Here is a 114,718-nt window from a genome sequence, read left to right on the forward strand (position 1 = left end):
AGTCCGACGTACACCGTGCTATCGTTGTCCATGCTGGCCTCCGTGGGGAAGTTGCCGGGGTGCGGCCTTTGCCCACCCATGCGGCTCTGGCAGCGATGCCAACCCGCGTTGATGCCCCACGCCAGGCCAGCCCCTCTACCCACGGAAAGTCATACTGACTTACTCTTTACTTCAAGTTTTCGCCGCATCAATTGTTTTTAACGGTTTTTTTATTCGACGCCGGGCGTTTGTCACAAAAGTCTCAATTTTGGTAGCGAAATCGTCTCGACTTTAGTTCGTTTGACAGCAGTGGAGCGGCGACATGGCGACCCTGCAAGAGCGAGCGCTGTTTTTGCCACTGAAGAACAATCCGCGCACCACCAGCGCCACGAGCCGAACGACCACAAGTCGGGATGCGATGCGATTACTCACCTACGGTCGTCGCGCCGTCGAAAAGCTGTTCGACGCGTTCGAAAAGGCGAAGAAGGACCGTCTCGCTAGCCACGCTCGTGCGGCGCGCCTGCGAAGAGCTGACTGCTCACGCGACTTTTTGGCATTCAGCGTGCCGTGCACAGATGCGCGTTGACCTGCACCGGCGAAGCATCGTCGTCGTACGGTGGCTGGCGCTCAAAGTTTTCGATGACTCCGGGCCTGAATATCAGGCAGTATGTTGAGCCGCCGTACTGGAAGTAGCCGAGCTCTTCACCCTTGCGCACGCGCTGGCCGGGCAGCGCCTCGATCACGCATGACGACACTTCCGCCATGCCCACGAACACGCACGCGACTTCACCGATGCTCGCATCGTCGCAGTCGATGACGATCACCGCCCGCGCCGCGACTGCAGTGATATAGCCTTGCGAATCGTTGAGACCGCTCGGGTCTTCGCCCTCCGAATCGGCGTCCGAGTAATAGGCGCCGTCGACGAGATACGCATTCTTGATCATTCCACTTACGGGCGCATGCCAGCGGTGATAGAAGAACGCGCTGAGATAGGCCTGATACACCGTCCCGCCGACGAAGCGGCCCGCGAGCTCCGCTTCTTTGGCGGTGAATATTTCGAGCAGCGAATACGGCTGCGACTTGATCCAGAACGAATCCTGAAGCTGCACGTCGTGCTGTACGTTATACGGCGACGCTTCGCACGCGCTGATGACGATCTTGGTATCGTCAGGCCGTGCGACGGGACGTGCACCGGGCTTGAATTCGCGCGTGAAGAAATAATTCCACGACGAGAATCCCCAATAAGGCTTATGCGGATCGCAGAGAAACTGATCGAGCCCGATCTTCGCGTCCGCTTGCTCGCTGAACCAGCCGTTCGGCGAGGCCGTCGTCAAATGCGTGCGCGAATACGGTCCGCTCAAGAACCCGGACCACACGTTCAGCACTTTCTTCAAATGTGAGTTGAACGCCGGATCGCGAAACAGCGCGTAGCCCGATGGCATGACCATCGGCCAATCGAGCAACGCGTTCACCGGACAATGAATCAGGCTCGATTCGCTGAAAGGCGGCGCATAGGTCAGCATCGCATCGAGCAGAACGATAAATTCGTCTACGCTCGAATAACCGAGGGTATATCCGGCTTCGCGCGCCTGCAGGATCGCACGCGTAAAGTCCATGCGCACGACCGGATCGTCGCGGATAAATGCGGCCAGTTCTTCGACTACGCGGTTCATCTTCGTCGCCTTCGCTCGCTGGCGGGCGTGCTCTGCGAAGGTTTCGCGAAAGCGAGCAATGACTTTTTCTTCGCGCGGAAGCCACTCACCTAGGCGGCGGCGTTCGTCAGTCGCCATGTCGTCTCCAATCTGTTCATTCGATGGAAGACGTGAAGCACGTTATATGCCCCGTGCTTCTGCTACGGCGTCATCGCCGGATCGAACTGACGGAGCATGAATGCTGTGGCGAGCCTGTGCTCGGAGGAAGTGTTCGCGCGCGGCTGTGAGCGGCGCGGGCTTCTATGAACGTCTCGGATTGATTGCGAACCTTGCCCCAATTCTCGTTGCTCCGGCGCCCCCATTATCGCGGGCGCCATCGTACTCGACCAACCGAGGAAGTTATTCTCGAGCGTCTCGAGCAGACCCTCGATATCGGACCGTGTGAAACCGCCCATATAGTCTCCGTCGTTCAGAACTGCGCTGCATGGTTTGTCTAGCGTTTGCAGCCCTCAGTCAGCAACCAACGTTCCCTCGCGCAACCGCTCAATGCGCTCGGCTTAAGGCAGTGAGGGTGGACGCGACTCCGTAGCTCCCCGGCCGGTTTTCGGACGCTCGTCGAACCTTTTGGGTCGAAGTCGAAGAAGCTTAGCAGTGTCCCTTCGGCTGGGCGCCGAGCGTTGACAGCCTGGTAACTTTCCACCCGTCGGGTTGCTTTGCACCAGCCGCTCTCCGGCCCGCGGAAAGCGACTGTCGCGCGATTCGTGCCGCGCTTTCTCTACGCTCGTGGTTCGGTCACGGGGACCAGGCTGTTAAACACTTGATGTTGCCCGCGTGGAAACAGGTCACTAAAAAGCTGCCGAGGTGCGTCCGTTCACGTTGCGTCATTCGTCTGGCTCTCGGCGGAATCGGTTGCGCGTGCATCCGCGAGCCGACGTGCAATTTCCGCTGCGACTCCGTCGTCGCCAGTAAGCTCGCTGCTCGCGTCGTGCTTTTCGACGAGCTGGAGATATGCAGCGGCCAGCTTTCGCAGTTCATCCTCCGTCGCGTCCTCAATGCCGATCAATTGATTATTCGCTCGCTTGTTCGAGGCAAGTAACTCATTCAGCTTGAGGTGAAGCGCGACGCTGTCTTTGTTCGCGCTCTGCTGTATCAGAAACACCATGAGGAAAGTAATGCCTCTTTTGAATTCTCAGTGGGTGGTTTGGCGGGTCAAGGGCGGGCGTAAGCCCGGCGCAGCGAACCCTTGAGGCGCAGTGATTCGATAAGCTGAGTCATGGCTGGTTGCGGCAGAATGCTGCAACCAGCCATGCAAGACGAAACAAACATGACGAACCAACTGTTTGAAGCCGCTCTGGGAATCAAGGCCCCGTCGTACGTACAAAGCGTCGACTTTGATGCCGGCAAACGCCAACTCACGATCGCGGTGGACTTTGTCGCGGGCAGCCGGTTCGGTTATGCCAGCGTCGCCGGCGAGCACCCGGTGCACGACACGCAAATCAAGCGTCTGCGCCATATGAATTTCTTTCAGCACGAGTGCTATTTGGAAGTACGGGTGCCGCGCGTACGCTTGCCGGACGGCTCGGTACGGTTGGTGGAACCTGATTGGGTCGGTCAACTCAGCGGCTTCACGTTGCTGTTCGAGGCGCTTGTGCTGATGCTCGCTCAGCAGATGCCGTTTGCTGCCGTGGCGCGCATCGTCAACCTGTCGTGGCACCGGGTTCACGCCATCTGCTCGCGCTATGTCGAACTGGCGCTCGCGTCGGCGGACCTGTCGGAGGTGACGACGGTGGCGATTGACGAAACCTCGTACCGGCGCGGTCATGAGTATCTGACACTGGTGGCCGACATGCAGGCGCGGCGGGTCGTGTTCGTGACAACCGGCAAGGACGCCAGCACGATTGAACGCTTCGCCGCCTATCTGGGCCAACACGGTGGCAAGCCCGAACAGGTCAGCTCGGTCAGCATCGACATGTCGCCGGCTTTCATCAAGGGAGTCAACGAACATCTGCCCGATGCGCGGCTGACCTTCGACAAGTTCCACGTCGTCGCGCACGCGTCCAAGGCGCTCGATACAGTGCGTCGCCAACAACAGAAGGTCGACCCGGAACTTAAAGGCATGCGCTGGACGCTGCTGAAGGACGCGAACAAACTCAATCTGGCCCAACTGACTGACCTCGAGGCGCTCGTCAGTCAGTACACAACCAGCCGCACCGCACGCGCCTGGCTGTATCGCGAGCAACTGCGCGAAATTCTCGAGCGCAAGCAAATCAATGTCGTCTCCGAGATGTTGCAACAGTGGTGCACCAACGTCATGCGCTCGAAGGTCGAACCGATGAAGGAGGTGGTGCGATTGATTCGTCGTCACTTCGACGGCATCGTCGCTTGGACCCAGACCCGCCAGACCAACGGCTTCATCGAAGCCATCAACGGACTGTTTCAGGCCACCAAGCGCAAGGCACGTGGATACGCTCGCTTCGAAACCATGCGAACGGTCCTGTTTCTCATCGCAGGCAAACTCGACTTCTCTGCATTCAACTCGCATGCCCGCTGAAGGCCGTTACCCACTCCGTTTTTAAAAGAGCCAAAGTAATGATGGTCGTCCCGGTGTTAATGACAAGTTGCCAGCCGTCGGAGAACTTGAAGACAGGACCGGTGACGATCCAGGTCACAATGGCGATCACGGCAAGGCCAAAGGCGACCGGCGATCCCGCCCAGCGTGTGACCGCGCTGGCGAATGTATCGAACGCCCGAGTGACAGGATGTGCCTTCGCGTAGCCCGGACTTGAGGTTGATGGAACGGTTTCCATCGGCGCGGCATTGGACAGCTTGTCGTTCATGGCTTCGGCGGAAGATGGAAGATCTAGATCATTAAAATCTACCAGTCCAAGCTTTCGATTCACCTACCAAACGTCCTTACGGTACCTCTGGCGGAAGCGCGGCTCGGGCCACCGACGCCGCGCAAGGCACTGCAAACCGTCAACCTTGGGGAACTTCGACGGGTAACGAGCGTTTGTGTTGCGTCGCCGAGTGGAAACGGCGGACGGTGGTCACCACCTCGTCGCTTATCTCCTTCCTATCAAGGAAGTCATCGATGTTCTCGTAGCTGATGCCCCAACTGTCTTCGTCCGGCCGTTTGGGAGTGAGAGATTCGAAATCTGCGGTTGTAAGTTTCATCACAAGGCGTTCTTCAGCGCGCTAACGACTGCGCCAGGGCTCGGACACGACGCTTCGTAAGTCCTGACAGCGGCAGGATGTCGGCGCCGCCGTCCCCGAATTCGGTGAAGAATCCCATGAGTGATTCGGCGACGTAATCCGTGCCGATTCCAGCCCTGGCGCGCCCCGGCTATTGCGTACTGCGACATCACCGATTCCGTGCTTTGATCAGTGGCGTAGTCAGGATAGCGAATTGTCGAGGCTAAATACAGATGTCCGCTCGCGGGGGTGCGGCGGATAAGTTGGACTACCAGGAGGTAGTTCATGTATTCGTACGAAGACCGCATTCGAGCAGTCGAGCTCTACATACGCTTGGGGAAGCGTCTCACGATGACCGTTCGTCAATTGGGCTATCCGACAACCAAGGCTCTTGAGCGTTGGTACCGAATTTACGAGAAATTCCATGATTTGCCAGCAAGCCGTACCTGCTCAAAGCCAAAATATTCGGACGAGCAAAAAAAGGCCGCTACGGATCACTATCTGAGCCATGGTCGCTGCCTGGCCGCGACAGTGAAGGCATTGGGATACCCTGTCGACGTGACGCTTGCAGCCTGGCTCGATGAACGACACCCTGCAAAAAAGACGCGCGTCGTTGGCAGAGCCACAAGCGTTCGGCACGCCCGGGAGTTGAAGCAGAAAGCCGTCATTGATCTCTGCACGCGACAGGAAAGCGGCCAGGCAGTGGCTCAAAAAATGGGCGTAAGTCGGCCGACGCTGTATAACTGGAAAAATCAGCTACTTGGTCGCGAGGCTCCAGCATCCATGAAACGCCCAAAAAATCCGTCGCAAGCCCCGGATCGAGAGGAACTGGAGCGCCAGGTCGAGTCGCTTCAGCGAGACATCCGGCAACTGCAGCTTCAACACGACATCTTGAAGAAGGCCAATGAACTGCTAAAAAAAGACCTGGGCATCGACCTGCAGATCCTGAACAATCGGGAAAAGACGTTGCTAGTTGATGCCCTGAAACAAACCTATGCACTGTCAGATCTATTGTCTGAACTCGACCTTGCCCGCAGTTCCTATTTTTATCACCGGGCGCGCCTACGAATATCTGACAAGTACGCTGCTGCGCGCCTGGCCATCACAGAGATCTTCGATCTCAATTACCGTTGCTATGGCTACCGTCGGATACAGGCCGCACTGGGTAGGCAGGAAGTCTTTCTTTCGGAGAAAGTTGTGCGGCGTTTGATGCGGCAGGAAAGCCTGAGCGTGACGACGAAGCGACGCCGCTACGGCTCCTATCAGGGAGAAATAGGCCCGGCACCAGAGAACCTTATCAACCGCGACTTCCGTGCTACAGCGCCAAATAGAAAGTGGCTTACGGACATCACTGAATTCCATATTCCAGCCGGAAAGGTGTATCTGTCGCCGGTGATCGACTGCTTCGATGGATTGGTCGTCAGTTGGTCGATCGGCACGCGTCCAGATGCGGACCTCGTCAATACAATGCTGGATGCGGCAGTTGAGATGGTAGTCGATAGCACCGACCGGCCCGTTGTTCACTCTGATCGGGGCGCCCATTATCGCTGGCCCGGCTGGCTCTCACGAATGCGCGATGCAAAGCTGACTCGCTCGATGTCACGCAAAGGCTGCTCGCCGGATAATGCGGCCTGTGAGGGCTTCTTCGGGCGTTTGAAAAACGAGCTGTTTTATCCTGGAAACTGGCAAGCGACGACTATCGAACAATTCATCGAAGTGGTTGGCTCGTATATACGCTGGTACAACGACAAGCGAATCAAGATATCGCTTGGCTCACTCAGTCCCACCGAATACCGGGAACGTCTCGGTATCGAAGCATAAACAAGTCCAAGAATTCCGCCGCACCCCCAAAGCGGACATTACAACTTAGCCACTACACGAATTGAACGCGCTATATTCCTTTATGTAAAGCCTATGAAATAACCAAGTACGCCGGTGAAATTTCTCCATCGGGGAATGATGTCATCGTCGAATCACCTATTCCGCGAAGAGATCCGGGCCGAACACCTCGTAATGAATCTTTGACTCAGGGACGTCTAACTGCCTGAGAGCATCGTGCTGTAGGCGCATGAAAGAAATCGGGCCGCAGATGTAGTATTCGGCGCCTGGCAACAAGATTACGTTTTTGATCTCACTGAGATCGACGAAGCCCTTTCGATCGAAATCGAGGCCTTGAACATCGCCCGACAGAGGATCATCGTAGTACACAATAGCTTGGAAGTTTGGGTACGTTGCCGCCGTTTGTTTGAGTCGGTCTCGCATCGCATGAACACCACTGTTGCGCGCGCCATGAATGAAGACGACCTGTCGCTGCGGGTTCTGAATGGCTCGTTTGAGCATGCTCACCATCGGCGTAAGACCGACACCGCCGCTTATCAGCACGAGAGGGGTCGCCGCATCGACGTCGATGAAGAACGTGCCGTAAGGCGCGGCTAATCGGACCTGATCCCCTACGTTGACGTGCTCGTGGAGCAGCGACGACACCTGGCCGGGCGGGCGAGTTGCATCGCCCTCTTCCCGCTTGACCGAAATGCGGTAACTGCGCCCGTTAGGCATATCAGAGAGGCTGTATTGGCGGATCTGTTGCAGGTTCAGTGCCGGTATGTCCACGGCAATGCTGATGTACTGTCCCGGCTCGAAGTTAAGGACAGGCTTTCCGTCGACGAGCTCCAGAATGAAGGAGGTAATAACGCTGCTTTCGGGGCGCTTTTCCTTTACGACAAACATGCGCCATCCATTCCAGCCGCCTAATGCGCTTACGGACCGTTCCCGGAGTTCGCTTTCCATGCCCATCAGGACGTCAGCCGTCGCGGACCGGCGCATGACGCGGGGCGGCGGGACCGACCAGGTGCATTACCAGCTTTATCAGAACGCGAGTTATTCGATCGCCTGGGGCGACGGCTCGGCGGGCACCAGCACCGTGACCGGCACGGGCACGGGCAGCAGCCAGTTATTGACCGTCTATGCGCGCGTGCAGCCGCAGACGACACCCATGGCGGGCACCTACACGGACACGGTGATCGCGACCATCACCTACTGAAAACCGCAGCGCGAGGGTGAAGGTTTGAAGAGTCGAAGAAACAGAGAACCGAGCGGCTTTGTCGAGCTTAAGTCCGCCTGTGCGGTGGCCGTTAAACGGAGAGAGGCCGTCCGGCGGTGTCGAGCCATCCATCGCGCCTTCACGCGCAGCGGGTGATGGCAAAATACCGCGGCGGCGCACAAGCGCAGCCGGGCCGGCCGGTCATCGGGCCATGTCCCGGTCCCGCATAGAGGTCTTTGCGCGGGACCCGAACGCGACAAGTACTCATAAAACAGAACCGGGTCACGCAAATCGTCTGGCGATCGACGCGGGGCTGACCGGCTGACCCATGCGCCTACATCGGCCGAGACATGGAGAATCGGTGAAGAAGGAAGACAGGAAACGTTTCTGGCGGACGGTCAGATTCAAGCGATATGCATTATCCGCACCTCATGCGATCGTCCTCGGTGCGACCATCATCGTGCTGCTCATGATCGGGCTTTGCGCTACCGTGTTGTATCAGAGTCGGCAGGACGCGCTTGACCGCGCCCGCGAAACCTCGCGCAATCTCGGTCTGATCGCCGAGCGCGACATCGAACGCAATTTCGAGCTGTACGACCTGTCACCGCAGGCGGTGATGCAGGGTCTGCAACGCCCAGATGTGATGGCGTCCCCGGCGCTGCGGCGCGGCGTGCTGTTCGACCATGCGATGACAGCCCAGTTTCTCGGCTCGATGCTGGTGATGGACGCCGAGGGCCATGTCGTCCTGGATTCGGCAAATGACGTGCCGCGCCACGGGAATTTCGCCGATCGCAGGTATTTCACGATCCACCGGGACCACCCGGACGTCGGGCTATACACCAGCGATCCCTACGAATTCCGCCTGCGCGCCGGCACCCCTAGCATCGCGCTCTCGCGCCGGCTCTCGCATCCGGACGGCTCGTTTGCCGGCATCGTGCTCATTGCGATCAACCTGTATTTTCACGAACTGTTCGCCGGCCTGAGGCTTGGCCCACATGGCTCGATGTCGCTGATCGGCAAGGACGGCATCATGATCATGCGCCAGCCGTACGACGTGCACATGATTGGCCGCGACATCAGCCGGGCCGCGACTTTCCAGCGGTTTCGGAGCGCGCCGGAGGGCACGTTTTCCGAAACGGCATCGATCGACGGCGTGCGTCGGCTCTACTATTTCAAGAATCTGCCGCATGTGCCGCTGGTCCTCATGGTCGCCGAGGCCGAACAGGACATTTATGCCGCCTGGCGGGTGCGCGCGCTCACCATCGGCTCGCTGACGGCCGCACTCGGTGTGGGATTTGTTGTGCTCTCAGTTCTGCTCGGCGCCCAGTTGCGGCGCCGGATGCGTGCCGAGTCGGAACTGCAGATGCTCGCCAAAACGGACGGGCTGACTGGCCTCAATAATCGTCGCACCCTCGGCGAGATTCTTGAGCGGGAGTGGCGCCGAGCGCGTCGTACGCGTACCACGCTTTCTCTGCTGTTCGTCGACATCGACCGGTTCAAGGCCTACAACGACACCTACGGGCACCAGGCCGGAGACGATGCGCTTGCCGCGGTCGCGCGGTGCATCAGCGGCAACATCCGGCGGCCCGCCGACACGGCGGCCCGCTACGGCGGCGAGGAATTCGTGGTGGTGTTGCCCGATACGCCCCCCGCCGGTGCGGTGCAGATTGCTGAGACGATCCGCACGGCGATCAGCGAGCTCGCCACCGATCACGCGGGTAGTGAATACGGGCGCGTGACCGTCAGCATCGGCACGGCCAGTTGTGTGCCGGAGCAGCAGGGCGATGTCAGCACCGTCATCCGGGCCGCTGACGAGGCGCTGTACAGTGCGAAAGCCGCTGGCCGGAACAAAGTCGCGGCGTCTTGAAAAATCGAACCCGCCATTCGTGACGCGATAGTCGGACCCCGACATCGCTTTACAGGTATGAAGATTGCTTACCAGCGTTATCGTAGAAGGCATCGCATCCGACAAAGCCACATATCGATACGAGTGCTAATCTCGCTGCTGGCACGCACGTTGCGCCATCGAATTATTACGCAACGGTCGACCACATGGTCACAATTCTTCTTGTTGACGACGAGCCTAGCACCCTCGAAGCCCTGCAAGCATTCCTCCGACAGCGCTACAACGTTCTCACGGCCGAAAACGGCGAAGTTGGACTCGCGCTCGCCTGCACGCGACTTCCTGATCTCATCGTCACCGATCGCGATATGCCGACGATGGACGGCGTCCGCCTTTGCGAAGAACTGGACCGCTACCCGGCATCCCGACAGATTCCCGTCATCATGATGTCGGGCCACGCTTGGTGCGGGGCACTGCCGGCGCCATGGTCGATGTTCCTTCTCAAGCCGGTCGATCCCATCGCACTTGAATCAGCAATCAGATCAACAGTTTTACAGCGATGCGGCAACCACTGCGCAGGAATGCTGACCAGGTCGACCGACCGGGCATTACGGCTGGCGCCAATCCACAAGAAAATGTTTTGAAGACAATCTTGCGTGGGGCGCTGCACGTTTCTTCTTTATTCTGCGTCACGAAAAAGTCGACGAGACGGAAGAGCACGAGCGATTGCACCGGCGAGACGCAAAGCGCGGTCTCCTTGCGCACAGCGCGAGTGCTCGCCCAAGAGCTGAATGCAAGTACCGCTTTTATTCAGATGGTCGTGGCAATCACCGATGCGGATGAGGCATTCTGTGACGCACTCGTCGGGCGCACTTTCGCTGATCTCTGACTCGTTTTAGCCGCTTCCCACTGATGGCGCATTGCAACATGTTTTTACATCACGTTGTGATATTCTTAAGGCAGGCACGGAAATCACACGGAGACCGGCATGCTCATCAACAACGACTTCGAAATAGCCTATTTGATTGGCGTTTTTGCGCTGCTCGGTGTTGTGTTGATTGGAGCGTTATTGAGCACGCTGCATTTGGACCGCTGGCATCCGAAGCTCGTGAGCGCCGCGGTGGGTGCTCTTATCGGCATCGCTCTGATTGAAGCCGTACCGGCGATCACGTAGGCGGTGACGCTGCGCCTCACTGAGACGGGGCAGTCAGCGGCCGAGATGATAGAAGTCCGGCACTCTTCAAGTGCAAGACGCGTCGCGGGACGTACACCAAACCGCATTTTGATGCAGAGAATTCAGTTGTACGGGCGTCGGCGCGGAACGGATTCGTTAAAGCCTGATAATGAGGCAGGTCGAAGTTATCTTTTCCGCGAAATCCCATCCGAATAATCAGCAGTGCCACGACAATGACTCCGAGGACCAGCGAACGACCGAAAGGGTAATCGCAAAGATAAAGGATGTCGTGCTTCCATATTCATAGCCGAGTTCACTTTCTGACATTTCGTACGCTTGCCACATCGATCAATTAATCGGCATTCAGCCGGTTTAGCTCGGCCATCAACAAGCTCGTTGCCCGTCCAGTGAAGCCGCCTTACCATGGGGAATAAGCACTCATCTTCCCAATTAAACGATGCGCGCAGGACCTGTCACTCGTCAAGCGAAAGTATTAGACAACGTCTGGTTTATCAATGAAAGAACCGCGGGCGACTGGGTTCTTTTCGGGTTTCGATTGAATCATCGTGTGGGCGTTGGCACCCTTACAGACCCGGCCCTCGCCGAACTGTTTTTGCGGGCCGGTGATCGGGCGAGCGAGGAAGCCGTTCGGGATCTATTGCTGCGTGCCGTGCGCAACTACATGCGCGAAAATCGAGATACGGCGTCCCCCGCCATCGGAACTCCGCTCGACTTCTCGTAAACGAGAATGCCGTCGATGATGTTTATCGAAACGTCAAAGAGAAAGCTTGCTCGTAGCCGACGCAATCCGGCCGGGACATTCTGACGTAACCCGACCGTCCCCGCGTATCGCGGTTTGTGTCGCACAGTCTGTAAGCCGCGCATACGTCAGTTTGTGCGCCCGCCCGCCGCTATTGACGCAGAACACACGCAGCGGGGATGCGGGAGCAGGCAGGCTCCATAGCCTCGGTTCTGCCAGGCGCGTCGTCGACAAGAAGAACTTAGATGTATTTTTAGCGGACGGGTAGCTTCCGCGACCCACCATGTCTCATGGCTTCGTTTGAAAAACCGGAAACTGCGCCACAAGGTAAAATGTTCGAACTGCCTTTGCCTTCTCGTGAAAACTCCTCTTCTGGCCCGGTCTGCGCGCCAAACCGTTTCTGAGAGCCTATGAGCGTCCTGAAAAGAAATAACGTCCAGGTGTTGGGCAGTGGGCCAGCAACCATGGCTTTTTCCCATGGCTTCGGCTGCGACCAGTCGATGTGGCGGTTTGTTGCTCCGACATTCGAAGGTCGTTACCGGACCGTTCTGTTCGACCTGGTCGGCAGCGGCGGGTCGGATCTTGCGAGCTACGATTACACCAAGTACGGTGCGCTGAGCGGTTATGCTGACGACGTTCTGGAGGTGCTTGACGAGACCGCTACCGGTCCCGTTATCTTCGTCGGGCACTCGGTCAGCGCCACGATCGGAATGCTCGCTGCGCTTCGGGCGCCCGAGCGCTTTGCCGCCAACGTCATGGTGGGACCCTCGCCCTCGTTCATAAACGACGGCGAATATCACGGCGGATTCACGCGTGCGGACGTTGAAGAACTGCTGGAAACGCTGGAAAACAATTTCCTCGGTTGGTCGAGCACGATGGCTCCAGCCATCATGGGCGCGCCGGAACAGCCGCACCTTAGAGATGAGCTCGTCAACAGCTTTTGTCGGACCGATCCAGACATTGCAAAACACTTCGCACGCGTCACCTTCCTGGCGGACCACCGGGCCGAACTGTCTCGCGTCTCTACCCCCACCCTGATCGTTCAATCGGATGACGATTTTCTCGCACCGGTTTGCGTCGGCGAGTACATGCACCGAACGATTCCCGGGAGCAGGCTGGCGATTGTAAGAAATATCGGCCACTGTCCCCACTTGAGTGCGCCCAGCGCTAGCGTCGATGCCATCGAGGGATTCCTTCACGAGGTCATAGGTGACGACGCATGAACGCGGTGACGTGGTAGCCGCAGGCAACGCGGCCTACGAACGGGCCCCCTGCGGCTTGCTGGCAACTGCGGCAGGCGGGAAAATCCTGCGCGTCAATCAGACGCTGTGCCGATGGCTGGGCTTTTCCGCAGCCGATCTTGTAGATCGCCTGACCTTTCTGGATCTGCTGACGGTCGGTGGCCGGATGTTCATGCACACGCACCTCGTCCCGCTGCTACAGGTGCAGCGCTCGGTGGCGGAAGTGCAGCTGGGCCTGAGCCGCAATGATGGAGTCGTCATTCCGGTGCTCGTCAACGCCTGTCGCGTAAGCGAGGCAGGACGCGAAGTGGACGAGTTCGCGGTCATAATCGTCAACGACAGGCATCAGTACGAACGTGAGCTTGTTCAGGCGCGCCAACGGGCAGAAGAGGCCCTCAAGGCAAAGGAGGCCGCCGAACGGGCCCTCATGACGGCGGATCGGCGTAAGGACGAATTTCTGGCCACGCTCGCGCATGAGTTGCGCAATCCTTTCAGCGCAATGCGGTCTGCCATCGCCCTGCTCAAACGCCCGGACCCGTCCCTGCCCGACAAGGATTGGGCCGTTCATATGCTTGATCGGCAGCTGGATCAGGCCTCGCGCCTAACCGATGATCTGCTGGATATCTCGCGCATCGCTGAAGGGCGGATCGAACTGCAACGCACGCGAACCGACGTTTGCGCCGTCGTGAGAGACGTTATCGAAAGCACGCGCGCGCGCCACTTCATCACCGGTTCGTCGCACCACCTGGCAGCGGAAATTGCGGCTGAGCCCATCTATGTCCGTGGGGATGCCGTCAGGCTTTCGCAGATCGTCCAGAACTTGCTCAATAACGCCCTCCGCTACACGCCTGTGGGCGGAAACGTGTGGGTTTCGGTTATCCGGCAGGACGATGAGGCCGTGATCACCGTGACTGACAATGGCATCGGCATCGAGCAGGACCAGCTAGCAGCGATCTTCGAAATGTTCGCCCAGGCTCCATCTGGCGGTGGCCGGCTGAAGGGCGGCCTCGGGGTCGGCCTGGCGCTTGTGCGTGCGCTGGTTCGACTCCATGAGGGCAAGGTAGCAGCACACAGCGAAGGCCCTGGGAAAGGAAGTTCATTCGATGTGCGCTTGCCGGTCATCCCGACTGTCGATACCTCCCTTGAGCGGCCGTCCCTACCGCAATTTGCCACTGCATCGGTCGCGCGCCGGGTGCTTGTTGTCGATGACAACGAGGATGCGGCGATCAGCCTGAGCCTTGTGCTTGAGTCGGAGGGGCACATCATCCGGGCCGCGAAAAGCGGCCATGAAGCCTTAAACGTCGAGAAGGAGTTCAAACCCGAGGTTGTCGTCCTGGACCTCGGGCTACCGGACGTTGACGGCCGCGAAGTTGCTCGCCGGATCAGGAGCAGTCGAGGTCGGAGCGCCACCCTTGTTGCACTTACCGGCCGGGTTGGAGACCATAGCCTTTATCGTGGGCAGGACTCCTTCGACGCCTATTTCGTCAAGCCCGTCGATCTCGGAGAACTGCTTGCCGTCATCGACAAGGCAGCGCGTTCCGGATCAGGGTGAGGTCAAGGTAGACACTCTTGGGATGAACAATGATTTCCTCCGGTGAGTTTCAAGCAGCATTCCCAGCCTTCGGCGCAATTCTAAAATCTTTGTCGGAAGGCGGAACGATAGTCGCGGTGTACGACGAGTCAGACCGCCTGATATATGCGAACGCCGCGTTCCGCAGGATATTTCAACTGTGGTCCAGTGAGCATTCAATGACGTTCGCCGACCTGATTCTTCATTGCGTGGAACGCAAGTGCGGACCTCGTATTGATCGGGACGACCCTATCCAGTTCATTGCGGACACTCAACGCCGCCGGCGCGGTACACCGGGCGAACGCACGTTTGCGACGGATATGCACGACGGACGCTGGTTCTGGATGACCGAAACCCTCTTTGAAAATGGATGGATCACCCTAATAGGCGTTGACTTTACCGAGCAGAAAAGAGGCGAGGACGAGGCACGAAAAGCACGCGACGCCGCCTATCGGGAATCACGAACGGATGCTTTGACCGGGTTTCCGAATCGACGGCATGCCTTCGAAATGCTGGAGGTAGGCCGGCAGGCTTTCGTCCAGTCGGTTGCGCCGCTTCCGCTTTCCATGGCATTGGTTGATCTCGACCGGTTCAAACAGATCAACGACGAGTTCGGACATGCAGCCGGCGATGCGGTGCTGATGAATTTCGCGGAGGTCTGCAAACATACACTCAGGCGGCAGGACACCGTAGGCCGGATAGGAGGAGAAGAATTCCTCGTTGTCTTGCTCGGCGCCCCGCTCGACGAGGCTGTCGCCGTTCTCACGCTGTTGCAGAATCGCGTGTCGATGCAAAGCGTCAAAACCGGAGAAGAACCTTCCATCAACTACAGTTTCTCGGCAGGAGTGACCCAATTTACCGAGGCTGACACGGTAGATGCAGCAGTCCGGCGCGCCGATCGCGCGTTGTACGAGGCAAAGGCGGCCGGTCGGAATTGCATTCGAACCAAAAGGTAGTGGAAGTGAAGCTTTATAGCAATTAAACGTTAGGATATCTAGCAGAAAGGTTTGCCGACGCGCTGAAGCGAGACATCGACATATCGAGACATCGGTCGATTTGCGCTTCTCGATATCATCACATATGCGGCTTCCTGCTCATCGTAGGATCCCGGACGAGAGGGCGAGCAATTCAGCGCAACGAGAGACCCACATGAAAGCGAACGAAAAGCAACCTGGCAAACCGCGCGGACCCGACTTTCCGGTGGTCGGCGTGGGCGCTTCGGCGGGTGGGGTGCAGGCGCTCCTGCGCCTGTTCGAGACCGCTCCCCCTTCGCCTGGCGTGGCTTTCGTGGTCGTACTGCATCTGTCGCCCGATCACGCGAGCCACGCGCACGACGTCATTCAGCGCGTCACTCGCTTGCGGGTCAGTCAGGTGAGCGGCTCGGTGCCTCTCGAGAAAGACACGGTCTACGTGATCCCGCCCGGTAAATTGCTCGCGATGATCGATGGCTATTTGCGTCTGAGCGAGCCGGACCCGCCGCGCTTGCCGCCGACTTCGATTGACGTGTTCTTTCGAAGTCTGGCCGACGCGCATGGTTCGCGCGCGTTCGCGGTCATTCTGTCGGGGTCCGGTACGGACGGCTCGGTCGGCATCTCGCGCGTGCGCGAGCAAGGCGGCGTGACCATCGCCCAACGTCCCGATGAAGCGGAGTATGGCGACATGCCGCGCAACGCGATCGCAACGGGCGATGTCGACCTTATTTTGCCCGTGGATCAGATCATCCCGAGAATCTTGGCATTGGCGCAAAACGCCGCCGAAATCGACTTGCCGGCGCCATCGGATGACGAACATGCAGCCGCATCGCAACCCCCGGTTCCCGATGCCGATGCGATCGATGAGGTTCTAGCGATCTTGCGCGCACGGACTCGCCATGATTTTTCCAACTACAAGCGTGGCACGATCGTGCGTCGCATCGAGCGCCGCATGCAGGTCAACGGACTATCGACTCCGCGCGCGTACCGACATTTCCTCGATCACAACGCCGAGGAGACGCCCAAGCTCTTGGCGGACCTGCTCATCGGCGTGACCCATTTCTTTCGAGATCGGGACGCTTTCACAGTACTGGAGCGCGCGGTCATCCCCGAGCTCCTGAAAAACCTCCGAGGACGCGACGAAGTGCGCGCCTGGGTTGCGGCATGCGCGACCGGCGAAGAGGCGTTTTCCGTCGCCATATTGCTCGACGAAGCCGTGCGCCACTTACGGCATCGGCCCCGCGTGACTGTCTACGCCACCGACATCGACGAGCGCGCCATTGCGATTGCACGCACGGCCAACTATCCGCTCGCGATCGAAAACGACATCTCAGCGGAGCGCCTCAGCCAATACTTTAATAAGGAGGGTAATCGGTACCGTTTGGCGAAATCGCTTCGGGATACGGTGATTTTTGCTGCCCACAACTTGCTTCGCGATCCGCCTTTTTCGCGTGCCGACCTGGTTTCCTGTCGCAACATTCTGATCTACATGGATCGCCGTGCGCAGAAGCAAGTGATGGACACCTTCTATTTCTCATTGCGACCGCATGAAGGTTTTCTGTTTCTGGGTTCAGCGGAGTCAGCCGATTTCGCTCGAGAACTGTTCACACCCATCGACAAGCACAAAAAGATCTACCGCGCGCTGCCGAACGCGGCCGCGTCAAGTCCTGGCAACGTGCTGCCGCTTACCGATGGGGAAGCAGCCGGTTCTGGCGGCCAGACGTATTTCACGATGCCGCCGATCGCCGATGCAGACGAGGCTCATCTGCCGAGTCGGGCTCGCGCGCTCGACCTGTTTGGTCCGCCGATAGTCGTCATGCGCTTGGACGGCACGATCGTGCATCGCTCAACACACGCAAACAGGCTAACAGAGGACGTGCGCCACACCAGGGCAGGCAACCTGTTCGACATCGTACGCAGCGATGCCCAGCCGGGGGTTCGGCAGGCGATTGAGCGCTGCTTGAAAACGGCTCGCCGCGAGGACATAACGTCTGTACCGTTGATGACCGCATCGGGCGAGATCGCGGTGAACATATCCTTCAGACTGTTCCGCGATGGCGCGCACCAGGAATATCTCGTGTCGGCCACCTGCGATGTACTGACGCCGCTGCCGGATGCGGTCTCCGAGCACGGCCCATCTGAGGGCGAGGACACGCTGGACACGTTAAGGGAGGCGCTCGAGGGTAGCGAAGATCGTTTGCGCACTTCCATGGCGCGTCAGCAGGTCTCCAGCGAGCAACAGCGCGCGTCGAACGAAGAACTTCAGGCGATGAACGAGGAGTTGCGCTCGGCCACCGAAGAGCTGGAGGCAAGCCGCGAAGAATTGCAGTCGCTCAATGAGGAGCTCATGACGGTCAACTCCGAACTGCTGGCCAAGGTTCAGGAGTCCGCCCGCGTCAGCGATGATCTTCAAAACCTGATCTCCTTGGTTGGCGTGGCTACCGTGTTTGTGGACCGCACGCTGAACATCAAGCGGTACACCGCGCCTGCCGACACCCTTTTTAATATCCGGCCGATTGACACCGGACGGCCGCTTGAGCATCTGACCCACCAGCTCGACTATCCGGAGATGCTCACCGATCTTCGTGCGGCGTTTGAGTCGCTCAAGCGGTCGGAAAAAGAAGTGACCAGCAAGGACGGCCGCACGTTCCTCGCGCGCGTGCTGCCTTACCGCACCGATGATGATCGCATCGACGGCGCCCTCCTCGCGCTGATCGAGATCTCAGAACAAAAGGCCGCACAGGATCAGGCGCGACGCAGCGAAGAGAAGCTCAAGCTCGCGGCGCACGCGACGCACGATTTCGCGATCATCGTGCTCGATGACGATGCGGCGATCGTCAGCTGGAATGCCGGCGCCAAGCACCTGTTTGGCTTCGATGCTCAGGAAATGCTTGGCAAACCATTCGAATCTATTTTCACCGCCGAAGACATCGCCGCCGGCGTGCCCGCCCGAGAGCGCGATCAAGCCCTCGAACGGGGGCGCGCCGAGGACGAGCGTTGGCATGCAACGAAAAGCGGCGCGCGCATCTATTGCAGCGGCTTCCTCAGCCGCATCGAAGCGCCCGGCTTCTCCGGCTACGCCAAGATTGTCCACGATGCAACGCAGCGCAAACTGGCCGACGGCAGAAAAAACAGCGTGCGTGCGCGGGAGCGTGTACGCAATATGGAGATTCGCAAGCTCAGCCGTCTCAAGGACGAGTTCATTGCCGTGCTGTCGCATGAACTTAAAAACCCGCTGAACTTGATTCATATGAAGGCGGAGATTCTCGCGCGCCTGCCCGAGGCGCGGCATATCAGCCGCGTTCAGGAAGTATCGGACGCGATCCAGAAGTCGGTTCTCGCCCAAGCTCAGATCATCGACGACTTGCTCGATTTCTCGCGCATCCAGACCGGTAAGCTGTCGTTGCGATTCACGCCAACGGACCTTGGCCACGCCGTTCGTACCATCGCGAATGCGATGCAGAAAGACTTCGACGAGGGCGAGATCGATTTTCAGTTAGACGTGCCCAAAACGCCGGTGCTGATTCGAGGTGACCCGGTGCGCGTCGAGCAGATCGTCTGGAACCTGCTCAGCAACGCCCTGAAATTCACACCCAAAGGCGGCGAGGTGGTCATTCGGCTCGATCAGCGCGGCGATCAGGCCCGGCTGGAAGTCGCTGACACAGGTTGCGGCATTGCGCCGGACGCCCTGAAATCGATATTCGACATGTTCCAGCAAGCGCCGAACGTACCGTATCGCACGCGACCCGGCGGACTGGGAATCGGCCTGTCGCTCGTGCGCCAGATTGCCGAGTTGCATGGCGGCAAGGCGGAGGCGTTTTCTGAGGGAGACGGCAAAGGAGCCCGCTTTGTGGTGCAGCTACCCACCGATGCGGCGTCCGCCGATCGACAGGCCGGCGAACGGCCGGCCGCCCTGTCGGTGTTCAAAGACGTCCACGTTCTTTTGGTCGAAGATTCACCAGATTCGCTCCAGGCGATGGCTGATCTGCTGTCGCTCTACGAGGCACGCGTCTCAACGTCGACGAATGGGACCGACGCCTTGCGGATTGCCGAGAAAGCCGAAATCGACCTGATCATCACCGACGTCAATCTCCCCGACATGGACGGCTATCAGTTGGTCGGTCAATTGAGGAAGTTCCCGCATTGCATGGATGTTCCCATCGTCGCCGTCACGGGTCGTCCGGTCGCCCAGGAAGAAGCCCGGGCGCGCGAGGCAGGCTGTGATGCATGTCTGCCAAAGCCGTTCAACTTGCAAGCCCTTGCCGATGCCGTACAACACCACTCCCGACGAAGTTAATTGACGGCGCAGCCGCCCCCGCAGCAGCAGCAGTCGAAGCGCAGCGCTTCCTACGGTACCGCAGGGCAAGCCGCGGGCCAGCCGCCAATCTCGGCGATTGGGCGATTGCGCTTCTGTCGCCAAGGCAGGGAACTGACGAGTCCGCTGAATCGCCGGGGGATTCAGTTCCCTCGCCGCAACATCGGTACGTCGTCATCCAACGCCCCTGGCAGATAGCGCATAAGTCCGCCATGTCGAGCGCGGCATGCGGCGCGGCATACAGCGCGGCATGCAAATTGCGTGTCCACTGTGTGCCCCTGCATGCTCGTTCCCAACGAGGCTTGCCATGCCGCGTCGACTCTTTTCTATTTCCCACTCTCACCGGCGTCTTCATCACCGTGTTTGGGGCGGCATTTTTGGCGCTCGGCGGGTGGCTTCTTGCGCTCGGTGGCTCCCCTTATTATGTCGTCGCGGGAACTCTGCTCGTCGTGTCTGGCGTGCTAATGATCATGGGCCGCGAAGGGAGCCTGTGGTGGTACTTCGCTTTGTTTATCGGCACGCTCGCCTGGTCACTTTTCGAAGTGGGGTTGGACGGCTGGAAATTAATGCCGCGTATCTTTCTGTTCGCGGTGCTCGGCATATGGTGTAGCTTGCCGATGGTCGTACGGCCGCTCACCGCCAGGCATGCGGCCCGCATCTCGGCCAGTGTCGCCGGCGTCATCTATGCGTTGTCGATCATCGGCATTTTCTGGTCGGGCTTCGCCGTGACGGACGCTCGGCACGTTCAATACGAAGCGCTATCCGACCTCCGCACGAATAGTGCGCTACCAGCGGTCGATACGGTTGATACCGACTGGCGTTATTACGGCCATACGATGGCGGGCACGCGCTATTCGCCGCTTGGTCAGATTACGGGCACCAACGTGAAGCGGCTACGCAAGGCCTGGCAGTACGAGACAGGTGATCTTCCACGTAAGGGCGAAACGACCGCGGGACGCGAATTCAACTTCGAGGCCACGCCGATCAAGGTCGGCGACCGGCTATACCTATGCACGCCACATCGACACGTGATCGCGCTCGACGCAACCACCGGCAAGCCGATCTGGACGTTCGACCCACATGCACAGACCGCGGCAAACGAATACCTCGCGTGTCGCGGCGTCGCCTACTAGGAAGCGCCGCCCGGAAGCGACTGCCCGCGGCGCATCATTGCCACGACCGCCGACGCGCGCATCGTCGCGCTCGATGCCGAGACGGGCAAACCCTGTGAGGGCTTCGGCGAACACGGCTTTGTGAGCCTCACCGAGCACATGGGCAAGGTTCCGCCGGGCTTTCTTTTCATCACTTCTCAGCCCCTCGTCGGTAAGCGCCCGGCAAAGTCACAGGTGCGCTTAATCAGGGGGCGGCTGGTACCCAATTGTGCGGAAGCAATTCAGTGATCTTATCGGCCCGCTGCGTCGGCAGCCGCGTGAGAACATCTTTTAGGTATGCGTACGGGTCGTGCCCATTAAGCTGGGCGGAACGCACGAGACTCATGATAGCTGCAGCTCGTTGTCCAGCGCGTAAAGAACCCGCGAATAGCCAATTCGCCCTTCCAATGGCCCACGGGCGAATCAGATTCTCGATTCGATTGTTATCGATGGGCACCTGAGGATCGTCAAGATAGCGCGTAAGCGCCTGCCAGCGCTTGAGATTGTAGTCCAGGGCTTTGGCGAGCGGCGAGCCTTCGGAGACAAGTTTGCGCTGTGCAAGCATCCAGACGTGCAACGCCTGCGCGACTGGCTTGCCTCGCTCCTCGCGAATCGCTCGTCGTTGTTCAGGGTCTAAGTTAGCTGCTTCGCGCTCGACGTCGTAGAGCGCCACGAAGAATTTCAGTGCTTGTTCGGCGATCTGGCTTTTTTTGCTCTCGTACAGATCGAAGAATTTTCTCCGTGCGTGTGCCATACAGCCAATTTCCGTGATGCCCAACTTGAATCCGGCTTTATAGCCGCTGTAATCGTCGACGACCAACTTGCCACGCCAGTCGCCCAGGAAGGCGCGAGCATGTTCGCCAGATCTACCGTCTGCAAACTCGTACACGACCGCGCGCACGTCTGCGAATTGGGTCGACGTGTACGCCCATAGATAGGCGCAATGTGTCTTCCCTTTGCCGGGGCTCAACATCTGCACCGGCGTTTCATCTGCATGTAAGACGGTGTGACGCAGTAATTCCTCGCGAAGCGCCTCGACCAGGGGCTGCAAACGCACACCGCATATGCCCACCCAGCCGCCGAGCGTCGACTGTGGAATTGCAACACCCGCGCGGGCGAAGATGCGTTCCTGCCGGTACAGAGGAAGGTGGTCGCCGTATTTGGCGACTAACACCTGTGCAAGCAATCCATTAGTCGGAATTCCTTTGTCGATCACATGTGGCGGCACCGGCGCCTGGATCAATGTCTCGCACGCTTTGCAGGCCCATTTCCCGCGGATATGGCGCTCAACAGTGAACACGCCCGGCGTGTAGTCAAGCTTCTCGCTAATATCTTCGCCAATGCGCACCCGCTGGCAGCCACAGGAGCAGCTCAACTCCGTCGGCTCGTGGGAGATATCGGTACGGGGTAACTGGGGCGGCAACGGCAAGCGTTTGGCCCGCTTGCGGGGCTTCTCCTGCGGCACATCCGAGCGCAGCTCATCGAGCTCAGCTTCCAACGCGGCCAAATCCTCATCGATGGCCTCGTCCAGCAGGCTCAATTGCTCGGTGGTGAGCTGCTCGCTACGCCTGCCGAATTGCAGACGTTTGATGACCGAGAGCTCATGCGTGAGCTGGTCAATGCGCGTTTGGCGGTAGTGCGATTCGCGCGTCTTCTCGTCGACCTGGGTTATCAATTGTCGCGCGAGTGCGCGCAGTTGATCGGGGTTCAGGGCGTCGAGATCAGTGGGGGAATCCATGTTCTCAAGTTTGCCAGCACCTGAAAGCCGGGGGAATCGAAACTGTATACGTCTTTGCTATACCACCGCGATGACGTGATCATGCGCCAACGTCTGCCAGGGCAGCCCGATCACAAGTGCGTGCAGTTGCTCGAGATTTAATGTCTCAGCGACATCGCCATGATCACTGGCCCAAACGAAATGACCCTTGTTCAAGCGTCGCGCAGCAAGCCAGACACCAAATCCGTCGTAGACCAGGACCTTCATGCGCGTCGAGCGCTGATTGGCAAATAAATATGCGTGGTGTGGCCGTGCGGACCCAAAAACCTTCACCACGCGTGCGAGGATGGTATCAGCGCCGGCTCGCATATCAAGAGGTTCGGTCGCAAGCCAAATGGCGTCGATGCGGATCATCGCAACACCTCCCGAACCCAAGCCGCACTCTCACTCAAGCAAAGCTGCGGCCACAGCACTGACACCGTTGTGCCGTTGCGCTGAATGTCGATACGCACGTTCACTTGCGCCGCATCGGGCGCTTGTGGTGTCGGCACAGTCATTGACAGCGCGATGAAAGCCGCCTTGACGTCGATATCAAGCGAGTTGGGCTCAGGCGGCGTAGCGTCGCTGGGGTCGGCGGCCGCTTTAATCCAGCGTCGCAGCACATTGGGATTCAGGCCATGGGAGATCGCCACGGCTGAACATGAGACGCCGACCTGCCGACATTGGTTGATAAGCGCAGACTTGAACGAGGCGCTATAGGTCCGCCGTGTGCGGCCCGTCGAAATATCCTGCGACATAGTGTGCACGTGTCCGCTTCCTGATCGTGGAAACGTATGCTCTTACGCCAAGCAATCGAAAACCAGATGTGATCGCCGCGTGCTTACCCTCGTCGTGCGAGACAGGATCATTCTCGGCGGCTGGATCTACGATGAGCAGGCTGAAGGCGAACCGTCGGGCGTGGTGCGGGCCTATGACCCACTTACGGGAAAGCCGGCATGGGCCTGGGACATGGGCAAGCCCGATCCGACGGCGCCGCTCAGACCTGGCGAAATTTATACGCGCGACACGCCCAATGGCTGGGGAACCTACACGGCCGACGCGGAGCTCGGACTCGTGTACGTGCCGCTTGGCAACGCGACCCCCGATTACTACGGCGCGAATCGACGGCCGTTCGATGACAAATACTCCAGTGCCGTCGTGGCGCTCGACATTGAAACCGGCAACGAGCGCTGGCACTTCCAGACGGTGCATCATGACCTGTGGGACTTCGATCTGCCGATCGGTCCGACGCTCGTCGATTTGCCGGGACCCAACGGCAGCACAGTACCCGCGCTTGTGCAAACTACCAAGATGGGCGAATTCTTTCTGCTGGATCGTCGTACCGGCAAGCCGCTTGCCAACGTGGTCGAAAAACCCGTGCCGACGTCGCCCGCATTGCCCGGAGAACGGCCTTCTCCCACGCAGCCATATTCCGTCGGTATGCCGACGCTGGCCCCACGCAAGCTGACGGAGAAGGACACGTGGGGCGCCACGCCAATTGGGCAGCTCTGGTGTCGCATCCAGTTCCGGCGTGCGCACTACGCCGGCCTTTATACGCCGCCCTCCTTGGGCACCACGATCGCGTATCCGGCGTTCGATGGCGTGGTGGACTGGTACGGCGCGACGCTGGACCCTGTAAATCATCTTCTGATTGCCAATGCGAGCTACATTCCCTTCACCATGGAGTCGATGCCGACAGCGGAGGCGATGCGTCGGGGATTGATCAAGCCGTGGGCCGGCTGGAATAGTAACGCGCCGTACCCAAAGCCGAAGGAATTTGCGGTCGCGCCGCAGTACGGCACGCCTTACGCCGCCGTAGTGAAGCCGTGGCTTACGCCGCTCGATGTTCCCTGCAGCGCCCCACCGTGGGGCAAGCTCGTCGCCATCGATCTAAAAAGTCGCCGCATTGCCTGGGAGGAACCGGTCGGCACGACGCGCGATTCGAATCTCTTCAATACGCACGCCAACGTAGCCCTGGCCACCGGCATCTTCATGATCGGGGGCAACATCGTGACCGGCAGCGGACTGATATTCATGGCCGCAACGGCCGACACCTATCTACGCGCCTTCGACGAACGCACTGGTACCGAGCTATGGCGTGCTCGCCTGCCTGCCGGCGGCCAGGCTACCCCGATGACCTATATGGGCGCGGACGGCAGACAGTACATCGTTATTGCCGCGGGCGGGCACGGCGGGCTACGCACCGCGCCCGGCGACTCAATTGTCGCCTACGCGCTGCCTGGTGGACCGTAGGCTGAGCGAGCCCTGCAGATTTCGTCGGTTACCTTCGCGCCGGAATTTTTGGATTAATGGTGGCCGTGCTCCGCCCAATTCCCGGCTACCGGAAGCGAGCGCGAAGATCGACACCCGATTGCAAGCCCGAACTTGAACTGACAACGGCTCGCTCTTCCCGCTTGCTCGCCCCGGGCGTAAGGCTTGCGCGTCTGGCGACGGGAGGTGCCGCCATGAAAGCGACTGAATTCTTGGAACAAGCGAAACGGGAAGCGCAACTCGTCGATGCGCTCCTCGTTGCGCGCTATGCGCTCGTCATCCATGACGGCATGATGCTGTTGGGCGATGACGAACCGCCAACGCGGTGGCGGGTGAGCTTCAGGGCCGAGCTTCTGCGCATCGACGCGGCGCTCGAGATGGCGGGCATCGACACGCAGCAACCGCTTCGTCCGCCGATGCTCGATGGGGGCGACGGCGAAGGGGACCATGAAGGCGACGGCGACGGCGTGCCGCCGGACGCGGGCGACGAGTGACATGGGTCGGTGGACCGGTTCGCGCGCGACTCGGGTACGCGCGCCCGACACGGCGCCAGGCGAAATGCCGGCGCTCATTGAGCCTCAACTGGCGACGCTGGTCGAGCGTCACCCCGTGAAAGGGAAATGGTCCTACGAGATCAAGTTCGACGGCTACCGAATGCTCGCTCGCATCGAGCGGGGCGACGTCAAGCTGATCACGCGCAACGGACACGACTGGACGGCGCGCATGCCGCGGTTGCGAGACGCGTTGGCAATCCTGCCGGTCGACAGGGCCTGGATTGACGCGGAGGCAGTCGTGCTGGACGCCAGCAGCAAGCCCGACTTCAATGCGCTGCAGAACGCTTTCGACCGGCGCAGTACGGCGGACATCGTCCTGTATGTCTTCGATCTGTTGTGGCTGAACGGCAATGACATCCGCGAGCAGCCGCTTCGATCGCGTCGGGCCCTGCTTCACAAATTGATGCAAAGCGTCGAAAGCCCTCTCCTTCGCTATTCCGACGACTTCGCCGAGGACCCGGCGTCGCTCGTGGCGTCCGCCTGCAAGATGAAACTCGAAGGCATCATCGGCAAGCGCGCCGATGGGCCGTACCGCTCGGGTCGCTCGAACGAGTGGATCAAGCTCAAGTGCAATCTCAGGCAAGAGTTCGTGATTGGCGGCTTCTCGCGTGTGAAGGGTGCAAAGTCTGGCGTGCGTTCGTTGCTGCTCGGCGTCTATGAGCAAGACGGCACGCTCAGGTACGCGGGCCATGTTGCGCCTCATCTGACGCCTGCGCGCAGTGCCGCGTTCAGCAAGCGCGCTCAAGCCTTGCTTCAGACTGAGCCCGCCTTCTACAACGCACCGCAACCCGAACGCGATCGCGAGTTCCACTGGCTCGCGCCCGACATTGTGGCGGAGGCGTCGTTCCTGGAATGGAAGCCCAACGGCGAAATCCGGCATCCCGTGTTTCATGCCCTGCGCGAAGACAAGCCTGCACAGGCCGTTACGGAAGAAAAGGTCATTGACGATCCACAAGTCGAAGGTCATGAGCGGATCGGCTCGACGCGCGAACGACCCGGTCCCCGCGGCACAGTCATCGTGGGGGACATCAAGATCAGCAACCCGCAGCGCGTGATGGATCAGGCCTCAGGCCGCATCAAGCTTGACGTCGTGCGGTACTACGAGGCGATCGCCGAGTGGGCGCTGCCCTACCTGCGTGCCCGGCCGCTTGCGCTTGTACGCGCGCCCGACGGTATTGCGGGCGAACTGTTTTTTCAGAAGCACTCCGAGCGTGCGCGCATTCCCGGCGTGGAGGAGTTGCCCGTGAGCCTGTATCCGGGACACAAGCCGCTGCTGGTTGCCAATACTGCCGATGCGCTCGTTGGTCTCGCTCAGATGAGCGTCGTCGAGATCCATTCGTGGAACGGCGCGGCGCCCGATCTGGAACATCCCGATCGCGTCATCTTTGACCTCGATCCCGATCCCGCCTTGCCTTGGTCAGCGATGCTGGAAGCCGCATCACTCGTCAAGGTCGTGCTGGATGAGCTGGGCCTGCGCTCATTTGCGAAGACGAGCGGCGGCAAGGGCTTTCATATCGTCGTGCCCCTCACCCGCCGACAGGGCTGGGAGGACGTGAAGCTTTTCTCCCAAGCGGTCGCACAGCACATGACGCGCGTCGTGCCGCAGCGATTCTCAGCTGTGCTGGGGCCGAAAAATCGCGTTGGCAAGATCTTCATCGACTATCTGCGCAATGGTCGCAGCGCCAGTACGGTGGCCGCGTTTTCGGTGCGCGCCCGCCCCGGCATGGCGGTTTCGATGCCGATATCGTGGGATGAGTTGAAGGACGTAAAAAGCGGTGATCAGTGGACGATGGCGCAAGCCATCCAGCGACAACGCACACTCGCAGCGGATCCGTGGGAAGGCTACTTGCGCACGCGGCAAGGCATCACCGCCGCGATGCGCCGGGCAGTCGGCATGAAGCGGTCGGCATGAAGCGCTAGACAGGCAGCACCTCACGCCGGCGGGACAGCAATCACCTTAGCCATGTCACCCACGCGCCTCGGTGCCCTTCAGTTCACCGTGCTTGTGGGAGTGCGTCGCCGCGTATTTGAGCTCAAAGTGGGCACCTTTGCCGCTTCTCGTCGGAGGAAAATGTTCGCCCTCGACACACGTGACTTCGAACGTATCCTTGCCATCGTCATGAACGACGGAATAGATGCCGGACAGCTTGACGATCTCACCGGGCTTATACGAGTTGTCGCCTGGCATCGTTGCACCTCCTCAGTAAAGAACAACGACAGCGAAGCAAGGCGCGTTCCGAGCAGCCACCGGCAAGCGGCTCCCGTTGTCCACGATCTACGCGGCAAGTCGATGCTCGTAGTAAGGCCGGTCTCGGTCCTCGAGAATCGCGTCGAGTGCTGCAAGGTCGGACGCCTGCGGATTTAGCCAGACGTCGACGTTTTCTCGCTTGATTGGGACGATGCAGCGGTCGTGGCCTGCTGCTTCCACCTCAGCAGGTGGTTCATCGGTGATGGCGGCAAACGAGAGGAGATCCGGCTGACCGGGAGCCGTCCACTTCGACCAGAGACACGCCACCATCAGCAACTGACCGCTGTTGGGGCGAAACTCCAGGACGACTTTTTCGCCGGGTGCCTGCGGTCCGTCATGCGTCTCGAATAACGTGTTCTCGCACTTTGCTCTCGCGACGTTCTCGTAAAAGACGTCAACGAGCAGCAATCCGTGTGTGTAGCCGAAACACGGCTTCCAGAACTTTTCCAGACTATCGCGCCGCGCGTTATATGTTCCGGGGTACTTAACATCATAGTTCGCAGGCTTCCCCGCGATGCGACACTGGTAGCGCATCGGCTTGACGACATACTGCCCGTCTTCGACCACGAGCACGGGCGCATAGTAGCCGGGAAAGATGCGTGAGTCACGGGGCTCTTGTTCAGTTCGACCGAAGTCGGCCAAGCGCCGTAACGCCGCATCGATCTTGTCGGTTGCGATGCGCTTGCTTTCGGTCGCCGCTTTGGTCGTTTTTGTCTGCAGCGTGCGTTCAGCATCGGCCAGCCGCGTTCGCTGCTTGAAAAGCTCCTGCTCGACCTTGGTCGCCTGTTCCGCGTTGTATCGATCAATGAAGGTCTTGATCTGACGCTCGTCATCGGTTTGAGGCTCGCGGAAGGCGTCTTCCATCGCCTTGGGGATTTTTGCCTTGCTGCCCTCGGCGCGCTCCCAGAACAGTCGCGCGAATTCGCGGATGTCCATCTGTGCGCCGAACATCTTCACGTAGCGGCGATAGTCAGCCTGGATTTGCGCGGAGTAACACATGTATTGGGTTCCCCTCTTGTCGTGATAGCGGCGCTCCAAGGAGTCGTGCCCAGGACGTCAGAGCGCCTCTTTGCACAGCGCCAGCATCTTCTTGATGACGGTGCACGAATAGTTCAGTTGCATGTCGCCCGTGAAGAGCGCCTGGACATTCGACTGGCGCACCGCGATGCCGGCGCCCTTCAGGTCGCGTTGTGCGATCTTGAGCGCCAGCTGGCCGAGGCGCACGCGCTCGAGCCAATCCATCCAAAGGCGATTGCGTCGAAGCCAGATGCGGCAACTCTCTACGAGATGATCGACTCGCCACTCGTAGGTGAGCGAATGGGAGGCTGCCACGGTCGCGACCAGGAAGCACAGCAGCTCCGCGCGCGCGTCCGACACATCCAACACTTCGTTGCTATCAGATCCGGCCATACGTCGTCTCGTTTCGTCCTTTACTTCGTACCTGGTGCTTGGAACCTATCGACATTCTCTAACTTTCGGAGGTAGGGGACCGTCCGCGGCGTGGGGCATGGCCGGTCCCCAATCCATGTGAAATGCAACTACCGATCTTGTTCATAAAACCCCACAGACTGTTCGCAAGAGCGCGCCGCTCGAGCCCTCAGCAATTCGCTTTCAGAGTGGACCGACGGGGGAAATCTACCGCCGGGCGCTCAATGCCCCGCCTGAAAAATAATTGTGGGCGCCGGCGCCGGAATCAACCTGACTTCGTCTTGGGCGCCCGGCTTGGGCAACGCCCAAGGATTGGTTACCGACCGCGCTGCCGGCGCCGTTCCGTATTCCCCGCAGTAACCAAGCAGGATAGTCGCCCGAGATGCCAGCCGCGACAAAAAAGGGCGCAATACCGCGTTGCGGATTTCGATGTAAAGTACTGTACATACATACAGTACTTATGCAAAATGGCAGCCCTGCCCAAACATGTCGAGTCGATTCACCCAAGCCTCTGGCGCGGATCGCAGTTGGCGCGTGCCTACGGTAAGACCGTCGACACCGGCTACGCGGCGTTGTCGGCGGAGTTGCCCGGCGGCGGCTGGCCGCTGGGTGCGCTCGTGGAATTACTGGTTCAGCAGCCCGGCATCGGGGAAATGCGTCTGATGCGCCCGGCGCTCGCGCGAGTAGCTCAGCAGGGTCAGCAGGCTCAACGCGCTCGGCGGCCCGTCGTGCTGCTGCAGGCGCCGCATGTGCCGAATGCGCTGGCGTTCTCGTACCTTGGCGTGCCGCTGGACAAGCTGATGTGGCTGCGTGCGTCGAAAACGGCGGACGCCTTGTGGTGCGCGGAGCGTGTGCTGCAGGCCGGAAGTTGCGGTGCGCTGCTGTTCTGGCAGCAGCACATCCGCTCCGAGGCGTTGCGGCGCTTGCATCTGGCCGCTCAGGCGACCGAGACGTTGCTGATCCTGGTGCGTCCGCTTGCCAGCGCCCAGGATGCGTCGCCGGCGACCTTACGGCTTGGCGTGCGACCGGCAGAGGGCGGGATCGCAGTCGACGTGATTAAACGGCGCGGTCCCAACCGAACTGAGCCATTGACCGTCACCCTACAACCGTCGCCGATCTTGCTGAGTCCCCATGGCCGTGTTCGTCGCCATTCACTTGTCCCGGCTTTCGCTGGAGGTGTTCAGACCGAGGTGGTCGCCTCTGTCTGAGCACGGGTGCGTGGTGCTCGAGCGCGACAAAGTCATCGTGCTCGATGCGCTGGCGAGGGACGCGGGCGTGCGAGTGGGGATGAAGCGCGGCGGGGTCACGACGCTCGCGCCCGAAGCGGTGATGTTCGACCGGAGCGCCGCGCGCGAACACGAGATGCAGCGCGAGGTGGCGATCGCGCTGCTGCGCTTCTCGCCGCAGGTGGCCGTGTGCGAAGAGGAAACCGTTGTCGTCGACGTCACCGCGAGCTTGCGCCTCTTCGGCGGCATCCTGCGTGTGTGCAGGGACATCAGGGACGTCGTCAAGACCATCGGCGTCACCGCGCGCATGAGCGTCGCGCCCACCGGCCGTGGTGCGTGGCTCCTCGCCAAGCCCGGCCACCGGCGCGTGCTCAAGATGCGTTCGCTCGAACGCTACCTGGGCGTCTTGCCCTTCATGGTGGTGCCGGAGCTGCGCCCCTTCGCCGACTGGTTCAACGGACTGGGCTGCCGCGTCCTGAGTGATATCCAACGCCTGCCCCGTGCAGGTTTAAAGAAGAGATGTGGCGTGGACCTACTCGATTCCCTGGACCGGGCCTATGGCCTGGCACCTGAACTGCACGAATGGCTCGAACTGCCGCCGACCTTCAGCGCACGCGTTGAACTGCCTGATCGCGTTGAGCATGCCGAAGCCATCCTCTTTTCCGCGCGGCGACTCGTCGTGCAGCTCTGCGGGTGGCTCGCGGCTCAGCAGCTGGCGCTCACGCATGCCACGATCACGCTCGAGCATGAACGCGGACGCCAGGCCATCGAACCGACGCTCATTGAGATCGCACTCGCTGAGCCAACCTGGCATGAAGAGCACCTCGTTCGTCTCTTGAAGGAGCGACTCGGGCGCACGGAGCTCGAAGCCGCGGTCATCGCCGTGCGGCTCACGGCCTCGGAAGTGCGAGCGGCCGAGCCGCCCAGCGATTCGCTGTTCCCCGAACCAGGTGGGTCAGCGCAAGACCATAACCGGCTGCTAGAGCTCTTGGCGGCACGTCTGGGCGCCGAAAATGTGCTGCGGCCAGCGCCCGCGCCTGATCATCGCCCGGAACACGCCAATCAGTGGGTGCCCGTGCAGAGCCCCTCGAAGACCCTCCCTGCGCCTGATGATCTCCCGCGACCGACGTGGCTGCTGCATGCGCCGTTACGGTTGATGGTCAAGAAGCATCGTCCGTTTTACGGTTCGCCGCTCAAGCTCGTCTCGACCGGCGAACGGATCGAGGCCGGATGGCATGACGGGGCGCTGGTGACGCGCGATTATTTTGTCGCGGAAGCGGAGGATAAAAGCTGCTACTGGATCTACCGCGAACGGCCGAGCGTCAAGACCGAGGAAACGCGCTGGTTCCTGCACGGGTTGTTCGGCTAAGCGGATAAGCAGGTGGCATTGTGGACTTTCCCTCATCGGCCCTGCCCGACTACGCGGAGCTTTTCGCGTTTAGTAAAACTTTTCGTTCCTGCAAGGCGCCTCGCACGGAGAGGAGCTGGTGCTGCGCGCGTCGCAACTCGGTTACGCGGGACTGGCCATCACCGACGAGTGTTCGGTCGCGGGCGTGGTGCGCGCGCATGTTCAGGCCAAGGAAGAGAAGCTGCCGCTGATTATCGGCTCGTACTTTCGTCTGGTTCATGCGAATCAGGGTGCGGATAGCGGTCCCAAAAACCGCCCCGCTACTGGTCCTGCTGCTGGTCCCCCATTTCGCCCCGCGTTTGGCCTGATCTTGCTCGCCCAAAACCGTGAAGGTTACGGCAACCTGTGCGAGCTCATTACGCTTGCGCGCATGCGGGCGGCCAAAGGCAGCTACCTGCTGACACCCGACGATCTCACGCGGCCGGAACCGAAGTACGCGCATTTGAAGGGCGTTCCCAACTGCCTCGCCATCCTGGTGCCGGACTTCCCGGCGAATGAAGAGACGCTGACGGCGCAAGTCGACTGGCTGCGCCAGACCTTCCCGGCTCGTGCGCGGATCGGGCTCACGCTGCATCAGCGCGCGATGGACGACATCCATCGCGGCATCGTTGAACAGGTGGCGTTGCGAGCCGGAATTCCGGTCGTGGCCACCGGCAATGTCGTGATGCACGTGCGCTCGAGAAAACCCCTGCAAGACACCATGACCGCGATTCGCGTCGGCAAACCCGTGGCCGAGTGCGGGTATGAGCTGGCGCCCAATGCCGAGCAGCATTTGCGTTCTCGCCTACGGCTCGCGAACCTGTATCCGCCGCATGCGATTGCCGAAACGTTGAGGGTGCTCGCGCGCTGCAATTTCTCGCTGGACGAATTGCGCTACGAGTATCCGGACGAACTGGTCCCCGAAGGCTACACACATGAGGCCTATCTTCGGCAAGAGACCTATATCGGCGCACACCGGCGCTTCCCTGCCGGTGTCCCACACAACGTGCAGCAACAGATCGAGCATGAGCTGCAGCTCATTCGCGAGCTTCGCTATGAAGCGTATTTCCTGACCGTCTATGACATCGTGCGCTTCGCACGCAGCCATCACATCCTCTGTCAGGGTCGCGGATCGGCGGCGAACAGCGCGGTGTGTTACTGCCTAGGCGTCACCGAAGTCGATCCCTCACGCGGCAACATGCTGTTCGAGCGCTTCATCAGCAAGGAGCGCGGTGAGCCGCCCGACATTGATGTCGACTTCGAACACCAACGGCGTGAAGAGGTGATCCAGTACATTTACCGGAAGTACGGGCGCGATCGCGCGGCCATCGCCGCGGCGGTCTCGACCTATCGTCCGAGGGGCGCACTTCGGGAAACCGGCAAGGCGCTCGGCATTGATCCACAGATCGTCGACAAGGTCGCAAAGAGCCATCAGTGGTTCGATCACTCCCAGGATCTGCTGCGTCGCTTCGAAGAGTCCGGCCTCGATCCTGCCAATCCGCTTATTACCATGTGGGCCAATCTGGCGGCGCAGATCCTCAATGTCCCTCGCCATCTGTCGCAGCATTCGGGCGGCTTTGTGATCAGTCGCGGCAAGCTCACGCGGCTGGTTCCCGTCGAGAACGCGGCGATGCCCGACCGCAGCGCCATTCAGTGGGATAAGGACGACCTCGAAGCGCTCGGCCTGCTGAAAATCGACGTGCTCGCGCTCGGCATGCTGTCCGCGATTCGACGCACGCTCGATATCGTCTCGGAGCAACGCGGTGAGCGCTTTGAAATGCAGGACATTCCGGCCGAAGACGCGGCCACCTACGAGATGATCTCCCGCGCCGATACGGTCGGCGTCTTCCAGATCGAGTCGCGCGCACAGATGAGCATGCTGCCGCGCATGCATCCGCGAGAGTTCTACGATCTCGTGATCGAAGTCGCGATCGTGCGGCCGGGACCGATTCAGGGCGGCGCCGTCCACCCCTACTTGCGGCGGCGCCAGAAGCTCGAACCGGTCACCTATCCCAGCAAGGAATTGGAAATTGCGTTGGGCCGAACGCTCGGCGTGCCGATCTTCCAGGAGCAGGTGATGCAGGTCGCCATTCTTGCTGCCGGCTTCACGCCGGGCGAGGCAGATCAACTCCGGCGTGCGATGGCGGCCTGGAAGCGCAAAGGCGGCTTGCAACAGTACTACAATCGCATCGTGGGCGGCATGCAGGCGCGCGGGTACGACAAGGCATTCGCAGAAGCCATCTTTGAGCAGATCAAGGGGTTCGGCGAGTATGGCTTCCCGGAGAGTCATGCAGCAAGCTTCGCGCTCCTCGTCTACGCGAGCAGTTGGCTCAAGTGCCATGAGCCAGCGGCCTTTCTGGCCGCCATGCTCAACTCCCAGCCGATGGGTTTTTACTCGCCCTCTCAGTTGGTGCAAGACGCGCGGCGTCATGGCGTCGAGATGGCGCCGATCGACGTGACCATCAGCGGATGGGATTCTGTGCTGGAAAAGCGGCCGGGTCACGACAAGCCGTTGGTTCGGCTCGGCCTTTCGTTGCTCAGGGGCATGCGTGAAGGCGCCACCGAGCGGATCGAAACGGCACGCGCCGTGAAGCCGTTTACAAGCGTCAGCGATTTAGGGCGTCGCGCGCAGCTCGATCGCCGCGACCTGCAGGTGCTCGCGGCAGGGAACGCGCTCCGGTCACTTGCGGGGAACCGTCGTGAAGCGCTGTGGCAGTCCGCTGCCGCGGTGCCCGACCGCGACATCTTGTCCGATACCCGAATCGACGATGAAACGCCGACACTCGGTGCCCCGTCTGAAGCGCAGGAGATCGTGAGCGACTACGACACCGCGGGACTGACGCTCGGACGCCATCCGCTATCGCTCTTGCGGCCGGCGCTGCTTGAACAACGGCTCATGCCGGCTTCGACCTTGCGGACCTATCGAAACGGCCGTCTCGCACGAGGCTGCGGGCTCGTGACCGTACGGCAGCGACCTGGCACCGCGAAAGGCGTCATGTTCGTGACGCTCGAAGATGAGACGGGCAACGTCAACGTCATCGTATGGCCCTCACTGCTTGAGAAACAGCGACGTGAAGCGTTGGGCGCTGCATTACTTGCGGTGTATGGCACCTGGCAATGCGAAGGCGAAGTCCGTCACCTGGTCGCGCAGCGACTCGTCGACATGTCGCACCTGCTTGGCGGACTAACGACCGTCAGCAAGAACTTCTGTTGAGCGTGGCCGTGGCCTTTTCCTTCCTGCGCACGACGAGAACCGGCTGCCCCCGCTCGGCATGCGGCCTTTTCCATTCCTCGATGTTGGCTTGCCCGACGTCGACGGCGGCCTATCTATGCAGGCGATTGCGGGCGGCCGGCCCGAGCAAATTCGCTTGCGTTGTGTCGCCGTGGCGGGCGACCATCGCCGTCACGACGATATCAGGCTGGCACATTTCGACGGATTTTTGTGAAGGCTTTCACTGAAAAGTGACAGCGCGCAGCACTTGATGCATGCTGAGGCGCTTAGATCGAACGGTCACACAGACGCGCAATGCTCCGGCTCTGACACCAATAGTTGCATTGGTGCCGATTTGTCCCCTTGGACTCAGCCGTAACTCTATGCGGGCGCAGGCAGCGCGGCCCCCCTCCGCGACCGGCGCAGATTCCACCGTCATTCATAGGTTCCGCTGGCAGCAGAAATCAACGGCCGGCTGACGGCTCGTGGATACGGCCCAGGACTATGCCGTATCTGTTCGCCCTGCGCCGTCTGGCAGGACGCTCCGTTTTTGCAAGGTTTGGGCGGCATCGAAAAGCGCTGCTTCCCGACTGACAAAAGCCTCATGGCATTGGAGAACCACGGGCGGCGAATCGTCATGCGAACCTCGGACAACGGCTATCCAGATCCAACCGCCTGCCTCGCGTTCAACTTTGATTTGCGGGGTATAGGACACAGTTAATGATCTCCTTTGCGAAGTCATAGCATGGGTCGGCACCAACCTTGCGAGTGTACTGAAGCCTGCAATCGGCAGGAATCGAGGAGAACCGCGATGAACGAAGATCAGGTCAAGGGCGTGGGCGAAAAAGTTAAGGGAAAAATCAACGAAGGCGTTGGAAGAATGACGGACGACTCGGTACAGGAAGCAAAAGGCGACGCGCAACAGGTCGACCGCTACCTCAAAAGAAGTGATTGAGCGGTATCTCAGTCGCCAATCCCGGGACAAGATCTGCGGTGCTTGCGCCTGTCCGGCTCGCCCGACCAAATTGAAAGCGCGTTGTAACATTGCCGAATTGGCAATGCCGCTCTGGTTCAAAACCCTACTACCCTTCGCTCGATGCCCCATTCCGTTGAAGTTACTGCCGCTGTCATCTTCGCAATTGCTCTGCTCATACGTTCGCCGTAGCCCGAATCGAAACGCTTGGCCACCACTTTCCACGGCACTCAGGGATATTTCACTTCCTGGCTGAAGTCGAGGTCGTCTTCGGATTTTGGGCGCTGGTTCTTTGTCTCGTCATGTGGGCGCTTGTCGGGTCTAAGGCGACCGTCGGATACCTGGAGCAGCGCGAATTCACCGAGGCGCTGTTCGTCTTCGTCATCATGGTCATCGCGGCAAGCCGACCGATTCTTGTCCTCGTAACGAACGTCGTTATGGGGCTCTCTCGCTTCTTGCCGCTGCGCGCAGAGGTTGCCGTGGTGTGGTTCTCGTTGTCCGCAATTCCGCTGCTGGGCTCCCTTGTTACCGAACCGGCCGCAATGACGCTCGCGGCGCTTCTCTTGCGGGACAGACTGTTCGCCGCTCCGGTACCCGAACGCGTCAAGTACTTCGGACTCGCATTACTCTTCGTGAACGTGTCGATCGGCGGCGTCATGACGGCGTACGCCGCACCGCCGGTGCTGATGGTCGCAAGTGCCTGGGGCTGGAACACGGGTTTCATGGCTGCAACTTTCGGGTGGAAAGCAGCCCTTGCTGTTCTTTTCAATGCGACTGTGTTCGTCGCAATCGCGGCGAAGAGTGTCCCGTCGCGGCCGACGACCGAAGACACTGGCGATTTGCTATCGAAGCGCGTCCCGGTGGGCGTCACGTTTATTCACATCGGATTCCTCGCGCTGGTCGTCACGAATCCGCATCATGCCGTCGTGTTCGTCGGGGCGTTTCTTTTCTTCCTCGGCTACACGCAGGCATACGAGCGCCATCAATCGCCTCTCATGCTTCGCGAAAGCCTCCTCGTCGCCTTCTTTCTCGGCGGACTGGTGGTGCTCGGCGGGCTGCAACAGTGGTGGCTGCAACCGGTCGTGGGTTCAATGGACGCTCTCACCCTTTACTTCGGTGCGACGGGGCTGACGGCAGTGATGGACAATGCCGCCATCACTTATCTCGGCTCACTGATCCCTGGCTTGTCAGACAGCGCAAAGTACCTTCTGGTGGCCGGCGCGGTGACGGGCGGCGGACTGACCGTGATTGCCAACGCGCCTAACCCGGCCGGGTTGGCGATTCTCGGTAATCGGTTCTCAGGAAACGCTGTAAGTCCGCTGCGATTGCTCGGCGCTGCGTTGCTACCGACCATAACGGCGGGCGTGGCATTTCTGATCCCGTGAAGCACCAGGTCACGGACCGCCTTCCGATTGCTCGGCTCGGTCTCGTGTTAAAGCTGGAATCAAACATCTGTCGGTGATCGAAACGACTGCGTGATGCCAACCGCGAAGCATGGCCCGCGACGTGATACTTGCGTCGGTAGGCGTCCGATGACACTGTTTCTCGGACAGCAGTTCGGGGCGGACGATGGGCCGCTTCCGTTTAATGTCAGCGGCCGGCGGATTGCTGACGGTGGCGGGCGCCGCGGCAGGACCACAACCCCACATCAGAAAACTGACACTAACGACCCTCAGCAGCCAATTGCGCCCAGCCTGCCAGCGTCCCTTGACAACAACATACCGGACGCTCAACTCGAACGTTCCGGTGGGCTCAACGATCTGTGATTCGATCGGCTGAGAACCTCGAATGACCGTCAACTTGTCGATGTCCAGTCGTCCGCCTGGAGCGCGTCAATAATCTTCGATACCTGGACGAAGACCGCCAAGGTATATTTTTCGTGTGCGTTTGCTAATCACCCTGGAGTTCCTGCGCGGCTTTCGCAAGATCTCTGGAGGGCGGCAGGCCGAACAAACGCGCATATTCCCGGCTGAACTGGTTTGGACTTTCGTAGCCGACGCTGAAGGCGATCGATGTCGCGCTGCCCTGACCGGAGATCAGTTGTGACCGCGCGTGCAACAACCGGATACGCTTCTGATACTGCAACGGACTCAATGCCGTTACCGCCTTGAAATGGCGATGAAATGCCGAAACGCTCAGCGCCGCCATCTCGGCCAAGGCATCAACCCTTATCTGTTCGGTGAAGTTGCGTCGTATCCAGTTAATCGCAACGCCGATACGCGAAAGCGCCGTGTCCGGCGATGCGATATCTCGCAGCATCCAGCCGAGCGGCCCTTGAAGCACCCGAAACAGAATCTCGCGCTCGTACGAGGGAGCAAGCACCGCGATCTCGTCCGGCCGCTCCATCAACCGGAGCATCCGAATCCAGGCGTCGAGCAGTTCATCATTGACCGGTGCGACTGAAAATCCAGAGTCGAACAGCGTCCTGCAGACCTGCACCGGCAGATCGCGGATGAGCGCCGCGACGATGGTGGGATCGAGCGTCAGGCTGACTGCAAGATACGGTTCGCCGGTCGCGGTCGGATGGACGGTACCGACCGCGGGTAGATCCACGGACATGACGAAGTAGGTCGCCGGATCATAGTGAAAGGTCCGGTCACCGACCGTCATCGTCTTCGATCCCGTCAGGATCAGGTTCACCATAGGCTCGTAGACGGCGGCGAGCAGGTGCTCGGGGATTTCTCCCTGGACCATAGCGACACGCGGAATACCCGTCTCGGTGCGCCTGTTTTCAGCCCGGGACGTTAGTGCTCTTAGTTCCTGCAGTTGCTTTTCCATGGCCCCACGCTAGCAGAGGCCATCCGGGCATGCAATCCAAAAGCAGAAATAGGCAAGTTTCGAGGAGGATCGGGTGAGTGCGCGGTGCTCGATGGTCGTATCTTCACTCTCACCAGACAGACGGGAGAGACCAGTGAAGATTGTCATTGTGACCGGAAGTAGTCGTGGCATTGGTGCCAGCACCGCACTCGAATGCGCCAGGCGTGGAATGGGTGTGGTCGTCACCTACAACAGCAATCCGGAACAGGCGACACAGGTTGTGAAAGCAATCGCCGGGATCGGCGGGAAGTCGGTTGCCCTGAAGCTCGACGTCGGCAACAGCAGCTCGTTTCCCGAGTTTCGCGAAGCGGTCTCCGCACGGATTAATGCCATCTGGGGCAGGCAGACCTTCGACTTCCTCGTGAACAACGCCGGGCACGGCCTCTACGCTCCAATCACCGACGTGACCGAAGGCCAGTTCGATGGGCTGTTCAACGTGCATCTCAAGGGACCGTTCTTTTTGACCCAGGCACTTCTGCCGCTGATCGAGGACGGCGGCCACGTCGTCAACGTCACCAGTGCGACCAGCCGCGTCGCCACAGCAGGCGTCGCGCCCTATGCCGCGTTCAAGGGCGGACTGCAGGTTCTGACTCGCTACATGGCCAAGGAATTCGGGGAGCGGCGCATCAGAGCGAACTCGATTGCGCCGGGAGCGATCAGCACAGAGCTGGGCGGCGGATTGAACGATGAATTCGAGGCCATTCTTGCGGGCCAGACGGCGCTCGGGCGGGTGGGCGAGCCCGAAGACATTGGCGGCGTCATCGCAAGCCTGCTATCCGACGAGAGCCGCTGGATCAATGCCCAGAACATCGAAGTGGCGGGCGGTTACATCATCTGAATCGGGGAGAAATCATCATGCTCGACCACGTCTTCATATCCGTCAGCGATATCAATCGCTCGATCGCTTTCTACGAGAAGGCGCTCGCACCGCTCGGCATCGTACATGCGATCGACTACGACGGCAGCCAAGGCCCCGCCGGCCACCCTGATCTCAAAGGTTTTGGTGCGAACGGGCGCGTGTTCTTCTGGTTGCGCGAAGGTACGGTCGAAGGTCGCGCCGCACACGTCGGTTTCATCGCCGATGGCAAGCGCGAAGTCGATGCGGCTTTCTCGGCGGCGATGTCAGTAGGTGCCACCGAAATCCGTCCGCCCGGGCCGCAGCGTCACTATGACCCGCGCTATTACGCCGCTCAGGTGCGCGACCCCGACGGCTACAGCCTCGAATTTGTCTATAAGGAATGGCAGCACTGATATGAAGAAGCTCATGATTTACGGCGCGACGGGATATACCGGTCGCATGGCGGCAGAACATGCCTCAGCAGCAGGTACGTCGATAATCCTCGCAGGACGCAATGAAGCGACGCTCGTACCGCTTGCTGCGAGGCTCGGGGTGGAGTATCGGGTCTTCGCGCTCGAAGACTCTTCTGTGATTGACCGATCACTCTTTGACGTCGGTGTCCTCCTCAACTGCGCGGGGCCATTTTCCAGGACCGCCAATGTCCTGATGACGGCTAGCATCTGCAACGGCGTGCACTATCTCGACGTCGCCGCGGAACTCGACGGATATCGTCTGGCCGAAGTGCTCGATGCAGAGGCCAGAACTGCTGACGTCATGCTTCTGCCCGGCAGCGGCGGCAGTGTCGCAATGCTCGGGTGCCTTGCCGAGAATGCTGTTGCGAGAGCGAACAATCCCTCGAGCATCAAGGTGGCGATGCACGTCTCGGGCGGTCTGTCACGAGGCTCGGCCGTCAGCGCCATGGGGAGCGTCACCGTCGAAACTCTGGTGCGGGCCGACGGGAAGCTGGTCCCCCGGCCTGCAGGAGCCATCCGAGGGTTCGACTTCGGAAAGGGTGCCGTCGACTGTTTTCAGGTGACACTCCCCGATCTCATCACGATCTGGCGATCGACGAACGTGCGAAACATTGAGACGTTCGTCCACGTGACGGGCGATGGATTTCCACAAGGTGATCTCTCTGCACTGCCAGACGGACCGAGCGTGGAGGAACGACTGGCCAATCGGTACCAGGCGGTCGTTGAGGTAACTGATTCCGACGGCAGGATCTTCCGCTCGGTTCTTGATACGGTCAACGGCTACACATTCACGGCAACTGCTGCGGCCGAAGCTGGCCGGCGCGTTTTGGCCGGCGAGGCCCGCCCGGGCTTCCAGACGCCCGCGATGCTGTTCGGCAGCGGTTTTGCCAGGACAATCGCCGACACCACCATCGTAGACGTTTGAGGAGCAGGCCATGGAGAAACTCATTGCTACATTTATCCAGACCGCCAATTCCTTCGACGTCGAGAGCGTGGTGACCCTTTTCACAGCCGATGCAGTTATCGACGACGTTTCCGTTGGCGATGCCTTTGTTGGTGCCGAACTTATTCGCCTCTACCTCAGGCAATTTTTCGTTGGCTACAAAACCGCCAGCAAGCTTCTGTCCCTGGAGCAACTGGACGACTTCACTGCCGTCGCTCGCGTGGATTTCACAGGCGACTTTGGCCACGAGATCGGGACTCTCAAGATCAAGCGCAACACCGATGGTCTTATCGAGCGAATCGACGCGAATCTTGAATAGCGATCACGGAATACAGCCATTGCTGCTTGCCTGGGCGCTGATGCCGCGATGGCTTCACTTCGCAAACTTCTGGAATAGGAAGGGCAACACTTATGACCATGTCAACATCACTCACCAACGAAGCCGCAGACAAGCTTGCGGTTGTCGATGCCCTCTACCGGTTCGCCGCGGGTATTGACCTTCGCGACAGGAACCTTCTATCCTCTTCACTCGCAGAAAACGCCGTATCGGACTTTCGCCAGGCCGCTGCTAAAGCCGGGTTCGACTATCCGGTCATCGAGGGCAGAGACGTTATCGTCGAGGCCCTCACGGTATCTCTCGCGACTCTGGATACGACGCACTCCGTCACAAACCCGCGGGTCACCATCGCCGGGGAGACTGCCCGCCTCGATGCACTTGTAGAAGCCCAGCATGTACCACGGGGCGATCATACTCGTCACTATCTGATGAAGAACCGCTACGATGTCGAACTGGCAAGAAAGGGCGATGTCTGGGTCATCACGCGGAGCACGATCGACAACGTCTGGCGCTCTGGAGATCCTGCGGTTCTTTCTGTTGTGTAGAGTGTGTTTGGCTGGAGACTGAACTGCGGCGTGATCGAGTTAGCGTCGCCACGACGCTGCGCACTCGGTCACTCCATCCGGAGCACATAGTAGGCCTTGCGGTTATGCCTGTTTATCACCCAATGACCGAATTGCGCCAGGCAGCGGGCGTCCGCGCAGGCTTGGCGATTGACTCTTCCTGGCCGCGTACCGCCCGACGACCACGCGCGGCGATCGCCGCAGGCGCGGCCTTCGTGCGAATGGCATGAACCGACCCTGAGCGGCCGGTCGCGCCGTCGCAATTGGAGGGCAGGTACTGGAACGCAAGCGGCCACTGACAGAGTGCGCTTAGGCTGCGGCGCGGCGGCTCACGGAGCTAATCCACGGGTACTGGATCAGGAAACTTCCATGCACCCGTCAAGATCTCTACGCGGGGCCGATAAAGTCGAACGGTGTAGTTCCACCCAGCGACGGTGGGCAGGCAATTCGACTTAGCCGAATCGCAGCCGCCGAACTGCATATCGATGCTTCCATCGGAACCCTTTTCCGCAGTGAGGTTGTTGAGCGTATAGGCGTTCTGACTGTTCTTCTCGAAGTATCCCTTCGCGTTATAGACGCTGACGGACCAGAAACCATCAACCGGAACGTCCTTCACATGCAGGCGATAGACTGTCTTGCCGTCGTTGGGCGATGGGGTGATGTTTAGATACGTCGCATCCCGGTCGGGGTTGCCGCCCCACGCCGCAGCTGTGCCGACCAAATGTCGAATCGGGTCGACCTCTTGTCTGGTTCCGAAGGCTTGGCGAAAGTCCGGAATCGTTGTGGCAAGAACTAGCAGTGCATCCCGGACTTTCTTTTGGCTCGCCGCGTCCCACCGGGGAAGCTCCAGCTTTCCCGGCGACTGCTGGCTCATCGTAATCGCGTCCTGCAACGCATGCACCTGTGCGATGTCCTCCCGGCTGGCTGGATTGACGAGAGTGCGGATACCGACGACCACGTACCGGGTGCCGACGTGCTCACGTGTGAGCGTGTGGGCTCCGGCGCCGTAAAATACGTTCGGCACGTAGTGATCTTCGTTGATGACCTGCATTGACATAAAGCGCTTGCCGGGGTCCGGCATCGTGATTGTCACCGGACCTGCCTCAAGGTCGAAGACGCCAGACGTGTAGAGCGTGTCTCGGTTGAGTCTAACAATGGCCTGGTCTTCGATGGCAGCGGGTTCTCGTCGGTGCAGCAGTTTGCCCAGGCCGCCCTGTTTAACGAGAGCGCCGATGTACTGATCAGATTCTGCTCGCACGAAGTTATCGACCGTCACCGGTGTCGACGTCCCTTCTGCACACACGACGGGGACAACGCCCACCAGTGCAGTCGCCAAAACAAAGAAACACCGTGCCTTGCTCATTGCGATTCCTTCTTCAGAACGTGACGGCAGTTGCCGGGGCGACTGAGCGTCGGATCAACCTCGGAAAGCTGCTACTGAAAGGTGGCGCCCACCGAAAGCTGAACGACGTTGCCTTCCGGGCGCCGACTTACCTGGAATTCGTTGACCCACCGAAGCGACGCTGAAACGGGCGTCTGGCTGATCTTTCCGGTCCACGTCACCATCGGCCCGACGCCCAGGGCATGACCGCTCGCCCCGCCTGTTAGTTCAGCAAGTCCGCCGGTGTCGTTTCCAAGTTGCTGAATCCAACCGCCCACCGCCCCGACACCCCATCCGCCCGGAAATCGTTTGAGCGCGAGAACATCGAGCACACTCAGCGGAGCATTGTGGTAATGCGTCTTGCCGTTAGCCGTATAGAACTGAACGCCGTAGTTAGCCGACAATTCGATGTTCTGCGAGGAAATAAGATGCGTGTAGGCGACGGTCGGAATGAATGTCCACGTGTTCTGCCCGGCATTGGCAAGCCGCCCGACGCTGTATGCACCTGTCGGGGCATACATCTGAACGCTGAGCGCGATGTGGTCTGACTTCGAAAAGTGATAGCCGGCGACAACCGGCGTGAAGAAAATGTCCGCGAACTGCGTGGCATGATCGTTCGGCAGGATACCGTTGAAACTCGACACGTTCGTGTACTGGAACGGAACGCCAAATGAGGAGGCAAAATTCCATCCGCCGACGGACACGCCCCACGTCTTCACGAGATTCGCAATCGTATAAATAACTTTGAAATCAAGCCCGGCGGAAACGGTTCCGGCAATTGGGAGCGACCTCGATGCACCGAGCGAGCCGTCGTAATAGATGGTGCTCAAGGACACGATCCAGTCCGACGTCGCCGGAACAATACCGGCGTAGGGCATCACCTGTTCGCCTGTTAGCGGCCGTCCGATGCCTCCCTCAGTCGCGTCGGCAAGGCTCACGAAGCCAGCGCCCAATGCGACGGTCAACGCCGCGGTTGAGCACGCCCATCGAAAACTTAAGCTCGAATTGTTCGACACAGCAGTCTTCCGTCGAGTTGGCCAGCGATCAGCGCCCCGCATTACCGTTTCTGCGGAACCGGGAATTTCCAGCTTCCGTCGAATACCGTTTCACCCGGTCCGTATATCCGCGCGATAAGGTCATAAGGGCCGTGCGGCGCGGGCAGCCAATTCGACTCCTTGTCCGCGCCCGGCGATGCTTGCTGGACATAAATGTCGAGCGAACCGTCCGTGTTGTATTTGAGCCCCCTTGTCCTGTCGCCAATCGAATAGCGCTTGATCGCATTCGCAACAAGGTGCCGTCCCGGAAGGTCGTACATGGTCATCGACCAAAAGAAGCGCGCCGGAGGAAGGTCCTTTTTATCGAAATGAATGATATAAGGCTGCGAGCCGACCAACTGTTGATGGTCGGCGTTCAGCCGCGTGCCAACGTAGACTGCCTCTTCCTTGGTGTTCCCGTAGATGCCCATGGCTGCCGCGACAGCGCGTTTCAGATAGTCGCCGTTGAGGTCTTCTCGAGTACCGAACAGGTCGTACGAGCTCGTTGTATGCTTTTCTGCGTCAGCGAGCGCGGCCTTTCCGTCCGCCACGCCTGCCTCGATGCCTTGCTTCAGGTCCGGCGGCAACGCCGATGCATCGAATCGCTTCCCGGGCGCGATGCCGATCTTGGCGAAGCGCTGCATGAGTTCGACTTCCGATGGTGCAGTCGGCTGCGTGAACTGCAACAGGAAGTTGAGATAGGCGATGAAGTCAATCGACGTCACCCTTACCTCGTTCCATACAGGAAAGCTCCCCTTCGGTGCGGGGCGAGGTGCGCTGCTGCACTCGAATGCCGAGAGCGGTGTGAGGCGGTATTGTTTTTGGATCGCCTGCATCTGCTTGATGTCGTCCGGTCCATTCAACGCGGTCCGACCGAGCGTGAGTATGAAGTCCGTTTCTGAGCGAAATACCTTGTCGATTCCCTTCGGGGTGTCGCCGGTCCAATGCGGGCCAGCGAAAAGATAATGCCCCGCGCCGTCTCCCGTCGTACGCGATCCGACGTAGGCGAAGTTATAGGTGAACAGATCGATCCACTGAAAGACGTAGTAACGGTTGTCCGGGATTGCAGGAACGCTCAGCACCCACGGCTCTCGTCGAAGGTCCAGCCACGCCCAAGAGTAAGGCGTGTCGTTGTTAGGCGTCACGATGTCGGTGTTCTCAGGCCCGTAAGGCTTCGCATAGTTGCGAAACTTCCCGAAACCGCCGACGTACGCCTTCGATTTCGGATTGATCGCCTGTTCATACATCGTCTTGTAGTTGTACAGCATCGGGTAAGCGTAGATGTACGCATCCTTAGCGATGCTGCGCGCGTCGTCAGCACTAGTTGCGGCTTGCGAATAAGCGTTTGTCGCGAGAAACAGCAGGCTCAGTGCAAGCCATCCGATACCACCGATGCTTCGATGCATGGGTTTGCGTCCTCTAGTCCTGGCTCTACTTCCCGAACGTCATGTTGAGGCCTGCGAAGATCTGCCACTTGGGCACATTTCCGGAATGTGCAACCGAGTACTGCGGCTCAATGAAAGCGTTGTAGATAGTCGAGCCACCCCGCCAAGCTTTACCAGCGCCGAGGCCCACAGGTATGTAGTAGTTGCCGCGCTGAAGATCGAACGTCCACACCCCAGTTGACCGGATGTACCAGCCATCGGGCAGATTGAAGAGGCCGAAAGGCTGCGCGGTGAGCGACTGCACCGTCGGACGGCTGCTTTGACCTGCGAACGAATGCTGCCATTGCACCAATGCACCGATCAGCCTTGCCTTGTTGGCGTTGACGACGACCGCAGCAAGGCCGGCTTGCCATTTGCCGGTGCCGAGAGTCGGGTCTGTTGCCGTAGGCGCTGTGACGAGCGGTCCAACGCCGAATTGCGTCTCACCTTGGCTGAGCAAAAATATGTCAAAGAGATTAATGTCGCCCAAGCCGGTGTTATATCCGCCGCTGGGATCCGGACGGGTGCTAATCGGCACTGTCATACGAAAAATCTCGGGCACAGGAACAATCCCATTCGGTCCGATGGGTACCGTTGGCCTGAGCAGGAAATCGTTGGTATGGCCGTTGACGCCGAAAAGGCTGGGCGCGAACGAGTTCTGGATGTTGAAAGACGAAGCTAGATTGAGGGGGTTGTTGCTCTTATTGGCATCGTCGGCGCTCCCTTCTGCAAGGCAAGCGAGACTTGCCAATGCCAACGGAAGCGCAGCGATTGCCCGACACCACCAGACGTAACGATTTCTCACGTGCCCTCCTCGGTGAAGGCGCGGACGATAGAAAGGACAATCGTTAACCAGAAATGAGCGGCCCTTGCGACTTTTGTCTACGACGATTTGTTGGTCCGTTCGCTGAATGCTAGCAAACATTTTACGGATTGCCAAAAAACATTCGAGTACAACTGGCGACGGGAGACGCACCTTCGTGCGCGTGCAGTAACCGAAGTCCGCAATGTTTTAGGCGATCTTGCACGCCATGGCCAGGCTTTATTTTTTGGGACCAATGGTCTATCAAACGTAAAGCGAACACAGAGTTTTCGATGCTGATCAGGCTACCGTTATGCTTGTTCTGTCTTGGTCGACAAGCCGCTGTGGGCGACTCTGGTTCTGGTGTCCTCCGGCGGACTCTTCGGGAGAAACGCTCAATGCTCAAAGAAAAGGCCGAGCGGCCCACAGTGACGCGCCGTGTTCGTGCTGGGGAGATGATGTCGCAGGGAGCGTCAGACCGAGACGTCATAGAAGCGCTACAACTGTCTAGACAAACGGTACATCGTTATCGGAAGCTTTTCGAAGCAGGCGGAGTCGATGCTATACAGGCACTTGGAGTCGGGGGCAAAACGTCGCGGCGGTAATCAACGACACGACTCGCAACTGCCCGAAGTATGGCTTATTCGCGATGTATCGATCCGATCGATGTCTTTCGTGTCAAAGCAATTGCGATGTAAGTGCACGTCCACGGCGCGCTCGTCGCTACTATAGGTGCGGTTACCGCCGTCCCTTTCCAATGAGCAGCGGACCATCGGATGTCGAAGCTGCCAATGCCGCGAATGGCCGGAACTGGCCGGAAGCCGAAGCTGAAAGTCTGTCCGCCGCCGCGTCGCGACAAACGGGCAATCAGACTAGGCGGGGATTTCGTCGCACAGTCTATGTATCGCATTGTAGTATTTATTAGTTATCCTTCATTAATTATCGTGTCGATCGTTGACACGACGGCGTTATGTCAAGCCCACCCTCGAGCGACCCATGCCGATGATTGCTGTAGGTTCTGCTGACACCCGACGCTCCTGCGCGTCCCGACCGAAGTATGCGCATTTGAAGGGCGTTCAAAATTGCTCTGCAATCTTGGTGCCTGACTTTCCGGGCGAATGAAGCGACGCTGACTGCGCAAGTCGATTGACTGCGCCGCGCCTTCCCGACGCGTGGATGGGCCGGCGCCGCATCAACGCGCGATGGACGATATCCATCGGGGCATCGTTGAACAAGCAACATTGCAAGCCAGAATCCTGGTCGTGGCGACCGGCTGTTTCTCTACGACACTTTTGCCAGTGCAATAGAGTCATTCAGTCATTCACCTCCCGTTCTGTTGGCACATCTTTCTTAGACCGGATCTCGACAAGGCCGAGTGCATCGAGAATGCTCACCAGCTCTCCCTGCAGCATATGCATTGATTCCCGACCTATCTTCTCTTGACCAGGAACAACACGCTTACTCGCAAGCTCTGTAATTTCGATGGAAGCATGCGTTGCGAGCGCGGCGCTGAAGGTAAGCAGCGAAACAATTTCCTCTGGCGGCATCTCAAATTGTCCAGACCTACGGACTATCGATTGAAAGCTGTGGTGTACATAACCGTGAAGTGTTCTTTTTGACTCGGCCCACATGCCAAGCAGATCGTTGTAGCGCGCGACGCCTGAACGCTGCACGATCATCTTAATTGCACGTTCTAAATTGAGACTATCTTCGCCTCTTTGGAAACGCAAGAGTTCGGTATCGTCCGCCCATTGCAACCAAAGCCCACGGATCAGAGCTTCAACGGACGGGCGCATCAAGGCTGTGGCCGAACCGACGAGGCCATGCTGGACCAACAAGAGACAGGATTTCTGGTGCTCGTGAACTATCGAGAACGCTGTAGCTGCCATATGGTCTGGCTCAGGAGCGTGCAACTCGAGTCCGTAAAGTTTCTCTTCGCTCCAGGTTGCAACCTGCTGGGCAATTTGCAACGCATGCCGCACCCCAACGTGCTGCATGTACGGAGGCCATTTCTCGACATCAGTTGAGTTCATTCTTGAAGGAAAGTGATAGAGCTGCCGCCGACCAACTACACTGACCGGCGAACGCTACTCAGCAACGTCGTCCTCAATTCTTCGTCGCGCAATGAAGAGGCCACCGATCCATGCGTTTGGGTACCGTTGTCGAAGAACGGTCTTCATCGCGACAAAGTGACTCCCGGTGGTCAGGACGTCGTCCACCACGAGGATGCGCTGAGGAGCGGGATCGGCGATGCCCTCATTGATCCTGTAGAGCGCGATCAGGTCCTCGGCATGCATGCGGTCGCCTCCTCGTATCGCCGCCTGACTTGAAGCTTCGTAACTCCCCGCCTGCAGCACAAGTTGCCTGACGTCCGCATTCGTCCCCTCGGCCATATGAGCAAGGACCAGTTCAATTCGGTTGTCATACTCGGGATGATTGACTTCTTTTGAAGGAGGAACGGGAACGAACGTGACCGTCGCAAGCGCCTCTGCGTTCAACGCCTCGCGAAAGGCTAAGCCGGCACGACGAATATCTCGTTCTTTGTATTGGTATTCAGGACGCCCCCTTCTAGTGACCGACTTCTTGATGTTCAAGATCATGTCGTTCATGGGGCTGCAGCCATAGCCTCCGCGCGCCGTGTATTCCCCTTGGTAGAGACAAAAGTCGTCAGCCCTTAGGTAACGATGATCCCTTCGGGTTGCCTCATCAATTTGCAGGAGCCGCATTGCCGAGCCTGTTGAGAATGTCGTCGAAGTCCTTCACTCGGACTGCGCCTTTCTCTGCAAACTTCGCGGGCCAGGTGAGTTTTGGATTCTGAAAGCAGCTATCCAGAATGAAGAGTTGCCGGCCCTGATGTAAAGCGGCTCGCGCTTGCGTGAGCGTCCCCGAGGTCTCGCCGGCTTCAATGATGACCGTTGCATCGGAGAGCGCGGACATCGTCGCGTTCCGTTCCGGGAAAAAGAGGCGGTTTCCTCGGAACGTCTGCCGCGCATAGCGAAGGATGGGAACTTGACTCACAACGAGATACTCTTTGGCAATCCGGCGCTGCAAGTCCGCGTTTTCGCTCGGATAGGACTCCGTAATGGGTGTTCCGATGACCGCCACGGTCCGCCCGCCCGCTTCAATCGCGGTGGTATGCGCGATCGTATCCACGCCCCGCGCGAGCCCTGAAAAGATCGTGAAATCGTGTTTAACTAACAGTTTGACGAGCTTTTTCGCCCGTCTCGCGCCTTCATCGGACGGAGATCGCGTGCCCACGACGGCGACAGACTTGTGGGAGAAGGCCAGATCCTGCCATCCATTGAAGTACAAGAATTCCAACGGATACGCCGCATCCCGAAGCTTATTCGGATAGTCGGCCGTCCCGTGCACGCAGATGCCAAGATCATGAATCCCTGCCCGTTCGAGATGGTCCATCACCTGCGGAACCGTTTCATCGATGGTCTGAGCAGGGACGAGTTCGGAGGGCGTGGCGTTCGGATTCTGTCGGAATGTTTCCGCAATCGATTTGAACGATGCCCGATCGGATTGCCACAGCGCCTCGTAAGCGCCCATCTCTCGCAGGGGCTCAACCGGCGCGGCCGCGAGTAATGACTGGCCTAAGTCGAACGGCGTGCTCATGTGACTCCTCGTGCATTGTCATGGTACTGTATATACATACAGTATAAAGCATTCTGCTCATGGTCCCGGCGCATTTTCCGGGGCAGCGCAGTTGCGCGCTGGGGTTCGACCCGGGCCTTCAGCTGCACGTCCCTGCGTTATCACTGCCGACCTCCCAAAAATCTGGCGCTACCAGGTCCACCCGCAAAACTGATCGAAGATCGACTGAATCTCAGCCGGAGCATGATGATCAATGATACCGGCATGGTAGGCATGAGCCACCGCAGGAGGGTCGGCGGCAAGCGACGCCGCTGCGTACGCGTTCAGATCGATCGACGGCGTGATCTCCTGATACGCCGTGTTGATTGTTTTCAACCATGAATACAGCCGGGCCTGACCACCGGCGGCCTCGATGAATGCGCGCGCGGCTTCCGAGCTGCACCCCGACGTGCAGAAGTCATCGACGACCAGGACGCGTTTGCCCGCAAGTTTGAGGTTGGTCTTGTTGGGCTGGTCGCGCAAATTTCGATGCGGTTTCGGTTGCAAGTGGATCGTGTTCAATTGCGTGATGAACCTGCGGTCCGCCGCTTTCGTGTATTGGCTCTTCGGGGCTTCGCGATGCCGGATGATTAAGTCGTGATAGTAGGATTTACCGAAGCACTTTCCGAGTCGTGCCAGTGTCGCTGACACGCCGTGTATATCCGGATCCGAATCGGGTTTGTGGCCAGGATAGCTGCAAATATAGTCGACGCCCTGCAGAAGTCCGGCAAAGTACAACGACGACACGGTGAAATAAAACCAGAAGTCAGGATGCCCCTGCCCGTGCTTCGCGAACGCTCGAGCGTCACCGCCGAAGACAGCGAACCGCTCGTTCATCGTTGAGAAGGGCCCCCCGGCGCTGACGTCGAGGTTACCGTGCTGCACGCGCCAGAAAATCGGATGCTGCCTGAGCGCAAAGACAAAACAGAACCGCGCTAACTCGCCCACACTCGCGACGGGAAAGCCGTATTCCATCTGCTGCGCGTACCAGTCTGGTCGCACTAGGATGAATTGGTTCTGAACGCCCGCGCGCATGTCGTCGGTCATTCCGCCGACGAGTACCGTCTCGTGGGTCTGCACCCCGTAGCGTTGCAATATGGGCGCCGCAGAGTTCTGAAGGACGCGAGCAGGGCTGCGATCGACGCCTGCTCCATGGACAGGGACGTCGATGCCGGCGATCTGGGAAAAGTATTGGCGCAACGGAACGCCACCCACGGTCCAATTTCGATTGGACCACAGGACAGTCCTGACGCCGCGGGCATCCAACTCTCGGACCAAACGGCCCAACTCTGCAGCGATTTTCCCGTTGATCTGATTACCATGCGCAAGCGTTCCACCGACACTCACCAGCAAGAGCTTCAAACTCATTCCGTCGCTCCGAACAAATCACCTTGCCGCGCGAAAAAGGCGGTCTTTGCATGCGCCTCGGCAGGTGGCTCCTGCCCCCCGGCCAGCGTGCCGCGCAATGCGTCGGTGAATTCGGTGTGCTCGGCGGGAACGTTGAACGACATGTCCGCTTGGCCGTGATCATCGCTGAACGTTCGACCCGTAGAGACTAGGTTAATCGTGGGTCGGCCAAGCTTCTTCGCGAATCTGATCGTGTGCGCCGTGCCTGACGCGCGCTTCCACTCCGGCGCGACGACGCAATTCGAAAGGGCGGCCTGCAAGCGGTTGCGCCAGACGAACGCCTCCGCGCTGGGTGCCTCACTGGGAAGGTACTCGGAAATCAGCACGCCTCCTGCGTCGACGATCTTATCGGCCAAGTCCGCGTTCTTAGCGGGATACACCCTCAGGAGACCGTTCGCCAACACAGAGATGTTCTTCACGCCGGAGTGAAGCGCCCATTCGTGGGCGATTTCGTCAACGCCCTTGGCCAGTCCACTGACCAGGCAGGCGTCGAGCGCGCGCACCGTTGCGACCGCATATTTCGCCAAGAACGCCCCTTCATCAGATGGGGATCGCGTGCCGACGACCCCCACGTTGAACGCGCTCAGCAGTTGAACGTCTCCCCGGTAGAAAAACCAGAGTGGGCGCAAATTTTCATCAAGGTCTTCGAATCGCTTCGGATAGTTGGGATCGCCTGCACGAACCAGATGGATGCCCCGATTTCGGATGTTTGCTGCGGCAACCGTACCCATCCGAAGCACGTGAGAATGGACGTCGTGGGTGAGGGGTTCATCCGACAGACGGCGAATGAACTTCGACGCGCCCTCCGTCGCAAATCCTTCGGCAACGGCGTCAACCCCGCCGTACCCGCGAAGGGTCTTGAAGCCCACCCCTTTAAGTTGAGCCAAACCTAGAAATATTGTCGTAGCTTCTTCGAGCGGTAGCATCGCTAACTCATTACATTCATTTGTCGCGTTGGGTGACGCCAACGAAGTCAGCGCTTCGCGCGTAATAGCCAGCCACCTCTTCCAGCATTCGGATTCGTTCCGCCCGCACGTAGATCGAGGTCGTCTGCAGAGAGGCATGACCCAGGACCTTCTGCACCACGTCGATCGGTACTTCATTGGCCACGGATTGCGTTCCGAACGTATGTCGCATCGCATGCGCGGTGACTGAGCCGAGCGTCGCCCGCTCGTCTGACGTGAGATTTTCCATGGTCTCGACAAGGGCCGTCAACATGCGCGCCATCAACCGATTGATGCCATCGGCGGTGTAACCGGCTTCGCTCTGCGAACCCGGCTGTCTGCTTCGGTGACGCCGCCGCGATGCGTCCGTTGACGGGATCACGATGGGTGCGAGCAAAGGACCCTGAGGCATCGCCCCGTCCGCTACGCCGTCGAAGTCACTGCGTCGATCGGCCCAATGCACACGCAACGCCGAGAGGGTCGCGGCGCTCACTGGCACGGCCCGCTCGCGCAGCCCCTTGCCGATCACCGTCAACTCCCACACAGCGACGCCGCCTGTCGTAACTTGGGACGGACGCAAATGCTCTCGACGCGCGGAGGCCGCCTCCTCACGCCGCAGACCGGAATCGCCCATCAGTAAGATGGCTGCGCGCAGGGCGCGCCATTGCTTCGCCCCCGCGGCTGCCGATCGCGTATCGAGCTCGTCGCGCAACTTGCGCCACAGTTCGGCTGGCAATGCCCGCTCGATCTTCATTGCGCTCGCGCGCTTGACGACGACCGGATCGTTGACTGCCGTCCATGGGTTACCTGCCAAATAGCGCACATCGACCCACCAGGCGAACGCCGTCCGCAGTACCCGAACGGTATAACGCTGCGAGTCGGGCGAAAGCGTCGCGGACAGCGATGCGGCACCGTCGGCGGCCGCAGAGGCGTTGGGCAAGGCAAACGGTCGCCACCGCGGCGAGTGCCGCGGGAAGCGCTCGCCGACAAAGCGCGGATCGGGGCTTTTCAAAAAGTCCTTGTAGGCCTCGCAGTCGTCCACGCGCAGATCACTCAGCGCCTTGCCGCGCAAGACGACCGCCCATAACAGGAAGCGTTCGAGCTCCTTGGTGTACGCCCGCAGCGTTTTAGGCTGATCGCGAAAGCGGTTCAGATACGCGCGCACTGCATCGAGATCGTGGTTCGCCTGGATATAACAGAAGGCCGTCGAACGATTTTCGCCATGCGCGCCGGAGAGCGCGTGCGGCACGGCGAGACGCTCGAGCGGCGCAAGAACGAGGCGACTCGTCAGCCGGCTTGCACATTCCGGGCTGCCGCCTGGACCGCCGCCGCTCGGGACGCCGCTTGGGCCGCTTCCCGTCACCTTGGCGGCCGGCACCACTTCGACCAGTTCGGCCGCGATCAGCGGCACGCCGTCCCGTTCCTCGGAGTCGACGTCCGCTTCGATCGTTAGTTGCAGTGATACGTGCTGCTTGCGCAGCCAGCTCACGATCGCGCGCGCCCGGCCCGGGCCGATGCGCGGAATCGAGCGCCACCAGCTGCCGCCGCGTCGGTTGCAGAAGGCCACCAGTTCACCGAGCGTCTGGATGCCCTCGCCTTTCAGCCGACGCGCCACGCGCGGCCGCAGCCAAGCACTGATGGCGTGATCGGCCCGCGGCGGCAATGCGGCCAACTGCGCCGCCTCGGTCACCATGCGGAAGGTGACCGCCGTCAGCGACGGGCGCCCGTGCTGACGGATCGACGCGCGCAGATGATCGGCGAGCGCCGTCGAGCCGTGCGCGAGCGCCAGCGCCACCAGTGCGTCGAGCATCGTGTTGAGATGCCGCTCCATCGCACCAGGCGTTGCCGCGTGCGCATCCTCGTCGGGATCGTAGTAAGTGCGCGCGATCACCGCGGGCGCGATGCGCTGCACGTACGCGCGCAGCGCCGTGAAATCCTTGGTCGTGTAACGGCGCTCGAGGGCAAGTGATTCGGTGAGCTTCTCCGGGGGGCGTGCGGTCTTGGCGATGAGCTTTTCCGGGGCAGCCTTGGAGCGAGCTTCGGAGGGTGCTTTTTGGGCCGACCGAGCCGAGGCGTCATGCTGATCGTGCCGATCTTGCTGACTGTGCTTAGGCATCGTCGCACTCTCCGTCCTCCGATTCGAGCGGCGGCTCGGGCGGCTTCGGTGGCATCGGTTGCCTCCGTGGCCTCGGCGGCAACGATCTCCGCGCGACCCGCGCCAGCAGTGCCCGCGCTTGCACCAGAAAGGTCTCAGGAAATTGCTCGCACAGCGTCTCGAACAGCGGCCGCGCTTCCTGCAGGCGCGCAGCGACGCCGCCGACGGATCCCCCACCGATTCAAGTCCCATAACGCTGCAAGCCCCGGCCCGGGCGATCGCCGAACACCGTCTGCTGCAGGACGACCACGGCACCGCATTCCGCCAAGCGCTGGCGCACCCCACTGAAGTCATCGCGAAACACCGCGACGCCGTAGGTCTGCACCAGCGCGGTCAGTACCATGAGTTCGGCGCGGTCCAGCGTCGGCGGCACCGGGAAGGTCACCCCGTGGGCGGCATAGCGAATGGCAATCGTGCGGCGGCTCGCGGTGACGACCTGTTCGAGCTCATGCAAAAGACGCGTGACGTACGCATCCGGCAGCTCGTCGTAGGCGTCGCCCGAGCCGTCGTCCGGTTCGCGGTCCGGTTCGTGGTCCGGTTTACGGTCCGCGTTGGGGTCATCCGGCGGAAAGCCTTGTGCCACGGCGCGCTCTCCTCTCTTGTAAATCAGAATTCGTGAATTTTACCCCTGAAACGCTATCCCGATAATATTACATTATCAGGCTTTCGAACCAGATAGATTTGATTAATTAGAGCAAAATAAGCACCCTTCAATTGCCATGCGACGGAGACGTAATGGCCTCAACGGAAGAAAGTTGCATTGCGCGACCACTTCCGCTCGGGCACATGGCATGCATCACGTTTTTCACCCGTCGTCGCATCATCGATATTTGAAGGGCACTGTCCGGTGGCGAAATCAACGAAAAGCGAAGGTGGCCGACTGCGAACGTCGGTTGAAAGTCCTGACTGCCAGGCGCAACAACAAGATGGCAAGTTCAACGCACGCATACGTGCGCGGAAATACGATCAAGTTCTATGACTGGCTTCACGAGGCGTCTGCCGAGAGCCTGCCGTCGGGACCAGCAGTGTGGATCTGCGGCGATTGCCATACCGGCAATCTCGGTCCAATTGCCGATGCCAACGGTCGAATCGAGGTACAGATCAGAGATCTGGATCAGACCGTCATCGGTAATCCGGTGCATGATCTGATTCGTCTCGGATTGTCCCTCGCCACCGCGGCGCGCAGTTCAGCGCTGCCAGGCGTTACGACGATCAATATGATTGAAGCCTTGTTCGCGGGCTATACGGAAACGTTCGACGAGAAATGCAACCTCGATGAGGAAATCAGACGCCCAGAGGTCGTGCGCATCGTGATGCGCGAAGCCGTTCGTCGTTCATGGAAACATCTAGCGCGCGAAAGACTAGACGACACGCAGCCGACCATTCCGTTTGGCAAGCGGTTCTGGCCGATCACCAAAGACGAACGTGGCGAAATTGAAGCGCTTTTTGAGAAAAAAACTGTCGCCGATCTAGCGACGAGTCTGCGGGGCCGCTCGAATACCGGTAACGTCACCGTATTGGACGCCGCCTACTGGGTCAAAGGCTGCAGCTCCCTCGGACGTCTTCGGTACGCCGTTCTACTCGATGTCGACGGGGGCGTAGTCGAAGGCGACGATCTTTGCCTCATCGACATTAAGGAAGCCGTCAAGGCTGCGGCACCCGGCTATGCCAACACCGCAATGCCGCGCGACAACGCCGAACGTGTCGTGGAAGGCGCCCGTAATCTCTCCCCGCACCTCGGCAAGCGAATGCGCGCGGCCGATCTTCAAGGCAAACCAGTCATTCTCCGCGAGTTGCTGCCGCAGGATTTGAAGCTAGAAATAGAGCAGATCGGGCAAACCGAGGCGATGAACCTGGCGCGCTATCTGGCGCGCATCGTCGGCCAGGCGCACGCGCGGCAAATGGACCGAGCAACGCGACGGAGCTGGCTCACTGATCTCAGACGGGGCAATACACGTTCAATGGACGCCCCACTATGGCTGTGGCATAGCATCGTCGATCTGGTGGGAAGCCACGAGGTCGGATACCTCGAACACTGCCGGCGCTACGCCATATCGGCGGCATGAATTGGGAAAAATCGGTCCGCCCTTTCCTGCTTCACCTGTGAGGCTGCACTGGGCCTTTTGCCCTCCCGTCTGCGCAACCGCTGCACCGTTGACCGGCAAAGCGACGGCTAGCGCGGCCACCGTACTTTGCGTCGCTTCATTTTCGTGTCCACATAATCGTACGTACGTCACGTGCAAGGACGCTTCGTCTATTGTCGACGCCATGCTGCTGTTGCTGCTGGCAAACGCTTGCAACGACTGCCGTTAGAATGGATTGCTCGTAAATGAACGCCTGCACAAGACCAATTCATGCACGTTGCTCCAATGCCGCCCGACGAGGCAGAACGCCTGCGCGTCTTGCACGGATTATCGATTCTCGATACACCTGCCGAAGAAGCATTCGATCGCATCACGCGTGTGCTCGCACACATGCTCAGCGTGCCAATAGCGCTGGTCTCGCTGGTCGACGAACATCGGCAGTGGTTCAAATCGCGGGTCGGCGTGGATGCCTGCGAGACGTCGCGAGAGGTCGCTTTTTGCACGCAGATGGCGCAAGACGTAACGGCTCGTAAGCAGGCCGAGCGGCAACTCATCGCGCAGGCAATGCGTGATCCGCTCACCGGATTGCCAAACCGACGTGCATTGACCGGGCATCTGGCGCAACACCTTGCGTCTGACCGTGCAACGCGTCAAGCGCTGGCCCTGTTCTTTCTCGACCTCGATGGCTTCAAGCCGGTCAATGATGCATACGGCCATGAGACAGGCGATGAGTTGTTACGACAGGTCGCCCAGCGCCTCACGGACACGGTGCGCAAGAGCGATTTTACGAGCCGTCTTGCAGGCGACGAATTCGTTGTCGTGAGTCACGGCGTGACCGATGAGACGGCCGCCAGCGGCATTGCCGAATCCATCTGCATCCCGCTGAGTAGGCCATTTTGCCTGACTGATCATGAGGTCACGATTGCGACGAGCGTGGGCGTTGTTCTGTGCAACGCTCAAACGCCAACGACGCCGGACAGGCTCCTGGCGACGGCCGACAAAGCAATGTACGAAGCCAAACGAGAAGGAAGAAACAGTTATCGCTATGGCTCACTCGACGCCGCAGCGTCTGCGCGCTGATGCTCGTTGTCGAGCGCAGCGACCAGGACTGATATAAAGCCCCGTGTGCGCGGCCAGCCGAGCGGTGGCCGCGTCACTCGCCGCTCGAGGAACACTATCACCGTTGCCGATACGCCGTTACTGCATCGGGGTGAATGCTGCGGCCGAACGCAGGGATTGGGCGCGGCGAGGCCCTCATCGAGCTTTTACTGGATGTCTCCGGACAAGGCGGCCAGCCGCAGACTTGATGGTCCGGTCCATGCAGCGTCTGCGGACATTGCAGCACAACGCGTTTGGGCAGCGTCCTTGGCCTGAAGTTGATCAAACCGCTGGCTTACTCCGCGAAGAGGTCCGGACCGAAAACCTCATAGTGGATTCTTGATTCAGGGACGTCTAGCTGCCGCAAAGCATCATGCTGTAGCCGCATGAAGGGAATCGGGCCGCAAATGTAGTAGTCGGCATCCGGTAACAAGAGGAGGTCTTTGATCTCGCTGAGGTTGATAAAGCCCTTGCGATCGAAATCGACGCCTTGTACGTCGCCCGCCAAAGGATCATCGTAGTACACAACAGCCTTGAAATCGGGATACGTGGCGACTGTCTGTTTGAGTCGGTCGCGCATCGCATGGACGTTACTGTTGCGGGCGCCGTGGATGAAAACGACCTGTCGCTGTGGATTCTGGATGGCGCGCTTGAGCATGCTCACCATCGGCGTAAGCCCGACACCGCCACTGATTAGCACCAGCGGGGTTGCCGCATTGACATCGATGTAGAAAGTCCCGTACGGTGCGGCCAGCTTGACTTCGTCGCCGACGTTGACGTGATCGTGCAGCAGCGACGAGACCTGTCCGGGTGGCCGCGTTGCATCGCCCTCTTCCCGTTTGACGGAGATTCGGTAGCTGCGCCCATTAGGCATATCGGACAGGCTGTATTGACGGATTTGTTGAAGGCCGAGCGCGGGCACGTTCACAGCAATACTGATGTACTGTCCCGGTTCGAAATTCGGCACTGGTTGCCCATCGACGGGCTCCAGAATGAAGGACGTAATGACGCTGCTTTCGGCGCGCTTTTCCTTCACGACGAACTTCCGCCACCCGTTCCAGCCGCCCAGTGCACTTGCAGAGCGCTCACGGAGCTCGCTTTCCATGCCCATCAGGACGTCAGCCAGATTTCCATAGGCTTGCGCCCACGCGGAAATGATCTCGTCCGTTGCAGCGTCGCCCAGCACGTCCTTGATCGCCCCCAGGAGGTGCTCACCCACAATGGGGTAGTGCTCGGGTCGCACATCGAGGCTAGCGTGCTTGTTTGCGATGTTCTTTAGTCGAGCGAGCGCTTGCTGCTGCTCGCCTCGCTCCTGATGGGTCATGTTGAAAACGTTCCTGAGCTCCGGATGAGCTTCGAAGAGTCTCGTATAGAAGCGCTTGATGATTGGATATCCATGCTCGGCGAGCACGGGTGCCGTCGCCTTGACAATGTCCTTGGTTTTCTGTGTAAGCATCTTCGGTATCCTAGGAGCACGACCGTAACCCACCCGCAGCAATCACCATACCGGTTGACCGCCATTTTCTCGACGTCCAGACATGGCGCTGCCACAACTCACTTGTTCGCAGGCATGGTGACGATTAGCGTTGAGGCCGCTTCAGCCGAAATCGTTCGTGTTGTTCCACGGGACGGCCATCCCGTGATTGCCTGCCTTCGATCACATGGGGCGGGCAAACCGTAGAAACAGCGCTTTTGAAAACGGTCTGTAGGCCGGTGGGAGACTGCAGTAAGAGGACACGTTTATCGAACGACGTCAGTTGGCCAGTCAGCTTGATTCCATTAACCAAAAAGACCCAAACCACTTTCCTTTCGATCACAAGGGCATCCAGGAAGGCGGACTGCGCGTCGTCGACATTAGCGTACATGACTCCTTCTCCTGTCTTTTTTGGTTTTGAGCCGCGCTAGCGGTTCGCTCCGCCGTTCTCGTCGCCGTTTTCCCCTTGTCGTCGGATCATAGCGCGTTGTCGCCAGCCCATGCGCCACCGCGCGCGTCCGATACGTGACGTATATCGCGCAACAATTTGGCTGGTATGGCGCCGTCACTTTTACTTTCACCGTCCACTTACGACGACGCGCGGGAGAGCGCGGTCGTTGCGTCCTCTGTTCGCCGGTACCAGCGAGTCGGCATGTCTATTGCGACCAGTCAGGACCATCCTCGCAACGACTCAACGGAGAACGATCATGCGACTTTTAACGACCAAAGACGGCCTACCACGGCTGTCGTGGGGGTCCATCATCGCGGGAGTCATCCTCTCGATGATTGTCTATCTGACCATGAGTGCGCTCGGCACCGCCATCGGTGCATCGCTGCTGGCGCCGCTGTCGAAGCCCGACCCGTTGCACGGCTTTGGCTTCGGCTCGGGCGTCTGGGTCATCGTGACAACGGTGTTCGCCGTGTTCGTCGGCTCCTACTTCGCCGGGCGGTGCGCCCCTGTGCTTGGATGGCTACACGGCTTGCTGTCGTGGGCCGTCATGACACTGCTGATTGTCTATGGGATGACGTCGCTGATCACCGGTGCTGTGAGCACGGCAAGTAGCATCGCCGCGACCGGCGCCCAAGTCGGGGCGACTGCGGCTAATCAACCGGGCAGCAGCAATCAGCTGATCGATTCGGCGAAGCAGCAGGTGCAAGCTACAGTGGCCTCGGCAGCCTCCGCGGCATCCGGCCCCGAGGCGGAACAGAACGCTCGCCAAGCGGCGGATACGGCTGCGCGCGGCGTCGCGCGTGCGAGCTGGTTCTCGTTCGCTGCACTGGTCGTCGGCGCGATCATCGCGATCGTGTCGGGCGGCGCCGGTTTTCGCCATCAACCGCCGTTCGAGGAAAGCGGCGGCGCCGCGGCGGATCGAGATCCCGCACTGCCTCGTAACCGGGCCGCCGCGCATAGTGGCCGGCTGTGAGCGGCCTCGTGGCACGCCGCGCTCGCGCATGGAGGAATCGATGAATTCAGAGAAAGCCGCACCAAACCCCGCCGCGTCAGGCGTCTCACAAGATGAAGTCCGTCTTTCTGCCGTCCAGGAGGAGCTTGAGGTCGGCGTCAGGACGACGGAGACGGGAGCGGTGCGCGTACGCAAGGTTGTCCATGAAGAGATGGAACCCGTGACGATGCGCCTGCGCGAGCAGCATGTTGAGGTCAAGCACGTACCTGTTAATCGTCCGGTCGAGGAACGCGCGGAGCCGCGCCGGGACGGCGACACATTAATCATTCCCATTTACGAATATGTGCCGGTCGTCACGATGCAACTGACGTTGAAAGAAGAGGTACACATCAAGACGACAGAGACAGAACGCGACGTCGTGCGTCAAGTCCTGACGCATGCCGAGGAACTGGTAGTTGAGCGGCGCGACGGCCCCGATGGCCAGTGGAAGCCTGATCCGCCCTCTCGTTGAGCTGCACTGGAACGGAGGTTGCGTTCGCTCTCACACGCGCTTCACTTTCGGCTTGCGCAAGCCCTTTATCCGGAGATGCCACAATGACTCAGACGTTATCGGTGTATTCGATACCTTCCAGGATGCGGAGCGCGCCCAGACGCGGCTCGAGGCAGAAGGCATCGCACGCACGGACATGCGCGTGCATTCGAATGACGAGCGTTCGACCCTGTCCACTGATCCAGCTGTGGACAGCGCAGCAGCGGGCCGTCCCGCTGGCGAAGTCCATGAAGGAGCGATGGCCAGGATTGAGCATTTCTTCAAGAATCTTTTCGGCGACAGCGATCGACCGGAAGAGATTGGTCATTATCAAGAAGCCGTGCGGCGTGGCAGTGCCCTCTTGTCGGTAGACGTGGTGAATGAATCCGAGACGGAACGCGTGCGTGATGCGCTGTATGCGGCCGGCGCGGTCGACATCGATTCGCGCGTCGCTCAATGGCGCAACACGGGCTATACCAACTATGACCGCGACGCGCCCGCCTACACGGCGGACCAGATCGCGGAAGAGCGGAAGGCGTTTCCGGTCGTGCAGGAATCGCTGGAAGTCGGCAAACGATCCGTGCAAACGGGTGGCGTGCGAGTCTACTCCCGCCTGACCGAGACGCCAGTCAGCGAGTCGGTGAACCTGCGCGAAGAACACGCGAATATCGAGCGCCGCGCTGTGGACCGGCCCGCGACCGCCGCCGATCTGCGCGAGGGTTCCGTTGAGATCAAGGAAACTGCGGAAGAAGCTGTCGTCGCCAAGACCGCCCGCGTAGTTGAGGAAGTGGTGGTCGGCAAGGAAGCATCCAACCGCACCGAGACAGTCACAGATACCGTCCGCGGCACCCAAGTGGAAGTCGAGCGCACGCCCGGTTCCCGAGATGCCTCCGTCGACGTTTCCAGCACCAAAAAGACGACGCCCGAATAAGCCCTACCGATGCAGCATTGCGATCGCCTGGTTCAGGCGACCGGGCGATCTGACTCTCGCCTTTATCCGCTTCAGATGTCGGCACCCACGATGCGATGTTCTTCGGACCGGCAACTCCTGCACGACCGTGTGGCGTGTCTGACATTTCCTTTCAAACGACGTTCATCGAGTTTTTAAAGGAGCCAGTCAATGTTTCAGTACCCCGGTTATTTCGCTTACCAGATTCCGTCCCTCGCGCGCGCCAACTTGCAGACGCTTCTCAACGTCACGGGGCGCTTCGCGAGCGGTCTGCAAGCGCTGACGGAACTGAACGTACAGACAGTCCACAAGGTAGTCGAGGAAAGCAACACGCTACTGCGCGCGGGGGACGAGGCGGACGCAGGCAACGTGCTTGGTTGGCAGTCCATCATGTTCGCCCAGTTCCCCCAGAAGGCCGCTTCCTACGGCCAGCACGTGATGTCGATTATCACGTCAACCCAAGACGACATAGTTGGCGAAGTCCGCGGCCAGTATGAGCGTAACGGCGTCACATTCAGTGAGGCGGCAAAGGTCGCCGCGAGCGACGGGCAGTCAGACGTCCAATCGTCGAGCGATCTCATCACGAACCTCGCCGACTCCGCGACCGACGCCGTACCCGAAACGGGCGGCACCATACTGGATGCGAACGGCGAAATCGCAAAGACAACCACGCGCGCACCCGCCAAGCGTTCAGCCCGATACGACGAGCTGCATGAGGCCGCAATCGAGAGGCTTCATGCGGCATGGCGCTGCCAAAGACCGATGGGCGCGCGCCGCACGACGCATCGCGGATTTAACGATTCGCTTTCTAATCTTCGCTTAGGTTCTATGCGACGCCAGGAATGGCGAATGCAGTGTTCCTGACGCGGCCAATGGATCGCCCGTTGCGTCTGCGTGCGGATCCGAGCGCACGCTGATTTACTTCAAAGAGACGAAATGAATAACTTTGATCCGCTTGCGTCGGCACAGGCCGCGCTATTTTCGCTGTTCACCGGCGGACCGCTGTGGTTGGCGACGCATTTTTTCGTGGAGCCCCAGACGACCGCCCAAAGCGGGAAGCCGGATCATTCCCGGGCCCCGATCGACGCGAGCAAGGACGCAGCGCCGCTGGAGCGGTCGCGCCCCGCGATTGCGCCTTCTTGCGGGCGACACGGGCTGGCGGCTACGAATGGGCCGCAATGGTTGAGCAATCGCTTCGAGCATGGCGGCCATACCCACCGGTTCAAACTTTACGTCCCGAGTGTCTATCACGGCCAGCCGTTACCGATGATCGTGATGCTGCACGGCGCACACCAAGACCCCGACGACTTCGCAGCCGGCACAGAAATGAACGAAGCCGCAGAGGCGCACGGCTATATCGTCGCCTATCCGGAGCAGTCGGAGAGCACCAATCTGCTTCGATGTTGGCACTGGTTCCGCCCCAGCGACCAGGCGCGTGAGTCCGGCGAAACCTCGATGATCGCGGCCCTTACTCGGGAGGTCATTGCGGCCTACCACGTCGACCCAACACGGGTCTATGTGGCGGGCATGTCGGCTGGCGGCGCCATGGCGGTCAATCTCGCCGTCACCCATCCAGATCTGTACGCGGCCGCAGCGGTCCACTCGGGCGTCGCCTTCGGCGTGGCCGATGAGGCATTCTCTGCGCTTTGTGCGATGAATGATGGGATGAGTAAGGTGCGCCTGCCCGCACGTTTGCCTGAAGGTCTCCAACACCGCGTCGTGCCGCTCATCGTCTTTCACGGCGACGCCGACGAAATCGTGCATCCGCGTAATAGCGATCAAATCGTCGCGATGCGCGCACTCTTGCATGGCGACTGCAGCGCGTCGCTTGAACCTTCTTCAACTTACGTGGAGAAAACGAAGAACGGCTACGCGTACACGTGTTGTGTCTTTCGTGATGAGAATAGACGCCCCGTCGGCGAGCAATGGCTTGTCCACGGACTGGGTCATGCCTGGTCCGGAGGGAACATCGAAGGCACGTACACCGACCCTTGCGGTCCGCATGCAACGAGCGAAATGGTTCGATTCTTCAATCAATTTGCGCTTGGCACCTAAGTCCTTTGGGTGCGTCCGAGCGGACCAGTCGCATTCGGGCTCGGCCAAGAAACTCGAGCCACTTCTTCCGACACCCGCTGTTTCTCGGCCTGCACGTAGATGGTTGTCGTTTGCAGCGACGTATGGCCCAGCCTTCTGCATCACATCGATGGGTACCTCGTCCGCGACCGATTACGTGCCGAGCGTGTGGCGAAAGGCATGCGCATTCACGCGGCCCTGCCGTGTAGCTGGCTACGTCCTCGCGCGATGGAGCGCGAAGGCTGTCCAGGTGTCATCGAGATCGTCGCGATCGACGGGCTTGCTCGGAAACAACATGACAGGAGGCAACGTGAGCATCCTCGACGATCTATGCAAAGATTCCGACCTTAGGGCCAAGGTTGAAGAAGCTGTCAAGTCGTTCTTTGAGGATCATCAGGAGGAGTTCGCCGGTCTCAATGATGGGACCTTCGATGGGCCCGTGCAGCAACACGGTTACTAGCGTCGACGAGGTTAAACCGGACATGGTGAACGGCTTGACAGCCACCGTCATGGTTTCTGGCGACGTATCGCTCGACGTCCAATACCTGGACGAGGAAGGCGATGATCGAGATGCGACGATCGAGGGGAATCGAACCCGATGCCTTTGAGCAGGACGTGTTGCACACGGCTCGCAAACTAGCGGTTGATGGCCATCTGAAAATCGCGTTGTTCAAGCTTCATGAACTGCTGGAGAGCGGCGAATCAGCCTTAGAAAAAGTACCCGCGGAATAGAGACTTCGTTCGATTTATGATCCGGACGTTTCAGGAAGTGCTTGTACGCCTCGTGGGGCCAGCAGCATGCGGTGTCGGCAGCCCTCCCTATATATCGACCGTGTCTGATCCTCTGGTCACACCACACCCGGTTGGCTTGGTCCTGCGCTGTCTCGGACACCTTGCTTCCACCTTCCGTCGCGACGACGCGTGACCAAGCATGCCTCGCCTGACGGCGGATCAACGCGTCGGAAGCCGCCAAATGGGACGCAAAAAGCCCGGCTCAGTAGACCGGTGCGACGCTATTGCCGGTGTGCGCCGGGCCGCCCGCTGCCGACGTCGTGTCAGCAGCGCCGCCGAAGCTAGTCGGGCCGCTCTGGGACGCGGCCTTCGCTCCCGCAGCTTGAATCTCTGCCGGATAGGTCGTGCGATCCATGCTCGGGTTGTAGCCGGCGCGCTCGTGCCCGGTGCACCTGCATCGATCCCCGCGTCACAGTCGCAGCTCGTGAACGGCGCCCCACAGATTGCCTGCAAGATAGCTCACCTCGACCAGCCACGCAACGGCCCTGGTCACCGCCGCACGCGTAGGCCCGACGGTCAGGCGGCCAAGTGCGCGAACACACGAACCGCAGCAGTCACTCGTGCGAAAACGCTTCAGTCCAGTAAATAACTACAGCGCCCCAAGAAATGCTTTCATAGGAGCGCGACTGAACTCTGTCGAAAATTCGGTGCACTCCACGACGAACCGCATATCGTTTCTCTTTTCGCCAGCCGAACGAAACGAGCGGCACGACGAATGCTGTTCCCTTGAATGACCAGAAATGACGGCGGGCGGCCAGTCCAAGGGAGACTCTCGTGAAAATCGCATTGATTAGTGAACATGCTTCGCCGCTGGCGATTGCGGGCGGCGTCGACAGCGGCGGCCAGAACATCTATGTCGCGAACGTCGCGCGCCAGCTCGTGCGTATCGGTCACGATGTCGATGTCTTCACGCGCTGCGATCGCTCGTTGCTGCCTCTCGTCTCGCGCTTCGAAAACATCCGCGTGATAAACGTACCGGCGGGGCCGCCCGTGCAGTTGCCGAAGGAGCAACTTCTGCCGCACATGGATGCGTTCGCCGACTTCATGATCGAATTCATGAAGCAGGAAGCGCAGCCGTATGGCATCGTGCACGCGAACTTCTTCATGTCCGGTCTCGTGGGACTGCGCATCAAGGAAGCGCTCGGCGTGCCGCTCGTCACGACCTTTCATGCGCTCGGCCGCGTGCGGCGGTTGCATCAGGGCGAATCGGACGGCTTTCCCGATGCGCGCTTCGATATCGAAGACGCGCTCGTGAAGCGCTCCGATTCCGTGATCGCCGAATGTCCGCAGGACCAGAACGACCTCATCCATCTCTACGATGCCGACCCCGCGCGCATCGATCTCGTGCCGTGCGGCTTCGATCGCGCAGAGTTTCATCCGCTCGACAAGGCGCGCGCGCGAGAACGGCTCGGCTGGCCGCAGGATCGCTTCATCGTGTTGCAACTCGGGCGCATGGTGCCGCGCAAGGGCATCGACAACGTCGTGCGCGCGCTCGGCGCCTGTCGCGCGGATCATGGCGAAAGCGTCGAGCTTTATGTGGTGGGCGGCAACTCCGACGAAGCCAACGAAATCGCGACGCCGGAGATCGGCAGGCTTCGCGGCATCGCGCGTGAATCCGGCATCGAAGCGCATGTGCACTTCGCGGGCCGTCATGGCCGTGCCGAACTCAGGCACTTCTATAACGCAGCCGATGTGTTCGTCACGACGCCGTGGTACGAGCCTTTCGGCATCACGCCGCTCGAAGCGATGGCGTGCGGCGCGCCTGTCATCGGCGCCGATGTGGGCGGCATCCGCTATTCGGTCGCGCACGGCGAGACGGGACTGCTCGTGCCGCCGAAGAATCCGGCCGCGCTCGCGGACGCGATCGCCACGCTCAAGCGCGATCCGATGCTCGCGCGCCGCATGGGCGAAGCCGGCCTCGCGCGCGCGAACGCGATGTTCACGTGGTCGAGCGTCGCGCAGGCGCTGGCGCAGGTCTATGCGCGCATCAGTGGTGGCATGAGCGGCGCGGAGACACAGACCGCGGCGCGCGTCGCGATGAGCGGAGGATCGCGATGATGCAGCTGCCGCACGCAGCCGTCTTCATCGACAAGGACGGCACCTTGCTTGACGATGTGCCCTGGAATGTCGATCCGCTTTGGATGCGTCTCGCGCCCGGCGCGCTCGACGCATTGCGTCTGTTCGCATGGATTGGACTGCCGCTCTTCGTCGTCAGCAATCAGAGCGGCGTCGCACTCGGCAAGTTCGGGGAACGTGCGCTCGATCAGGTCAAAGCGCGTCTGCGCGAGTTCGCCGCCGAAGCGGGTGCCTCGTTCACCGATATGTACTGGTGCCCGCATCATCCGCAAGGCATCGTGCCCGAGTACACGCGCGCATGCGACTGCCGCAAGCCCGCGCCCGGTCTGCTGTTGCGCGCGGCACGCGAACACGACATCGACCTCTCGCAGAGCTGGTTCATCGGCGACATTCTCGACGATGTCGAAGCGGGGCATCGCGCGGGCTGTCGCTGCGTGCTCATCGATAACGGCAACGAGACGGAATGGCTGCGAGGCGCAGGACGCGAACCGGATATCGTCGCGAAGGACATGTACGAGGCGGCGATTGCGATCGTCAATGCGGAGTGTCCCGCATGAAGCGCGATCCACTCAGTCCGTCCGCATTGCCGCCGGTCGTCGAGGTCCATGCGCGCAAGAGCGCGGCGAACGAGCCGCGCGATTGGGGCGCGGAGGTCAAGCGCATTCTCTGCATCCGTCTCGACAATCTCGGCGACGTGCTGATGACCACACCCGCGCTGCACGCGCTGCGCGCCGCGCAGCCCGGACGGCAACTGACCTTGCTCGCATCGCGCGCGGGCAAGGCGGCGGCGCCTTTCATCGATGCGATCGACGATGTGATCGAATACGACGCGCCGTGGGTCAAGCAGGATGCGCCCGTCGATGCACTCGCCGATCTCGCCATGCGCGCGCGCCTCAATACCGCGCAGTTCGATGCGGCCGTGATCTTCAGCGTGTACAGTCAGAATCCGCTGCCCGCCGCGATGCTCTGTCATCTCGCCGGCATTCCGCTGCGCCTCGCGCATTGTCGCGAGAACCCATATGGCCTTCTCAGCGACTGGGTGCAGGAAACCGAGCCGCAGCAGGGCACGCGGCATGAAGTCGAACGGCAGCTCGCGCTCGTCGCGCGAGTCGGCGCGCGCACGGCGGATACGCGCATGCGCTTCAACGTGCGTCCCGAGGATGCCGCATCGCTTGCGCAAAAACTGCGCGCTCGCGGCGTCGATCCGCATGCGCCGTTTATCGTCGTGCATCCGGGTGCGAGCGCGGACTCGCGCCGCTATCCGGTCGAGCGCTTCGCCGAAGCGATCGGACGCCTCGGCGCGCATCTGCAATGGCCGATGCTCGTGACCGGCTCGCAGGGCGAAAGTCCGTTGTGCCGCGAAGCATGCGGCGCAAGCGCGCGTGCGTTCGATCTCTCAGGCGCGCTCGAACTCGGCGAACTCGCCGCGCTCATCCGGCATGCGCGTGTACTGCTTTCGAACAACAGCGGGCCGGTGCATTTCGCATCGGCGCTGGGCACGCCCGTCGTCGATCTGTACGCCCTCACGAATCCGCAGCACATGCCGTGGCAGACGCCGCATCGCGTGCTCTACAACGACGTGCCGTGCCGCTGGTGTTATCGCAGCGTATGTCCCGAAGGACATCATGCGTGCCTCACGGGCGTGGCCGTGGATCAGGTCGTATCTGCCGTGCTGGAACTGATCGAAGCAAATCCATCGCAAATCAACCCGACCACACAGGCCAGCTAGACATGTACACATTGGGAATCAACGCGGTTTATCACGACAGCGCGGCGGCGCTCGTCAAGGATGGCGTCGTTATCGCGGCGGCCGAGGACGAACGCTTCACGCACGTCAAGCACGCGAAGCGCCCCGTGCCGTTCTCGACCTGGCAGCTTCCGTTCGATGCGATCGACTATTGCCTGAAGGAAGCGGGCATCGAGCTGGCCGACATCGATCACATCGCGTATTCATACGATCCGCAACTCTTCTCCGGCATGCCGAAGGACGCGAAGGCGAGCATCGCGCTGCCGATGATGCCGTCCGAAGAAGCGCTGACCAATCCGTCCGAATCACCGTGGGACCCGCTGTTTCTGAGCTATATCGTCAACGCGAAAGGACAGTTGCTCGACGGCGCGCCGCATCATCTGAAGAAGCGCTTCGCGAGCGGCGGACGCGCGGTGCGTTTCCAATGGCATAACGTCGATCATCATCTGTGTCACGAGGCGAGCGCGTTTCTCGCGGCACCTTTCGACGATACCGCCGTGCTCACGATGGATGGCCGCGGCGAAGGCGTGACCACGAGCCTCGGGCAGTTCGTGAACGGCGAATATCAACGGCTGAAGCAGGTGGAACTGCCGCATTCGCTCGGCCTGCTCTATGAAGCCGTGACGGGCTACCTGGGCTTCCTGCATTCGTCGGACGAGTACAAGGTGATGGCGCTCGCTTCCTTCGGCAAGCCCGCCTATGTCGATCATTTCCGCGAGGTCGTGAAGTATCGTCATGACGGAAGCTATACCGTGGATGCGCCGCGTCTCGTCGAACGCTTCGGCCCCGCGCGCGAACGCGGCGGTCCGCTCACGCAGCATCACTTCGATATCGCGCATTCGCTGCAAGTCGTGCTCGAAGAGACCGCGCTCGAACTCGCGAAGTGGCTTCATGAGCGCAACGGGCTGCCGAATCTCGCGATGGCTGGCGGCGTCGCGCTCAACTGCGTGATGAACGCGCGGCTGCGCGATCGTGGTCCGTTCAGGGAAGTGTGGGTGCAGCCCGCCGCGGGCGATGCCGGCACGGCGCTCGGCGCCGCGTTGTGGACGGACTATCGCGAGCGCGCAGAAGCAGGCGACCGTGAACGCAAGTGGCGCATGGATCACGCGTATCTCGGCCCCGAGTTCGGCGACGAAGAGATCGAAGCGTTTCTGAAATGGACGCGCGCGCCTTATCGCAAGCTCACGAATATCGCCGATGAAACGGCGGAGATCCTCGCGCAGAACCGCGTGATCGGCTGGTATCAGGGACGCACGGAATTCGGGCCGCGCGCGCTCGGCGCGCGCTCGATCCTTGCATCGCCCATCGATGCGTCGATGCAGGCGCGTCTGAACGAGATCAAGGATCGCGAGGACTTTCGCCCGGTTGCGCCCGTCGTGATTGAGGAGCATGCCGCCGACTGGTTCGTCGATGCACGCGTCGCGCCGTTCATGTTGTTCGTGTTCGATGTGCGGCCCGAGATGAAGGCGCGCATTCCAGCGGTCACGCATATCGACGGCACCGCGCGCGTGCAGACCGTCAATCGCGCGCAGCATGCGCTCTACTATGATCTCATCGCCGCGTTCAAGGCGCGCACGGGCGTGCCGGTGCTCGTCAATACGTCGTTCAATACGCGCGGCGAGCCGATGGTGAACTCGCCGCGCGATGCGCTCGAATCGTTCTGGACCTCCCCGCTCGATGCGCTCGTGATCGGCTCGTTCCTCGTCGAAAAACCGGGTGCGCGCGCATGAGCACGTACACGGGGCTTTTCGAAAACGGCGAGATGAGCGCGACGGATGCGCCCGCCGCTGCACGCGACGATTTCATTCCGGACGTGTCCGTGATCGTGCCGACGTATCGCCGTCCCGCGATGCTCGAACGCTGCGTGTGCGCGATCGCATCGCAAGCGTATGATCCGGCGCGATATGAAATCATCGTGTGCGATGACGGTCCCGATGAAGCGACCAGGACATCCGTGCAGCGTCTCGCCGCATCCCACGCACAGAACGGACCGAGAATCCGCTACGTGCCGGTGACGTCGACGCAAGGCCCGGCCGGCGCGCGCAATGCGGGCTGGCGCGCTTCGCTCGCACGGAGCATCGCCTTCACCGACGACGACACCATCCCCGATACGCAGTGGCTCGCGAACGGCATGCGCGCGCTCGATGCGGGCGCCGATGCGGTATCGGGCCGCATCGTCGTGCCGCTGCGCAAGCGTCCGACCGATTACGAACTCGATGCAGCCGGTCTCGCCAACACGGAGTTCGCCACCGCGAACGCGTTCGCGACACGCGCCGCGCTCGAACGCACGGGCGGATTCGATGCGCGCTTCACGTCCGCGTGGCGTGAAGACTCCGATCTGCAATTCGCGTTGATGGGCGCGGGACTTTCCATCGCACGCGCCGACGATGCAATGGTCCTGCATCCCGTGCGGCCCGCGCGCTGGGGCGTGAGCATCTCTCAGCAGAAGAAGAGCCAGTTCGACGCGCTGCTGTACAAGAAGCATCGTGCGCTGTTTCGCGAACGTATCCGGCGCGGTCCGCCGCTGCTCTACTATGCGATGCTCGCGGCGCTCGTCGTGGCGCTCGTATCGCTCATCGCGGGTGCGCCGCGCATGGCAGCGATGGCGGGACTCGCATGGGCAGCGATGACGGTATGGTTCTGCACGCAACGACTGAAGACGACGGCCCGCACGCCCGCGCATATCGCCGAGATGTTATGGACATCCGCGATCATTCCGTATCTGTCGATCTATTGGCGCATTCGCGGCGCGTTCAAGTTCGGGGTGTTCTTCCTATGAACATCGAGCCGATCGAACGCATCGCGATCTTTCGCGCGCTGCAACTCGGCGACATGCTGTGCGCCGTGCCCGCATTGCGCGCGTTGCGGCGTGCGTATCCGCAGGCGCATATCGCGCTCATCGGCTTGCCTTGGGCGAATAGCTTCGTCGACCGATACGCGCATCTCCTCGATGAACGCATCGTGTTTCCGGGCGCTATCGGATTTCCCGAGCAAGAGGAAACCGACGCGCATCTGCCCGCGTTTCTGCACGCCATGCGCGAACGACGCTTCGATCTCGCGATCCAGTTGCATGGCAGCGGCGGCGTCGCGAACGATATCGTCGCGGGCATGGGCGCGCGCATGAGCGCGGGCTTTCTCAAGCCCGATGAATCAATGCGCGAAGGCGTGTTCATGCCGTGGCCGGACGATCTGCCCGAGCCCGCGCGCTATACCGCGCTGATGCAGCGTCTCGGCATCGAAGCCGATGCGCTCGATCTGGAGATTCCGCTCACCGACGACGACACGCGCGAATGCGATGCGCTGGTCGATGCCCGCGCGATCGTTTGCGAAAGACTCGTTCTGCTTCATCCGGGCGCGCAATTGCCTTCACGCCGATGGCCCGTCGAGCGCTTCGGTGAAGTGGCGCGCGCGATATCCCAAGCCGGCTGGCAAGTCGCCGTCACGGGCAGTGAGAGCGAAGCGCCGCTCACCGCGCGCGTTGCACACGATGCCGGCCTGCGAGCCATCGATCTCGCCGGACGCACGTCGCTCGGCGCGCTGGCCGCGCTCGTCGCGAGGGCGAGACTCATCGTCTGCAACGACACCGGGCTATCGCATGTCGCGGCGGCGATGCGCACGTCCAGTGTCGTGATCGCATCGGGCAGCGATACGCGCCGCTGGGCGCCGCTCGATCATGCGCGTCATCGGGTGCTCGCGGACTGGCCCGCATGTCGTCCATGCGCGTTTCGCGACTGTCCCTACGGCCACGAATGCGCGCTCAACGTGAGCGTGCGATCGGTGCTCGATACCGCTTTCGCCCAACTCGAAACCACCGTCCGACAGGAGACGCTTCTTCATGCCCACGACTAGTTCCCGGCGCTTGCGTGTGCTCACGTGGCATATCCACGGCAATTACCTCTATTACCTGAGCCAGGCGCCGCACGACTTCTATCTGGTCACGCGTCCCGGCTATCCGCCCGGATACGCGGGCACGGCGGGCGCGTTGCCGTTCGGCGCGAACGTGCATGAGATACCGGCGAGCGAAGTGCCGTCGCAATCGTTCGATGTCGTGCTGTTCCAGCACAGGCATCAATGGGACGACGACCGTCTCAACCTGCTCACCGATGCCCAGCGGCGCTTGCCGCGCATCTATATCGAACACGATCCGCCGCAGGAGAACCCTTTCGAACAGAAGCACTGGGTGCGGGAGCGCGACACGCTACTGGTGCACGTCACGCACTTCAACCGGCTCATGTGGGAGAGCGGCGAAACGCCCACGCGCGTCATCGAGCATGGCGTGGTGGTGCCCAAGGACGTGCATTACAGCGGCGAACTGCAGCGCGGCATCGCGGTGATCAATCATCTGCGTCAGCGCGGAAGAAGGCTCGGCAACGATGTCTATGCGCAAGCGGCCACGCGCGTGCCGCTCGATCTCGTCGGCATGGATGCGCAATCGGCGGGCGGCATCGGCGAAGTCGGCAATCTGGAGCTTGCGGCGTTCAGCGCGCGCTATCGTTTCTTCTTCAATCCGATTCGCTGGACGAGTCTCGGACTCGCGATCGTCGAGGCGATGACGATCGGCATGCCGATCATCGGTCTCGCGACGACCGAACTCGCCACCGTGATCCGCAACGGCGAGAGCGGCTACGTGCATACGGATACGCAAGCGCTCATCGACGCGATGCAGCACCTTCTGCGCGATCCCGCCGAAGCGCGGCGTCTCGGCGAAGGCGCGCGGCGCACCGCGCTGGAACGCTTCCACATCGCCCGCTTCGCGCGCGACTGGGACGAAGCGCTGCGTTATGTGTGCAGCTAGCCATTCATCTGACAGGACTTGACGACATGAAAGAAGCCTTCAGGAAGCGGATTCTGGTGACGGGCGGCGCGGGCTTTCTCGGCTCGCATCTGTGCGAGCGTCTGCTTGCGCAAGGTCATGACGTGCTGTGCGTCGATAACTTCTATACCGGCACGAAGGACAATATCGCGCATCTGCTCGACAGCCCGAACTTCGAGCTGATGCGTCACGACGTGACCTTTCCGCTCTATGTGGAAGTCGATGAGATTTATAACCTCGCGTGCCCCGCTTCACCGATTCACTATCAGCATGATCCGGTGCAGACTACGAAGACGAGCGTGCACGGCGCGATCAACATGCTCGGGCTCGCGAAGCGCGTGCACGCGCGCATCTTTCAGGCATCGACGAGCGAAGTCTATGGCGATGCCCACGTGCATCCGCAACAGGAGGCGTACTGGGGCAACGTGAATCCCATCGGGCCGCGTTCGTGTTACGACGAAGGCAAGCGTTGCGCCGAAACGCTCTTCATGGACTATCGGCGGCAGCACGGGCTTTCGATCAAGATCGCGCGCATCTTCAATACGTACGGGCCGCGCATGCACCCGTCGGATGGGCGCGTGATTTCGAACTTCATGATGCAGGCGCTATCGGGCGAGCCGATCACGGTCTATGGCGAAGGCTCGCAGACGCGTTCGTTCTGCTATGTCGACGATATGGTCGATGCGTTCATCCGCCTCATGAACACGCCCGACGAACTGACCGGTCCGGTGAATCTCGGCAATCCGCACGAGCTTTCGATGCTCGAGATCGCGCGGCGAATCATCGAACTGACGGGGTCGTCGTCGGAGATCGTGTTCAAGCCTCTGCCGATGGATGATCCGTGGCATCGACAGCCGGATATCGCGCTCGCACGCGAGGCGCTCGGCTGGTCGCCGACGACCTCGCTCGACGACGGATTGCGGCGCACGGCGCAGCATTTTCGTGCGGTATTCGAGGCCATGCAAGGGCGCGACGCTCAGTGCCGTCAGGCAATGGCGTAAGCACCCTGCCCAATCGAAATGTCTCATGTTTCGCGACAAAGCGCGCACCCTTGGTAATCGAGGCATATCGATTGCTCGAATGGAAAGCGATACCCTCAAGCGTGTTGAAGGAGCAGGCGATGCAAAGCGAACCATCTGATCCCCTCGAGCGTGCGGACGAGCGCCGCAAAGCGCTTGGCGAGGGCGATATAAAGGAAAAAGGTGACGGCACCATCGAACAGCGCGAGCACGGCAACATCGACCCGACTCTTGTGCCCAAGGGAAAGGATCATTCCGAGGAAGGGCCATATGTGCCCGAGCACGATCATGTCGATCTCGACCTCGAGCCCACGAGCCGCAGCGGCAGACCCGGCAAGGCCGACAACGAAGCCTAGGTTCACGACAGCATACCCGCCATTGCAACAAAACAGCCCGAGGCATCCATGAAAGCACTCATCTGGCACGGCAAGAAGGATATTCGATACGACACCGTTCCTGACCCGCTCATCGAGCATGGCCGGGACGCGATCATTAAGGTGTCGACCTGCGCAATCTGCGGCTCGGACCTCCATCTGTTTGACGGCTTCATGCCCGGCATGAAGTCCGGGGACGTGATGGGCCACGAATTCATGGGAGAAGTCGTCGAAGTTGGCCGAGACAACACGGCGCTAAAAATTGGCGACCGCGTCGTCGTGCCCTTTACGATCATCTGCGGCGAGTGCGACCAGTGCAAGCGCGGCAATTTCTCGGTTTGCGAGCGCTCCAACCGAAACAAGGACGCCGCCGATAAGGTGTTCGGTCACGCTACGGCGGGCTTGTTCGGCTACACGCATTTGACGGGCGGCTACCCTGGCGGGCAGGCCGAGTATGTGCGCGTGCCGTTTGCGGACAAGACGCATGTAAAAATCCCGGACGGGCTCACCGACGAGCAGGTGCTCTTTCTCGGCGATATCTTTCCGACCGGATGGCAGGCGGCGGTTCAGTGTGAGATCGAGCCGACCGATACCGTCGCGATCTGGGGCGCGGGTCCTGTCGGGCAGATGGCAGTGCGTAGCGCCTTGCTGCTCGGTGCGAAACAGGTGATCGTGATTGATCGCGTGCCCGAACGTCTCGCGATGGCGCGCGCGGCGGGCGCCATCACAATCGACTTCAAAGAGGAAAGCGTGCTGGATCGGTTGCGGGACTTGACGCAGGGCAAGGGTCCGGAGAAATGCATCGACGCAGTCGGCATGGAATCGCACGCGACGCGTTCGTTCGACGCCCTTTACGATCGCGCCAAGCAGGCGGTCATGTTGGAGACCGACCGGCCCCACGTACTTCGCGAGATGATCTACGTGTGCCGTCCCGCTGGTACGCTTTCGGTGCCGGGTGTGTATGGCGGACTGATCGACAAGATTCCGTTCGGCGCCGCGATGAACAAGGGGCTCACCTGGCGCATGGGCCAGACGCACGTCAACCGCTGGACTGATGATCTCCTGAGCCGCATCCAGGACGGACAGATCGACCCGTCGTTTGTCATCACGCACCGCATGCGTCTGGAGGATGGTCCTTCGATGTACAAGACTTTTCGAGACAAAGAAGATGGATGTATCAAGGTGGTCCTCAAGCCTTAACGAGGGACGCAGCCCACATCTCCAACGTTAGTCGACCGATTACGCGAATACCCTACCATCACAGCAGCCCTACACATGCGGCTGAGGAGTCATCGTGGACATGCCATCCTGCTCCCCTTCCATCACGACGATGATCCGCATGGATCACACGCATGTGATGGCGGCTTTTCATCGCTATCACGCGGAAAGAGCGTGGTGGAGAAAGCGCGCCATCGTCGAGCTCGCCTGCACGGCGCTAGAAATACACGCGCAACTCGAGGAAGAGATCTTCTACCCCGCGCTCAGCGAGGTGATGGCCGGAGACGAACATCTTACGAAGAGCAAGCCCGAGCACGACAAGATGCGCGAAGACATCGCGAAGCTGCGTTCGATGGGTCCGGAGGATGCCGCCTACGACGCCCGTTTCATGCAGCTCATGCGTGAAGCGATGCATCACGTCGCGGATGAGGAAACGGTGCTGCTTCCGACGGCCGAACGCGCGCTCGCCTCGCAGTTGTCCGAGCTGGGCATGCGCATGACGAAGCGCCGCATGCAGCTCGTCGCGCAGCACCGGCCCGGCGCGATCGCGGCGAATACCGTGGGCACGTTTCCGCTCGCATCGTTTGCGTTGATATCGATCGGCGCGCTCGCGCTCGCGCACTGTCTGCGGCCCGCTTCCGCGCGCCGCCGATATCGCGCGTAACGGCGCTCAAGGCTCGCGCGGCGTACCGTTTACCTCGACAATATGGACCGGGATGGACTTCGCGCCGGGGACCTTGCTTTCCTTCGCGTAGTGCCATAGCGGCAGGAGCGGATTGCACTCCGGGTAATACCCGGCGATGCATCCCTGCGGTATGTCGTACGGCTCGATGCGCAGACCCCCGACGCGCCGCTCGAAGCCATCGGCCGCGATGGTGCGCAAAGTCACGCGGTCATCCTTCCTGAGACCGTGGCGCACCATGTCCGCCTCGCACATTAGGATCACCATGCGGCCGCCGCTGATGCCGCGGAAGCGGTCGTCATGGCCGTAGATCGTCGTGTTGAACTGGCTGTCGCTGCGCAAGGTCATGAGCCGCAACGATTGCGGCTCGCGTTCGGGCATGTCCGGATCTTCCCCGATGCTTTCTGGCACGAAGAACTCCGCCTTGCCGCTCTTGGTCTTCCACTTGCGCTCGCGTGCTGGCAGATCGCGCGGGAAGCCGCCCGGCGTCCACATTCTTTCGTTGAAGTCGTGAAAGGTCTCGGGATATGTCTTCGCTATTTCGTCGCGCACGAGCGCATAGTCGTCGCGCCAGCGTTCCCAGTCGACGGTCGAGCGCTCGCCGAGCGTATGCTTCGCCAGCGCCGCGACGATATACGGCTCCGAGCGCGCATCGGGCGATGCAGGCTCGGCCACGCCACGCGAGCCGTGAATGCAGCCCGTGCTGTCTTCCATCGACACCGCCTGCGCGCCGCTTGCCTGCATATCGATCTCGATGCGGCTCAGGCACGGCAGAATGTACGACTTCTCGCCATGCACGAGATGACTGCGATTGAGCTTCGTCGCGACATTGACCGTGAGCTTCAGGTTCCGCCACGCCGGTTCGATGCGCATGCGGTCCGGCACCGAGCGCACGAGGTTGCCACCGAGATTGACGACCGCGCTTACTTTGCCATCGAGCATCGCCTCGAAGGTCTCGACGATGTTCATGCCTTTCTCGCGCGGCGGCTCGAAGCCGAACTGGCTCGCGAGCTTGTCGAGCGGCGCGAGCTCCGGCTTCTCCGTGATGCCCACCGTGCGCTGCCCCTGCACGTTCGAATGTCCGCGCACGGGCGACGGCCCCGCGCCCGGCTTGCCGATGTTCCCGCGCAGGAAGAGTAGATTGCACAGCATGCGCACGTTCTGCACGCCTTGCCTGTGCTGCGTCATGCCCATCCCGTAGTGCGCCATCACCGCGTTGGCGCGCATGTATTCCTCGGCAGCGGCTTCGAGATCGGTGCGCGGCAGGCCCGCCACGCGTTCGATATCGTCCCAGGACGCGGCGCGCACGTAATCTGCGAAGGCCTCGAAGCCGACCGTTTGCGTTTCGATGAAGTCGACATCGAGCATGCGCGGCTCGCCGTGTTCCTTTGCGCGGTCGTCGGCTTGAATGACGGCCTTGCAGATGCCGAGCATCGCGGCCGTGTCGCCGCCCGTCTTCACCTGATGATATTGCGTGCTGATCACCGTATGCGCCGGTGACAACATCTCGAGCGGCGATTGCGGATTGGCGAACTTGATGAGCCCCGGCTCGCGCAAGGGATTGAAGGTGATGATCGGCACGCCGCGCTTTCTCGCTTCCTGTAGTTGATGCAGCATGCGCGGGCTATTGGTGCCGACGTTCTGCCCGAAGAAGAACATGAGGTCGGTCTTCTCGAAGTCGTCGAGCCTGATCGTGCCGACGCCCACGCCGATCGCGGCCTTCAACCCGACGCTCGTGCTTTCGTGACACATGTTCGAGCTGTCGGGAAGATTGTTGGTGCCGTACATGCGCGCGAAGAGTTGGTACATGTACGACGTTTCCAGCGATGCCCTTCCTGATGCATAGAACGACACGCGCTTCGGATCGAGCGCGCGCAACTCGCGGCCGATGTCCTCGAATGCTTCGTCCCACGAGACGCTCACATATTTTTCGGTGGCGGCGTCGTAGCGCAGCGGCGCGGTGAGACGCCCCGCATCTTCGAGATCGTGATCGTGCCACGCGCATAGCTCCGTCACCGTGTGCAACTCGAAGAACTGCGGCGTCATGCGCTTCGCAGTCAGGTCCCACGCGGTCGCCTTCGCCCCGCTTTCACAGAACTCGAAGGTATGCGGGTCCGCCGGCTTGGCCCACGAGCAGCTCACGCAGGCGAAGCCATCGGGCTTGTTCTGCTTCAGCAGGACCGTGCTTTCCTTCAACGGCACCTTTTCCCGGATGAGCGCGCCTGCGACCGCTTTCAGCGATCCCCATCCGCCCGACGAATACGGGTATGCGGCGCTCTTGCGAACGCCATTGTCTGATTCGGCCATGTCTTGCCTCGCACGTGTTCGATCTGTTTGTACCTCGCGCGAGCAAATGACGTTCCCTTTCCGGCGGCCTTCAGCGCGTACCAGGCGACGGACGCACGGTCGGCGGAAGCTCACTCACGTACACTACTGTTTCGCTCGACTTCTGCTTACGCGGACGCCTGCGCGCGCTGCGCAAAGTACCAGAAGGCCGTTGCCCACGATACCGGTCATGCCCAGAACGATCAGCGCACCGGCGGGGCCGAGCACTGCTGCAAGCCCGCCTGCCAATAGCGTTCCTGTCGGCCAGCATCCGATTCCGACAGTCACTAAGCCAAAGACACGGCTGCGCATGGCATCGGGCACGGATTCGATAACTATGGTCGTCTGATGTATGTTGTACGCGGCGCTTCCCAGTCCGCCGATGAAGAAGATGAGCAGCAGCAAGGTCAGCGAGCACTTGTGCGCGCTCGCGGACCCGGCAACCGCTATCGCAAGAAAGAACAATATCGATCCCGTCAGCAACCAGAGAAGGGACCGGCCGCGCGGTCGAACGCTTCCGATGATTGCTCCGGCCACGAAGGACCCTGCCGGTTCCGCCGAGCAAAGCACGCCGATCATCAAGGCCGACAAGTTGAACGTTTCCCTGCCAAGAGGCGTCAGCAGAACGTTATAGCTATAACCGCATAAGTTTGTGATGACCGTCACGACCAGAAGCGCCATCATCGTTCGGTGGCCGCGCGCATATCGCCACGCCTCGACGAGGTCTCGGCGAATCTGCGACGATGAGAGCCAGCTGGTCGACGTTTGCACGGCCTCGAGGCGGGAAATGAGCGCCGCCGCGAAGAGAGACGACGCCGCCGAAAGAGAATACGACGTTGCGACGCCGAGCACGCCGTATATCCAGCCCCCAAACAGAGGGCCGATGCATCGCGTCGCGTAGTTGGTCATGCTGTCGATGGCGACCGCGCGAGAAGCCATCGCCGTCCCCGCCGTCTCGGCGATCATGCGCCTTCGTGCCGGCATCTCGGTGGCATAGACGACGCCGCTCACCAGCGCGGCTGCGCAAAGGTGCCAGGTAGCCAGCGTGCCAAGCCAGGACAGGACCGCGACCGTCGTCGACGAAGCGCTCGCCAGCAACAACCCGACAAGCACAATCTTCTTTCGGTCTACTGCATCGGCCACCACGCCCACGACCGCTCCGCTCAGAAGAAGCGGCAGACTCCGGCAGGCGGAGACTACTGCGACGGCCACCGCGGAATTCGTCGTCTTGAAAGTGAACAGCGCAGCGACGAGCATTTCCAGCCACATCATCGAGGTGGATACCGCGCCGGCGGTCCAGAGCGGTATGAAGCCTTTCGCGCACATCACGCGCGTCGGATGCAGTGAGCGGCCTACGTTCATCTGATCGTCTTCCATGGCTCGATCGTTGGCGACGGGAGTTGCGGGGAAACCGCGTGATCCCGGAGAAGCGGCACGCGGATTGCGGTACCGCGCGTGCCGTTTGCACGGATACTCGGCTACCCTAACGTATTCCACTATGCCCGTCGGAGGCAACCATGGCTGACAACGATCGCACGCTCGACCCCGTCGACGCTCTGAAGACCGAACGCGCCGGCAGTAGCTACGAATTTCCGACGAGCGAGAGCATGGCTACTGATGGACACAGTGAGCCGTCCGCAAAGAGAGACGGTCATGGTTTCCGTGAAGCGTCGCAGTCGTGGAATGGGGGCAGCAACGGCGCGTCGGGCGATTTGCGGTCGAGCGCCAAGGACAAATTCGCGGACATGCAAGATGCCATGAGTAGGAAGTACAGGGTCGCAGCCGACACGACCGACGATTTCGTGCATGAGAATCCGTGGAATGCCATCGCGATTGCCGCGCTGGCCGGGGTCGTCGTGGGCATGCTCGCCTCGCGTTGAGCGTGCTGTGTTCAGCATCGATTCCACCGGAGAAGAGCATGAACGTTCCCACTACGGAAGAGCAGATCCGCGCACTCGCTCACAGGCTTTGGGAAGAAGCAGGCCGTCCGGAGGGACGCTCCGAGGATTTCTGGATTCTGGCGCAGCAGCAACTGGCGAGCGAACCCGGCATGGGTAGCAATACGTTTGACCGCGCGCGAACCGGCGGGGAAGGCAGCAAACCCGATCTATAACGCCGCGGCACGGTTCGTATTCCGGGCCGCTAGCCCCGCGCGCACCTGGGCTGTCTGAATGCCTCGGCAGGGACGCCCGCCGAGCGCCCCGCAAGGCGCTCGAACTCTGTCGGGTCATGGCTGCAGCACACGTCGAGCTTGCCGGATGACGCGTCGCCAGCGCACAGCCTGCGAAGGCGCGCCTGATTCCAGCGACGTGCCGTTCGATCCTTGTCCATCAGCCACTGATAGACAGCCAGCCCCGGCGTACAGCGTGGACGCTCCAGATCCATTTCGGTGTGGAAGAAATATGCGTCCGCCGCCATTAGCAGCCAGCCGCTCTCCTTGTGCACCGCGATGCCAGCGTGCCCGAAGGTATGTCCCGTGAGCGGCACCAGCGCAATATCGTTCAGCGACGCGGAGAGCGGCCGCACGCATTCGAAGTCATGCCAACGGTCGCCACTGATTGCGTCGTGGAATTGCCAGTTGGGCTGCGTCGACCATTGTTGAGGCCGAAAGCGCTGTCGATCGAGCCAGGTTCGCTGCTGGACCGCATAGTCCCGCTCGATGCGAAGCATATGCACGATCGCGTTCGGGAAATCATCCAGACCGCCCGCATGGTCGAAGTCGAGATGGCTGAGCACGATGTGCCGTACGTCGGCGGCTGAGAAGCCCAATCTTTCGATCTGGCGTATCGCGGTCATCTCCTCGCGGAACTCGGGCTTGAGCATCAAGAGGAAAAATGCCGAAAGGCGGTTGCGCGGGTCGGCGACATCGCGCAGGCCGAAGCCTGTATCGATCAGCACGAGACCTTCCTCGGACTCGACCAGCAGACAATGGCATGTGAGTTCGCCGCGCCGCAGAAGACTCGGCGTGCGACCGTCGAAGAGCTTGCCGCCGAGCGGACAGCTCGATATGCAGTTGAGGTGGTGGACTCGCATGCCATGCCTTGGGAGAAAAAACCCGCGTCAATCGGCTGAGCGCGGCACTTCGACCGGAAGCATGCGCTTATGACGCGTTGCCATATAGAAGCGGCGGATTGTAAGCAGCACTTCTTCGCCGACATCCTTGCCCTCCAGGAAGTCATCGATGTTTTCGTAGCTGATGCCGTAACTCTCTTCGTCCGGACGCTGCGGCGTGAGCGATTCGAGATCGGCCGTGGGCAGTTTCATCACGAGGCGATCCACGGCACCCATCGAACGCGCGAGGGCTCGCACGCGGCGCTTGTTCAGCCCCGAAAGCGGCAAGATATCGGCGCCGCCATCGCCAAACTTGGTGAAGAAGCCCATCAGCGATTCGGCAGCGTGATCGGTGCCGATCACCACGCCGACGCGAGCGCCCGCTATCGCATAGTGCGCGATCATGCGCTGGCGCGCCTTGATGTTGCCGAGCACGAAGTCTTCGTGGAAATCGTCGGTATATTGCGCGCCCGCGCGTTTCAGCGCCCCGAGCATTTCGTCGGATGGGCGCTTCACGTCAACAGTCAGCGCCTCGTCCGGCCGGATGAAGTCGAGCGCGAGCCGGGCGTCTTCCTCATCGCGCTGTGTGCCATACGGCAGCCTGAGCGCGACGAAACGCGCATCATATCCGCTTGCACGGATGCGCTCGACGCTCAGTTGCGCGAGACGGCCCGCCGTCGACGAATCTACGCCGCCGCTGATCCCCAGCACAAAAGTACGCAACCCCTGCTCGACGAGGTAATTCGAAAGAAAGTCAATACGACGCTCGCGCTCGGCCTCGACGTCGAAGTCTCGGGTGACGCCGAGTTCGCGAATAATCTCTTCCTGCCAGGTGCGCCAATCGATGCTTTGCTCGTTCATCGCTTCTCCCTCACGCGCTGTGCCTGCTGCTGACCGAAGTAATGTTCGATGCGCGACAACGCATAAAGCGCTGCCGCACGCCGGATGTCGTTGCGTTCGCCCTCGAATTTCTTCGTCTCGGCGAAGGTAAGAATGTCGCCCTCGCGCGTGCGATACGACCAGGCGAAACACTGCGTGCCCGGCGGCGGTCCGTCCGGCACCTCGTCGGCTACGCCCGTGTTCGACACCGCGACCTGCGCACAGCACGCTTCCTGCTGCAACGCTCCCTCCGACATCTCCCGCGCGACCGCTTCGCTCGTGAGTCCGTGCTGCTGCATGGTTTCCTCGCGTACGCCGAGAAAGCCCGCCTTGCCCGTCGGCGAATAGGTCACGAAGCCCACGTCGAGGCAGCCCCCACTGCCGGGCACCGACGACACCAGCGACGCGATGAATCCAGCCGTGCACGATTCCGCGGTCGCGAGCGTGAGACCACGCGAGCTGAGAAAAGAAACGACTTGTTGTGGGATGTCCATGATCGCCTTCTTGAGGGCTGGCTCGCATGCGATGCTGGGCAGCAGTTCGTATGCCAGCTGCAAGGTCGAAGGACGCGTCATGGAATACTGATTGCTTCACCGCGTTGCCAACGAACGTTTCACAGGCAAGCACGGGAAACGAAGTCGAGGAGCGAGCGGTGATCAGCGAGGCGGTCTGGTTCATGGTGGTAGGCGCACTGCTGATCCTCATGGCGGTATGCACGGCTTAATCGTCCGCTTGGCGATGACTGGCGCCATGGTGTATCTCGTCGCGGGGTTCGTGCTGGGTCCGGCCGGCGTCGGTTTGCTCGAGCCCGACATCGAAGGAAACTTGCGCCTGCTGCGCGTGCTGACCGAAGCCGGGCTCGTCGTCTCGCTGTTCGCGATCGGCATGCATTTGCGCGTGCCGCTTGCGAGCGAACTCTGGCGGCTCACGTCGTGGCTCGCCGGGCCGGCCATGATTCTGACGATCGGCCTGATGTATCTCGCAGCACGTTTCGGCCTCGGCCTCGCCGCCGGACCCGCGCTGCTGCTCGCAGCGATCCTCGCTCCGACCGATCCGGTGCTCGCCAACGAGCTGCGCGTACGCAAGGCCGGCGACGACGAGGCGCTGCGCTTCGCGCTTTCACCCGGGGACGGTTCCAACGACGGCGCCGCCTATCCGTTCGCGTTGATCGCGCTCGCGCTGTGCGGGAGCCCGAGTCTCGGCAGCGGCAATCCGTGGACCTTCGCCGCAGCTATCGCCTGGGGCATCGTCAGTGCTCTCGTCATCGGCTGGGGAATCGGCTCGGGCGTCGTGCGCCTCGTGATCCGCCTGCAAACGCGTTATCGGCAAGCGCTTGGGCTGGAAGGCTTCATTGCGCTCGGAATCATGGCGCTTGCCTATGGTGCGGCGCTCCTCGTGCATGGCTATGCGTTCATCGCGGTGTTCACGGCGGGCGTGGCCTTGCGTCGGCAGGAACTCGCCGCGACGGGAGAGACGACGCCAGTAAGGCGCTCGAATCGGTCGAGCTCGGCATTCGGGGCGTCGGTGCCTTCTACTATCTGCTCTTCGCGCTCGAACAGGCAGGCAAGGAGCATGTCCAGCCGATCGCGCCGATCGTGCTCGCGACCGTCGTGCTTTCCGTTGTCCTGCATGGCACGAGCGCAAGCACACTCCTGCACCGGTACTTCTCGAATCGCGACCCGACATAACGCTCTAGGGAACGGCGATTGCTGTTGCGAACGTGCCTGTTCGGTTTCTGTCCATTTCCGACGAGACGCGCTCACCTGGGAAAATGGCCGACGTACCATGCAAAGCGCCCTGACCCCCGCCGGCATTCAGGCGAGCCGCATTCTCGACCTCTGGCATCTGACACTCGCGGTCTGCTGCGTGGTCTTCGCGGCTATCCTGCTGGCATGCCTGATCGCGATGGTGCGCGCTCCGCGCGCCAACCGCGCGACGCCGGCGGACGTCTCCACGGTGAATCGCGCGCACCCGCGAATGCGCTTTTGGGTAACTGCGGCCACCGGACTCTCCGCGTTCCTCCTGTTCGCACTCGTACTCGCGGACGTCGTCACGGACCGCGCGTTGTCCCGGCTGCCGGTCGACAATGCGCTGCACATCGAGATGACTGGCTATCAGTGGTGGTGGCAAGCGCGCTATTCCGATGAAAACGGCGCATCCGGTTTCGTGCTCGCCAACGAGCTTCATGTTCCAGTGAGACGACCCGTTGTCGTTTCGCTCACGGCCGCCGACGTGATTCATACGTTCTGGGTGCCGAGCCTGCACGGCAAGAAGGACATGATTCCCGGACGGGACGCGACCATCGAGTTTCGCGCCGACAAGGCCGGCGTCTATCGCGGTCAGTGTGCGGAGTTCTGCGGCTACGAGCACGCGCTGATGGCCTTCTCGGTCACAGCCGATCCGCCCGCGCAATACGAAGCCTGGGCCGCGCGGCAGCGCGAGCCGGCGGCGCAAACGTCAGACGGACGCGCCGCGCGCGGTCGGGACGTATTCCTGACACAGGATTGCGCGCGCTGCCACACCGTGCGCGGCACGCCCGCGCAGGGAAGCATCGGTCCGGATCTGACCCACGTCGCGAGCCGGCAGTTCATCGCCGCAGGAACCCTCGCGAACAACCGCGGCAATCTCGCGGGCTGGATTATCGATCCGCGAACGCTCAAGCCAGGCACCGCGATGCCGCCCACACGCCTGCCGCCCGACGACCTGCAGGCGCTGCTCACGTGGTTGGAGACCTTGAAATGACGGACACGCCGCTGACCGACGGTCCGCACGCCGCGCCCGACGTGCGCGACGCACTCGCGAGAACCTGGAGCGATCCGCCCGGCTTCATCGGCATGTTGAGCGCGATCAACCACAAGACGATCGCGCGGCGCTTCATCGTGACGTGCTTCGCGTTCTTTCTGCTCGCCGGGTTGCTCGCGCTCGTCATGCGCACGCAACTCGCGCGTCCGGACCAACGCCTGATCGGACCGAACCTCTACAACGAACTCTTCACGATGCACGGCACCACGATGATGTTCCTCTTCGCCGTGCCGGTGATGCAGGCCGTCGCTGCGTACCTCGTGCCGCTGATGATCGGCGCGCGCAGCGTCGCGTTTCCCCGCATGAACGCCTACGCGTACTGGGTCTTCCTGTTCGGCGGGCTGCTGCTGTTCGGCGCGCTCATCGTGAACACCGCGCCGAACGCGGGCTGGTTCAGCTACGTGCCGCTCGCCGGCCCCGACTACTCGCCAAACAAGGGCGCGGACATCTGGGCGCAGATGATCACCTTCACCGAACTCTCCGGTCTTATTGAAGCGGTCGTTCTCATCACGACGATCTTCAAGATGCGCGCACCCGGCATGTCACTCAACCGAATGCCACTGTTCGTCTGGGCCACGCTAGTCACGCAGCTCATGGTGATCTTCGCGATGCCCGCTGTCATGCTGTGCAGCACTGCGCTGATTCTCGACCGGCTCGTGGGCACCCATTTCTATAACCCGGCGAAAGGCGGCGACGTGTTGCTGTGGCAACACCTGTTCTGGTTCTTCGGCCATCCCGAGGTGTATCTGGTCTTCATCCCGCCGCTCGGCTTCCTCTCGTCGATCATTCCGACGTTCGCGCGCCGTCCCGTGTTCGGCTATCCAGCGATGGTACTTTCGCTGATCGCCACCGCGTTTCTGGCGTTCGGGCTCTGGGTGCATCACATGTTCGCGACCAACATCCCCGAGCTTGGCAAGAGCTTCTTCACGGCCGCCAGCCTGATGATCGCGATTCCGTCGGCGATCCAGATCTTCTGCTGGATCGGCACGCTCTGGACCGGCAAGCTGAATCTGCGCGTGCCGCTGCTCTTCGTGCTCGCGTTCTTCTTCATCCTCGTGATGGGCGGCATGACCGGCATCATGGTCGCGTCCGTGCCGCTCGATCTGCAGGTTCACGATACTTACTTCGTGGTCGCGCATTTGCATTACGTGCTGTTCGGCGGCGGCGTGTTTCCGCTCTTCGGCGCGTTCTTCTACTGGTTCCCGAAGTTCGCGGGGCGCATGCTCGACGAGCGTCTGGGCAAGTGGCAGTTCTGGCTGTTTTTCATCGGCTTCAACGTGACTTTCTTTCCCATGCACCTGCTCGGTCTCGAAGGCATGCCGCGACGCGTGTGGACTTATCCGCACGGGCTCGGCTGGGACGGCATGAATCTCACCGCGACGGTCGGCGCGTACATGATCGCGCTCTCCGTGCTGCTCTTCATCGTCAATGTCGTCCGAAGCGTGAGGAGCGACGAACGCGCTCCCGCCGATCCGTGGGGCGCGGGAACGCTCGAATGGAGCGTGCCGTCGCCGCCGCCGCCGCATAACTTCGATGCCATTCCGGTCGTGCACGGCCGAGATCCGCTGTGGGAACCCGCCGCGCAGCCCGCATTCGTCGCGGGGCTTGCTGCGGATGCACGCGAGGTTCTGGTCACGAGCGTGCTCGATGCGCAGCCCGATCACCGTCCGCTGTTTCCGAAGCCATCAGTCTGGCCATTCGTCAGCGCAGTGGCGACGACCGTGCTTTTCATCGGCTCCATTTATACGCCGTGGGCGATCGTATGGGCATCGCTGCCCGTTGCGATCGCGATGATCGGGTGGTTCTGGCCGAACCGCGCCGATAACCGGCTCGCCGTCGCGCGGGAGCGTCAGCCATGAACACCGATACCCGCACGGCGACGCCGCGGCCCGACAGGCCCGAGACAGGCGACTTCGTGCTCGACGTGCGCGCGCTGCCCACCTTCGCCTTCAGTCATCGCAGTCTGATGTGGTGGAGCACGGCCGGCCTGATGCTGATCGAAGGCACCGTGTTCGCCATCGCCGTGATGATGTACTTCTATCTGCGCACGCGCGCGCCCGCCTGGCCGATGGCCGCCGATGCACCGCGTCTTTTATGGGGCACGCTGAACACCGTGGTACTGATCGTGAGCCTCGCGCCCAACCAATTTGCGAAGAACGCAGCCGAACGAGGCGAGCGCCGCAAAGCTGCGATCTGGCTCGCGGTCTGCCTCGTCGCGTCGATCGCGTTCCTCGTGATACGGGGCTTCGAGTTCGCTTCGCTGAACGTGAGCTGGTACACGAATGCGTATGGGTCGGTCGTGTGGTTGTTGCTCGGTCTGCACACGACTCATCTCATCACCGATACCGTCGATACCGCCGTGCTGACCGTGCTGCTCTTCACCGGACCATTCGAGAGCAAGCGGTTCGTCGATGTCAGCGAGAACGCGCTCTATTGGTACTTCGTCGTGTTGAGCTGGCTGCCGATCTACTGCGTGATCTATTGGGCGGCCCGGCTATGAAGACCTGGCTCGCGCTGCTCGGCGCTCCATCCGTCGTCCTCGGCTGCCTCAGCGTGAACTATGCGCTGGTGACGCCGGCATGCCGGCTTGGAGGCGAGGCGTTGCTGCACGGTGTGAGCGGCGCGAGCGCGATCGTGTGCGTGGCCGCGACGCTGCTCGCCTGGAAGCGCTGGCGCGACGCGCGGCGTGCGCTCGCCCTGCCGGCGCCCGATACCGCCGCTCGTCCCGCGCGCCCGGCGTTCATCGCCGCGGTCGCGGCAGGCGTGGGCGCGCTGTCGGTCTTGTCCGTGATCGCCATATCGATACCGCAATGGTTGCTGTCCGCATGTTGAAACTCGCACCGCTTTGCGCGCTGCTCGCATGTGCCGGTGCAAACGCGCACGTTCCCGCCGACACGCCCGAGGCGTCGCCTCTCGCGTGGACGTTCGAGCCGTGGGTCATCGTCGTGCTGACGGTGAGCGTGGTCCTTTATCTCGTCGGATATGTGAAGCTGCGCAGGCGCGGCGCGCAAGGCCGCAAGGAGCGCGCAGCGAGGCTTGCCGCATTCATCGCGGGATGGCTCACGCTCGTGGTCGCGCTGGTGTCGCCGCTGCACGGACTGAGCGAATGGCTGTTTTCAGCGCACATGCTTCAGCACGAACTCTTCATGCTGGTCGCGGCGCCGCTGCTCGTCATCGGCCGGCCGCTCGGCGTGTGGCTCTGGGCGTTTCCCGCGAACGCGAGAGTACGCATCGGCACGGCGACGCGCTCGCGCTGGATCAGATTGCCGTGGCGCTGGCTCACATTGCCACTCGTCGCGTGGACGCTCCACGCCGCCGCGCTCTGGATCTGGCATGCGCCGCGCTTCTTCGAGGCGGCGCTCGCCCGGCCCGGCATCCATACGTTGCAGCATGCGAGTTTCCTCGCAAGCGCATTGCTCTTCTGGTGGGCCGTGTTCGGCCGCGTATCGGCAGGTGCGTCGGAAGGTGGGCCGGAAGGCGCGTCGAACGCGCACGCAATGCTCTCCCTCTTCACGACGATGGTTCACACCGGCGCGCTCGGCGCATTGCTGACGCTGGCGCCGGGCATCTGGTATCCGTCGTGCATCGAGACCACGCGCGCGCTCGGCTTCGATCCGCTGCAAGATCAGCAACTCGGCGGCCTCGTGATGTGGGTGCCGGGCGGACTGGCTTATCTGATCGGCGGATTGATGGTCGGTGCGCGCTGGCTGATGCGACGCCCGCCGCCGCGCATCGGCGAGCGCATCGCCCGCGAGGGATGACAGCATGCGCAAAGTTATCGTCGCGCTGTTGCCGGTCGTCGCGCTCGCTGCGTGCAAGGGCGAGCCGCCTTCGTCCGATTCGATCACCGGCGGCAATCCGCAACGCGGCCTCGATGCGATCCGGCGCTACGGCTGCGGCGCTTGTCATCGCATTGACGGCGTGCCGGGCGCCTACGGCAAGGTCGGGCCGACGCTGCAGAAAATCGGCGAGCGCGCCTACGTCGCCGGTAAGTTGCCCAACACGCCCGAGAATCTGCAGACGTGGATTCGCTTCCCGCAGCGTATCGTGCCGGGCAGCGCGATGCCCGATCTCGGTGTAAGCGAATCTGACGCCCGTGACATCGCCGCCTATCTGTATCACCAATGACGATGAACGTCTCCCGCTTTCTCCTCATCCTGCTCCTGTGGCCGCTTGTCGCCATGGCGGACGATGCAGCGCCCTCGCCCGACCTGCTTGCGCGGGGCGCGTACCTTGCGAAAGCCGCGGATTGCGCGGGCTGCCATACGGCGGCATCGCACGGCGCGCCGTATGCCGGCGGACTCGAAATGACGTCGCCCTTCGGCACCATCGTGAGCAGCAACATCACGCCGGACCGCGAGACGGGCATCGGCGCATATAGCTTCGAGGACTTCGCGAAAGCGTTGCGCGAAGGCGTGCGACGGGATGGCAAGGGCCTGTATCCGGCGATGCCCTATCCCGCCTTCGTCAAGATCAGCGACGACGACATGCGCGCCCTCTACGCCTACATGATGCAAGGCGTGCCGGCCGTGAAGTTTAAGCCGCCCGAGACCAAAGTACCGTTTCCGTTCAACCAGCGATGGGCGCTGCGTCTGTGGCGCGCGGCGCTTGCACCGAAGGACCGCTTCGCGCCGCGACCCGGCCACGATGCCGACTGGAATCGCGGCGCGTACCTCGTGCAGTCGCTCGGGCACTGCGGCTCGTGTCATACGCCGCGCGGCATCGGCTATCAGGAGCGCGGCTACGACGAATCATCGAAAGCGTTTCTATCCGGCGGCATCAACGACAACTGGTTCGCGCCGAATCTGCGAGCCGATCCCGGCTCGGGGCTCGGCCGTGTCACAGCGCAGGACCTTGCGGCGTTCATGAAGACCGGGCACGGCGCGGGTATCGTTGCATATGGAAGCATGGTCGAAACGATCGAGGACAGTTTGCAGTATCTGACCGATGACGACCTGCGCGCGATCGCCGTCTACCTGAAGAGCCTGCCCGCGACGGGCGCAGCGGATGGCATCTTCGATCCCACACTCGCGGAGCCCGGCCGTCTTAAAACGCGCGCTCCCGACATTGCGCCAGCACAAGGCGCGGCGGTGTACGCGGGCTTTTGCACGCAGTGTCATCGCGATGACGGCAAGGGGGTGCAGAACGCGTTTCCGGCGCTTGCCGGCAATCCGTCGGTCATCAGCGAGGACACGACCTCGCTGATCCGGCTGCTGGTTGAAGGCGGCAACAGTCCGGCGACGATACACGGCCCGCCGCGTCAGCCGATGCCGCCGTTCGCCGCGCGCCTCACCGATGTGCAGATCGCACAAGTGCTGACGTACGTGCGCGCGTCCTGGGGCAACGATGCGCGTCCGATCACCACGAACGATGTCGCTTCGATGCGCAGCAAGCTGCACAAGTAGGCCTACGTCTGGCGCGCTCATTCGAGCGCCATCGCCTCCACGGCGTCGCCGATGCGCTCGGCTTCGTCATAATGGACCATATGCCCGCGCTTCGGAATGATGGAGAGCACGCTATGCCCGATGTCTTTGAAGAGACGCCCGGACTGTGACGCCGCGTCGACGATCAGGTCATCGCTGCCGGCGAAGATGCGGACCGGCATGTCCATCTCGCCGTAGCGTGCCGACATGTGCGCCGCGGCCGGAATCATGCACGCGGCATCCTCCGCCGTGGCCCGCATCTGCGACGGGCGCAGTACGATTCCACGCGGCACATACGTGTGGAAGCTCTCGGTTGCCTCGCGCGGAGCGAACATAGCTTGGACCGTACGCCCGTACATCATGCGCGCGACGATAGGCGAGACCGTGTAGCGCATCACATCGCCGATGACCGGAATGGCGACGGGCGCGCTGATCGCGACATCTACCCGCGCGGTCGGATAGTAGTAGCCGGAGATCAGCGTGAGCCCTCGAATCTCCATATGCGGTTCCAGCGCCATGGCGACCGCGACGACACAACCGAAGGAGTGGCCGGCGACTACCGCGCGGGGCAGCCCCATGTTTTTGAGCGCGGATTGGATGGTCCGCGCCTGCGCCTGCGGCGTCCAAAGGCGACCGCGCGGCCGCTCGCTGTATCCGAAGCCCGGACGATCGAAAGCGATGACGCGATAGCGTCTCGATAGACGATCGAACAGCCCGCTCGCCAGGAAATCCTGCGCCGTGACCAGGTTTCCATGCAGCAGCACCACGACCGGACCGTCACCCTCGTCGAAGTAATGGAGCCGCACACCTTCGGCTTCGATGAACTGGCCGAGCGGCGGACAGTCGCGCTCCGCACGTCGCGCGCGCATGGCGGTCCACGCCGCAATCCCGATCGATGCGACGGCCGCGCCGGCAATCAACACACCGCGCGAGAGCAATGATCCGTTTCGTGAGGCTCGCGTGCTTAACCCGTAGAGTTGGATGCAGACAGTCTGTCGTATTCCCTGCAACCCTTGTTCCCGTTCGCCACGACAATGATCGGCAACTTCCGGCGGATCGCGACAGGACTGGCCGCAGCAGCGGCACGACGAAGGCGATAAAGACGCCGTTCAGTCCGATACCGAGGCCGGGAAACGCACCCATTTTCCCGCTGTCCTGATACCCGCGTGCCGTATCGACGCCGTGTCGACGCGGTGTCGACACCGTGCGAAGCCACGCCGAGCGCGAAGCCGCGGGTTTCAGCGTCCTCGATTCGCAACGTGGCATTTGGCCGCCTTGAAGGATTGCAGGCACCCGACTGCTGTCGCTGCAGCTCAATAACGGTGTCAGAGCCGATCAAACCTTCATTACGTCTAGCTGAGTCTGCGACCGGCTGTGCTCTTACCAGAAACCAGCGGAACACGTTGTCGATTCGACTGATACGCAGTTCGATCTGGCTCGCGACGAGCGCACCAATGACATGGGTCTGTGGCTCGTGCCAACCGACCGGCTGATCCGGAATCGTGAAGGACGGAAGTTCGGCCGTCAGAATCACGGGAGGCGCGTAGGCATGCCACGGAGCCGGTGACCGTCTGCAACAGTCTCAAATTCGGCTGGAGTCCGTCAGCGCCGTACACGGAAGCGGCAACCCTTCAAGTCGACCTTCAGATCGTCGCAAGCGGTGATACGTCTGTTGCCAAATGAGCGCCGACATCTTGCCATCGAAGGTTGTTCTTCCCGCCGAGTAAGATCCCGTCATGATCGGTCTTTGCTGACGCTGTCATCGAGCGCTTCGAGCGGAAACATAGTGTGGTCCCACTCGCCGATTTCTCTGGGAATTCGTCTGCATAGGACAGTTCACGGCGAAGGCGGTCACTTGCAAATTACTCGCCAGCGTAATTGGCGCGGCGGACTGCAAGGAAGGGGCTTCGTCACTCATATATGTCGACCGCGTCTGCTTCGGAGGATGACGAGGATGGATTGGATGACGTCGGTTAGCAGCCCGCGTCGACGCCGCATGTACCGAGTGCGCCTGGAAAGGCGGCGCCGAGAAGCCGCGCAACTCGTCCAAGCTGAATTAGTACGGCCACTTATGCGGTCAGCTCATCGCCATCTGAAAGAATCACGCGAGCGCGTACTCGGCGCCTTTCCACTTCCCGATGTGACCCTGCTAAAGCGCCGCGCGCGTCGCTTGGAATTCGTGCTGCGCAATCGGAAACGAACGGCGTAAGCCGCGCGGGCAGCCGCAGCACGCTCCTATTTTCGCCGAGCAATAGCATGGCGCGGTCGACTAGCCGGGTCCGCGCCTTGCTCTGTGCAGGAGCCATTCAACTCAGAACGGAGGACAATATGTCCCGCCAAGATCCCACACAAACGACGACCGCCGCTACCGCCCGGGCGACGCAGAGCCAAGACGCGATCCAGCTGCTGACCGAGGATCATCGTGCCGTCCAGAAGCTGTTCGATGCGTTCGGGAAAACCGCGAGGGACGATCTCGACGCGAAGACCACGCTCGTCCGCCGCGCCTGCGAAGAGCTCACGGTGCACGCAATGATCGAGGAGGAACTGCTTTATCCCGCCGCCCAGGAAGCGCTCGGCGAGAACGACCGCCCCGACGTCGAGGAAGCGTATGTCGAACACTTTCTCGTGAAGGTGCTGATTGAAAAATTTGTGAAGCTGAAAGCAGGCGACGCGGGCTTCGACGCGACCTTCAAGGTGATGAGCGAGATGGTGAACCATCACATCGAAGAGGAAGAGTCGGACCTGTTCCCCAAGCTGCGGAAGTCGGGCGCGGATCTCGACGCACTCGGCAAAAAGCTGATGCAGCGCAAGGAAGAACTCGAATCGAAGATCCCAAAGGATGCGGGCGATAACACCGCACGCCTGCACTGACCGGCGCTCATCGAGAGTTACGCGGCGGTCCGGCGCCAACGCGGTCATCGGCGCGACGCGTGGCCCCGCCAGGTGAGCCAAGCGGCAGGCGGCAACGTTGAGTTGAGCGGCGCTTACGCGATGGACACCCGGGAAACCCCGCGCGATGTTCGTTCTTTCGATGCGGGCGCTCAGACGTCCGCATCGAGAGTCCTGCTCTACTCCCGCAGTCCGCTGAAAAGATCGGAAATCGCGCGATGCGTCGACGCGTTCAATCCCGCGCCGATTGCCGTCTGGACTGTGTGGCGCAGGCCCAGAACCGCGACGCCGACGAGCGCAAGTGCGATGAATTCGGCATTCGGCGAGCGCAGAAACCATGGCGCCCTATTCGTCGCCGGCCGCACGCGCGGCGTGCGCCTGATGCGCAGCGGCGCCTCCGCCTCACGCGCTGCGATGAGTTCCGCGCGCGATTCGGCCATGCGCGCGAGCATGGCTTCCTGAGCCTCGGCGTGCTTCATTGCGCGACCTCCTTGATCGCTTCCATATCGCGCCGCAACTGATCGCGCAGCAACTGGAACGGCTCCGCCGGCCTGCGTGACATCATTACGAGCACGGCAATAACCGCGACCGCGAGCCATGCGCCCGCCACGCACCACGCGGTCAGCGCCAGATGCGGGGTGCCGACCGCCGTTACGATCACGGCGACCGATACGAAGGACAACGTGAACAGCGCGCCGATCGCGAGCGTGACGAGCGCGATCACTTCGTGCAGCACGCGCTTCTTCGTTTCGGCAAGCTCGACTGAAATCAGCTCCCCATAGTCGCCCATGCGTCTCGTGCAAAAGTGGCCGATCCTGCGCCAGTTGGCAATTTTCCTCTGGAGTGTCATCGTTGCTTCTCCGGCGAGTTCAGAATGATGCGCCGCGGGGCCAGCTCGAGCGGTAGTGCCGCAGCGCTCCGCACACTCCCTTCGCGCGCTCATCGTTTGATGCGCGCGTCGGTGTACAGCCTCAATCGCGCACGCTCCCCTTTTATCGGTCAACGCGCCGTGCAGAGATGCGCATTGACGTGCACGGGCGGCGCATCGTCATGGTATGGCGGCTGACGTGCGAAGCTTTCGACTACGCCGGGCCTCAAGATCAGGCAGTACGTAGAGCCGCCGTACTGAAAGTAGCCAAGCTCTTCCCCTTTGCGCACGCGCTGGCCGGGCAACGCCTCAATCATGCACGACGACACTTCCGCCATGCCGACGAACACGCACGCGACTTCCCCGATGGATGGATCATCGCAATCGATGACGATCACCGCGCGCGCCGCGACCGCGGTGATATAGCCTTGCGAATCGTTGAGACTGCCCGGCTCTTCGCCCTCCGAATCGGCATCGGAGTAATAGGTGCCATCGACAAGATACGCCTTCGTGATTGTCCCGCTCACGGGCGCGTGCCAACGGTGGTAAAAAAACGCGCTGAGATAGGCCTGATACACCGTCCCGCCGACAAAGCGGCCCGCGAGCTCCGCTTCCTTCGCGGTAAATATCTCGAGGAGAGAGTATGGCTGCGACTTGATCCAGAAAGATTCCTGAAGCTGCACGTCGTGTTGGATGTTATACGGCGATGCCTCGCACGCGCTAACGATGACCTTGCTGTCGTCCGGGTGCGCGACCGGACGCGCATGGGGTTTGAATTCGCGCGTGAAGAAATGATTCCACGACGCGAAACCCCAATAAGGCTTTTGCGGATCGCAGAGAAACTGATCGAGGCCGATCTTCTCGTCGGCTTCTTTGCTGAACCAGCCGTTGGGTGAATCGGTCGTCAGATGCGTTCGCGAATACGGTCCGCTCAAGAATCCAGACCACACGTTCAGTAATTTCTTCAGATGCGCGTTGAACGCCGGGTCACGAAACAGCGCGTAGCCGGATGGCATGACCATCGGCCAGTCGAGCAATGCGTTGACGGGACAGTGAATCAGGCTCGATGTGCTGAAAGGCGGGGAATAGGTCAGCATCGCATCGAGCAGCACGATGAATTCGTCGATACTCGAATAACCCAGTGTGTAACCGGCTTCGCGCGCCTGGCGGATCGCACGTGTGAAATCCATGCGCACAACCGGATCGTCGCGGATGAACGCCGCCATCTCTTCGACGACGCCGGCTCGCTTCGCCATGTTCGCTCGTTTCCGCGCGTGTTCCGCAAAGGTCTCGCGAAACCGCGCGATCACTTCCTCTTCGCGGGGAAGCCACTCGCCGAGGCGGCGTCGCTCGTCTGTCGCCATGTCGGCTCCGATCGTTTGGTTTGATCGATACGTGTCTAGCAGTTTTCATGCCCTAGTCGCTCTTAACTTCGGTTTGCGGCTACCGCCGCGTCTTGCCGCACGCGAGGTGCCGGCGCGCATCAAAAAAGCTAAGACCGTCCGGCATATCGGATCGACGACGATGTCCTCGGCCTCGCTGTCTGTCCAACATCAGCGGAGATCGCCAAACTAATTCGAGATGGATTTGGGGGCCGTCGGTTGAAAGCCGCGGCCTTCAGCTCTACGCTTTTCGAAGTCGTTTCCAATGCGTCTCCAGTGAGCGTCTATCTGCTGTCGCCAACTCAGGACGCGGTCGTCCTCGCCGGTCAACGATGGGTTCCTGAATGCGCCGTCGCATCGGCGGGAAGAACTGGTCGGCCTCAGTCTTTTCGAAGCGCTTCCCCGCAGTCACGGCGAGCCAGAGGACGCGCGAAGCGCCTTCGCCGCTCGATCGTTCGTGTGATTGAAACAGGAGCGCCAGACGCACTGCCGACGACACGTTGTCCGATTCGCGTCGAAAGGCGGGAAGGTGGCGCAGCGTACGAGAGCGCTCTTAGGCGCCGCAAGCACGCCGATTTTCGGCGAAGAGTCATGCCTGGTCTGGCGGCAACATTGAAGGCACGTGCACCGACCGTTGCGGTCCGCATGCGAGTTGCGAGATCGTTCGATCCGTCAATCAGTTTGCGCTTGCGTTGTAGAGCCGTTGAATGCGTCGGAGCGGACTGGTCGTTGCAAGGGGGCCGCCTGCGTAGTGGCGAACTCGACGATGGCGCGGCCAGACTTGCCGAAGTCGAGACGTCGGTCACGCTGCGAGGTAGTTCGGGCGCTAACGAACTCAACGCCGTCGCAAAGCCCAGTGATCTCACGTGCCCCGAGTGCGGCTACGTCTGGACTCTCTCGACGGCGAAACGACTTCGATACGCAAGGGAAGGCACCTGTTCGGTTCCGCGTCCGGCGTGCTCGAAGACGCGGCCAATAATCGCGCGACGCATCGCGGCCGCAATGACCTAGCTGCCAGAGCTTTATCAATCATTTAAAACGATCTCGTCATTGTGGTTCGCCCTACTGAAGCAACCCGTTTCCGCGGGTGGCTACGTCGCGGGAGCGTCCGCTCGGATCGAGACAGCGCGTTGGATTTCGAGTGGCCACCTGGCCTTGTGTGCTGCGGCTTCGCCACGCGCGAGGGATATGCGCATCGCCCCGCAGGCAATGGTTCTTTTTAGAATGCGCCGCCGAACTCTCGCATCAGCATGCGGCGGATCACCACGAAAATATGAGCGTCGCATCCTGATTTCCGTCCAACGCGGGTTCCGTACATCACGAGATGCCAGAAGTCGTCCATACTGAACGTGGGAAGCCTGTTGCATCCGGCATTTTCTGCGCTCATCGATTCGATGGGCATTTTCGTTCTCCGTGCGAGTCAGCTTGTGACAAGGCTGCGATGCAGATTTTCCATCGGCATTAGTAATCAGGCATACTCATGGGCAGGGCAAGCCGAATGAAAGACCCAGCACCTGTCACGCTCGACGTGCTTCTCGCCATCCGCTCAGCATCGCGTGAGCCTCTTGCAAACGCAAGCGTTCTCGACGCGTTAGGCCGGCTGGGTGTGACAGTTCGTCGAGCAGACCATACGCGAGAAGGCATGACCATCCTGTGCAACGGAGACGTCAGGACGCTGCGCCTCTGCGCAGAGCACCTCGCGTCGCTGTCCTTCGTAGGCGGCGTTTCGGTGCAGCGTTGCGACGAAATGGGTGCATGAGCAATGACGTCGCGCTTCAGTCAAGGAGTGGTGCAACACGTCCGGCGTTTGCCAACAGTGATCGTGAAGGAAACCTCGGGAAGGAGGGCATGACGGCGTCCGGTTTACCGCTGCCAAGTCGGCCACGCGCACTCGAACACACGCGCGAAGCATGCTATGTCGCGTGGCGGGATCGGCGCGTCGCCCGCCACTCCTCTGAAACCAGCTAAATTAGAAGCGACCGCTTGTCTCTAGCGCCCATGCCACTGGAGGTGCATTTTCGCACCGCTCGGCGCCATACTGGGAACATACTCGAAGTAATCCGGGTATGCTGCCTGCCGGCATAGTCGTGAACCAGTTTCTCATCGGGCGCTGAACGCCTTCGTCAGATAATGCGTCGTATGGGTAAGCGGCATCTCTTAAGGTCACCGCCAACCTTTCCACTGCGCATCGCAAAACGAGGGAACGCTCACTCGAGGGATGCAATCTGCACAAAGCCTTCATAACCCGGTTGCGCTCGGTCGCTAAGCGCGCCGAAAGCAAGAGCATCTGCTGGAAAACGAAGTACAGGGGCACCCGGGAATCCTCTGGGATTCGGGTGAGAAGCGGCAGGAGAGTTGGACTAGGCCCGGTCAAGTTCGCCGCGCCGACCATCACACAGGCCAAACGCGCCCACTCGCGCTTGGAAAGACCGAGCAACAAGCCATCTCCACTTTTCGATACCAGCTGAATGACCTCATGATAGCCCCTAGCTCCTTTGGCTCGATTCGCTTTGACGCACATCACCATGAGGTTGCCGGGCGCGTATGCCCCATCATTGTTGATCCTGTCGACCGACCAGTCGCTTTCGGCTAGCGCAGAATGTGTCATGGCCGTCAATGTAATCGGGCACACCGCGCAGTCGATCCTTTTTAGGTAGGCAGGAGTCACTTCGCAGTCGAGAATTCGGCGGCGTCGAAATGCGTTCAGCCGAAGCTGCAACCATTTCGACACGAAGCGATCGGGAAGATGTTGCGGAACGCGAAAATGCTCACGTCCGGCGCGGTATCCGTCCAGTACACTGTGCTCGCTGATTGCAGGGTCCAATACACGGCCAAATCGAGCGAAATCCCAACCGATCTCAAACCCGGTTTCCGCAACGTTGACAGCTTGCATCGCGCTGGCCCCCGCCAAATAGGTTCGGCTTACCTCGTCGTAAGCGTTACAGCAATGCGGGTGCCGCAGAGGCAATCCAACGCTGACGAGGTCAGCGAGAGCGCTTCTTTGATGGCGGAGGGAGAGGAACACAATCGATCCCCGACAGCCAATATTGCTCGCCCGAGGACCGGCAACCCTGTCGCGCCTAACAGGGTTCCAAGCTCAAGCTGAGGAGAGTGGGACGCTGATCCTGAATGAGAGGCGGCTCAAGGTGATGCCCGCCTCCCGCGCCGGCCCACAGTCAATGAAAGCCAATTCGGGGTCCTCTATCGGACGGCGAGAAGCGACTCGCAGCCAGCATTAGCACTGAGCGGCTACGTCCTCGTTGGCGCCAACCTGCAATTGACGAAGCAGCGCAAGCATGGGAAACGGCTTGCTCATAAAGCAGACACAAGGTACGCTCGGGCGCCGTCGAGCATCGGAAATCAAAATCACCGGGATTTGCGCAAGCTTCGGATCCGCAAGCATTGAACGGATTAGCCCCACGCCATCCAAGCCGGGCATAGCACAGTCCGTCACCACAACGTCTGGCGTGCCGATTTCGCGAGCGATAAAGCGTGTTCGCCGTCGGTTGCAGTTCGGACAGTATGACCTTCCGCCGCAATCGCACGCCGAGAGAACCCGGCCACCCCATATCATCATCCACCAGTAGCACCGAAGCCATGCCGAGTTCCTTCGTTGTCGCTTATGGCGGACCGTCTCCTTTGCCTTATGCCCTTTCAGAACGCTTGCCAAGCACAAGAGCTAGCCGCGCGATCACTTTCGACTGACCTCGACGAGCCGCGTGCTCGCAGCGTACGGCTGTCCGCGGCTCTTCATTTGCTAATCCACGGGCGACAGCCTCGCGCTGCCCTGTCCGAAGCATAAGCGCGGCCATGACGTAGGCCGAAAGCTCTTCAGCAACGTACGATAGATACGTCACTGCCCTTCGCGTCTTCTGAGGCCGTACACCCGCGGCGATAACGCGTTACTTGCCCACCTCCTCCTTCGACAATTCTTGCTTGGCAAGCATGGTCAGCTTTTCGTCCGTTGACTTTTCCTCCTCCAACGTCTCCAGTAAAAGATTCATACCTTCTGTATAACCGAGCTTTTTCGCAAGCGTCGCCAGCGTCCCATACGCAGCGATCTCGTAGTGCTCAACTTTCTGAGCCGCCGCGATCAGCGCTGCATCCAGGATCGGGCCCTTCTCGATTTCCTCGATTTGCTCTTGACCCTCTTCAACGAGTCCCTCCATGGCGACGCACTTCAAGCGTTTAAGCTTGACGCCAGTACTTTCGACTACTTGGTCGATCCGCTCCACCTGTCCCTGCGTCTCTTCCAGGTGAGTTTTTGAACGCTGCCGATAATTCAGGATTGGTTGCAGCCCGCGCCAGTCGGGGCAGCGCCTTGGTCAGCTGTTTCTCCGCACTGTAGATATCAGAGAGTCCGTGAATAAAAAGGTCATTAAGGGTTGCGACGGCCATGGCGATTCTCCATAAAGTTGGGCGGTTACGGCGCAGATCTGCCCGCAAACGCTATGCCGCGAATTAGCCTCCACTCCCGCTGGCGGGTGTCGCGATTGCCACGCGCTTCGGTCCCATTAAGGAAGTACAGCGCCTCCGATGTCATGACATATATCAACAGACGAATTCACACGGGTTAGATTTATGCGAGCAGTAGGCGACCTTGTTTTGTTGCTACTACTGGCCAGCGTACTTCTGACGCTGCGCACACGAACGCCGCAAGCGTCCCGGTTGTCGCGGGCCTCTGCAACTCTGTGTGGCCGGAGCATGTGAAACTGGCGCCCTCAATCGGTCGAGGCGTTCGCGAGGTTTGCTGCAGCCACCGCTGCTGTCATCGCGTCGGAACCGCAGATGCGCGATCTTCCTTGATCAATGTGATGTCGTTCTAGTCTCGGTTCGGCGAGGAGGTTTGTCGACATTCGCCCATCGACTTTCGAACGTGGCCTCGAATTGATGCGTCAAGTTGTCCTCGCCACTATCACCGTTATCAACGCAATCCGTTCCGTGTCTCCCGAGACATCACAGAACCACGCCATCGACTTCGATGAAATGTCCGGCAGACGGAAAGTCGCGCTCAGCGCAGCGCGCCCGCACGGCGATGCACGCCACGTTGGCGAGCGATGCGACGGCCGCACCGCCAAGCCACGCGTGACACTGGACTATGATCCAGTTCTGCGAACTAACATGCTTCTTCGCTCAACGGCGTGGGTCACGACGCTCACCGCTTTCGAGCCGCCGGGCGATGCGTGCCCCGCGTGAAAACGAAGAAGCCCGCGCCCGCCGCCGCGATCGCGAACCGGCTCGGATTGGCCTTCACGACGCTGATGCTCCTTGCGAGGAGCCGCGTCCATATCGTCGCGCCGGGTTCCATCGCGCGCGGCACCGGCACGGCCACTGGCACCGGCACGCGCACGGGCGCGGGCGGGGGCGCGTGCACGGTGGCATCGTCGGCCGCGGGGCCGGCAGGCACTTGTCCGCCATTCGGTGGCAGCGCTTCCGGCGATTCCGGCGCGGGCCGTTGCTCGCCTTCGCGCGCTTCAACTCGCGTTGCCGCCGCTTCTGCGCCGAGCAGCAAAACCGCGGCGGCGAAGTAGAGCCACATCAATAGAACGGCAAGCGAGCCCGCCGCGCCAAATGCGTTCGCTGTCCCCGCGTGCGTGAGGTACAACGCGAAAATCTTCTTGCCGACGGAAAATAGCACGGCGGAAATGCTCCCGCCGACGAGCGCATCGCGCCAAGGCACAGGACCATCGGGCAGATATTTGAGCAGCGCGGCAAAAGCGCCGGACAGAATCACGAGTCCGAGCAGGAACTGCACGATGTCGCCAATTATGACGAGCGGCGATTCGCCGAACACCCATTTGCCCGCAGCCTGGACGGCGGTGTCGAGCACCAGCGACACGATCAGCAGAAACGCGACGCCCATGACCAGGCCGAAGGAAATGAGCCGCACCTTGACGAGCATGGCGACGCCCGACTTCTGTTCGGCGTCCTTCGGCCAGATCACCGAAAGCGCCGTGTTTAACGATGAAAACGTCGCTGATGCGCCCACTGCCAGCAGCACGAACGACAGCACCGCCGCGATGCCGCTGCCGCCGCTCTGATGTGCATGCTCGACGATCGCCTGCACGCTCGCTGCCGCCTCCTTGCCGAGCATCCCGCTGATCTGATGAAACAATTGCCCGCGCGCCGCTTCCGCGCCGAACACGAGACCGGCGACGGCGATCACCATGACGAGCGTCGGCGCGAGGGAGAAAGCGGAGTAAAAGGCGATGCTTGCGGCCATCGGCGCGCTGCGGTCGGCGCTGAAGCGTTTGAAGGTGCGAACGGGCCACGCGAAAGCGCCGCCCATCAGCGATTTGACGTCCATGGGTCATCTCCCGGTGATCGGGCGCTCTGTTGAGAGCATCGACGGTGCCAGCCGCCGCGCCCCGAACGCCGACCAGTAAGTACCAGACCCGCGTGCATCGACGCGGGCCTTCCGTGCCACGCTAGATTTCGCTTACTGCACGCCCTTCTTCGCGGCGAGATCCTGCGCCATCTTCAGATGTTTCTGGATGGTAGGCAGCGCCTTCTGCGCAGCCTTCTTGAGGTCGGCGTTCTGACCTTCCTGCGCTTCCTTCTGGAACGCGGCTACGGCCTTCTGATGCCCTTCAACGCCCACCTTCTGGATGTACATGGTGTCGAACTCCTTGCCCTTCAGCGGTCTGAGCGCGTCGATCACCGCGGTGTCCGAGTTGTCCTTCGGGACTGCGACGCCATGCGGGGCCGCCATCTTCAACTGCATGGTCAACTTGGTGTGGTCGACGATCATGTGATGCGCGAAACTTTTAACGTCCTTGTCCTGCGACTGCTTGCTGGCGAGCTTGGCCGTGTCGATTTCGGTCGAACTCGATTCCGACGCGGCCTGTACGAACGCTTTATCGACTGCCGGAAGATCGTTAGCCTGAGTCGTACTTGCCGCCTGCGTCTGCCCAAGAACGGTGATCGGCGCGGCGCTGATCAGCGTGAACGCGGCTAAAGTAGCCAGAGCCGGATGTGCCTTCATGAAAATCTCCTCATTGAATGGTCCAGTCGCTCCGGCCCTTCAGCAATAGCGATGCCGGGTCGCACCGCCCAAACACCAAACGCCGGGAAGTAAAAGGCCGAGCGGGCTGAAACAGAAAGGAACCGCCAATCGAAGGCGCCATACGAGTCTCGTAATATGCCCAACAGGGTTCGTCCGAAAGCCATCCGTTGCACGCACAACTTGAAGATCCGCGCGTGAATTCAGACTGATCGCGGTGGTGCGAGCGTATAGTCGAGGTCCGTTCCATTGTGTTGAAAGACCGTGACTGTCGTTCCTCCGAGGTGCGCGAACATCGTCGCGAAGCCTTTATCTCTTTTGATCGGTCGCGGCATCGGCGCGCCTTGCTCAACCAACATGAACATCCACTGCCTCGAGCCGGCGAGCGGGCCGGTGTTCGATCGGAGTCTCGATAGCCGACGAAGATATCTTCCGGATAGGTTGGCGGCCCGTATTGACTGTCAACATTCCCGCCGCACAGATGATGGCGTTAGCGCAGGCCGCGCGCGGCATGACAATGACCGCCGGAGTCGTGAAGACCAAACGATGAGCCGGGTTTTGAGAAAACCCGAAAACGCTTCGCACCCTTCGCTTATCGCGGCTGCCATGCGATGCGGGCAACGCCCTCCCCGCCCCGCCGCATGCGAGCTCGTCAGTAGCCATTGCGCCCTCCCTGCTCTTACGGCAGGTGGTCGTATCCGTGGATTCCGATCGAATCTCGGGCCCCTTCCGCCGCTGGGACGGGACCCAAGAAGACAGACGGTTAAGCGCACGCCTACCGCCCGTGCGGTGGCACACCGGTTGCTGAAGTGTGCTCACGCGGGCCGCAGCACATCGTATTAGGCTTGCCTCACATATCACGACGCGGCTTCACTGCTGCAACACGCCAGCGCGAGTCCGAGACGCGCTGAGGCCTGCAGTCACACGGCCATAGGCAACGCATGCGCGTCGCTCTTGGGCGCTGCAAGCTAGCTGTTCAACTTCGATGACTCGCGCGAAGCCCGTGAGGGAGTTCGTGCGCCATAAAAGGAGTCGTTCAAATGTTCGTGCATAACAAACGCCTGCAATACACGGTACGCGTGGGCGCCCCCAATCCGGGTCTGGCCAATCTGATGCTGGAGCAATTCGGCGGTCCGCAAGGCGAACTGGCGGCCGCGATGCGTTATTTCACGCAAGCGGTCAGCGAAGACGATGCTGGCCGCAAGGACCTGCTTTTCGATATTGCGACGGAAGAGTTGAGCCATCTTGAAGTCATCGGATCGATCGTCGCGATGCTGAACAAGGGCGCAAAAGGTCAACTCGCAGAAGCCGTCGAGCAGGAAGCCGAATTGTATCGATCGCTCACCGGCCCCGGCAACGATTCGCACGTTACGCAGTTGCTTTACGGCGGAGGTCCGTCGCTCACGAATTCGGCGGGCGTGCCGTGGAGCGCCGCGTATATCGATACGATCGGCGAGCCGACAGCCGATCTGCGTTCGAACATCGCCGCCGAGGCGCGCGCGAAGATCGTCTATGAGCGCCTGATGAACGTGACCGACGATCCGGGCATCAAGGAAGCGCTGGGCTTTCTCATGACGCGCGAAATCGCGCATCAGAAATCGTTCGAGAAGGCGCTGCATTCGATTCAGCCGAACTTTCCGCAAGGCAAGCTGCCGGGCATTCCCGAGTTCGCGAGCGTGTACTTCAACATGTCGAAGGGCGACGATGCGCGCGGACCGTGGAACGAAGGCGGCGACTGGCAGTTCGTCGAGGACCCGCAACCCGCAGTCGACGGCGGCGACGGCACCGCGACCGTGACCGTTACCGAGCAGGACGTGCAGGTGCTGCAAGCGATGGCATCGCGTACGGCTTCAGATCCTTCGGCGGATCCGACGACGGGCGCCGATCTCGGCGCGGGAAGCGCGGACAAGGTGTAAGGTGCACACGGCGCCGTCTGCATTGCAGACGGCGCCGCGCCTGGCGTTTCGTTATCGAGCGCAGCATCCGCCAACCGCTTTTCATATTCAGCGAGTGGAAACCGGGCTAGGGAAATAACCAACAGGGGCAACAACAGCGTATTCATCGACGCTTGCCTGCTGTCACCTTTACCCTTACTTCGATCGAAGCAGCTTCTGGAAGCAACGCGCATCAGGCCGGCCAACGTACGCGCCATAACGCTGCGTCCGAGAAGCCGTTGCGTTCGTAGAAGCGAATCGCGCGATGGTTTACGGCGCGCGTTTCCAGCACGATCTTCCTGCAGCCTGAGGCGGCTGCATCGCTCTCGAGTTGACGGAGAATTGCTTGCCCGACGCCAGCGGCGTTGGGCCGGCTGTAGAGTCGCTTGAGTTCGGCCGTACCGTTGTCGTAATGCCAGAACGCTCCGCATCCCACCGGCTCGCCGAGCGCTGTTCGCGCGATGCAAAAGGCTCCATTCGACGAGCGGAAGTCGGCGAGTTGAAACCGCGATTGCCCTCCGTCTCCTGAGAACACGGCCAGCATTGCGCTGAGTTCATCGAGAAGTCGTGTTCCCTCCGGTGATGTCGGATCGTCGCGGCTCACGACGATGGCAACCGATGATTGACTCATTCGCACCTCCATTTCCTTTGTCCCAGCAATTCAGCGAATCCGGGACCCGCGACGGTTCAAGATGGACGTCGTCTCCAACACGACCACTTCGAAAACGGGCGAACTGTTTGCGTCCGCAGTCCTCTGTGACCTCCTCCCAAGCCAAGGTGTCCCCGCTCGAACGCTTCATGCTCGTCATTCCAGTGCGGCGAGCGCCGCGTTACACGGCTCAGCGAAATGGAGTTCTTCTATCTTTGCCAACAGATGGTGCGCCAAGCGAGCCTCATGAATGAAACCAAACTGCAAGTCGAGCTGGGCGGCCACGGTCTGCCGTCCTCCCACGGCGCGTTCCCAAACGCCGGCATGCGCCTTCCTGTACGGCAGTACTGAAGCCCTTCCACTGCTACTCGACGTCGTGGCGCCAAAATGCTGCGGCGCTTCTTCGCTCGCTTTCATGTCGGCGCTCGCGCCGTGTTCAGCTTACGTCCAGCCGACTGGCACGTGACTTGCCCTCATAAAGTGCAACAGCGACCCGGGAGCAGGCTATGGACAACACCAGAACGTCTCGCTCGTCTGTCGACGAACTCGATACGGTTCCGGACACCGCGAGCCCCGCTTACGCCAATCCACATCCGCTATCCCGTGCTTTCGATAAGTTCGCGAGCTTGGTTACCAGGTGGGCTGGCTCGCCAGCCGCTTTCTGTTTGGCGGTGTTGACAGTGGTTGCGTGGGTTGTAACCGGACCGTTGTTTCACTACTCCGATGGTTGGCAGCTAGTGATCAATACTGGCACAACTGTCGTCACATTTCTGATGGTCTTTTTGATTCAGCAGAGCCAGAATAAAGATAGCGTTGCCCTGCATTTAAAGCTTAACGAGTTGCTCTCGTCGCATCGTGCGGCGAGCAATCAACTCATCGGGATAGAGGACGCTTCCGAGGATGAATTGCGACGTCTTGCGGCAGCTTATCTCCGCCTTTCAACACGATCGGAAGGAATGGGTTCGGCTTCGAGTCCGAAAGAGGCCGTAGCAGAAATCTCCGACAGATACGAGCCCTCGTCCAGCGCGTAGCCTGCTCTTAAATCAACCGAGAGACTCCCGCTGCGGCAAGCGTGCGCTTGTGGACCTGCTCAGTGCTATCGAGCGCGGCTACAACGGTCGTAAGCGCAGCGCCGGAAGCACTCCAGCGGAATCAATTCGTGACTGCCGGAAAGCATCGCTCCAGGTCTTTGACTCGCTGAGGCGTTGGAAAAGCCCGGGTCCTGGGGACAACGAGAGGGCCTCCCGTTGACCATATCCGACGCCGAATGAACGCTCCCTTTCAGATCCCCCGCGAGGTCGAGTTCTCCGGCGAGTTCGTAGTCCGCTATCTCGAGGACAGGGTCGAAGGGCCTTGCTTGAGTGCCGCGTGTGCCCGCCTGCCCTCGCGGGCCTGCCCGATGAGTGAGTTCCTTATGGGTGCAGGAATTACGAGCCGCCAGCCGCGGTCTGGCAAGACAAATCGGGCGACCTCCGAGTCGAGTTGCCCGCGTCTGAGAGCGACACCCAATAACCCGCCAGTGCGACGCACCCTTGGCATCAAACTGGAGGGGCGCCTACTTGCACGCTCACCGAGAGTGGCATGAACGAGGAGACAAACGTCAGCAGAGCCCGCGGAGGCGGGCTTCGAAGAAGCGGTAAGTTAGGAGCAGTAGCCGCCCTTATGATGGGAACCGGTGCCGCCGTGAGGATGTTCTCCCTTCGGGCAAGCGTGGGCGACGTTCACAATACATAGCAGCGCGACGATTAAAGCAGCAATTTTTTTCATAGGGTCTCCTTGTTGTCGTTAGCCCGCACATTTCCGCCGACGGTCACAGTGTGACAATCCTGTTTACGGCAGTCGCTTCGGTCGCTTGAGGTGCGGCCGGAAAAACGCACGCCCGCGTCTTCTCGTTTGCCGCTGCTACCTCTCGACAGCCATTCGCTTGTGCGCAAGGCGTCCAAGCCATGACGTCAGATGTTCGGCATGCCGATTGCAACCATCGGCGGCAGTATTCGCGACGTACGGCGAAATGGAGACAAGGATGGACAATGGCGGCGTTGGCTACGCGTACCTCGGAATACCCGAACGTCTGTCGAGCGCGCTGTTGACTGTCGTAAACCGCATGCAGCAGAGCCTAGCGGGCAAGGAAAGCTGCGCTTGGGCGCAGTTGACAAGTGCAGCGCTGAGCCGATGCGTGCTGCAGTTTGCGAGCATGTACCGCGAACATGGTGCAGATGATCCGCGGCCGGAAGTTTCATGCTCGGAGGTGTTTCACCTGTTCGCCGAGCAGCTGTTGGAAGACGGGACGGACGCTGAATGGTGCGTGCCTGCGCACGTGGTACCAGTCGTTGCTGGCGCTCTTGCGGCACGCAGACAGCTATTGGTTGACCGTATGGGACGCTAATGAGCGCAGCCCGCGTGGTGGTACGGCCTCGGAACCTTCGAACTAGCGGCGCGGGACATCCTATTCCCCGGCGAAGCGCCTGCCAATCCTTGGATGGGCGAGATTCGTGATAGATGCGCTTGCCATACCCGTTCGACGCTGCTCGTCGTCCCTTCGCGATTCGCCTTCGACATCCGACGCTGACTTCGAGTGCCAGGAGCTTTGCGACAACCGCGACCTCATTGTCTCTGCGAGCTAAGCTAGCTCAACGAACATGTACCAAGGCCAATACGCCAGGTGGTAGAACCAGAGAAAAGCACTTCGAAACTCCGTTTGGCAATGTCGAGGCACGCAGTCTGCCGGAAACGCGCGCGACTCGCGGTACCCAACGTACACCGTTCCGATGATGACCCGGAGCAACGCCAAGATGAGCGTTGGCATAGACAAAGGGCAGGCCATGCCGAAGAGAGCGGCCGGAAAGCAGATTTCGGCACCCGAACGCGATTTCATCACGCCCCCCACGATACCGGAAAACAGTTAGGCTATACCGTCGGACCCAGATGTGCCCGTGACCGTTAGGAAGCCGCCCCTCTTCAACCTAGGATTTTCAGTCTCATGAAACGTAGAGCAACCGTGATTTGCGAACGGGACGGACGAGTCCTCCTTGTTGCCCGGGCAACAGGACGATGGGCGTTCCCTGGCGGTCGCATCGAGACAGCCGAGGAGCCCGCTGACGCCGCAGGGCGGGAGTTACAGGAGGAGACGGGGCTTGCTGCTTTGCAGGTCCGCTATGCGTTTCAGTTTCGCGGACTGCGCACTCGACACTTCGTCTTCATCGCGAGTGTGGAAGCGGACGCGACCGCGGTCCCATCGAACGAGATTGCTCGGTGCAAATGGATTCGGCTGAAGGAACTTCGCAGCGTCGAGGCGAGCATTCCGACCAAAGGCATCGCGGAGATTTTTCTGAAGCAAGCGAACAGCAGGAACGGAGTTGCGCTAACCGAATCTATTGCTTCCTTGGCCGCCTAGTCGTCGAGAAGGGAGTGTTCTCAAGAGCTCTCAAACAACTCCACTTTAGGAAGGCCTGGTCGTATCGTCAGTAAGCAAAATCCGAATCTGAGCGTCGGGGAAAAGCCTCCGCGCGAGTATGACCGCCTGACATTTGTCATGCACTACCATGCTGCTGACTTTTTGCGTTGCCGGGGCCTCCATTTGCCAGCCGCCACGACACGCACTAACAACAACTTCCATTTCATCGACACCTTCTTCTGTCACCATGATGACCTCTTGCATTCTCCGACGTCTGGGTGCGGCATGTCCTGCTTTGACCTCTCCTCCTAAAGCTCAGGACTTCGTAGGTCGGCGGCCACTATCTCGTCACCGCGCTCAATCGCTGCTTCTCTAGCTGCGTTTTTCGACGCGCAAGGCCCGATCTCGTCCGCGCCGCCACGGGCGCGATTTGGAATGTCGATTGCTCGACCGCGTTTCCGACGAGCGTGTATCACCGGCAAGCGCGGTCCACGAAGTCAAGGAGCAAGCGGTGGTCATCGAGGCGGTCTGGTTCATGGTGGTAGGCGCGCTGCTGATTCTCATGGCCGTCATGCGCGGCGTGATCTCGCGCCTGCCGATGACCGGCGCCATGGTCTATCTCGCCGCGGGATTCGCGCTGGGCCCGGCCGGCGCCGGCTTGCTCGAGCCCGACATCGAAGGGAATCTGCGTCTGTTGCGCGTGCTGACGGAAGCCGGTCTCGTCGTCTCGCTGTTTGCGATCGGCATGCATTTGCGCGTGCCGCTTTCGAACGAACTCTGGCGGCTCACGCTGCGGCTCGCGGGCCCGGCGATGATCCTGACGATCGGCCTCGTGTATGTCGCCGCGCGCTTCGGCCTCGGCCTCGCCTCGGGACCTGCGCTGCTGCTCGCGGCGATACTCGCCCCGACCGATCCCGTGCTCGCCAACGAATTGCGCGTGTGCAAGGCCGGCGACGATGAGCCGCTGCGCTTCGCGCTTTCGTCCGAGGGCGGCTGCAACGACGGCGCCGCGTACCCGTTCGCATTGGTCGCGCTCGCGCTATGCGGAAGTGCAAGCCCCGGCAGCGGCAATCCGTGGACCTTCGCGGCGGCTATCGCCTGGGGCGTCGTCAGTGCGCTCGTCATCGGCTGGGGACTCGGATCGGGCGTCGTGCGCCTCGTGATTCGTCTGCGAACGCGCTACCGGCAGGCGCTCGGGCTCGAAGGCTTCATCGCACTCGGGCTCATGGCGCTTGCCTATGGCGCGGCGCTGCTCGTGCACGGCTATGCGTTCATCGCGGTGTTCGCGGCCGGCGTGTCCTTGCGCCGGCAGGAGCTCGCCGCAACCGGCAAGACCTCGCCCAGCAAGGCGCTCGAGTCGGTCGAACGCGGCGAGCGCGAGGAAGCCGCCCGCGACCCCGAGCTCGCGCACGCCTACATGGCCGAGACGATGATGGCGTTCGCGCTCGAGTTCGAACGGCTGGTCGAATTCGCGTTGATGCTGTTGATCGGGAGCGTCGTGTCGGCGCATTGGCGGGCGCTTCTCCACTGGCGGGTCATATGGCCCGCGCTCTTTCTGTTCTTCGTCGCCCGTCCGCTCAGCGCGACGATATCGCTCGCCGGTTCCTGCATGGACCGGCCGCAGCGCCTGCTCGCGGGATGGCTCGGCATACGGGGCGTCGGCGCCTTCTACTACCTGCTCTTCGCGCTCGAACAGGCGGGCGGAGAACATGTCCGGCCGATCGCGCCGATCGTGCTCGCGACCATCGTGCTTTCCGTCGTCCTGCATGGCTCGAGCGCGACCTCGCTGCTGCACCGGTACTTCGCGAATCGCGGTTCGAGGTAACGCTTCCCGGAACCACCACTACAAGCGCGGCCGCTCCATTTCCGACGATCGCGAAACTGCGTGCGGATCGCGGTTCGGAGTCCGGTCGCGTCGCGCAAAGGCCCTGTTTGATACCGGAAGCTTCCGGACACGACCCATGAGTGGCGTCGTGCGCTGTTTCGGCATGACGAATGCGTCGTATGAAAACGGAGCCGGCGCATGCCGGGATCGACCGACACTCGCAAACAGATCAGCAACCTATGGCGACCATCGACAATACCCAGACGGCACTCGAAGCGCGTGTAACCTGGTTCGACTGTCTTGCACCTTCCCAGGAATCATTGCGCCGTTCAGCAGCGATGCGCCCGACCGCGCACAGTCATGTGTCGATCACGATACGAGAGCGTCTGACGTCCCGCACCGCGAGCGTGTCGTGGTCGGACTCGCAACTGGGTTGCCTCGCCGAACAAGTCTGGTCGCTTGGCAGAGCGCGCGCGGAAGATGTCTGCTCCATCAGCGGCGAGCACATCAAGCGAGGCGATCTCGTGTTCCGGCCGAGAAAGACCCGGCCGCCCGCCATCAATGAACGCTCGGTCATCGCCGCGCATCACGTGCTCGATGCGCCGCTCGCGGAGTGAAGCATGAAGCGCCGCGCGGCGCGGCGTGTCGCGCGGCGAGTGGCCTCAGCGGGACGCGCGTCGCGCCAGCGCGGCGATTGCGAATCCCGCGGCTAACGCGACATATGTCATGGCCAGCGAGCGCCTCGGCAAATGCGTCTCGAATCCCGGTGTGAAGCGTTTCGGCACGACGTGGTAGTCGACCACATAAGCGACGACGGCGGTCGCCGCGGCAGCGCTTACGATTCCCGCGGGACGGCTCCGTCGTCCGCACAGCGCTTCGAACAGCACGCTCCAGAACACCGCGCTGCCCATGTGGATCGTCGCGCCGAGCGCCGTGTAGCGGATGCTCGGCCTTTCCTGCGACGATGCGTCGGGCCACACACAATGCGTCACGGCATTCAGCGCGGCGTAGGGCGCATGACCCGCACGCTGCGCGCCGGTGCAGGCCGCCGAGGCCGATGCCAGTCCCGCTGCCAGACCCGAGCAGAGCACGTGGACGCGCCGGTCATCGAATCGCTGTTCCATACGCTGCTTTCCTCTTTCTGCGTCAATATCCACGGTGAACGAGTCACGCCGAGTACGGCGTCGCCCGGCGCTAGCGTCCTCGAATCGCATACAGCCGCGTCGGCAGCGCGATCGGACTCTGCGGATCGAACCAGCTCATCTCGGGAATGCGCGAATCGGTGATGTAGATCGTGCCGTCGGCGCCTTCCGAGAACGTGTCGGGCCAGATCAGCGCGCGATTCCGTAGCAGCGTGTCGATGCGCTCGCCGTCACGCACGCGAATCGCATGATGCTCGACCGATGAAACATAGAGACGTCCACGCTCGTCGAACCAGAGCCCGTCCGCGGGACCATCGATACCCACCGCCTCCACGCGCGCCGAGACCTGCCGCGGACTGAGCTGCGCATTCTGCAGCGCGTCGGTTGCGATCCGATAAAGCGTTTTGCCCTTGACCGCCTGCCAATAGAGGTAACGTCCGTCCGGCGTCAGCGCGATGCCGTCGGCGGAAAAGCTCACGGGCCTGCCGTCCGTCTGTTGCAGCGGCTTGCCGTCGACCTTCACGGTGACGGTCTTGTCGGCCTGCGTGCTCGGATCGCCGTCGAGAACACGTCGTGCGCTGCCCGACCCCGTGTCGAGCACGACGATCGCTCCGCGCACGCCGGAATCGGTGATGTAGACGAAACGCCCGTCCGGACTGATGCGCACATCGTTGAGATAGCTTCCTTGCGGCGCGATGGTTTCATCGAACGCATAGACTTGCGCGACGTGGTTCGACGCGAGATCGATCCGCACGAGCTTCGGCGCGCCGGGCACGACGAGCGATTGCGCCGGCGCGCCCGGATCGATCACCCAGAGGTTGCCGTGCTTGTCCGCCACGACGGACTGCACGCATACCCAATGATCCTGCGGCGTGACTTCGTCGCGGCGCGCATTGCGCCAGCTATTCCATTCGGGATCCGGATAAGGACGCAGATCGCCGGACGCTCCGAGCTCCGCGACGGAGATGGGCGCGTCCTCCGTCCAGCGGGGGAAGTTGACGAAAGTGCGGCCATCCGGCGTGAGCGTCACGCCAGTGACCTGATGTTCGAACGTGGCGATGAGCTGAAGCTGCGGACCGCCGCCTCGGGCATGATCGCCGCGCCTGTCCGCGCTCTCCTCGGCAACGCCCGCCCGAGCGAACGCGGCGAGGCTCAGTGTGAGGAAAAGGATTCGGCACAGCGGCTTCGAGATGGACGCCATGATCGCCTCCGATGGTGGCATTGCGCGATGACAGCAATCGTGGTGCCAAAACTTTTCCGACCTGCTTGCCTGTGCAGACCCGATGCGCCAAGGTCACGGCTTCCGCTTGGACACAATCGCGTAAGCGACGACCCACATGGTCGCCTCGACCGCGGCGACCATGATCGTCTGAGTGCAGGCTGTGACGGAAATCGCCGGAAACGGAATGCGATAGAACCACCACGGCGCCTGCGGACCACCGAGGCCATTGAACAAGGCGACGACCTTCGGCAAGGTTGCGCCGCCCATGAAGCCGCCAATCAACAGGGCGACGAGCAGCTTCTCCTTCAGCGTCCTCTTAGAGGATGTGGGCCAGAAACAGAAAAGCACCGCCGCAATGCAGTACTGAGCAGAGAGCCAAAGGACGACCAGGTCGACCGGATGCGTCGCCGCTCGTTCGTAGTACCGGTCGATACAAATAAAAAGCGCAAACGCGATGATCAACGACGTCGAGCCCAGAACTCTCGGTCTCTTCGACATGACCGCTGCGGGCGGGGCATGGAACTCGACTCTCACGGAATAAACCTCGACAGGCACGGTGCCAGAAGACTCGCATTAGCGGGTCTTTCGGCACAGGAGAATGCTTTCATTCGAGCACTCGACGTACCACATCGTGCGAGCCTCACGAACGAGTTGGCGTCCGAAAGGAGCGTCCTCCGGACACTAGCGACGCGGCATCAACCCGGTCAACGCGCATCGCGCCGAATCCCTATCTGCTTAGCGAATTGAACGCTTCCTCGAGCGCGATTACTGCTTGCGCAATGGCCATGAAACGGTATATACCGTTATTTGCATCACGATAAGCGTGAAGTCCGACCCTCGGACGACACGACTTCACCGCTCACCATGAGGGGCGTGAACCAGGTATTCGCATGCCAGAAA

Annotated in this window: 103 protein-coding genes and 11 pseudogenes; 66 read left to right on the forward strand and 48 right to left on the reverse strand. The window is 60.9% G+C overall.

Annotated elements, in window-relative coordinates; genetic code table 11:
• The first annotated feature begins 301 nt into the window (after positions 1-301).
• Positions 302-565: a hypothetical protein gene (locus QCE88_RS39520; RefSeq protein WP_309911345.1), complete on the forward strand. Its 264-nt coding sequence runs from the start codon at positions 302-304 to the stop codon at positions 563-565.
• On the opposite strand, the gene QCE88_RS39525 is transcribed toward QCE88_RS39520, so the two are convergent.
• The 3 genes and pseudogenes from QCE88_RS39525 to QCE88_RS39535 form a co-directional block, all read right to left on the reverse strand.
• The gene (locus tag QCE88_RS39525) at positions 537-1,769 is read right to left on the reverse strand and encodes a phosphatidylserine decarboxylase family protein (protein ID WP_309911347.1); all 1,233 of its coding nucleotides are present in this window, start codon (positions 1,767-1,769) and stop codon (positions 537-539) included. The two genes, QCE88_RS39520 and QCE88_RS39525, sit on opposite strands and share 29 nt — an antisense overlap.
• Before the next feature lie 194 nt (positions 1,770-1,963).
• A pseudogene (locus QCE88_RS39530) lies at positions 1,964-2,104 on the reverse strand (alpha/beta hydrolase); the annotation flags it as partial.
• Between the two features lie 398 nt (positions 2,105-2,502).
• A pseudogene (locus QCE88_RS39535) lies at positions 2,503-2,805 on the reverse strand (low affinity iron permease family protein); the annotation flags it as partial.
• Between the two features lie 150 nt (positions 2,806-2,955).
• Here QCE88_RS39535 and QCE88_RS39540 point away from each other — a divergent pair.
• Complete coding sequence (locus QCE88_RS39540) at positions 2,956-4,182, forward strand: ISL3 family transposase (protein ID WP_309911348.1); 1,227 nt, start codon at positions 2,956-2,958, stop codon at positions 4,180-4,182.
• Positions 4,183-4,204: 22 nt separating this feature from the next.
• Here the strand turns inward: QCE88_RS39540 and QCE88_RS39545 are convergent.
• Both QCE88_RS39545 and nadE (QCE88_RS39550) read right to left on the reverse strand, forming a co-directional pair.
• Positions 4,205-4,438 (reverse strand): annotated as a pseudogene (locus tag QCE88_RS39545) (low affinity iron permease family protein); the annotation flags it as partial.
• A gap of 169 nt (positions 4,439-4,607) precedes the next feature.
• Positions 4,608-4,993, reverse strand: a pseudogene (gene nadE, locus QCE88_RS39550) (NAD(+) synthase); the annotation flags it as partial.
• Positions 4,994-5,108: 115 nt separating this feature from the next.
• On the opposite strand from nadE (QCE88_RS39550), the gene QCE88_RS39555 reads away from it, so the two are divergent.
• On the forward strand, positions 5,109-6,644 hold the full coding sequence (locus QCE88_RS39555) for an IS3 family transposase (RefSeq protein WP_309911350.1): 1,536 nt from the start codon (positions 5,109-5,111) through the stop codon (positions 6,642-6,644).
• Between the two features lie 156 nt (positions 6,645-6,800).
• On the opposite strand, the pseudogene QCE88_RS39560 reads toward QCE88_RS39555, so the two are convergent.
• Positions 6,801-7,628 (reverse strand): annotated as a pseudogene (locus QCE88_RS39560) (FAD-binding oxidoreductase); the annotation flags it as partial.
• A gap of 1 nt (position 7,629) precedes the next feature.
• Here QCE88_RS39560 and QCE88_RS39565 point away from each other — a divergent pair.
• The 10 genes and pseudogenes from QCE88_RS39565 to QCE88_RS42175 all read left to right on the forward strand — a co-directional run.
• Positions 7,630-7,863: pseudogene (locus QCE88_RS39565) on the forward strand (spore coat protein U domain-containing protein); the annotation flags it as partial.
• Between the two features lie 361 nt (positions 7,864-8,224).
• The gene (locus QCE88_RS39570; RefSeq protein ID WP_309911351.1) at positions 8,225-9,730 is read left to right on the forward strand and encodes a sensor domain-containing diguanylate cyclase; all 1,506 of its coding nucleotides are present in this window, start codon (positions 8,225-8,227) and stop codon (positions 9,728-9,730) included.
• Positions 9,731-9,915: 185 nt separating this feature from the next.
• Positions 9,916-10,350 (forward strand): response regulator, encoded by a 435-nt coding sequence (locus QCE88_RS39575; RefSeq protein WP_309911352.1) that lies wholly within the window; start codon positions 9,916-9,918, stop codon positions 10,348-10,350.
• 344 nt (positions 10,351-10,694) lie between these two features.
• The gene (locus QCE88_RS39580; protein ID WP_309911354.1) at positions 10,695-10,880 is read left to right on the forward strand and encodes a hypothetical protein; all 186 of its coding nucleotides are present in this window, start codon (positions 10,695-10,697) and stop codon (positions 10,878-10,880) included.
• 1,170 nt (positions 10,881-12,050) lie between these two features.
• Positions 12,051-12,863 carry an alpha/beta hydrolase gene (locus QCE88_RS39585; protein ID WP_309911355.1) on the forward strand — a complete coding sequence of 271 codons (813 nt, stop codon included), beginning with the start codon at positions 12,051-12,053 and terminating at the stop codon, positions 12,861-12,863.
• Positions 12,850-14,433, forward strand: coding sequence for an ATP-binding protein (locus tag QCE88_RS39590; protein ID WP_309911357.1), 1,584 nt, complete (start codon positions 12,850-12,852; stop codon positions 14,431-14,433). Before QCE88_RS39585 ends, QCE88_RS39590 begins: the two co-directional genes overlap by 14 nt.
• A gap of 29 nt (positions 14,434-14,462) precedes the next feature.
• Positions 14,463-15,407: a diguanylate cyclase gene (locus QCE88_RS39595; protein ID WP_309911358.1), complete on the forward strand. Its 945-nt coding sequence runs from the start codon at positions 14,463-14,465 to the stop codon at positions 15,405-15,407.
• 193 nt (positions 15,408-15,600) lie between these two features.
• Positions 15,601-19,719 carry a chemotaxis protein CheB gene (locus QCE88_RS39600; protein WP_309911360.1) on the forward strand — a complete coding sequence of 1,373 codons (4,119 nt, stop codon included), beginning with the start codon at positions 15,601-15,603 and terminating at the stop codon, positions 19,717-19,719.
• Positions 19,720-19,949: 230 nt separating this feature from the next.
• Complete coding sequence (locus tag QCE88_RS39605; protein WP_309911361.1) at positions 19,950-20,870, forward strand: hypothetical protein; 921 nt, start codon at positions 19,950-19,952, stop codon at positions 20,868-20,870.
• A gap of 36 nt (positions 20,871-20,906) precedes the next feature.
• Positions 20,907-21,137, forward strand: a complete 231-nt coding sequence (locus tag QCE88_RS42175; protein ID WP_409018326.1) for a hypothetical protein — start codon at positions 20,907-20,909, stop codon at positions 21,135-21,137.
• Here QCE88_RS42175 and tnpC read toward each other — a convergent pair.
• Genes tnpC through QCE88_RS39620 form a run of 3 tightly spaced genes read right to left on the reverse strand, consistent with a single transcriptional unit; the run spans position 21,094 to position 23,402 of the window.
• On the reverse strand, positions 21,094-22,626 hold the full coding sequence (gene tnpC, locus QCE88_RS39610; RefSeq protein ID WP_309911363.1) for an IS66 family transposase: 1,533 nt from the start codon (positions 22,624-22,626) through the stop codon (positions 21,094-21,096). The genes QCE88_RS42175 and tnpC overlap by 44 nt on opposite strands.
• 57 nt (positions 22,627-22,683) lie before the next feature.
• Positions 22,684-23,019: an IS66 family insertion sequence element accessory protein TnpB gene (gene tnpB / locus QCE88_RS39615; protein ID WP_309851376.1), complete on the reverse strand. Its 336-nt coding sequence runs from the start codon at positions 23,017-23,019 to the stop codon at positions 22,684-22,686.
• Positions 23,016-23,402, reverse strand: coding sequence for a transposase (locus QCE88_RS39620; RefSeq protein ID WP_309911364.1), 387 nt, complete (start codon positions 23,400-23,402; stop codon positions 23,016-23,018). The genes tnpB and QCE88_RS39620 overlap by 4 nt, the downstream gene beginning before the upstream one ends.
• A 79-nt stretch (positions 23,403-23,481) precedes the next feature.
• Here QCE88_RS39620 and QCE88_RS39625 point away from each other — a divergent pair, with 79 nt between their 5' ends.
• The 3 genes from QCE88_RS39625 to ligD all read left to right on the forward strand — a co-directional run bounded on the left by QCE88_RS39625 (position 23,482) and on the right by ligD (position 27,381).
• Positions 23,482-24,897, forward strand: a complete 1,416-nt coding sequence (locus tag QCE88_RS39625) for a hypothetical protein (protein ID WP_309911365.1) — start codon at positions 23,482-23,484, stop codon at positions 24,895-24,897.
• A 161-nt stretch (positions 24,898-25,058) separates the two neighbouring features.
• The gene (locus QCE88_RS39630; protein WP_309911367.1) at positions 25,059-25,409 is read left to right on the forward strand and encodes a hypothetical protein; all 351 of its coding nucleotides are present in this window, start codon (positions 25,059-25,061) and stop codon (positions 25,407-25,409) included.
• 1 nt (position 25,410) lies between these two features.
• Entirely contained in the window at positions 25,411-27,381 is a 1,971-nt protein-coding gene (gene ligD, locus QCE88_RS39635; protein WP_309911369.1) for a DNA ligase D, read from the forward strand.
• Between the two features lie 54 nt (positions 27,382-27,435).
• Here ligD and QCE88_RS39640 read toward each other — a convergent pair whose 3' ends face one another.
• The 3 genes from QCE88_RS39640 to QCE88_RS39650 all read right to left on the reverse strand — a co-directional run bounded on the left by QCE88_RS39640 (position 27,436) and on the right by QCE88_RS39650 (position 29,127).
• The gene (locus QCE88_RS39640) at positions 27,436-27,657 is read right to left on the reverse strand and encodes a hypothetical protein (protein ID WP_309911370.1); all 222 of its coding nucleotides are present in this window, start codon (positions 27,655-27,657) and stop codon (positions 27,436-27,438) included.
• An 87-nt stretch (positions 27,658-27,744) separates the two neighbouring features.
• Positions 27,745-28,716 carry an SOS response-associated peptidase family protein gene (locus QCE88_RS39645; RefSeq protein ID WP_309911371.1) on the reverse strand — a complete coding sequence of 324 codons (972 nt, stop codon included), beginning with the start codon at positions 28,714-28,716 and terminating at the stop codon, positions 27,745-27,747.
• 57 nt (positions 28,717-28,773) lie between these two features.
• Positions 28,774-29,127: a hypothetical protein gene (locus tag QCE88_RS39650; protein ID WP_309911372.1), complete on the reverse strand. Its 354-nt coding sequence runs from the start codon at positions 29,125-29,127 to the stop codon at positions 28,774-28,776.
• 485 nt (positions 29,128-29,612) lie between these two features.
• On the opposite strand from QCE88_RS39650, the gene imuA reads away from it, so the two are divergent.
• The 6 genes and pseudogenes from imuA (at position 29,613) to QCE88_RS39680 (ending at position 37,327) form a co-directional block, all read left to right on the forward strand.
• On the forward strand, positions 29,613-30,353 hold the full coding sequence (gene imuA, locus QCE88_RS39655) for a translesion DNA synthesis-associated protein ImuA (protein WP_309911373.1): 741 nt from the start codon (positions 29,613-29,615) through the stop codon (positions 30,351-30,353).
• Positions 30,277-31,740 carry a DNA polymerase Y family protein gene (locus QCE88_RS39660; protein ID WP_309911374.1) on the forward strand — a complete coding sequence of 488 codons (1,464 nt, stop codon included), beginning with the start codon at positions 30,277-30,279 and terminating at the stop codon, positions 31,738-31,740. Before imuA ends, QCE88_RS39660 begins: the two co-directional genes overlap by 77 nt.
• A gap of 118 nt (positions 31,741-31,858) precedes the next feature.
• Positions 31,859-34,972 carry an error-prone DNA polymerase gene (locus QCE88_RS39665; protein WP_409018323.1) on the forward strand — a complete coding sequence of 1,038 codons (3,114 nt, stop codon included), beginning with the start codon at positions 31,859-31,861 and terminating at the stop codon, positions 34,970-34,972.
• Positions 34,973-35,060: 88 nt separating this feature from the next.
• Positions 35,061-35,204, forward strand: a complete 144-nt coding sequence (locus QCE88_RS39670) for a hypothetical protein (protein WP_309911375.1) — start codon at positions 35,061-35,063, stop codon at positions 35,202-35,204.
• A gap of 576 nt (positions 35,205-35,780) precedes the next feature.
• Positions 35,781-35,894, forward strand: a pseudogene (locus QCE88_RS39675) (CsbD family protein); the annotation flags it as partial.
• A 171-nt stretch (positions 35,895-36,065) separates the two neighbouring features.
• A pseudogene (locus QCE88_RS39680) lies at positions 36,066-37,327 on the forward strand (putative Na+/H+ antiporter).
• A gap of 505 nt (positions 37,328-37,832) precedes the next feature.
• Here the strand turns inward: QCE88_RS39680 and QCE88_RS39685 are convergent.
• Entirely contained in the window at positions 37,833-38,720 is an 888-nt protein-coding gene (locus QCE88_RS39685; protein ID WP_309911378.1) for an AraC family transcriptional regulator, read from the reverse strand.
• A gap of 133 nt (positions 38,721-38,853) precedes the next feature.
• On the opposite strand from QCE88_RS39685, the gene QCE88_RS39690 reads away from it, so the two are divergent.
• The 5 genes from QCE88_RS39690 (at position 38,854) to QCE88_RS39710 (ending at position 41,895) form a co-directional block, all read left to right on the forward strand.
• Complete coding sequence (locus QCE88_RS39690) at positions 38,854-39,597, forward strand: SDR family oxidoreductase (RefSeq protein ID WP_309911379.1); 744 nt, start codon at positions 38,854-38,856, stop codon at positions 39,595-39,597.
• 17 nt (positions 39,598-39,614) lie between these two features.
• Positions 39,615-40,010 (forward strand): VOC family protein, encoded by a 396-nt coding sequence (locus tag QCE88_RS39695; RefSeq protein ID WP_309911380.1) that lies wholly within the window; start codon positions 39,615-39,617, stop codon positions 40,008-40,010.
• A 1-nt stretch (position 40,011) separates the two neighbouring features.
• Entirely contained in the window at positions 40,012-40,995 is a 984-nt protein-coding gene (locus QCE88_RS39700) for a saccharopine dehydrogenase NADP-binding domain-containing protein (RefSeq protein ID WP_309911381.1), read from the forward strand.
• Between the two features lie 10 nt (positions 40,996-41,005).
• Positions 41,006-41,332, forward strand: coding sequence for a nuclear transport factor 2 family protein (locus tag QCE88_RS39705; RefSeq protein WP_309911382.1), 327 nt, complete (start codon positions 41,006-41,008; stop codon positions 41,330-41,332).
• Between the two features lie 92 nt (positions 41,333-41,424).
• Positions 41,425-41,895, forward strand: a complete 471-nt coding sequence (locus QCE88_RS39710) for a nuclear transport factor 2 family protein (protein WP_309911383.1) — start codon at positions 41,425-41,427, stop codon at positions 41,893-41,895.
• 355 nt (positions 41,896-42,250) lie between these two features.
• Here QCE88_RS39710 and QCE88_RS39715 read toward each other — a convergent pair whose 3' ends face one another.
• From QCE88_RS39715 to QCE88_RS39730, 4 genes are all read right to left on the reverse strand, one after another.
• On the reverse strand, positions 42,251-43,276 hold the full coding sequence (locus tag QCE88_RS39715) for a DUF1254 domain-containing protein (protein WP_309911384.1): 1,026 nt from the start codon (positions 43,274-43,276) through the stop codon (positions 42,251-42,253).
• Between the two features lie 71 nt (positions 43,277-43,347).
• Entirely contained in the window at positions 43,348-44,232 is an 885-nt protein-coding gene (locus QCE88_RS39720; RefSeq protein ID WP_309911385.1) for a transporter, read from the reverse strand.
• Positions 44,233-44,351: 119 nt separating this feature from the next.
• Positions 44,352-45,734, reverse strand: coding sequence for a DUF1254 domain-containing protein (locus QCE88_RS39725; RefSeq protein WP_309911387.1), 1,383 nt, complete (start codon positions 45,732-45,734; stop codon positions 44,352-44,354).
• 25 nt (positions 45,735-45,759) lie between these two features.
• Entirely contained in the window at positions 45,760-46,557 is a 798-nt protein-coding gene (locus tag QCE88_RS39730) for a hypothetical protein (protein ID WP_309911389.1), read from the reverse strand.
• A gap of 395 nt (positions 46,558-46,952) precedes the next feature.
• Here QCE88_RS39730 and QCE88_RS42180 point away from each other — a divergent pair, with 395 nt between their 5' ends.
• Positions 46,953-47,159, forward strand: coding sequence for a helix-turn-helix domain-containing protein (locus tag QCE88_RS42180; RefSeq protein ID WP_409018324.1), 207 nt, complete (start codon positions 46,953-46,955; stop codon positions 47,157-47,159).
• A gap of 708 nt (positions 47,160-47,867) precedes the next feature.
• Here the strand turns inward: QCE88_RS42180 and QCE88_RS39735 are convergent.
• The 7 genes from QCE88_RS39735 to QCE88_RS39765 all read right to left on the reverse strand — a co-directional run bounded on the left by QCE88_RS39735 (position 47,868) and on the right by QCE88_RS39765 (position 55,282).
• A complete protein-coding gene (locus QCE88_RS39735; RefSeq protein ID WP_309911390.1) occupies positions 47,868-48,551 on the reverse strand; it encodes a DUF6988 family protein in 684 nt (227 codons plus the stop codon).
• A gap of 90 nt (positions 48,552-48,641) precedes the next feature.
• Positions 48,642-49,163 (reverse strand): hypothetical protein, encoded by a 522-nt coding sequence (locus QCE88_RS39740; protein ID WP_309911392.1) that lies wholly within the window; start codon positions 49,161-49,163, stop codon positions 48,642-48,644.
• Between the two features lie 97 nt (positions 49,164-49,260).
• Complete coding sequence (locus QCE88_RS39745) at positions 49,261-50,175, reverse strand: DNA-processing protein DprA (RefSeq protein ID WP_309911394.1); 915 nt, start codon at positions 50,173-50,175, stop codon at positions 49,261-49,263.
• 168 nt (positions 50,176-50,343) lie between these two features.
• Positions 50,344-51,561 (reverse strand): phosphoribosyltransferase, encoded by a 1,218-nt coding sequence (locus QCE88_RS39750; protein WP_309911396.1) that lies wholly within the window; start codon positions 51,559-51,561, stop codon positions 50,344-50,346.
• Positions 51,558-52,526, reverse strand: coding sequence for a DNA-processing protein DprA (locus tag QCE88_RS39755; protein ID WP_309911398.1), 969 nt, complete (start codon positions 52,524-52,526; stop codon positions 51,558-51,560). The genes QCE88_RS39750 and QCE88_RS39755 overlap by 4 nt, the downstream gene beginning before the upstream one ends.
• A gap of 16 nt (positions 52,527-52,542) precedes the next feature.
• Entirely contained in the window at positions 52,543-54,660 is a 2,118-nt protein-coding gene (locus tag QCE88_RS39760; RefSeq protein ID WP_309911400.1) for a site-specific integrase, read from the reverse strand.
• Positions 54,661-54,880: 220 nt separating this feature from the next.
• Positions 54,881-55,282, reverse strand: a complete 402-nt coding sequence (locus tag QCE88_RS39765; protein ID WP_309911402.1) for a hypothetical protein — start codon at positions 55,280-55,282, stop codon at positions 54,881-54,883.
• 289 nt (positions 55,283-55,571) lie between these two features.
• Between QCE88_RS39765 and QCE88_RS39770 the strand changes: the two genes are divergently transcribed.
• Both QCE88_RS39770 and QCE88_RS39775 read left to right on the forward strand, forming a co-directional pair.
• Positions 55,572-56,765, forward strand: coding sequence for a DUF2252 domain-containing protein (locus QCE88_RS39770; RefSeq protein ID WP_309911404.1), 1,194 nt, complete (start codon positions 55,572-55,574; stop codon positions 56,763-56,765).
• A 288-nt stretch (positions 56,766-57,053) separates the two neighbouring features.
• Positions 57,054-57,863 (forward strand): GGDEF domain-containing protein, encoded by an 810-nt coding sequence (locus QCE88_RS39775; RefSeq protein WP_309911406.1) that lies wholly within the window; start codon positions 57,054-57,056, stop codon positions 57,861-57,863.
• Positions 57,864-58,176: 313 nt separating this feature from the next.
• Here the strand turns inward: QCE88_RS39775 and hmpA are convergent, their stop codons facing one another.
• Both hmpA and QCE88_RS39785 read right to left on the reverse strand, forming a co-directional pair.
• A complete protein-coding gene (gene hmpA / locus QCE88_RS39780; protein WP_309911407.1) occupies positions 58,177-59,337 on the reverse strand; it encodes an NO-inducible flavohemoprotein in 1,161 nt (386 codons plus the stop codon).
• 124 nt (positions 59,338-59,461) lie between these two features.
• Positions 59,462-59,746: an RNA chaperone Hfq gene (locus QCE88_RS39785; protein ID WP_309911409.1), complete on the reverse strand. Its 285-nt coding sequence runs from the start codon at positions 59,744-59,746 to the stop codon at positions 59,462-59,464.
• Positions 59,747-60,062: 316 nt separating this feature from the next.
• On the opposite strand from QCE88_RS39785, the gene QCE88_RS39790 reads away from it, so the two are divergent.
• From QCE88_RS39790 to QCE88_RS39820, 7 genes are all read left to right on the forward strand, one after another.
• Positions 60,063-60,779 (forward strand): hypothetical protein, encoded by a 717-nt coding sequence (locus QCE88_RS39790; RefSeq protein ID WP_309911411.1) that lies wholly within the window; start codon positions 60,063-60,065, stop codon positions 60,777-60,779.
• Between the two features lie 40 nt (positions 60,780-60,819).
• A complete protein-coding gene (locus QCE88_RS39795) occupies positions 60,820-61,269 on the forward strand; it encodes a YsnF/AvaK domain-containing protein (RefSeq protein ID WP_309911413.1) in 450 nt (149 codons plus the stop codon).
• On the forward strand, positions 61,214-62,218 hold the full coding sequence (locus QCE88_RS39800) for a YsnF/AvaK domain-containing protein (RefSeq protein WP_309911414.1): 1,005 nt from the start codon (positions 61,214-61,216) through the stop codon (positions 62,216-62,218). Before QCE88_RS39795 ends, QCE88_RS39800 begins: the two co-directional genes overlap by 56 nt.
• A 189-nt stretch (positions 62,219-62,407) precedes the next feature.
• On the forward strand, positions 62,408-63,100 hold the full coding sequence (locus QCE88_RS39805) for a phasin family protein (protein WP_309911416.1): 693 nt from the start codon (positions 62,408-62,410) through the stop codon (positions 63,098-63,100).
• A gap of 72 nt (positions 63,101-63,172) precedes the next feature.
• Positions 63,173-64,291 (forward strand): PHB depolymerase family esterase, encoded by a 1,119-nt coding sequence (locus QCE88_RS39810; protein WP_309911418.1) that lies wholly within the window; start codon positions 63,173-63,175, stop codon positions 64,289-64,291.
• Between the two features lie 328 nt (positions 64,292-64,619).
• Positions 64,620-64,769 (forward strand): hypothetical protein, encoded by a 150-nt coding sequence (locus QCE88_RS39815; protein WP_309911419.1) that lies wholly within the window; start codon positions 64,620-64,622, stop codon positions 64,767-64,769.
• Positions 64,770-64,870: 101 nt separating this feature from the next.
• Complete coding sequence (locus tag QCE88_RS39820; RefSeq protein ID WP_309911420.1) at positions 64,871-65,041, forward strand: hypothetical protein; 171 nt, start codon at positions 64,871-64,873, stop codon at positions 65,039-65,041.
• Positions 65,042-65,303: 262 nt separating this feature from the next.
• Here QCE88_RS39820 and QCE88_RS39825 read toward each other — a convergent pair whose 3' ends face one another.
• Positions 65,304-65,456, reverse strand: coding sequence for a hypothetical protein (locus tag QCE88_RS39825; protein WP_309911422.1), 153 nt, complete (start codon positions 65,454-65,456; stop codon positions 65,304-65,306).
• 419 nt (positions 65,457-65,875) lie between these two features.
• Here QCE88_RS39825 and QCE88_RS39830 point away from each other — a divergent pair, with 419 nt between their 5' ends.
• The 11 genes from QCE88_RS39830 (at position 65,876) to QCE88_RS39880 (ending at position 77,012) form a co-directional block, all read left to right on the forward strand.
• Positions 65,876-67,159, forward strand: a complete 1,284-nt coding sequence (locus QCE88_RS39830; RefSeq protein WP_309911423.1) for a glycosyltransferase family 1 protein — start codon at positions 65,876-65,878, stop codon at positions 67,157-67,159.
• A complete protein-coding gene (locus tag QCE88_RS39835) occupies positions 67,159-67,734 on the forward strand; it encodes an HAD family hydrolase (RefSeq protein ID WP_309911478.1) in 576 nt (191 codons plus the stop codon). The genes QCE88_RS39830 and QCE88_RS39835 overlap by 1 nt, the downstream gene beginning before the upstream one ends.
• The gene (locus QCE88_RS39840; RefSeq protein WP_309911424.1) at positions 67,731-68,906 is read left to right on the forward strand and encodes a glycosyltransferase family 9 protein; all 1,176 of its coding nucleotides are present in this window, start codon (positions 67,731-67,733) and stop codon (positions 68,904-68,906) included. The genes QCE88_RS39835 and QCE88_RS39840 overlap by 4 nt, the downstream gene beginning before the upstream one ends.
• Positions 68,907-68,908: 2 nt before the next feature.
• Entirely contained in the window at positions 68,909-70,654 is a 1,746-nt protein-coding gene (locus tag QCE88_RS39845; protein ID WP_309911425.1) for a carbamoyltransferase C-terminal domain-containing protein, read from the forward strand.
• 32 nt (positions 70,655-70,686) lie between these two features.
• The gene (locus QCE88_RS39850; protein WP_309911479.1) at positions 70,687-71,703 is read left to right on the forward strand and encodes a glycosyltransferase family A protein; all 1,017 of its coding nucleotides are present in this window, start codon (positions 70,687-70,689) and stop codon (positions 71,701-71,703) included.
• Positions 71,700-72,773, forward strand: a complete 1,074-nt coding sequence (locus tag QCE88_RS39855; RefSeq protein ID WP_309911426.1) for a glycosyltransferase family 9 protein — start codon at positions 71,700-71,702, stop codon at positions 72,771-72,773. The genes QCE88_RS39850 and QCE88_RS39855 overlap by 4 nt, the downstream gene beginning before the upstream one ends.
• On the forward strand, positions 72,760-73,719 hold the full coding sequence (locus QCE88_RS39860; RefSeq protein WP_309911427.1) for a glycosyltransferase family 4 protein: 960 nt from the start codon (positions 72,760-72,762) through the stop codon (positions 73,717-73,719). Before QCE88_RS39855 ends, QCE88_RS39860 begins: the two co-directional genes overlap by 14 nt.
• Positions 73,720-73,745: 26 nt before the next feature.
• Positions 73,746-74,738 (forward strand): SDR family oxidoreductase, encoded by a 993-nt coding sequence (locus QCE88_RS39865; protein WP_309911429.1) that lies wholly within the window; start codon positions 73,746-73,748, stop codon positions 74,736-74,738.
• A 119-nt stretch (positions 74,739-74,857) separates the two neighbouring features.
• The gene (locus QCE88_RS39870) at positions 74,858-75,112 is read left to right on the forward strand and encodes a hypothetical protein (protein WP_309911430.1); all 255 of its coding nucleotides are present in this window, start codon (positions 74,858-74,860) and stop codon (positions 75,110-75,112) included.
• A 48-nt stretch (positions 75,113-75,160) separates the two neighbouring features.
• Positions 75,161-76,330 carry a zinc-dependent alcohol dehydrogenase gene (locus QCE88_RS39875; RefSeq protein ID WP_309911431.1) on the forward strand — a complete coding sequence of 390 codons (1,170 nt, stop codon included), beginning with the start codon at positions 75,161-75,163 and terminating at the stop codon, positions 76,328-76,330.
• 100 nt (positions 76,331-76,430) lie between these two features.
• On the forward strand, positions 76,431-77,012 hold the full coding sequence (locus QCE88_RS39880; protein WP_309911432.1) for a hemerythrin domain-containing protein: 582 nt from the start codon (positions 76,431-76,433) through the stop codon (positions 77,010-77,012).
• Positions 77,013-77,018: 6 nt separating this feature from the next.
• Here QCE88_RS39880 and QCE88_RS39885 read toward each other — a convergent pair whose 3' ends face one another.
• On the reverse strand, positions 77,019-79,337 hold the full coding sequence (locus QCE88_RS39885) for an FdhF/YdeP family oxidoreductase (RefSeq protein ID WP_309911433.1): 2,319 nt from the start codon (positions 79,335-79,337) through the stop codon (positions 77,019-77,021).
• Positions 79,338-79,460: 123 nt separating this feature from the next.
• The gene (locus tag QCE88_RS39890; protein WP_309911434.1) at positions 79,461-80,732 is read right to left on the reverse strand and encodes an MFS transporter; all 1,272 of its coding nucleotides are present in this window, start codon (positions 80,730-80,732) and stop codon (positions 79,461-79,463) included.
• Between the two features lie 140 nt (positions 80,733-80,872).
• Between QCE88_RS39890 and QCE88_RS39895 the strand changes: the two genes are divergently transcribed.
• Positions 80,873-81,235: a glycine zipper domain-containing protein gene (locus QCE88_RS39895; RefSeq protein ID WP_309911435.1), complete on the forward strand. Its 363-nt coding sequence runs from the start codon at positions 80,873-80,875 to the stop codon at positions 81,233-81,235.
• 38 nt (positions 81,236-81,273) lie between these two features.
• A complete protein-coding gene (locus QCE88_RS39900; protein WP_309911436.1) occupies positions 81,274-81,468 on the forward strand; it encodes a DUF2934 domain-containing protein in 195 nt (64 codons plus the stop codon).
• Positions 81,469-81,497: 29 nt separating this feature from the next.
• On the opposite strand, the gene QCE88_RS39905 is transcribed toward QCE88_RS39900, so the two are convergent.
• The 3 genes from QCE88_RS39905 to QCE88_RS39915 are packed head-to-tail and all read right to left on the reverse strand — an operon-like array spanning position 81,498 to position 83,779.
• Positions 81,498-82,388 carry an MBL fold metallo-hydrolase gene (locus QCE88_RS39905; protein WP_309911437.1) on the reverse strand — a complete coding sequence of 297 codons (891 nt, stop codon included), beginning with the start codon at positions 82,386-82,388 and terminating at the stop codon, positions 81,498-81,500.
• 27 nt (positions 82,389-82,415) lie between these two features.
• Positions 82,416-83,267 carry an ammonia-dependent NAD(+) synthetase gene (gene nadE, locus QCE88_RS39910; RefSeq protein ID WP_309911438.1) on the reverse strand — a complete coding sequence of 284 codons (852 nt, stop codon included), beginning with the start codon at positions 83,265-83,267 and terminating at the stop codon, positions 82,416-82,418.
• Complete coding sequence (locus tag QCE88_RS39915; protein ID WP_309911439.1) at positions 83,264-83,779, reverse strand: CinA family protein; 516 nt, start codon at positions 83,777-83,779, stop codon at positions 83,264-83,266. The genes nadE (QCE88_RS39910) and QCE88_RS39915 overlap by 4 nt, the downstream gene beginning before the upstream one ends.
• A gap of 161 nt (positions 83,780-83,940) precedes the next feature.
• On the opposite strand from QCE88_RS39915, the pseudogene QCE88_RS39920 reads away from it, so the two are divergent.
• From QCE88_RS39920 to QCE88_RS39955, 8 genes and pseudogenes are all read left to right on the forward strand, one after another.
• Positions 83,941-84,973, forward strand: a pseudogene (locus QCE88_RS39920) (cation:proton antiporter).
• Positions 84,974-85,388: 415 nt separating this feature from the next.
• Complete coding sequence (locus QCE88_RS39925) at positions 85,389-86,027, forward strand: c-type cytochrome (protein WP_309911481.1); 639 nt, start codon at positions 85,389-85,391, stop codon at positions 86,025-86,027.
• Positions 86,024-87,946: a cytochrome c oxidase subunit I gene (gene ctaD / locus QCE88_RS39930; protein ID WP_309911441.1), complete on the forward strand. Its 1,923-nt coding sequence runs from the start codon at positions 86,024-86,026 to the stop codon at positions 87,944-87,946. The genes QCE88_RS39925 and ctaD overlap by 4 nt, the downstream gene beginning before the upstream one ends.
• Complete coding sequence (locus tag QCE88_RS39935; RefSeq protein WP_309911442.1) at positions 87,943-88,587, forward strand: cytochrome c oxidase subunit 3; 645 nt, start codon at positions 87,943-87,945, stop codon at positions 88,585-88,587. The genes ctaD and QCE88_RS39935 overlap by 4 nt, the downstream gene beginning before the upstream one ends.
• A complete protein-coding gene (locus QCE88_RS39940; protein WP_309911444.1) occupies positions 88,584-88,919 on the forward strand; it encodes a hypothetical protein in 336 nt (111 codons plus the stop codon). Before QCE88_RS39935 ends, QCE88_RS39940 begins: the two co-directional genes overlap by 4 nt.
• Positions 88,913-89,848 carry a cytochrome c oxidase assembly protein gene (locus tag QCE88_RS39945; RefSeq protein WP_309911445.1) on the forward strand — a complete coding sequence of 312 codons (936 nt, stop codon included), beginning with the start codon at positions 88,913-88,915 and terminating at the stop codon, positions 89,846-89,848. Before QCE88_RS39940 ends, QCE88_RS39945 begins: the two co-directional genes overlap by 7 nt.
• Before the next feature lie 4 nt (positions 89,849-89,852).
• Positions 89,853-90,215: a c-type cytochrome gene (locus tag QCE88_RS39950; protein ID WP_309911446.1), complete on the forward strand. Its 363-nt coding sequence runs from the start codon at positions 89,853-89,855 to the stop codon at positions 90,213-90,215.
• A 2-nt stretch (positions 90,216-90,217) separates the two neighbouring features.
• Complete coding sequence (locus QCE88_RS39955) at positions 90,218-91,492, forward strand: cytochrome c (protein WP_409018325.1); 1,275 nt, start codon at positions 90,218-90,220, stop codon at positions 91,490-91,492.
• A gap of 17 nt (positions 91,493-91,509) precedes the next feature.
• On the opposite strand, the gene QCE88_RS39960 is transcribed toward QCE88_RS39955, so the two are convergent.
• Complete coding sequence (locus QCE88_RS39960; RefSeq protein ID WP_309911447.1) at positions 91,510-92,277, reverse strand: alpha/beta hydrolase; 768 nt, start codon at positions 92,275-92,277, stop codon at positions 91,510-91,512.
• On the opposite strand from QCE88_RS39960, the gene QCE88_RS39965 reads away from it, so the two are divergent.
• The gene (locus tag QCE88_RS39965) at positions 92,263-92,451 is read left to right on the forward strand and encodes a hypothetical protein (protein ID WP_309911484.1); all 189 of its coding nucleotides are present in this window, start codon (positions 92,263-92,265) and stop codon (positions 92,449-92,451) included. The genes QCE88_RS39960 and QCE88_RS39965 overlap by 15 nt on opposite strands.
• A 115-nt stretch (positions 92,452-92,566) precedes the next feature.
• Here the strand turns inward: QCE88_RS39965 and QCE88_RS39970 are convergent.
• Positions 92,567-92,768, reverse strand: a pseudogene (locus tag QCE88_RS39970) (LrgB family protein); the annotation flags it as partial.
• Between the two features lie 1,070 nt (positions 92,769-93,838).
• Between QCE88_RS39970 and QCE88_RS39975 the strand changes: the two are divergent.
• On the forward strand, positions 93,839-94,381 hold the full coding sequence (locus QCE88_RS39975) for a hemerythrin domain-containing protein (protein WP_309911449.1): 543 nt from the start codon (positions 93,839-93,841) through the stop codon (positions 94,379-94,381).
• Positions 94,382-94,578: 197 nt separating this feature from the next.
• Here the strand turns inward: QCE88_RS39975 and QCE88_RS39980 are convergent, their stop codons facing one another.
• The 8 genes and pseudogenes from QCE88_RS39980 to QCE88_RS40015 all read right to left on the reverse strand — a co-directional run bounded on the left by QCE88_RS39980 (position 94,579) and on the right by QCE88_RS40015 (position 103,634).
• Positions 94,579-94,878: a hypothetical protein gene (locus QCE88_RS39980; RefSeq protein ID WP_309911450.1), complete on the reverse strand. Its 300-nt coding sequence runs from the start codon at positions 94,876-94,878 to the stop codon at positions 94,579-94,581.
• Positions 94,875-95,249: a phage holin family protein gene (locus QCE88_RS39985; protein ID WP_309911451.1), complete on the reverse strand. Its 375-nt coding sequence runs from the start codon at positions 95,247-95,249 to the stop codon at positions 94,875-94,877. Before QCE88_RS39985 ends, QCE88_RS39980 begins: the two co-directional genes overlap by 4 nt.
• Before the next feature lie 149 nt (positions 95,250-95,398).
• Positions 95,399-96,631: a phosphatidylserine decarboxylase family protein gene (locus QCE88_RS39990; protein ID WP_309911453.1), complete on the reverse strand. Its 1,233-nt coding sequence runs from the start codon at positions 96,629-96,631 to the stop codon at positions 95,399-95,401.
• A gap of 1,237 nt (positions 96,632-97,868) precedes the next feature.
• Positions 97,869-98,051: a hypothetical protein gene (locus tag QCE88_RS39995; protein ID WP_309911455.1), complete on the reverse strand. Its 183-nt coding sequence runs from the start codon at positions 98,049-98,051 to the stop codon at positions 97,869-97,871.
• Between the two features lie 567 nt (positions 98,052-98,618).
• Positions 98,619-99,542 (reverse strand): hypothetical protein, encoded by a 924-nt coding sequence (locus QCE88_RS40000; protein ID WP_309911456.1) that lies wholly within the window; start codon positions 99,540-99,542, stop codon positions 98,619-98,621.
• Between the two features lie 1,009 nt (positions 99,543-100,551).
• Positions 100,552-101,047, reverse strand: a pseudogene (locus tag QCE88_RS40005) (ferritin-like domain-containing protein).
• Between the two features lie 757 nt (positions 101,048-101,804).
• Positions 101,805-102,956, reverse strand: coding sequence for a YihY/virulence factor BrkB family protein (locus QCE88_RS40010; protein ID WP_309911457.1), 1,152 nt, complete (start codon positions 102,954-102,956; stop codon positions 101,805-101,807).
• Between the two features lie 132 nt (positions 102,957-103,088).
• Entirely contained in the window at positions 103,089-103,634 is a 546-nt protein-coding gene (locus QCE88_RS40015) for a DUF4142 domain-containing protein (protein ID WP_309911459.1), read from the reverse strand.
• Positions 103,635-104,692: 1,058 nt separating this feature from the next.
• Here QCE88_RS40015 and QCE88_RS40020 point away from each other — a divergent pair.
• A complete protein-coding gene (locus tag QCE88_RS40020; protein ID WP_309911460.1) occupies positions 104,693-105,568 on the forward strand; it encodes a manganese catalase family protein in 876 nt (291 codons plus the stop codon).
• 211 nt (positions 105,569-105,779) lie between these two features.
• On the opposite strand, the gene QCE88_RS40025 is transcribed toward QCE88_RS40020, so the two are convergent.
• Positions 105,780-106,217 (reverse strand): GNAT family N-acetyltransferase, encoded by a 438-nt coding sequence (locus QCE88_RS40025; protein WP_309911461.1) that lies wholly within the window; start codon positions 106,215-106,217, stop codon positions 105,780-105,782.
• A 174-nt stretch (positions 106,218-106,391) separates the two neighbouring features.
• Entirely contained in the window at positions 106,392-106,652 is a 261-nt protein-coding gene (locus QCE88_RS40030) for a hypothetical protein (RefSeq protein ID WP_309911463.1), read from the reverse strand.
• Between the two features lie 89 nt (positions 106,653-106,741).
• On the opposite strand from QCE88_RS40030, the gene QCE88_RS40035 reads away from it, so the two are divergent.
• From QCE88_RS40035 to QCE88_RS40045, 3 genes are all read left to right on the forward strand, one after another.
• Positions 106,742-107,266: a low affinity iron permease family protein gene (locus tag QCE88_RS40035; protein WP_309911465.1), complete on the forward strand. Its 525-nt coding sequence runs from the start codon at positions 106,742-106,744 to the stop codon at positions 107,264-107,266.
• Positions 107,267-108,258: 992 nt separating this feature from the next.
• A complete protein-coding gene (locus QCE88_RS40040) occupies positions 108,259-108,621 on the forward strand; it encodes a hypothetical protein (protein WP_309911466.1) in 363 nt (120 codons plus the stop codon).
• Positions 108,622-109,215: 594 nt separating this feature from the next.
• Positions 109,216-109,629, forward strand: coding sequence for an NUDIX hydrolase (locus QCE88_RS40045; RefSeq protein ID WP_309911468.1), 414 nt, complete (start codon positions 109,216-109,218; stop codon positions 109,627-109,629).
• A 308-nt stretch (positions 109,630-109,937) separates the two neighbouring features.
• Here the strand turns inward: QCE88_RS40045 and QCE88_RS40050 are convergent, their stop codons facing one another.
• Positions 109,938-110,105, reverse strand: a complete 168-nt coding sequence (locus QCE88_RS40050) for a DUF6723 family protein (protein ID WP_309911483.1) — start codon at positions 110,103-110,105, stop codon at positions 109,938-109,940.
• Between QCE88_RS40050 and QCE88_RS40055 the strand changes: the two genes are divergently transcribed.
• Together QCE88_RS40055 and QCE88_RS40060 are read left to right on the forward strand one after the other, a co-directional pair.
• A complete protein-coding gene (locus QCE88_RS40055; protein WP_309911469.1) occupies positions 110,072-111,454 on the forward strand; it encodes a cation:proton antiporter in 1,383 nt (460 codons plus the stop codon). The two genes, QCE88_RS40050 and QCE88_RS40055, sit on opposite strands and share 34 nt — an antisense overlap.
• Before the next feature lie 239 nt (positions 111,455-111,693).
• Positions 111,694-112,071, forward strand: coding sequence for a DUF3331 domain-containing protein (locus QCE88_RS40060; protein WP_309911471.1), 378 nt, complete (start codon positions 111,694-111,696; stop codon positions 112,069-112,071).
• 45 nt (positions 112,072-112,116) lie between these two features.
• Here the strand turns inward: QCE88_RS40060 and QCE88_RS40065 are convergent, their stop codons facing one another.
• The 3 genes from QCE88_RS40065 to QCE88_RS40075 form a co-directional block, all read right to left on the reverse strand.
• Positions 112,117-112,578, reverse strand: coding sequence for a hypothetical protein (locus QCE88_RS40065; protein WP_309911474.1), 462 nt, complete (start codon positions 112,576-112,578; stop codon positions 112,117-112,119).
• 70 nt (positions 112,579-112,648) lie between these two features.
• Positions 112,649-113,797: an L-dopachrome tautomerase-related protein gene (locus QCE88_RS40070; protein WP_309911476.1), complete on the reverse strand. Its 1,149-nt coding sequence runs from the start codon at positions 113,795-113,797 to the stop codon at positions 112,649-112,651.
• A gap of 93 nt (positions 113,798-113,890) precedes the next feature.
• Positions 113,891-114,316 carry a hypothetical protein gene (locus tag QCE88_RS40075; RefSeq protein ID WP_309911477.1) on the reverse strand — a complete coding sequence of 142 codons (426 nt, stop codon included), beginning with the start codon at positions 114,314-114,316 and terminating at the stop codon, positions 113,891-113,893.
• Between the last annotated feature and the right edge of the window lie 402 nt (positions 114,317-114,718).

Source organism: Caballeronia sp. LZ035 (genome assembly GCF_031451175.1).
GTDB lineage: Bacteria > Pseudomonadota > Gammaproteobacteria > Burkholderiales > Burkholderiaceae > Caballeronia.

Bases quoted from the DNA above. Each gene is read 5' to 3' on its own strand.
- QCE88_RS39855 (WP_309911426.1), top strand. From the start codon at position 71,700: ATGAACATCGAGCCGATCGAACGCATCGCGATCTTTCGCGCGCTGCAA.
- QCE88_RS39950 (WP_309911446.1), top strand. From the start codon at position 89,853: ATGCGCAAAGTTATCGTCGCGCTGTTGCCGGTCGTCGCGCTCGCTGCG.
- QCE88_RS39525 (WP_309911347.1), bottom strand. From the start codon at position 1,769: ATGGCGACTGACGAACGCCGCCGCCTAGGTGAGTGGCTTCCGCGCGAA.
- tnpB (WP_309851376.1), bottom strand. From the start codon at position 23,019: ATGATCCGCATCGACGCCATTTGGCTTGCGACCGAACCTCTTGATATG.
- QCE88_RS39775 (WP_309911406.1), top strand. From the start codon at position 57,054: ATGCACGTTGCTCCAATGCCGCCCGACGAGGCAGAACGCCTGCGCGTC.
- QCE88_RS39755 (WP_309911398.1), bottom strand. From the start codon at position 52,526: ATGCTACCGCTCGAAGAAGCTACGACAATATTTCTAGGTTTGGCTCAA.
- QCE88_RS39915 (WP_309911439.1), bottom strand. From the start codon at position 83,779: ATGGACATCCCACAACAAGTCGTTTCTTTTCTCAGCTCGCGTGGTCTC.
- tnpC (WP_309911363.1), bottom strand. From the start codon at position 22,626: ATGGATTCCCCCACTGATCTCGACGCCCTGAACCCCGATCAACTGCGC.
- QCE88_RS39795 (WP_309911413.1), top strand. From the start codon at position 60,820: ATGAATTCAGAGAAAGCCGCACCAAACCCCGCCGCGTCAGGCGTCTCA.
- QCE88_RS39785 (WP_309911409.1), bottom strand. From the start codon at position 59,746: ATGTACGCTAATGTCGACGACGCGCAGTCCGCCTTCCTGGATGCCCTT.
- QCE88_RS39540 (WP_309911348.1), top strand. From the start codon at position 2,956: ATGACGAACCAACTGTTTGAAGCCGCTCTGGGAATCAAGGCCCCGTCG.
- QCE88_RS39880 (WP_309911432.1), top strand. From the start codon at position 76,431: ATGCCATCCTGCTCCCCTTCCATCACGACGATGATCCGCATGGATCAC.
- QCE88_RS39695 (WP_309911380.1), top strand. From the start codon at position 39,615: ATGCTCGACCACGTCTTCATATCCGTCAGCGATATCAATCGCTCGATC.
- QCE88_RS40015 (WP_309911459.1), bottom strand. From the start codon at position 103,634: ATGAAGGCACATCCGGCTCTGGCTACTTTAGCCGCGTTCACGCTGATC.
- QCE88_RS39890 (WP_309911434.1), bottom strand. From the start codon at position 80,732: ATGGAAGACGATCAGATGAACGTAGGCCGCTCACTGCATCCGACGCGC.
- QCE88_RS39660 (WP_309911374.1), top strand. From the start codon at position 30,277: ATGGCCGTGTTCGTCGCCATTCACTTGTCCCGGCTTTCGCTGGAGGTG.
- QCE88_RS39850 (WP_309911479.1), top strand. From the start codon at position 70,687: ATGAGCGCGACGGATGCGCCCGCCGCTGCACGCGACGATTTCATTCCG.
- QCE88_RS39595 (WP_309911358.1), top strand. From the start codon at position 14,463: ATGATTTCCTCCGGTGAGTTTCAAGCAGCATTCCCAGCCTTCGGCGCA.
- QCE88_RS39905 (WP_309911437.1), bottom strand. From the start codon at position 82,388: ATGCGAGTCCACCACCTCAACTGCATATCGAGCTGTCCGCTCGGCGGC.
- QCE88_RS39740 (WP_309911392.1), bottom strand. From the start codon at position 49,163: ATGAACGACATGATCTTGAACATCAAGAAGTCGGTCACTAGAAGGGGG.
- QCE88_RS39825 (WP_309911422.1), bottom strand. From the start codon at position 65,456: ATGGATCGCACGACCTATCCGGCAGAGATTCAAGCTGCGGGAGCGAAG.
- QCE88_RS39835 (WP_309911478.1), top strand. From the start codon at position 67,159: ATGCAGCTGCCGCACGCAGCCGTCTTCATCGACAAGGACGGCACCTTG.
- QCE88_RS40075 (WP_309911477.1), bottom strand. From the start codon at position 114,316: ATGTCGAAGAGACCGAGAGTTCTGGGCTCGACGTCGTTGATCATCGCG.
- QCE88_RS40035 (WP_309911465.1), top strand. From the start codon at position 106,742: ATGGACAACACCAGAACGTCTCGCTCGTCTGTCGACGAACTCGATACG.
- QCE88_RS39865 (WP_309911429.1), top strand. From the start codon at position 73,746: ATGAAAGAAGCCTTCAGGAAGCGGATTCTGGTGACGGGCGGCGCGGGC.
- QCE88_RS39790 (WP_309911411.1), top strand. From the start codon at position 60,063: ATGCGACTTTTAACGACCAAAGACGGCCTACCACGGCTGTCGTGGGGG.
- QCE88_RS39995 (WP_309911455.1), bottom strand. From the start codon at position 98,051: ATGCCCATCGAATCGATGAGCGCAGAAAATGCCGGATGCAACAGGCTT.
- QCE88_RS39875 (WP_309911431.1), top strand. From the start codon at position 75,161: ATGAAAGCACTCATCTGGCACGGCAAGAAGGATATTCGATACGACACC.
- QCE88_RS40000 (WP_309911456.1), bottom strand. From the start codon at position 99,542: ATGCAAGCTGTCAACGTTGCGGAAACCGGGTTTGAGATCGGTTGGGAT.
- QCE88_RS39860 (WP_309911427.1), top strand. From the start codon at position 72,760: ATGCCCACGACTAGTTCCCGGCGCTTGCGTGTGCTCACGTGGCATATC.
- imuA (WP_309911373.1), top strand. From the start codon at position 29,613: ATGGCAGCCCTGCCCAAACATGTCGAGTCGATTCACCCAAGCCTCTGG.
- QCE88_RS39760 (WP_309911400.1), bottom strand. From the start codon at position 54,660: ATGCCTAAGCACAGTCAGCAAGATCGGCACGATCAGCATGACGCCTCG.
- QCE88_RS39895 (WP_309911435.1), top strand. From the start codon at position 80,873: ATGGCTGACAACGATCGCACGCTCGACCCCGTCGACGCTCTGAAGACC.
- QCE88_RS39585 (WP_309911355.1), top strand. From the start codon at position 12,051: ATGAGCGTCCTGAAAAGAAATAACGTCCAGGTGTTGGGCAGTGGGCCA.
- QCE88_RS39715 (WP_309911384.1), bottom strand. From the start codon at position 43,276: ATGAGCAAGGCACGGTGTTTCTTTGTTTTGGCGACTGCACTGGTGGGC.
- QCE88_RS40060 (WP_309911471.1), top strand. From the start codon at position 111,694: ATGGCGACCATCGACAATACCCAGACGGCACTCGAAGCGCGTGTAACC.
- QCE88_RS39575 (WP_309911352.1), top strand. From the start codon at position 9,916: ATGGTCACAATTCTTCTTGTTGACGACGAGCCTAGCACCCTCGAAGCC.
- QCE88_RS39820 (WP_309911420.1), top strand. From the start codon at position 64,871: ATGATCGAGATGCGACGATCGAGGGGAATCGAACCCGATGCCTTTGAG.
- QCE88_RS39620 (WP_309911364.1), bottom strand. From the start codon at position 23,402: ATGTCGCAGGATATTTCGACGGGCCGCACACGGCGGACCTATAGCGCC.
- QCE88_RS39870 (WP_309911430.1), top strand. From the start codon at position 74,858: ATGCAAAGCGAACCATCTGATCCCCTCGAGCGTGCGGACGAGCGCCGC.
- QCE88_RS40065 (WP_309911474.1), bottom strand. From the start codon at position 112,578: ATGGAACAGCGATTCGATGACCGGCGCGTCCACGTGCTCTGCTCGGGT.
- QCE88_RS40025 (WP_309911461.1), bottom strand. From the start codon at position 106,217: ATGAGTCAATCATCGGTTGCCATCGTCGTGAGCCGCGACGATCCGACA.
- QCE88_RS39925 (WP_309911481.1), top strand. From the start codon at position 85,389: ATGACTGGCTATCAGTGGTGGTGGCAAGCGCGCTATTCCGATGAAAAC.
- QCE88_RS39555 (WP_309911350.1), top strand. From the start codon at position 5,109: ATGTATTCGTACGAAGACCGCATTCGAGCAGTCGAGCTCTACATACGC.
- QCE88_RS40020 (WP_309911460.1), top strand. From the start codon at position 104,693: ATGTTCGTGCATAACAAACGCCTGCAATACACGGTACGCGTGGGCGCC.
- QCE88_RS40045 (WP_309911468.1), top strand. From the start codon at position 109,216: ATGAAACGTAGAGCAACCGTGATTTGCGAACGGGACGGACGAGTCCTC.
- QCE88_RS39735 (WP_309911390.1), bottom strand. From the start codon at position 48,551: ATGCAGCACGTTGGGGTGCGGCATGCGTTGCAAATTGCCCAGCAGGTT.
- QCE88_RS39810 (WP_309911418.1), top strand. From the start codon at position 63,173: ATGAATAACTTTGATCCGCTTGCGTCGGCACAGGCCGCGCTATTTTCG.
- QCE88_RS40040 (WP_309911466.1), top strand. From the start codon at position 108,259: ATGGACAATGGCGGCGTTGGCTACGCGTACCTCGGAATACCCGAACGT.
- QCE88_RS39520 (WP_309911345.1), top strand. From the start codon at position 302: ATGGCGACCCTGCAAGAGCGAGCGCTGTTTTTGCCACTGAAGAACAAT.
- ctaD (WP_309911441.1), top strand. From the start codon at position 86,024: ATGACGGACACGCCGCTGACCGACGGTCCGCACGCCGCGCCCGACGTG.
- QCE88_RS39945 (WP_309911445.1), top strand. From the start codon at position 88,913: ATGTTGAAACTCGCACCGCTTTGCGCGCTGCTCGCATGTGCCGGTGCA.
- QCE88_RS39985 (WP_309911451.1), bottom strand. From the start codon at position 95,249: ATGACACTCCAGAGGAAAATTGCCAACTGGCGCAGGATCGGCCACTTT.
- QCE88_RS39705 (WP_309911382.1), top strand. From the start codon at position 41,006: ATGGAGAAACTCATTGCTACATTTATCCAGACCGCCAATTCCTTCGAC.
- QCE88_RS39650 (WP_309911372.1), bottom strand. From the start codon at position 29,127: ATGGCCGGATCTGATAGCAACGAAGTGTTGGATGTGTCGGACGCGCGC.
- QCE88_RS39750 (WP_309911396.1), bottom strand. From the start codon at position 51,561: ATGAGTTTGAAGCTCTTGCTGGTGAGTGTCGGTGGAACGCTTGCGCAT.
- nadE (WP_309911438.1), bottom strand. From the start codon at position 83,267: ATGAACGAGCAAAGCATCGATTGGCGCACCTGGCAGGAAGAGATTATT.
- QCE88_RS39900 (WP_309911436.1), top strand. From the start codon at position 81,274: ATGAACGTTCCCACTACGGAAGAGCAGATCCGCGCACTCGCTCACAGG.
- QCE88_RS40010 (WP_309911457.1), bottom strand. From the start codon at position 102,956: ATGGACGTCAAATCGCTGATGGGCGGCGCTTTCGCGTGGCCCGTTCGC.
- QCE88_RS39605 (WP_309911361.1), top strand. From the start codon at position 19,950: ATGTCGAGCGCGGCATGCGGCGCGGCATACAGCGCGGCATGCAAATTG.
- QCE88_RS39940 (WP_309911444.1), top strand. From the start codon at position 88,584: ATGAAGACCTGGCTCGCGCTGCTCGGCGCTCCATCCGTCGTCCTCGGC.
- QCE88_RS39725 (WP_309911387.1), bottom strand. From the start codon at position 45,734: ATGCATCGAAGCATCGGTGGTATCGGATGGCTTGCACTGAGCCTGCTG.
- QCE88_RS40030 (WP_309911463.1), bottom strand. From the start codon at position 106,652: ATGAAAGCGAGCGAAGAAGCGCCGCAGCATTTTGGCGCCACGACGTCG.
- QCE88_RS39640 (WP_309911370.1), bottom strand. From the start codon at position 27,657: ATGCCAGGCGACAACTCGTATAAGCCCGGTGAGATCGTCAAGCTGTCC.
- QCE88_RS39710 (WP_309911383.1), top strand. From the start codon at position 41,425: ATGACCATGTCAACATCACTCACCAACGAAGCCGCAGACAAGCTTGCG.
- ligD (WP_309911369.1), top strand. From the start codon at position 25,411: ATGGGTCGGTGGACCGGTTCGCGCGCGACTCGGGTACGCGCGCCCGAC.
- QCE88_RS39600 (WP_309911360.1), top strand. From the start codon at position 15,601: ATGAAAGCGAACGAAAAGCAACCTGGCAAACCGCGCGGACCCGACTTT.
- QCE88_RS39700 (WP_309911381.1), top strand. From the start codon at position 40,012: ATGAAGAAGCTCATGATTTACGGCGCGACGGGATATACCGGTCGCATG.
- QCE88_RS39980 (WP_309911450.1), bottom strand. From the start codon at position 94,878: ATGAAGCACGCCGAGGCTCAGGAAGCCATGCTCGCGCGCATGGCCGAA.
- QCE88_RS39840 (WP_309911424.1), top strand. From the start codon at position 67,731: ATGAAGCGCGATCCACTCAGTCCGTCCGCATTGCCGCCGGTCGTCGAG.
- QCE88_RS39975 (WP_309911449.1), top strand. From the start codon at position 93,839: ATGTCCCGCCAAGATCCCACACAAACGACGACCGCCGCTACCGCCCGG.
- QCE88_RS39885 (WP_309911433.1), bottom strand. From the start codon at position 79,337: ATGGCCGAATCAGACAATGGCGTTCGCAAGAGCGCCGCATACCCGTAT.
- QCE88_RS39745 (WP_309911394.1), bottom strand. From the start codon at position 50,175: ATGAGCACGCCGTTCGACTTAGGCCAGTCATTACTCGCGGCCGCGCCG.
- QCE88_RS42180 (WP_409018324.1), top strand. From the start codon at position 46,953: ATGCTCAAAGAAAAGGCCGAGCGGCCCACAGTGACGCGCCGTGTTCGT.
- QCE88_RS39990 (WP_309911453.1), bottom strand. From the start codon at position 96,631: ATGGCGACAGACGAGCGACGCCGCCTCGGCGAGTGGCTTCCCCGCGAA.
- QCE88_RS39845 (WP_309911425.1), top strand. From the start codon at position 68,909: ATGTACACATTGGGAATCAACGCGGTTTATCACGACAGCGCGGCGGCG.
- QCE88_RS39965 (WP_309911484.1), top strand. From the start codon at position 92,263: ATGCAGCAGCACCACGACCGGACCGTCACCCTCGTCGAAGTAATGGAG.
- QCE88_RS39935 (WP_309911442.1), top strand. From the start codon at position 87,943: ATGAACACCGATACCCGCACGGCGACGCCGCGGCCCGACAGGCCCGAG.
- QCE88_RS39685 (WP_309911378.1), bottom strand. From the start codon at position 38,720: ATGGAAAAGCAACTGCAGGAACTAAGAGCACTAACGTCCCGGGCTGAA.
- QCE88_RS39645 (WP_309911371.1), bottom strand. From the start codon at position 28,716: ATGTGTTACTCCGCGCAAATCCAGGCTGACTATCGCCGCTACGTGAAG.
- QCE88_RS39955 (WP_409018325.1), top strand. From the start codon at position 90,218: ATGAACGTCTCCCGCTTTCTCCTCATCCTGCTCCTGTGGCCGCTTGTC.
- hmpA (WP_309911407.1), bottom strand. From the start codon at position 59,337: ATGCTTACACAGAAAACCAAGGACATTGTCAAGGCGACGGCACCCGTG.
- QCE88_RS39580 (WP_309911354.1), top strand. From the start codon at position 10,695: ATGCTCATCAACAACGACTTCGAAATAGCCTATTTGATTGGCGTTTTT.
- QCE88_RS40070 (WP_309911476.1), bottom strand. From the start codon at position 113,797: ATGGCGTCCATCTCGAAGCCGCTGTGCCGAATCCTTTTCCTCACACTG.
- QCE88_RS39805 (WP_309911416.1), top strand. From the start codon at position 62,408: ATGTTTCAGTACCCCGGTTATTTCGCTTACCAGATTCCGTCCCTCGCG.